The sequence below is a fragment of the Flavobacterium sp. WC2509 genome, from assembly GCF_052683105.1.
This window is the reverse complement of sequence record NZ_JBQZFG010000001.1, coordinates 4,267,685-4,383,027: the sequence shown is the minus strand read 5'-3', so window position 1 is coordinate 4,383,027 and position 115,343 is coordinate 4,267,685. Positions and strand designations below refer to the sequence as shown.

The 115,343-nt window shown below is 31.5% G+C and carries 103 protein-coding genes, 1 tRNA gene and 1 pseudogene (2 of these 105 running past the window's edge); 67 read left to right on the top strand and 38 right to left on the bottom strand.

Annotated elements, in window-relative coordinates:
- A protein-coding gene (pheT, locus tag ACUN3A_RS18095; RefSeq protein ID WP_445552687.1) for a phenylalanine--tRNA ligase subunit beta crosses the window boundary here: on the top strand, nt 1-2,298 show its 3' portion. It extends 123 nt beyond the left edge of the window; the window shows 2,298 of its 2,421 coding nt (coding positions 124-2,421); its start codon lies beyond the left edge, outside the window; its stop codon occupies nt 2,296-2,298.
- A gap of 70 nt (nt 2,299-2,368) precedes the next feature.
- Here the strand turns inward: pheT and ACUN3A_RS18090 are convergent, their stop codons facing one another.
- From ACUN3A_RS18090 to lon, 9 genes are all read right to left on the bottom strand, one after another.
- Nucleotides 2,369-2,923, bottom strand: coding sequence for a fasciclin domain-containing protein (locus ACUN3A_RS18090; protein ID WP_445552686.1), 555 nt, complete (start codon nt 2,921-2,923; stop codon nt 2,369-2,371).
- A 234-nt stretch (nt 2,924-3,157) separates the two neighbouring features.
- The gene (locus ACUN3A_RS18085; RefSeq protein WP_445552685.1) at nt 3,158-5,359 is read right to left on the bottom strand and encodes an OmpA family protein; all 2,202 of its coding nucleotides are present in this window, start codon (nt 5,357-5,359) and stop codon (nt 3,158-3,160) included.
- Between the two features lie 10 nt (nt 5,360-5,369).
- Complete coding sequence (locus tag ACUN3A_RS18080) at nt 5,370-6,308, bottom strand: PorP/SprF family type IX secretion system membrane protein (protein WP_445552684.1); 939 nt, start codon at nt 6,306-6,308, stop codon at nt 5,370-5,372.
- Nucleotides 6,309-6,337: 29 nt separating this feature from the next.
- Entirely contained in the window at nt 6,338-9,295 is a 2,958-nt protein-coding gene (locus tag ACUN3A_RS18075; protein ID WP_445552683.1) for a gliding motility-associated C-terminal domain-containing protein, read from the bottom strand.
- A gap of 159 nt (nt 9,296-9,454) precedes the next feature.
- Nucleotides 9,455-11,233 (bottom strand): 30S ribosomal protein S1, encoded by a 1,779-nt coding sequence (gene rpsA / locus ACUN3A_RS18070; RefSeq protein ID WP_445552682.1) that lies wholly within the window; start codon nt 11,231-11,233, stop codon nt 9,455-9,457.
- 378 nt (nt 11,234-11,611) lie between these two features.
- Nucleotides 11,612-12,985 carry a nucleoside permease gene (locus tag ACUN3A_RS18065; RefSeq protein ID WP_445552681.1) on the bottom strand — a complete coding sequence of 458 codons (1,374 nt, stop codon included), beginning with the start codon at nt 12,983-12,985 and terminating at the stop codon, nt 11,612-11,614.
- A gap of 76 nt (nt 12,986-13,061) precedes the next feature.
- Complete coding sequence (gene cmk, locus ACUN3A_RS18060; protein WP_445552680.1) at nt 13,062-13,754, bottom strand: (d)CMP kinase; 693 nt, start codon at nt 13,752-13,754, stop codon at nt 13,062-13,064.
- A 27-nt stretch (nt 13,755-13,781) separates the two neighbouring features.
- A complete protein-coding gene (gene porQ, locus ACUN3A_RS18055) occupies nt 13,782-14,804 on the bottom strand; it encodes a type IX secretion system protein PorQ (protein WP_445552679.1) in 1,023 nt (340 codons plus the stop codon).
- Between the two features lie 217 nt (nt 14,805-15,021).
- On the bottom strand, nt 15,022-17,475 hold the full coding sequence (gene lon, locus ACUN3A_RS18050) for an endopeptidase La (RefSeq protein WP_445552678.1): 2,454 nt from the start codon (nt 17,473-17,475) through the stop codon (nt 15,022-15,024).
- A gap of 541 nt (nt 17,476-18,016) precedes the next feature.
- Between lon and ACUN3A_RS18045 the strand changes: the two genes are divergently transcribed.
- From ACUN3A_RS18045 to ACUN3A_RS18030, 4 genes are read left to right on the top strand one after another with little or no spacing between them, the layout of a single operon-like run.
- Nucleotides 18,017-18,571, top strand: a complete 555-nt coding sequence (locus ACUN3A_RS18045) for an RNA polymerase sigma factor (RefSeq protein ID WP_445552677.1) — start codon at nt 18,017-18,019, stop codon at nt 18,569-18,571.
- A complete protein-coding gene (locus tag ACUN3A_RS18040; protein WP_445552676.1) occupies nt 18,568-19,098 on the top strand; it encodes an anti-sigma factor in 531 nt (176 codons plus the stop codon). The genes ACUN3A_RS18045 and ACUN3A_RS18040 overlap by 4 nt, the downstream gene beginning before the upstream one ends.
- On the top strand, nt 19,082-20,152 hold the full coding sequence (locus ACUN3A_RS18035) for a hypothetical protein (protein WP_445552675.1): 1,071 nt from the start codon (nt 19,082-19,084) through the stop codon (nt 20,150-20,152). The genes ACUN3A_RS18040 and ACUN3A_RS18035 overlap by 17 nt, the downstream gene beginning before the upstream one ends.
- A gap of 41 nt (nt 20,153-20,193) precedes the next feature.
- Nucleotides 20,194-20,919 carry a head GIN domain-containing protein gene (locus ACUN3A_RS18030; protein ID WP_445552674.1) on the top strand — a complete coding sequence of 242 codons (726 nt, stop codon included), beginning with the start codon at nt 20,194-20,196 and terminating at the stop codon, nt 20,917-20,919.
- Nucleotides 20,920-20,964: 45 nt separating this feature from the next.
- Here ACUN3A_RS18030 and ACUN3A_RS18025 read toward each other — a convergent pair whose 3' ends face one another.
- The 7 genes from ACUN3A_RS18025 to ACUN3A_RS17995 form a co-directional block, all read right to left on the bottom strand.
- Entirely contained in the window at nt 20,965-21,600 is a 636-nt protein-coding gene (locus ACUN3A_RS18025; RefSeq protein ID WP_445552673.1) for a hypothetical protein, read from the bottom strand.
- A gap of 386 nt (nt 21,601-21,986) precedes the next feature.
- Nucleotides 21,987-24,986, bottom strand: a complete 3,000-nt coding sequence (locus tag ACUN3A_RS18020; protein ID WP_445552672.1) for a LamG-like jellyroll fold domain-containing protein — start codon at nt 24,984-24,986, stop codon at nt 21,987-21,989.
- A gap of 167 nt (nt 24,987-25,153) precedes the next feature.
- Nucleotides 25,154-26,482, bottom strand: a complete 1,329-nt coding sequence (locus ACUN3A_RS18015; protein ID WP_445552671.1) for an MFS transporter — start codon at nt 26,480-26,482, stop codon at nt 25,154-25,156.
- Between the two features lie 109 nt (nt 26,483-26,591).
- Nucleotides 26,592-28,502: a 1,4-alpha-glucan branching protein GlgB gene (gene glgB / locus ACUN3A_RS18010; protein ID WP_445552670.1), complete on the bottom strand. Its 1,911-nt coding sequence runs from the start codon at nt 28,500-28,502 to the stop codon at nt 26,592-26,594.
- A gap of 53 nt (nt 28,503-28,555) precedes the next feature.
- Nucleotides 28,556-30,490 (bottom strand): alpha-1,4-glucan--maltose-1-phosphate maltosyltransferase, encoded by a 1,935-nt coding sequence (locus ACUN3A_RS18005; RefSeq protein WP_445552669.1) that lies wholly within the window; start codon nt 30,488-30,490, stop codon nt 28,556-28,558.
- A gap of 338 nt (nt 30,491-30,828) precedes the next feature.
- Nucleotides 30,829-32,109 (bottom strand): glucose-1-phosphate adenylyltransferase, encoded by a 1,281-nt coding sequence (locus ACUN3A_RS18000; RefSeq protein ID WP_445552668.1) that lies wholly within the window; start codon nt 32,107-32,109, stop codon nt 30,829-30,831.
- Nucleotides 32,099-33,529: a glycogen synthase gene (locus ACUN3A_RS17995; RefSeq protein ID WP_445552667.1), complete on the bottom strand. Its 1,431-nt coding sequence runs from the start codon at nt 33,527-33,529 to the stop codon at nt 32,099-32,101. Before ACUN3A_RS17995 ends, ACUN3A_RS18000 begins: the two co-directional genes overlap by 11 nt.
- A 192-nt stretch (nt 33,530-33,721) precedes the next feature.
- Between ACUN3A_RS17995 and ACUN3A_RS17990 the strand changes: the two genes are divergently transcribed.
- Together ACUN3A_RS17990 and msrB are read left to right on the top strand one after the other, a co-directional pair.
- Nucleotides 33,722-34,591 (top strand): alpha/beta fold hydrolase, encoded by an 870-nt coding sequence (locus ACUN3A_RS17990; protein WP_445552666.1) that lies wholly within the window; start codon nt 33,722-33,724, stop codon nt 34,589-34,591.
- A 5-nt stretch (nt 34,592-34,596) separates the two neighbouring features.
- Nucleotides 34,597-34,989: a peptide-methionine (R)-S-oxide reductase MsrB gene (gene msrB / locus ACUN3A_RS17985; RefSeq protein ID WP_445552665.1), complete on the top strand. Its 393-nt coding sequence runs from the start codon at nt 34,597-34,599 to the stop codon at nt 34,987-34,989.
- Between the two features lie 77 nt (nt 34,990-35,066).
- Here the strand turns inward: msrB and ACUN3A_RS17980 are convergent, their stop codons facing one another.
- From ACUN3A_RS17980 to ACUN3A_RS17940, 9 genes are all read right to left on the bottom strand, one after another.
- Nucleotides 35,067-35,495, bottom strand: a complete 429-nt coding sequence (locus ACUN3A_RS17980) for a hypothetical protein (protein WP_445552664.1) — start codon at nt 35,493-35,495, stop codon at nt 35,067-35,069.
- Between the two features lie 73 nt (nt 35,496-35,568).
- Nucleotides 35,569-36,441, bottom strand: a complete 873-nt coding sequence (gene sucD, locus ACUN3A_RS17975) for a succinate--CoA ligase subunit alpha (RefSeq protein WP_445552663.1) — start codon at nt 36,439-36,441, stop codon at nt 35,569-35,571.
- Nucleotides 36,442-36,528: 87 nt separating this feature from the next.
- Nucleotides 36,529-36,891 (bottom strand): nuclear transport factor 2 family protein, encoded by a 363-nt coding sequence (locus tag ACUN3A_RS17970; RefSeq protein WP_445552662.1) that lies wholly within the window; start codon nt 36,889-36,891, stop codon nt 36,529-36,531.
- A 2-nt stretch (nt 36,892-36,893) separates the two neighbouring features.
- Nucleotides 36,894-37,823: a UDP-3-O-(3-hydroxymyristoyl)glucosamine N-acyltransferase gene (locus ACUN3A_RS17965; protein ID WP_445552661.1), complete on the bottom strand. Its 930-nt coding sequence runs from the start codon at nt 37,821-37,823 to the stop codon at nt 36,894-36,896.
- Between the two features lie 127 nt (nt 37,824-37,950).
- Nucleotides 37,951-38,517 carry an elongation factor P gene (gene efp / locus ACUN3A_RS17960; RefSeq protein WP_445552660.1) on the bottom strand — a complete coding sequence of 189 codons (567 nt, stop codon included), beginning with the start codon at nt 38,515-38,517 and terminating at the stop codon, nt 37,951-37,953.
- A 78-nt stretch (nt 38,518-38,595) separates the two neighbouring features.
- Nucleotides 38,596-39,381 carry an acyl-ACP--UDP-N-acetylglucosamine O-acyltransferase gene (gene lpxA, locus ACUN3A_RS17955; protein WP_445552659.1) on the bottom strand — a complete coding sequence of 262 codons (786 nt, stop codon included), beginning with the start codon at nt 39,379-39,381 and terminating at the stop codon, nt 38,596-38,598.
- A 67-nt stretch (nt 39,382-39,448) separates the two neighbouring features.
- A complete protein-coding gene (locus tag ACUN3A_RS17950) occupies nt 39,449-40,837 on the bottom strand; it encodes a bifunctional UDP-3-O-[3-hydroxymyristoyl] N-acetylglucosamine deacetylase/3-hydroxyacyl-ACP dehydratase (RefSeq protein ID WP_445552658.1) in 1,389 nt (462 codons plus the stop codon).
- A complete protein-coding gene (lpxD, locus tag ACUN3A_RS17945; RefSeq protein ID WP_445552657.1) occupies nt 40,830-41,873 on the bottom strand; it encodes a UDP-3-O-(3-hydroxymyristoyl)glucosamine N-acyltransferase in 1,044 nt (347 codons plus the stop codon). The genes ACUN3A_RS17950 and lpxD overlap by 8 nt, the downstream gene beginning before the upstream one ends.
- A gap of 130 nt (nt 41,874-42,003) precedes the next feature.
- On the bottom strand, nt 42,004-43,233 hold the full coding sequence (locus ACUN3A_RS17940) for an HD domain-containing protein (RefSeq protein ID WP_445552656.1): 1,230 nt from the start codon (nt 43,231-43,233) through the stop codon (nt 42,004-42,006).
- Between the two features lie 748 nt (nt 43,234-43,981).
- Here ACUN3A_RS17940 and ACUN3A_RS17935 point away from each other — a divergent pair.
- From ACUN3A_RS17935 to ACUN3A_RS17700, 48 genes are all read left to right on the top strand, one after another.
- Entirely contained in the window at nt 43,982-44,317 is a 336-nt protein-coding gene (locus ACUN3A_RS17935) for a type II toxin-antitoxin system RelE/ParE family toxin (protein WP_445552655.1), read from the top strand.
- Between the two features lie 4 nt (nt 44,318-44,321).
- Entirely contained in the window at nt 44,322-44,621 is a 300-nt protein-coding gene (locus ACUN3A_RS17930) for a helix-turn-helix domain-containing protein (RefSeq protein ID WP_070786819.1), read from the top strand.
- 181 nt (nt 44,622-44,802) lie between these two features.
- The gene (locus ACUN3A_RS17925) at nt 44,803-45,372 is read left to right on the top strand and encodes a hypothetical protein (protein WP_445552654.1); all 570 of its coding nucleotides are present in this window, start codon (nt 44,803-44,805) and stop codon (nt 45,370-45,372) included.
- 167 nt (nt 45,373-45,539) lie between these two features.
- The gene (locus ACUN3A_RS17920) at nt 45,540-46,019 is read left to right on the top strand and encodes a hypothetical protein (protein ID WP_445552653.1); all 480 of its coding nucleotides are present in this window, start codon (nt 45,540-45,542) and stop codon (nt 46,017-46,019) included.
- A gap of 167 nt (nt 46,020-46,186) precedes the next feature.
- Nucleotides 46,187-46,831 (top strand): hypothetical protein, encoded by a 645-nt coding sequence (locus ACUN3A_RS17915; protein ID WP_445552652.1) that lies wholly within the window; start codon nt 46,187-46,189, stop codon nt 46,829-46,831.
- Nucleotides 46,832-46,990: 159 nt separating this feature from the next.
- Nucleotides 46,991-47,272, top strand: coding sequence for a hypothetical protein (locus ACUN3A_RS17910; protein WP_445552651.1), 282 nt, complete (start codon nt 46,991-46,993; stop codon nt 47,270-47,272).
- Nucleotides 47,256-47,549 (top strand): hypothetical protein, encoded by a 294-nt coding sequence (locus ACUN3A_RS17905; RefSeq protein WP_445552650.1) that lies wholly within the window; start codon nt 47,256-47,258, stop codon nt 47,547-47,549. The genes ACUN3A_RS17910 and ACUN3A_RS17905 overlap by 17 nt, the downstream gene beginning before the upstream one ends.
- Nucleotides 47,550-47,714: 165 nt before the next feature.
- A complete protein-coding gene (locus tag ACUN3A_RS17900; protein WP_445552649.1) occupies nt 47,715-48,341 on the top strand; it encodes a toxin-antitoxin system YwqK family antitoxin in 627 nt (208 codons plus the stop codon).
- A gap of 160 nt (nt 48,342-48,501) precedes the next feature.
- On the top strand, nt 48,502-49,014 hold the full coding sequence (locus ACUN3A_RS17895) for a hypothetical protein (RefSeq protein ID WP_445552648.1): 513 nt from the start codon (nt 48,502-48,504) through the stop codon (nt 49,012-49,014).
- 171 nt (nt 49,015-49,185) lie between these two features.
- A complete protein-coding gene (locus ACUN3A_RS17890) occupies nt 49,186-49,683 on the top strand; it encodes a hypothetical protein (RefSeq protein WP_445552647.1) in 498 nt (165 codons plus the stop codon).
- A 169-nt stretch (nt 49,684-49,852) separates the two neighbouring features.
- Nucleotides 49,853-50,491, top strand: coding sequence for a M949_RS01915 family surface polysaccharide biosynthesis protein (locus ACUN3A_RS17885; RefSeq protein ID WP_445552646.1), 639 nt, complete (start codon nt 49,853-49,855; stop codon nt 50,489-50,491).
- A gap of 184 nt (nt 50,492-50,675) precedes the next feature.
- Nucleotides 50,676-51,128: a hypothetical protein gene (locus ACUN3A_RS17880; protein ID WP_445552645.1), complete on the top strand. Its 453-nt coding sequence runs from the start codon at nt 50,676-50,678 to the stop codon at nt 51,126-51,128.
- A gap of 41 nt (nt 51,129-51,169) precedes the next feature.
- Nucleotides 51,170-52,051 (top strand): hypothetical protein, encoded by an 882-nt coding sequence (locus tag ACUN3A_RS17875; RefSeq protein WP_445552644.1) that lies wholly within the window; start codon nt 51,170-51,172, stop codon nt 52,049-52,051.
- Nucleotides 52,051-52,338 carry an STAS-like domain-containing protein gene (locus tag ACUN3A_RS17870; protein WP_445552643.1) on the top strand — a complete coding sequence of 96 codons (288 nt, stop codon included), beginning with the start codon at nt 52,051-52,053 and terminating at the stop codon, nt 52,336-52,338. Before ACUN3A_RS17875 ends, ACUN3A_RS17870 begins: the two co-directional genes overlap by 1 nt.
- Before the next feature lie 179 nt (nt 52,339-52,517).
- Entirely contained in the window at nt 52,518-53,756 is a 1,239-nt protein-coding gene (locus ACUN3A_RS17865; RefSeq protein ID WP_445552642.1) for a putative phage abortive infection protein, read from the top strand.
- Nucleotides 53,757-53,905: 149 nt separating this feature from the next.
- Entirely contained in the window at nt 53,906-54,931 is a 1,026-nt protein-coding gene (locus ACUN3A_RS17860; protein ID WP_445552641.1) for a PIN domain-containing protein, read from the top strand.
- Nucleotides 54,932-55,092: 161 nt separating this feature from the next.
- On the top strand, nt 55,093-55,755 hold the full coding sequence (locus ACUN3A_RS17855) for a hypothetical protein (protein ID WP_445552640.1): 663 nt from the start codon (nt 55,093-55,095) through the stop codon (nt 55,753-55,755).
- A gap of 169 nt (nt 55,756-55,924) precedes the next feature.
- Nucleotides 55,925-56,410 (top strand): hypothetical protein, encoded by a 486-nt coding sequence (locus ACUN3A_RS17850; RefSeq protein WP_445552639.1) that lies wholly within the window; start codon nt 55,925-55,927, stop codon nt 56,408-56,410.
- 174 nt (nt 56,411-56,584) lie between these two features.
- Entirely contained in the window at nt 56,585-56,860 is a 276-nt protein-coding gene (locus ACUN3A_RS17845) for a hypothetical protein (protein WP_445552638.1), read from the top strand.
- A gap of 270 nt (nt 56,861-57,130) precedes the next feature.
- Complete coding sequence (locus tag ACUN3A_RS17840) at nt 57,131-57,787, top strand: hypothetical protein (protein ID WP_445552637.1); 657 nt, start codon at nt 57,131-57,133, stop codon at nt 57,785-57,787.
- Nucleotides 57,788-57,987: 200 nt separating this feature from the next.
- A complete protein-coding gene (locus ACUN3A_RS17835) occupies nt 57,988-58,605 on the top strand; it encodes an immunity protein Imm33 domain-containing protein (protein WP_445552636.1) in 618 nt (205 codons plus the stop codon).
- A 167-nt stretch (nt 58,606-58,772) separates the two neighbouring features.
- Complete coding sequence (locus tag ACUN3A_RS17830) at nt 58,773-59,447, top strand: hypothetical protein (RefSeq protein WP_445552635.1); 675 nt, start codon at nt 58,773-58,775, stop codon at nt 59,445-59,447.
- A 161-nt stretch (nt 59,448-59,608) separates the two neighbouring features.
- Nucleotides 59,609-60,118 (top strand): hypothetical protein, encoded by a 510-nt coding sequence (locus ACUN3A_RS17825; protein WP_445552634.1) that lies wholly within the window; start codon nt 59,609-59,611, stop codon nt 60,116-60,118.
- 201 nt (nt 60,119-60,319) lie between these two features.
- Nucleotides 60,320-60,910: a tetratricopeptide repeat protein gene (locus ACUN3A_RS17820; protein WP_445552633.1), complete on the top strand. Its 591-nt coding sequence runs from the start codon at nt 60,320-60,322 to the stop codon at nt 60,908-60,910.
- A 162-nt stretch (nt 60,911-61,072) separates the two neighbouring features.
- Nucleotides 61,073-61,672 carry a hypothetical protein gene (locus tag ACUN3A_RS17815; protein WP_445552632.1) on the top strand — a complete coding sequence of 200 codons (600 nt, stop codon included), beginning with the start codon at nt 61,073-61,075 and terminating at the stop codon, nt 61,670-61,672.
- A 159-nt stretch (nt 61,673-61,831) separates the two neighbouring features.
- On the top strand, nt 61,832-62,401 hold the full coding sequence (locus ACUN3A_RS17810; protein WP_445552631.1) for a hypothetical protein: 570 nt from the start codon (nt 61,832-61,834) through the stop codon (nt 62,399-62,401).
- Between the two features lie 168 nt (nt 62,402-62,569).
- Complete coding sequence (locus ACUN3A_RS17805; RefSeq protein WP_445552630.1) at nt 62,570-63,049, top strand: hypothetical protein; 480 nt, start codon at nt 62,570-62,572, stop codon at nt 63,047-63,049.
- A gap of 160 nt (nt 63,050-63,209) precedes the next feature.
- Complete coding sequence (locus ACUN3A_RS17800; protein WP_445552629.1) at nt 63,210-63,758, top strand: hypothetical protein; 549 nt, start codon at nt 63,210-63,212, stop codon at nt 63,756-63,758.
- A 173-nt stretch (nt 63,759-63,931) separates the two neighbouring features.
- Complete coding sequence (locus ACUN3A_RS17795) at nt 63,932-64,291, top strand: hypothetical protein (protein ID WP_445552628.1); 360 nt, start codon at nt 63,932-63,934, stop codon at nt 64,289-64,291.
- A 5-nt stretch (nt 64,292-64,296) separates the two neighbouring features.
- Nucleotides 64,297-64,542 (top strand): hypothetical protein, encoded by a 246-nt coding sequence (locus ACUN3A_RS17790; protein WP_445552627.1) that lies wholly within the window; start codon nt 64,297-64,299, stop codon nt 64,540-64,542.
- A gap of 241 nt (nt 64,543-64,783) precedes the next feature.
- Nucleotides 64,784-66,163: a DUF6794 domain-containing protein gene (locus ACUN3A_RS17785; RefSeq protein ID WP_445552626.1), complete on the top strand. Its 1,380-nt coding sequence runs from the start codon at nt 64,784-64,786 to the stop codon at nt 66,161-66,163.
- Nucleotides 66,164-66,344: 181 nt separating this feature from the next.
- A complete protein-coding gene (locus ACUN3A_RS17780; protein ID WP_445552625.1) occupies nt 66,345-67,226 on the top strand; it encodes a toxin-antitoxin system YwqK family antitoxin in 882 nt (293 codons plus the stop codon).
- A 164-nt stretch (nt 67,227-67,390) separates the two neighbouring features.
- Nucleotides 67,391-67,750, top strand: a complete 360-nt coding sequence (locus ACUN3A_RS17775; protein ID WP_445552624.1) for a hypothetical protein — start codon at nt 67,391-67,393, stop codon at nt 67,748-67,750.
- A gap of 148 nt (nt 67,751-67,898) precedes the next feature.
- Entirely contained in the window at nt 67,899-68,579 is a 681-nt protein-coding gene (locus ACUN3A_RS17770; protein ID WP_445552623.1) for a hypothetical protein, read from the top strand.
- A 173-nt stretch (nt 68,580-68,752) separates the two neighbouring features.
- A complete protein-coding gene (locus ACUN3A_RS17765) occupies nt 68,753-69,838 on the top strand; it encodes a DUF4238 domain-containing protein (RefSeq protein ID WP_445552622.1) in 1,086 nt (361 codons plus the stop codon).
- 194 nt (nt 69,839-70,032) lie between these two features.
- Nucleotides 70,033-70,395, top strand: coding sequence for a hypothetical protein (locus ACUN3A_RS17760; protein WP_445552621.1), 363 nt, complete (start codon nt 70,033-70,035; stop codon nt 70,393-70,395).
- A 146-nt stretch (nt 70,396-70,541) separates the two neighbouring features.
- On the top strand, nt 70,542-71,105 hold the full coding sequence (locus tag ACUN3A_RS17755; RefSeq protein ID WP_445552620.1) for a hypothetical protein: 564 nt from the start codon (nt 70,542-70,544) through the stop codon (nt 71,103-71,105).
- 184 nt (nt 71,106-71,289) lie between these two features.
- A complete protein-coding gene (locus ACUN3A_RS17750) occupies nt 71,290-71,817 on the top strand; it encodes a hypothetical protein (RefSeq protein ID WP_445552619.1) in 528 nt (175 codons plus the stop codon).
- A gap of 182 nt (nt 71,818-71,999) precedes the next feature.
- Nucleotides 72,000-73,397 carry a potassium channel family protein gene (locus ACUN3A_RS17745; RefSeq protein ID WP_445552618.1) on the top strand — a complete coding sequence of 466 codons (1,398 nt, stop codon included), beginning with the start codon at nt 72,000-72,002 and terminating at the stop codon, nt 73,395-73,397.
- A gap of 168 nt (nt 73,398-73,565) precedes the next feature.
- A complete protein-coding gene (locus ACUN3A_RS17740) occupies nt 73,566-74,078 on the top strand; it encodes a hypothetical protein (RefSeq protein ID WP_445552617.1) in 513 nt (170 codons plus the stop codon).
- Nucleotides 74,079-74,320: 242 nt separating this feature from the next.
- On the top strand, nt 74,321-74,785 hold the full coding sequence (locus ACUN3A_RS17735) for a hypothetical protein (protein ID WP_445552616.1): 465 nt from the start codon (nt 74,321-74,323) through the stop codon (nt 74,783-74,785).
- 192 nt (nt 74,786-74,977) lie between these two features.
- Nucleotides 74,978-75,448 carry a hypothetical protein gene (locus ACUN3A_RS17730; RefSeq protein WP_445552615.1) on the top strand — a complete coding sequence of 157 codons (471 nt, stop codon included), beginning with the start codon at nt 74,978-74,980 and terminating at the stop codon, nt 75,446-75,448.
- Nucleotides 75,449-75,639: 191 nt separating this feature from the next.
- Entirely contained in the window at nt 75,640-76,245 is a 606-nt protein-coding gene (locus ACUN3A_RS17725; protein ID WP_445552614.1) for a hypothetical protein, read from the top strand.
- Nucleotides 76,246-76,471: 226 nt separating this feature from the next.
- Nucleotides 76,472-77,032, top strand: coding sequence for a hypothetical protein (locus ACUN3A_RS17720; protein ID WP_445552613.1), 561 nt, complete (start codon nt 76,472-76,474; stop codon nt 77,030-77,032).
- A gap of 176 nt (nt 77,033-77,208) precedes the next feature.
- Nucleotides 77,209-77,904, top strand: a complete 696-nt coding sequence (locus ACUN3A_RS17715; RefSeq protein WP_445552612.1) for a hypothetical protein — start codon at nt 77,209-77,211, stop codon at nt 77,902-77,904.
- A gap of 173 nt (nt 77,905-78,077) precedes the next feature.
- Complete coding sequence (locus ACUN3A_RS17710; RefSeq protein WP_445552611.1) at nt 78,078-78,647, top strand: hypothetical protein; 570 nt, start codon at nt 78,078-78,080, stop codon at nt 78,645-78,647.
- 122 nt (nt 78,648-78,769) lie between these two features.
- Nucleotides 78,770-79,126, top strand: a complete 357-nt coding sequence (locus tag ACUN3A_RS17705) for a hypothetical protein (RefSeq protein WP_445552610.1) — start codon at nt 78,770-78,772, stop codon at nt 79,124-79,126.
- Nucleotides 79,127-79,394: 268 nt separating this feature from the next.
- Entirely contained in the window at nt 79,395-79,856 is a 462-nt protein-coding gene (locus ACUN3A_RS17700) for a hypothetical protein (protein ID WP_445552609.1), read from the top strand.
- A gap of 148 nt (nt 79,857-80,004) precedes the next feature.
- Here the strand turns inward: ACUN3A_RS17700 and ACUN3A_RS17695 are convergent, their stop codons facing one another.
- Nucleotides 80,005-80,397: a helix-turn-helix domain-containing protein gene (locus ACUN3A_RS17695; protein WP_445552608.1), complete on the bottom strand. Its 393-nt coding sequence runs from the start codon at nt 80,395-80,397 to the stop codon at nt 80,005-80,007.
- Between the two features lie 172 nt (nt 80,398-80,569).
- Here ACUN3A_RS17695 and ACUN3A_RS17690 point away from each other — a divergent pair, with 172 nt between their 5' ends.
- The 6 genes from ACUN3A_RS17690 (at nt 80,570) to ACUN3A_RS17665 (ending at nt 86,826) form a co-directional block, all read left to right on the top strand.
- Nucleotides 80,570-82,189, top strand: a complete 1,620-nt coding sequence (locus tag ACUN3A_RS17690; RefSeq protein ID WP_445552607.1) for a hypothetical protein — start codon at nt 80,570-80,572, stop codon at nt 82,187-82,189.
- 31 nt (nt 82,190-82,220) lie between these two features.
- Nucleotides 82,221-82,547, top strand: a complete 327-nt coding sequence (locus ACUN3A_RS17685; RefSeq protein ID WP_445552606.1) for a hypothetical protein — start codon at nt 82,221-82,223, stop codon at nt 82,545-82,547.
- Between the two features lie 394 nt (nt 82,548-82,941).
- Entirely contained in the window at nt 82,942-83,502 is a 561-nt protein-coding gene (locus tag ACUN3A_RS17680) for a DUF4142 domain-containing protein (protein ID WP_445552605.1), read from the top strand.
- Nucleotides 83,503-83,754: 252 nt separating this feature from the next.
- Nucleotides 83,755-84,291 (top strand): lipocalin family protein, encoded by a 537-nt coding sequence (locus ACUN3A_RS17675; RefSeq protein ID WP_445552604.1) that lies wholly within the window; start codon nt 83,755-83,757, stop codon nt 84,289-84,291.
- Between the two features lie 59 nt (nt 84,292-84,350).
- Nucleotides 84,351-86,495, top strand: a complete 2,145-nt coding sequence (locus tag ACUN3A_RS17670; protein WP_445552603.1) for a catalase — start codon at nt 84,351-84,353, stop codon at nt 86,493-86,495.
- A 106-nt stretch (nt 86,496-86,601) separates the two neighbouring features.
- Nucleotides 86,602-86,826 (top strand): hypothetical protein, encoded by a 225-nt coding sequence (locus ACUN3A_RS17665; RefSeq protein ID WP_445552602.1) that lies wholly within the window; start codon nt 86,602-86,604, stop codon nt 86,824-86,826.
- Nucleotides 86,827-86,885: 59 nt separating this feature from the next.
- On the opposite strand, the gene ACUN3A_RS17660 is transcribed toward ACUN3A_RS17665, so the two are convergent.
- Entirely contained in the window at nt 86,886-88,544 is a 1,659-nt protein-coding gene (locus tag ACUN3A_RS17660) for a M1 family metallopeptidase (RefSeq protein WP_445552601.1), read from the bottom strand.
- A 445-nt stretch (nt 88,545-88,989) separates the two neighbouring features.
- On the opposite strand from ACUN3A_RS17660, the gene ACUN3A_RS17655 reads away from it, so the two are divergent.
- From ACUN3A_RS17655 to ACUN3A_RS17630, 6 genes and pseudogenes are all read left to right on the top strand, one after another.
- Complete coding sequence (locus ACUN3A_RS17655) at nt 88,990-89,232, top strand: hypothetical protein (protein ID WP_445552600.1); 243 nt, start codon at nt 88,990-88,992, stop codon at nt 89,230-89,232.
- Nucleotides 89,233-89,403: 171 nt separating this feature from the next.
- Nucleotides 89,404-89,844 carry a KTSC domain-containing protein gene (locus ACUN3A_RS17650; protein WP_445552599.1) on the top strand — a complete coding sequence of 147 codons (441 nt, stop codon included), beginning with the start codon at nt 89,404-89,406 and terminating at the stop codon, nt 89,842-89,844.
- Nucleotides 89,845-90,018: 174 nt separating this feature from the next.
- Complete coding sequence (locus ACUN3A_RS17645) at nt 90,019-90,237, top strand: hypothetical protein (protein ID WP_445552598.1); 219 nt, start codon at nt 90,019-90,021, stop codon at nt 90,235-90,237.
- 235 nt (nt 90,238-90,472) lie between these two features.
- Complete coding sequence (locus tag ACUN3A_RS17640) at nt 90,473-91,228, top strand: DUF4369 domain-containing protein (RefSeq protein WP_445552597.1); 756 nt, start codon at nt 90,473-90,475, stop codon at nt 91,226-91,228.
- Nucleotides 91,229-91,246: 18 nt separating this feature from the next.
- A pseudogene (locus tag ACUN3A_RS17635) lies at nt 91,247-91,633 on the top strand (TlpA family protein disulfide reductase); the annotation flags it as partial.
- A gap of 184 nt (nt 91,634-91,817) precedes the next feature.
- Nucleotides 91,818-91,898: transfer RNA gene (locus tag ACUN3A_RS17630), tRNA-Tyr, on the top strand.
- Between the two features lie 105 nt (nt 91,899-92,003).
- Here ACUN3A_RS17630 and ACUN3A_RS17625 read toward each other — a convergent pair.
- From ACUN3A_RS17625 to ACUN3A_RS17575, 11 genes are all read right to left on the bottom strand, one after another.
- Entirely contained in the window at nt 92,004-93,227 is a 1,224-nt protein-coding gene (locus ACUN3A_RS17625) for a T9SS type A sorting domain-containing protein (protein WP_445552596.1), read from the bottom strand.
- 277 nt (nt 93,228-93,504) lie between these two features.
- Nucleotides 93,505-95,934 carry a glycoside hydrolase family 3 N-terminal domain-containing protein gene (locus ACUN3A_RS17620; RefSeq protein WP_445552595.1) on the bottom strand — a complete coding sequence of 810 codons (2,430 nt, stop codon included), beginning with the start codon at nt 95,932-95,934 and terminating at the stop codon, nt 93,505-93,507.
- 178 nt (nt 95,935-96,112) lie between these two features.
- The gene (locus ACUN3A_RS17615) at nt 96,113-97,918 is read right to left on the bottom strand and encodes a glycoside hydrolase family 2 protein (protein ID WP_445552594.1); all 1,806 of its coding nucleotides are present in this window, start codon (nt 97,916-97,918) and stop codon (nt 96,113-96,115) included.
- 10 nt (nt 97,919-97,928) lie between these two features.
- On the bottom strand, nt 97,929-100,178 hold the full coding sequence (gene bglX, locus ACUN3A_RS17610; RefSeq protein WP_445552593.1) for a beta-glucosidase BglX: 2,250 nt from the start codon (nt 100,176-100,178) through the stop codon (nt 97,929-97,931).
- Nucleotides 100,179-100,183: 5 nt separating this feature from the next.
- Complete coding sequence (locus tag ACUN3A_RS17605) at nt 100,184-101,599, bottom strand: hypothetical protein (protein WP_445552592.1); 1,416 nt, start codon at nt 101,597-101,599, stop codon at nt 100,184-100,186.
- A gap of 195 nt (nt 101,600-101,794) precedes the next feature.
- On the bottom strand, nt 101,795-102,685 hold the full coding sequence (locus ACUN3A_RS17600) for a PKD domain-containing protein (protein ID WP_445552591.1): 891 nt from the start codon (nt 102,683-102,685) through the stop codon (nt 101,795-101,797).
- Between the two features lie 181 nt (nt 102,686-102,866).
- Nucleotides 102,867-105,131, bottom strand: coding sequence for a glycoside hydrolase family 3 N-terminal domain-containing protein (locus ACUN3A_RS17595; RefSeq protein ID WP_445552590.1), 2,265 nt, complete (start codon nt 105,129-105,131; stop codon nt 102,867-102,869).
- Between the two features lie 81 nt (nt 105,132-105,212).
- Nucleotides 105,213-106,316: an endo-1,4-beta-xylanase gene (locus ACUN3A_RS17590; RefSeq protein WP_445552589.1), complete on the bottom strand. Its 1,104-nt coding sequence runs from the start codon at nt 106,314-106,316 to the stop codon at nt 105,213-105,215.
- A gap of 126 nt (nt 106,317-106,442) precedes the next feature.
- Nucleotides 106,443-108,077, bottom strand: a complete 1,635-nt coding sequence (locus ACUN3A_RS17585; RefSeq protein WP_445552588.1) for a RagB/SusD family nutrient uptake outer membrane protein — start codon at nt 108,075-108,077, stop codon at nt 106,443-106,445.
- Between the two features lie 44 nt (nt 108,078-108,121).
- Nucleotides 108,122-111,148, bottom strand: a complete 3,027-nt coding sequence (locus tag ACUN3A_RS17580) for a SusC/RagA family TonB-linked outer membrane protein (RefSeq protein ID WP_445552587.1) — start codon at nt 111,146-111,148, stop codon at nt 108,122-108,124.
- Nucleotides 111,149-111,630: 482 nt separating this feature from the next.
- Nucleotides 111,631-115,343 carry the 3' portion of a hybrid sensor histidine kinase/response regulator transcription factor gene (locus tag ACUN3A_RS17575; RefSeq protein WP_445552586.1) on the bottom strand. It continues 424 nt past the right edge of the window, so only the last 3,713 of its 4,137 coding nucleotides appear in the window; its start codon lies beyond the right edge, outside the window — the gene reads right to left on this strand; it ends in the stop codon at nt 111,631-111,633.

Sequence of the window (115,343 nt, the reverse complement as noted above, 5' to 3'; positions counted from 1 at the left end):
AAAGGAGGATTAGAAGGTATTGTTGTTGGGCATGTATTAACTTGTGTACCACATCCTGATGCTGATCGTCTAAAAGTTACTACAGTTGATCTTGGCGACGGTGTTCCTTTACAAATTGTTTGTGGTGCCAGTAATGTTGAAGCTGGACAAAAAGTAGCTGTTGCAACTATTGGAACAGTTTTGTTTGATAAAGAAGGAGGATCATTTACCATAAAAAAAGGAAAAATCCGCGGACAAGATAGTCACGGAATGATTTGTGCCGAAGATGAATTAGGTCTGGGTGAAAGTCATGATGGAATTATGGTTTTAGACGCTTCAATTTCAGCAGGAACATTAGGCTCTACTGTTTTTAAAATAGAAAATGACGAAGTTTTTGAGATAGGCCTAACACCAAATCGTGCCGATGCAATGAGCCATTTTGGTACTGCTCGTGATTTAAGAGCTGGCTTAATTCAAAAAGGAATTAATGTTGAATTAATCACCCCTCCTGTTAGTAATTTTAGAGTTGATAAAAGAATTTTAAAAATAGATATTGATGTTAAAGACATTAAACTAGCACCTAGATATTGTGGTGTTACTATTTCAGGAATTACTGTTAAAGATTCTCCAGAATGGTTAAAAAATAGATTAAAAGCGATTGGTATCAATCCAAAAAATAATATAGTAGATGTTACCAATTATGTATTGCATGATTTAGGTCAGCCTCTACATGCTTTTGATGCTGCAATGATTAATGGCAAAATTATTGTGCAAACACTTCCTGCAGGAACTAAGTTTACCACTTTGGATGATGTTGAAAGAACGTTGCATGAAGAAGATTTAATGATTTGTGACGAAAAGGGACCATTATGTATTGCTGGAGTTTTTGGAGGACTAAAATCAGGAGTATCGGATAGAACTACTTCTATTTTCTTAGAAAGTGCTTATTTTAATCCAGTAAGTATTCGTAAATCAGCTAAAAGACATCAATTAAACACTGATGCTTCTTTTAGATTTGAAAGAGGAATCGACCCAACGCTTACCGAATATGCTTTAAAAAGGGCTGCTTTGTTAATTCAAGAAGTTGCTGGTGGTGAAATTACATCCGATATTGTAGATATTTACCAAAAGAAAATTGAAGATTTTTCAGTGTTTTTAAATTTTAAAAATGTTTCTAGAATTATTGGTCAAGAATTGCCAAGAGATACGATCAAACAAATTTTGGCCTCTTTAGAAATAAAAGTAAATAGTGTTTCAGATGCTGGTTTAGGATTAACAATTCCTGCTTATCGCGTTGATGTACAAAGAGAAATTGACGTAATTGAGGAAATTTTGAGAGTATATGGATATAATAATATTGTATTCTCTAAAAAATTGAATGCTACTGTATCTAATTCTCCTAGAAACGAAGATTATAAAATACAAAATATCGTTGCAAGCCAATTAAATTCTCAAGGATTTAATGAGATGATGGCCAATTCATTGACAACTGCATCTTATGTACAGCTTTCAGAAACTTTAAAAGAGGATTATAATGTTACAATGTTGAATCCTTTAAGTAGTGATTTGGCAACTATGCGTCAGTCATTATTATTCTCGGGATTAGAAGCTATATCGTATAATATAAACCGTAAAAATTCGGATTTAAAATTATTTGAATTTGGTAAGTCATATCATAAATTTCTTGCTGGATATGAGGAAATTAAGCATTTAACTTTATTTCAAACTGGAAATAGAAACCAAGAAAACTGGACTAATGCTCAAAAACCTTCTGATTTCTTTTTATTTAAAGGATATGTTGAAGCGATACTTTTGAGATTAGGGATTACTAATGCAAAAAGTGTAGCAGTTTCTTCTGATGTTTTCTCTGAAGGTATTGCTTTTGGAAAAGGAAATGATACTTTGGTTGAATTTGGTGTTGTTAAAAAATCAGTTTTGAAGCATTTCGGAATTAAACAAGAAGTTTTATTTGCAGATTTTAATTGGGCAATAGTTTTGAAATTAATGTCTAGTAAAATTAAATATACTGAAATACCTAAATATCCTGAAGTTAGAAGAGATTTAGCTCTATTAGTGGATCAAACTGTAACGTATGATACTATTTATACTATCGCACGACAAACTGAAAAATCATTATTAAAAGATGTCAATTTGTTTGATGTATATGAAGGTGCAAATTTACCAGAGGGTAAAAAATCGTATGCGTTAAGTTTTATTATTCAAGATAATTCAAAAACACTTGAAGATGCTCAGATTGATAAAATTATGAGTAAACTTCAAAAGAATTTTGAAACTGAACTCGGAGCAAGTTTGAGATAATAAAAACAATATTTATAAAAAAATCCAAAATCATTGATTTTGGATTTTTTTATTTTGGAATTTAGATCAATTATGATTTTGGCAAAAGTACTGCGTCAACAACATGAATTACCCCATTTGATTGATTTACATCAGCAATTGTAACTTCTGACATACCTCCTTTTTCATCAGTTAGATACAACCTTTTACCTTTCATCCAAGCGGTTAATGTGCCTCCGCTAACTGTTTTTAAAGTAGCTTTTCCATTACCCATTTTGATGGCTTTAGCAATATCTGCAGCACTCATCTTACCAGCCACTACATGATAGGTCAAAATAGTTTGCAACATTTTTAAATTTTCTGGTTTCAACAAAGTTTCAACTGTACCTTTTGGTAATTTGTCAAAAGCCGAGTTTGTTGGGGCAAAAACGGTGAATGGTCCTGATCCTTGTAAAGTTTCAACAAGTCCAGCAGCTTTTACAGCAGCTACTAAAGTGGTATGGTCTTTTGAATTGACCGCATTTTCAATAATGTTTTTTGATGGATACATTGCTGCTCCACCAACCATAACTGATTTTTGAGCAAAAGTTGTAGCTCCAAATACTAATGCAAATAATGCAACTGATAAAAATTTTCTAGTTTTCATAATTTTACTAATTAAAGATTGTTTAAAAGCATTTACGCAATTACCATTCTTTTGGTTTTAAAAAAAGTATTTTTTTATTTTTTACAGAGTCCTTTAAAACATAAACTAATGATTATCAGTATTAATTACAATTGAAAAAAGAATAAAAACAGTATAAAAATTACCAATAATTGCAAAAAAAAAGCCCTGAATGAATCAGGACTTTCCAATTTCGAATAATTAAGAATTATTGTTTTATAAATTCTTAATAACAAACTCACTTCTTCTATTTAGCTCATGTTGTTCTTCATCACATGAATCTTCTGGAATACATTTTACTATTGGAACTGATTCTCCATATCCTTTGGCTTGAATTCTTTTTTTGGGAATTCCTTGTTCCAAAATATAATTTCTAGTTGCATCAGCTCTATTCTGAGAAAGATTCTCATTAAATTTTATAGTACCACGATTGTCAGTATGTGAACCAATTTCAACGACCATTTCTGGGTATTTTTTCATTAATTCAACCACACGGTTTAGAATTTTTTTAGATTCTTTTCGAATATACCACATGTTGTAATCAAAATAAATTGGATCCGTTTTGATAATTAATCGATCTTTATCTTTTACGACATCTTTTTCAGCTGCAACTATAGCAGCAGTTCTCTCTTTTTTCTTTACAATTGTTGCTTCTTTTTCTATTTTATCAGCAGCTATTTTGTCTTTTTTCAATTGTTTAATTGCTGCTAATTCCGCTAATCTTTTCGTTTCAAGAGCATTTGCATCTGCAATTTTTTGTTCTTGTAATGCAATTGCATCTGCTTTTCTTTTTTGTTCAAGAGCTACTAATTCTGCAGCCTTTAATTTTTCTGCAGCTAATTGTTGCTCTTTTTTAATTAGCTCTTGCGATCTAATTTCCATTGAGCCATCATTAATTTTATTTCTTTCTGCCGAAATAGTAAATGATTTTGAATTTTCAGTGTAATTTTCTTTGGTTACAAATAATGAATATCTAGTTTCACATGCAATTGAAAAACTAAATTTTCCATCAATTGCAGTCAGTACCGTTTCAAGTTCTTGATTGTTGCTGTTTTTTAAAATGACTTTTGCATTTTCTAAAGCAAGATGCGAATCTGCGTCGGTAATAATTCCAGCAATATATTGTTTGCAATCTTCTATAATCAGGTCTTTGGTCTCTTTCAAAGAATAGATATCATCTTTCCCCTTGCCTCCTGGTCTATCCGAAGAAAAGTAACCCTCTTTCGTGTCTGAGTCAATGTAAAAGGCAAAATCATCATAACCAGAATTTACAGGAAGTCCAACATTTAAAGCTTTAGAAAAAGAATTGCTTTGAATATCAGAAACAAAAATATCCATTGCTCCATAACCTTCACGCCCATTGGAAGAAAAATAGAGTTTGTTATCTTTTGAAACAAATGGAAATTGTTCTCTTTTTGAAGTATTGATACTCGAACCTAAATTCATTGGTAAACCATATGTTAAACCTTCAATAGAAACACTAAAAATATCAAAAGATCCTTTTGTACCTGGCATATCAGAGGCAAAATATAATGTTTTTTCGTCAAGACTTAAAGCAGGATGTTCTACTGAATAACTAGCGCTATTGAACGGTAATGATACTATATTTGTCCATTTATTATGAAGTAATTCAGCTCTAAAAATTTGAATGTTTGAAATTTTATTAGTGTCCTTTCCTCTTTTACCATTATTGTAATTATTTCTAGTAAAATACATAGTTTTACCATCTTTTGTAAAAATAGCATTTGATTCGTGCATTGGTGATTTCAAATCCTTTGAAAAATAAGTCACAATTGAATCCTTTGCATTTATATTTTTTATTGGAATTTTTACTAAATTAAGATAGCCTTCGTTATTCCACTTATAGGTTTTATCTAAGATATTAGGCTTCTTTTTTACAGCAGCAAATACTAAACTACTATCCAAAACTACTCCTCCAAATTCAGAATTTTGTGTATTTAAAGCTAAATTTTCGATTTTAAATCTTTCTCCGATAGCACTAACATTACTCAGGTTTTTAATATCGGCGTCTAATTTTTCAATAGCTGAATTGTTATTTGAAGCCTGATAATAATTTCTCATGACAGTGTTAGCTTTAGCATATTCTCCTTTAGCTTTTAATGTTTGAGTATATCTAAAATAAAAGTCTTCATCTAATTCTTTGCTTTTACTTTGAATTAAAAGAGAATATTGTGCTTGTGCTTTATCGTATTGACTAGTATAATAATAACAATCACCTAAATTTTTAATTACATCAGTCGTTTGACTTTTAAGACTGATTTTTTCATATAAAGGGATTGCTTCGCTATAATACGTTTTATCGAATAAGCGATTTGCCCTTGCCAAATCCTGTGGTTGTAATTGAGCTTGTGCAAATTGGATTGTAAATACAACTAGGAGTATATATATTCTTTTCATATTTACTTTTTTAGAAGAATCTAGGTGATTTATTATATCCTTTACCTAATAAATCCAAATTATACAATAATACTATTTCGTGTGATCCCGAATTAAATTCGCTTAGATTAGAAGTTGTATAGTCATAGGAATAACCTACCCTTAAATTTGGAGTTACATTTACGTTCATTAGTACACTTACGGCATCATCAAATCGGTAAGCAGCTCCTAGTTCGAACTTTTCATTATATAACACATTAGCGGTTAAATCTACTGATACGGGCGCTCCTTTTACAAATATAGCCATAGCGGCTGGCTTTAGTTTAAAAGATTCATTGATGTCAAAAACATAACCTCCTGTTAAATAAGTGTGAGCTTTTTGAGTACCAAAAGAATTGATTCCTGAGCCAGATGAGTTTATATGATCCGTAGAAAGTATGTTTGGAATAGACAGTCCTACATAATAGTTATCTGTAAAATAGTAAGCTCCTGCTCCAATATTTGGTACTGTTTCATTTGTATTTTCAGCAAATGCTAAATCTGTAGTAACATCACCGCTATTTAATTGAAAACCATTAAAATTTGTGCTTATAGTAGAAAATCCAGCTTTTAAACCAAAGGAAAGCTTTTGTGTTTCATCCAATTGAAGTACATAAGCAAAATCTGCAAAAACATTAGTTTCTTTTTTGGTTCCATCACCAATATCATCTGAAACTAATGATATTCCAGTTTCTACTTTTTCATTAATAGGAGTATGAGCAAATAAAGTCATTGTTTTTGGCGCTCCTTTAATTCCAGCCCATTGATAACGATACAAGCTTCCTAAATTTAGAATTGCTGGTGTAGCTGTTGCATAAGCTGGATTTATTACGCTCATATTACTCATATATTGTGTAAAATGAGGTGCTTGTTGAGCTGTAGCCTTTAGTATGAAAAGGAAAAAAAACACAAAAAGTATTATTTTTTTCATTTGAATATATTTAGTAGTAAAAAAAAGTATTATCGGTTTAAATAAAGTTGCCCTTGTTTGGGAGATATGTCGTCTTTATTATAATTGATAATATAAAAATACACTCCTGTAGGTGAATCTCCATTGATGAAATTTGAATTCGAATTTTTTCCATCCCAATCAGGTTTGCTTATATTGCCTTTGAAAAGAATATTTCCATATCTATTAAATATTTCTAAGGTAAAATTTGGAAATAAAAATTCGATATCTATAATTTTAAAAGTATCATTAACACCATCTCCATTTGGAGAAAAACCATCTGGAATTTTCAAATCCTCTGGCGTCACATTACATGAAGTTAATGAGACAGTTGCTTCTAGTGGAGCAGAAATACATTTGGTAGTTGTATTATAATCAAAACCATAATAAGTATTTCCTTCAATAAGCAAATCGGTACTGACTAATACAGTTCCAATTGTAGGTGTATTATACCAACTTAAATTTCCTAGATAAATAGTATTGTTTGATAAATTTTGGATTGTTGGTTTGTCAGCACCACAAAAATTCTGTCCATTTGAATTTAATGTTGGAATTGGCACACTGTTTATCAATACACTAATAGATGTGGCATTTGATTCGCAGCCTGTGAGATTTACTTCTTTTAAATAATAATTCTTTGAAGTCAATAGTATATTAGGCAATAATGCTGTTGTACTACTAGAAGAATCGTACCATTTATATTGTGTCCCGCTTGGTTTTAGATTAGCGACAGTTGCTAAGTCTTCTTTGCAAAATTCTTGATTATTTGCAATTGGATTATTTGGAATCGGTACTATTACAAAATTTTGAGAATTAGTACTTATTACAGTTGAACATCCAGTTGTTAAATTAGTAATATTGCTTATAAGTAATGTATATGTCGCAGGAACACTAAATACGGAAGCAGGAATTATAAAATTAGTTTTCCCTCCAGTAACTACTAATGGATCAGTTTGCAAATTAATTGTATTAGAGCCTGATAATATAGTATAATTAAAAGTAACATTGCTTAAAGTCCCTAATCCAGCCACATCAACATTCAAAGGTAGATTTGGACAACCATCTTTGACAATACTAGTTAAAGTAGAAGTATCTGGAAGGCTGTTTACTGTGAAATTAACGTTTTTATTCATTGATAATGGACAACCATTTACCAAATTTCTTATACTAGACATGCTAAAAGTTGTAATTCCTGCATTAGGCAAGTCAGATGCTGGAATATTAAAATTAACATTTCCGGCTACAACAGTTAAAGGAATAGTTTTTAAGTTAACTGAATTTGCTCCCAATAATGAATAACTGATTTCAATTGTACTTAAAGTTCCTAAGCCTGATAATTCTATTGTTGCTGGATCACCTTTACAAATATTTTTAATAATTACATTCAAATTTGTAATATCTGGTAATGGGTTTATTGTAAAAATCTGACTCAGTGTAGATTTATTAGGGCAGTTATTATTTGAGTTTTTTATATCTGTAATTAAGATTGTGGTTTGACCAACATTTGGAACTAATGATTTTGGAATTGTAATTGTACCAACTCCGCCAATAATATTTAAAACATATGGTATTGCAGTTTGAGTATTACTACCACTCAAATTATAAAGAATGTTATAATTTCCATTAGTAAGATTTGAAGTACCGCTAAAATTTACAATAACATCCGATGATTGACAAACTGGAGCTATGGTAAGAGTAGCATTATTAATTTTAGGAATGGATGTTATATGTAAAACATCGTCAACAGTTGCGAGTATATTAACACAAACACTTTGGCTACCGACTGGCATGATGTTTTTAATGCTAATAATATAATCTTGAGCTTGCTGAAAATACAACGATGGAATGGCGAAATTTAAAATACCATTACTAAAACTTGATGTAGTATTTATAGTCCCAGTTGTTCCAGTAACAGTATAAGAAATATCATAAAGACCATTAGCTATGGCTAATGGATCACCTTTTATAACAGCAGTATAGGTAGCAGTTGGAATTGCATCTTCGCATATATCCGAGTTTACATCTAAAGTTATTCCTGTAAAATCAATTATTTTGTCAATTGTAATATCTACACTCGTCGTTTGATCTTCACATACATTATTGTCTGTGAGTACTGTATAGGTAAAAGTATATGTTCCTGATCCTTTAGTATTGTAAATATTTTGGACATTAATAGTGGAATCACTATCATCGTTATCGTCTATTTCATCTGTTGCAACTTCAGTCCAAACTCCCCCGGTATCTTCTCCAGTTAAACGATCATTTAGATCTAAATTAGTATAAGTACTTAGGTCATTAGAACATACCCTTAAATTCTTAGGAGTTCCAGCTAGTGGAGAACGAAAAATTGTAACAAAAATTTTAGCATCTGGAGGTGCAACGCAAGAGCCAATAGCTGGTATAGAATAGGTATATTGGTATGTAGTGTCATAATTTAATTTCGTAGCATCTAACATATTACCATTTAAACCTAAATTACTTGTATTTCCAACCCAAGTACCTCCATTTTGAGGTTCTAGATAATCACCATTAAAAGCTTCATATAAATTATAAGCACTTTTGGTATTACAAATTGAAGCATTAGGACCTGGAACTCCGGTATATCCACCAATAGTTACAGTGACAATTGCGGTGTTGATAGGACATCCTGAAGCACCTGTTACTGTATAGGTATAGTGATAAATACCACTTTTTTTTATTTGTTGCGCATTTAAAATACCTGTTACTTTATCTAATCCACCTGATTTATTATCATCTTTCCATGTACCGCCAGTTATTGGGCTACCTCCTAGTCCACTAAAAAGATTAATTACTTTACTATTTGGATTTGTGATATCGCAAACATCCGTTAGTGTACCATTATTTCCTGCACATTGAGCATTGATGTCTATTGAAAAGACAAAAATGTAAATAAGAATTAAATAAGTAGGAAATGTAAATTTGAAGGAGAAAAGTAATTTTCGGACCATAAATTTCGTTTAATTTTCTCAAAAATAAACATTTTCTGATTATTTTCAAGTTTTTATTTACAATTATATATTTTTTTAACTATTCTAAATATTAAAAATAATATAATAACAAAAAGCCCCGCAAATTGCGGGGCTCTCTATATTCAAAAAATCAAGAAATTATTTTTTCTCTGATTTTTCCATTTTAGCTTTCAATGCAGCTAATACATCATTGTTATCTCCTAAAGTTGCAGCTGGTGCGTTTGTAGTAGATGCAGATGAAGTGTTTTCAGTTGCAGCTTTCACATTTTTCTCTTCTTCTTCACGGAAGATAGCAGTGTGAGATGCTACCACTCTTTTGAATTCTTTGTTGAATTCAATTACTTTAAATTCAGCAGTATCACCTTTTTTCAATTTTTTACCGTCTTCTTTTTCAAGGTGACGAGTAGGAATGAAAGCAACGATATCTTCACCGAATTCTACAGTAGCTCCTTTGTCAACAATTTCAGAAATTTCACCTGAGTGGATAGTTCCAACTGCGAATGAATCTTCGTATTGATCCCAAGGATTAGCAGTAGTTTGTTTGTGACCTAAAGATAATTTACGTCCGTCAACATCTAATTCTAATACAACTACGTCTAATTTTTCACCAACATTTACAAATTCAGATGGATGTTTGATTTTCTTAGTCCAAGATAAGTCAGAGATGTAAATTAATCCATCAATTCCTTCTTCTAATTCTACGAAAATTCCAAAGTTTGTAAAGTTTCTAACGATACCTGTATGTTTAGAACCTACTGGGTATTTAGAAGTAATGTCAGTCCAAGGATCTTGAGTCAATTGTTTGATACCTAATGACATTTTACGGTCATCTCTATCTAAAGTTAAGATAACAGCCTCAACAACGTCTCCAACTTTTACGAAATCTTGAGCAGAACGTAAATGAGTTGACCATGACATTTCAGAAACGTGGATTAAACCTTCAACACCTTCAGCAACTTCGATAAATGCACCGTAATCAGCGATTACAACTACTTTACCGTTTACTTTATCACCAATTTTCAAATCAGCATTTAAAGCATCCCATGGGTGAGCGTTCAATTGTTTCAATCCTAATTGAATTCTTGTTTTCTCATCATCGAAATCAAGGATTACAACGTTTAATTTTTGGTCTAATTCAAGAACTTCACTTGGGTGGTTGATTCTACTCCAAGAAAGGTCAGTAATGTGAATTAATCCATCAACACCACCTAAGTCAATGAACACACCATAAGAAGTAATGTTTTTAACAACACCTTCTAATACTTGTCCTTTTTGTAATTGACCGATGATTTCTTTTTTCTGTACTTCAATATCCGCTTCGATAAGCGCTTTATGAGAAACAACAACATTTTTGAATTCGTGGTTAATTTTTACCACTTTGAATTCCATCATTTTGTTTACATATACATCGTAGTCTCTAATTGGCTTAACGTCAATTTGAGATCCTGGTAAGAAAGCTTCAATTCCGAAAACGTCAACGATCATACCACCTTTAGTTCTGCATTTTACAAAACCATTAACAATTTCACCTGTTTCGTTAGCCGAAATAACTCTATCCCATGATTTGATAGTACGTGCTTTTCTGTGAGATAATACCAATTGACCAGTTTTGTCCTCGCGGATGTCAATTAATACTTCTACTTTATCACCTACTTTTAAAGCTGGGTTGTAACGGAATTCATTTAAAGAAATAACACCTTCCGATTTAGCATTGATATCAACGATAACGTCTCTATCTGTAATTCTAACAACTACTCCTTCAACTACTTCTTCTTGATCTGTAGCGATGAAAGTTTTTGATACTAGTTCTTCGAATTCTAATAAGTTTTTTTCGTCTACTGCATCGATACCTTCTTCGAAGTTATGCCAGTTAAAATTTGATAAAAACTCTTCTTGTGATTTTAATTGTTCAGACATGCTGATAAAAAATTTGTATTCTGTTTTTCTTGAGTTTCTTAAAGTGATAGAAAAAACAGAAGTTGTTTTACATAAATAGTTGATACCTAAAGGAAACTCTTCTCTACCAAAAGGTGTGCAAAATTAATTCTTTTATATAACATGACAAAATATTTAAAGAGAGATATTTACACAAAACGTTAAACAGTTAAAAAAAGAGCTGATTTTAATCGTTACTATATATGTTTACCAGTATTTCAGCCATTGTAAGTAGTTTAAACCGTTGGCTATGGCTGAATCAAGAGAAAAAAATCAAAACCTATACAAGCCATTTCTCAGAAATAAAAAATCCTAACAAAATTAAATTGTTAGGATTAGTATATTGTTTAAAATATTATTTTAATGGTTTAAACTCTCTACTTCATTTGGATTGTGTTCATGTTTAAATAAAATAGCAAATGCAATCGCGATAATCAATGAATAAATAGCAAATGCCAGCCAAATTTGATGCCAGTCTTTCATCATGATTACGTGATGAAACACACCGTCAGTAACTGAATTTCCTTGACTTTTTACAAATTCTAACATTTTTGAGTTGGCAACATCTGTATGTAAAAAAGAAGCTAAGTCAGCTGTAGAATTAAACGACTTCGTGAAAAATCTATCAATTGCCCATCCAGAAGTAAAACTTCCTAGTATTGCTCCCACTCCATTGGTCATCATCATAAATAACCCTTGAGCCGAAGAACGATTGGTAGCATCCGTATGTGTTTCTACAAATAAAGAACCTGAAATATTAAAAAAATCAAATGCCATTCCGTAAACAATACAAGAAAGAATAATCATCCACAGTCCATCTGTAGGATTTCCAAAAGAAAACAATCCAAAACGCAATACCCAAGCCAGCATACTAATTAACATTACTTGTTTGATACCAAAACGTTTTAAAAAGAAAGGAATTGCTAATATAAACAAAGTCTCAGAAATTTGAGAAATAGACATTATAATAGTAGAGTACTTGACAACAAAGGAATCTGCATATATTGGAAAATGTTTAAATTCATCCAAAAAAACATCTCCATAAGCATTTGTTAGTTGCAAAGCTCCGCCCAAAAACATTGAAAAAATAAAAAACAATGCCATTTTATAATTGGCAAACAATTTAAAAGACCCTAAACCTAAAGTATCAATTAATGATGTATTTTCTTTAATTAATCGTTGTGGTTTACATTCAGGTAATGTAAAAGAATAAATCCCTAAAACAATCGCAGAAATACCTGCAATATAAAATTGATAAGCAGTTGCTTTATTACCAGACAAATTGACAATCCACATCGCTACTATAAAACCAATCGTTCCAAAAACACGAATAGGTGGAAAATTCTTAACTACGTCTTTATTGTTTATTTTTAGTGCATTATAGGAAATAGAATTACTCAAAGCTATCGTTGGCATATAGAAACACATCGCTAAAAGCATTACATATATAAAGCTACTTGGTGTTGTAACTTCGGGGATATAAAACAAAACGGTCGCATATAAAATTTGAAGGCCTCCGTATAATTTCTCAGCATTTATCCATCTGTCTGCAATTATACCTGCTATTGTCGGCATAAAAAGAGATGCAATTCCCATTGTTCCAAAAACTAATCCAAATTGAGTTCCTTCCCAATTTTTGGTTCCAAACCAATAATTTGCAATTGTAATCAACCATGCTCCCCAAACAAAAAATTGAAGAAAGCTCATTATTATCAATCTGTTTTTAATTCCCATAAGAAGATTTGTGTGTTTTTATTTTAAGATTTTGTGGCTCGTAAATCTACTATTAAAATTAAGATTACCAAAAAGGTTACAAAGTATTAATAGCCTCATTTACCAATTCAAGAACAACGTCAAATTGTTCCTTTCTATCCAAGTATGAGTTATCAATTTCAACAGCATCATCAGCAATCACTAAAGGAGAATCATCTCTGTGAGTATCAATATAATCACGCTCAACAACATTCTTTAAAACCTCTTCGTATGAAACCAAATCTCCTTTTGCCTGCAGCTCATCAAAACGTCTTTGAGCGCGAGTATCAGCTCCCGCTGTCATAAATATTTTAAGCTCTGCTTTTGGAAAAACAACCGTTCCAATATCACGACCGTCCATTACTATTCCTTTTGCTGCACCCATTTCTTGTTGCTGTTCTACTAATTTAGAACGTACTTCAGAAATAGCGGCAACTGCACTCACAAAACTAGAAACTTCTAAAGTTCTAATTTTAGTTTCGACATTAACATCATTCAAATACATTTCTGCAAAACCCAATTCCGAATTAAATACAAAATGCAAACGTATAGAAGGTAAACTGTTGATCAATTTTTCTTTATCAAAAAAATCAGTCCCAATATAATTATTTTGCATCGCATACAAAGCTACAGCTCGGTACATAGCACCTGTATCTACGTAGACGTATCCTAAATGTTTAGCAATTTGTTTGGCTAATGTGCTTTTTCCTGTAGACGAAAAACCATCTATAGCTATGATTATTTTTCCCATAATGCTATTCTCTAAAGTCTTTAAAAATTACTCACCAAAATTAATAATCAGACCAAATAAACTAGTATTTCCTGCCAAAGTATATTTTGAATACGAATAATTTAATTTTAATTTATTTAGCCTAAGTCCAAAACCCAATGAAAGTCCCGAAAAATTGCGTTGATCTTGAATTGCTAATTCTTCACTTCTTCTAAAATTATACCCAAACCTAAGATTAAAGGCTTTTTTAGGAAAAAGTTCAGCACCAACAATCACATGTCGAAGAGCATTATTAAAAAACGATACTTTTTCTTCAGTAACGGTACCGTCAATCGAAGTTTCGGCATGAACCGGATTGGAAAAAGACAAATCCCATTGCTGCAAGTTTTCAACAGTTAAGTGCCAGCGTATGGGTACATGCTCCAATTCTTGAGAAACACCTGCAATAATTTCAAAGGGTAATTTTTCTCTAGTGCCGTCGTAAGTTATGAATTGAGTTCCAATATTCATTAAGGTAACTGCCCAATTAACATCATTCTTTTCATCAATATAAACCATTCCAAGATCTATAGCAGCTCCAAAAGAGTTATAACTTTCTAATGTAGATTGAATAAATTTAGCATTAGCTCCAAAATGAATATCAGTGTATGGTACATTATAAGCATAACCTAATGAAAGTGCAATTTCGCTACCAGTAAAGGAAGAAGTTGCTACTCCATTTTCATCATATCCATCAAATTTTCCGTAATTGATGTAATTGATACCTGCTTGAAATGTTTGTAAATGTTGGTCGTAGGTATAGGCGTATGAAGCAGTTCCATAAGTAACTTCCTGATAATAGTTACCATAATTTAATGACAAATGATTATCCATTTGTTCATTAATAGAAGCTGGATTGAATAGCGCCTGATTAACATCTTCATCATAAATAGTAATCACTTTTCCTCCTAAAGCAGCTTGCCTTGGTGAAGTAATTAGATTTAAAAACTCATAAGTATACTTCCCTCCTATTTGTCCGTAGGAAACAGAGCAAATTAAGAGTAAATAGTAAATAACAAATTTTTGGGACATACAATGATTAAAAGTAAAATTGGAATTTCAAGCTTCAAACATACAAAAATAACAGCTAATAAACTTGGTTTATGAATTCGAAAAAAAAATACAGACAAATTCATTAATTATTTCTTTAAATCTGTATTTAAAATCAGACTAAATTTAAAGCCCACGGTCTAAACCGTGGGCTCTTGTTTGTTTAAAAAATAATTCGTAAAACAGTAAAGATTTGGTTTTATTTCAAATCTTTTGCGTTTTTAACTTTGTCTTTAGTAATGGCCAAAGCTAAAACTTCGCTCATTTCTTTTACATAATAAAAACTAAGACCTTCTAAATATTCAGCGTTAATTTCATCAATATCACTTTTATTTTCATGGCACAAGATTATTTCTTTGATATTCGCTCTTTTGGCCGCCAATATTTTTTCTTTTATACCACCAACTGGCAATACTTTTCCTCTCAAAGTAATTTCTCCTGTCATAGCCAAGTTTTTCTTCACTCTTTTTTGAGACAATAATGACACTAATGACGTTAACATTGCAATACCTGCGCTAGGACCATCTTTTGGAGTCGCTCCTTCTGGAACGTGCAAGTGAATATTATATTTAGTTAATGTTTCTGGATTTATAGAAAGTGATTCAGCATTGGCTTTAATATATTCTAAAGCAATCGTAGCTGATTCTTTCATTACAGTACCTAAGTTTCCTGTAATAGTCATTGATCCTTTTCCTGGAGAAATTAACGACTCAATAAACAGAATATCACCACCAACACTAGTCCATGCTAAACCTGTTACAACACCCGCTACTTCATTATTTTCATATTTGTCTCTTTCTAACCTTGGAACACCGAGAACTTTTAAAATATCTTCGTCGGTTACTTTTTTATTGTATTCTTCTTCCATAGCCACTGATTTTGCGGCATTACGAACTATCTGGGCAATTTTATTTTCCAATCCACGAACTCCAGACTCACGAGTATAACCTTCAACAATTTTTTCTAATTGTTTTTTACCAATAGTTAAATCTTTAGCTTTTAATCCATGTGCAGTCAATTGTTTAGAGAACAAATGTTTTCTAGCAATTTCTACTTTTTCTTCAATAGTGTATCCTGACATTTTGATAACTTCCATTCTGTCAACCAATGCTGGTTGAATAGCAGCCATATTATTAGAAGTAGCAATAAACATCACTTTAGATAAATCATAACCCATTTCTAGGAAATTATCATAAAAAGCACTGTTTTGCTCAGGATCTAAAACTTCTAATAATGCTGATGATGGATCACCACTATGACTAGAAGATAACTTATCAATTTCATCCAAAACAAATACAGGATTAGATGTTCCTGCTTTTTTCAAACTCTGAATAATTCGTCCCGGCATAGCACCAATATAAGTTTTTCTATGACCGCGAATTTCAGCTTCGTCACGTAAACCTCCTAATGAAATTCGAACATATTCTCTTCCCAATGCTTCGGCAACAGATCTACCAATTGATGTTTTTCCAACTCCCGGAGGTCCTGTTAAACAAATAATTGGAGACTTCATGTCATTTCTTAGTTTAAGCACAGCTAAGTGCTCAATCATTCTTTTTTTGACATCTTCTAATCCAAAATGATCTTTGTCTAATATTTTTTGTGCGTGTTTTAAATCAAAATTGTCTTTTGAAAATTCGCCCCATGGCAAATCCAAAAACATTTCTAAATAATTCCTTTGAATTCCAAAATCAGGAGCTTGCGGATTCATTCTACGCATTTTTGACAATTCTTTTTCGAAATGTTTTTGCGTATTTTCATCCCACTTTTTGGATTTAGCCTTCAAGCTCATTTCATCCATTTCCTCCTCTTGCGAAACGCCTCCCAATTCTTCTTGAATGGTTTTCATTTGCTGATGCAAGAAATATTCTCTTTGCTGTTGGTCTAAATCGAAGCGAACTTTAGATTGAATATCATTTTTTAATTCTAATTTTTGCAACTCTACGTTCATATAGCGAAGCGTTTCCAAAGCTCTATCTTTTAACCCATTTATAGACAAAAGGTCTTGTTTTTCCTTTACTGATAAATTCATATTGGAAGAAACAAAATTGATTAAAAACGAAGGACTTCCTATGTTTTTAATAGCAAATGTAGCTTCAGAAGGAATATTTGGGCTTTCGTTTATAATCTTAACCGCCAATTCTTTTACCGAATCAATAATAGCATTGAACTCAGTATCTTTTTTGGTAGGCCTTTTTTCAGGAACTTCTTTAATTTTGGCTTTCAAATAAGGCTCCTCCTCTACCATTTCGGTAATTTCAAAACGCTTTTTCCCTTGAAGAATAACAGTAACATTACCATCAGGCATTTTTAAAACACGAAGAATACGTGCTACAGTACCAATTTTATTAACATCATCAAACGTAGGATCTTCGTCTTCTTCATTAAGTTGAGCTACTACTCCAATTACTTTTCCATCAGCATTGGCATCATTAATTAATTTTATAGATTTATCTCTTCCTGCCGAAATTGGAATTACAACTCCTGGAAATAAAACCGTATTTCTTAAAGGTAAAATAGGCAAAAAATCAGGTAATTCTTCATTATTCATTTCTTCCTCGTCTTCTGGAGTCAATAATGGAATTAATTCGGCTTCTGAATCAAATTCTTGAAGTGACAGATTGTCAATAGTAAGTATTTTATGATTTGACATAGTAATATTTAAGTCTTTTTGTCATTAATTTTTAAGATGGGAACGCAAATATAAGCTTTCATAACAATATTTTAGGGTATTACCATGGTATAAATGGACTTATATTTTAGAGTATAAAATAAGGCAATCATTGTGCCAAAACCAGCACCATTTAAAATTTTGTATCAATTTGAGAATCTTGTTTTGAACAAATTCTTTTAAACTGAGTTTACTTATTTATTTTGGAGTAAGAACATCTAGTCTTTTTTGTTTGAAAAACCAGTTATTTACTTTTTTCCGCGTGAGGGATTGAAGTGGAGCTCTTTTTATATATGGCGATTTTTCTTTGCCTTATATAAAAAAGCGGGAACAGAAAGCCCGACCCTACTTTTTTTGGAAGGGTCATGCCCAATTACTATGTGGATTATTTTAATGATAAGTGGTTCGTATTCAAAATCCGTATTGAATCAAACTTTAAAAATAAAAAAAAATTAAACTAATTTTATAAAACTGTAACAATCCAAAAACATTCCTGTCTTTATTATAAATCATTACTATCTAATTGAACTTGAACCAACAAAATATCGAAGATTTAATTTCGCTTTGCAAAGAGAATAATCAGAAAGCACAATTTGAGATTTATAATCGCTATTGCAAGGCGATGTATAATGTGGCCTATAGAATTGTGAAAAACGAACATTTTGCCGAAGACGTTATGCAGGAAGGCTTTTTGAAAGCATTTACTAAAATAAATGATTTCAAACATGAAGTTGCCTTTGGTGCTTGGTTGAAACGGATCATAGTGAATTACAGTATTGATTTTTATAAAAAAAATAATCAATTTAAAACAGAAGATTTTGAAAAAACACTTTATAAACTAGAAGAAAATGAAATTGATCGGGAAGAAAAGTTAGATTTTAATGATTTAAAAGTCAAGCAAGTTTTAGAAACAATTCAATCCCTGAAATACAATTACAGTATGATTTTGACCTTGTTTTATATAGAGGGTTACGATCACGAAGAAATAAGTGAAATTCTTAAAATTAGTTATGCCAACTGTAGAACAACATTGAGCAGGGCTAAAGAAAGCTTAAGAAAAAAATTAAATGAGTTATGAAAAATGAAAATGAAAAATTAGATCAATTATTTGAAAATTTTGAAAATCAGTGGGACATTCAAGAAATGGATAGTCAACATTTTAATAGATTTTCAGAAAAATTGGTTATTAAAAAGAAAAATTATAGATTATTCTATGCTATTGCCGCTTCAGTTCTTGTTTTGCTGGCTGTGTCATTATTTTATACTAACAATGATAAACCAAGAGAATTGAAATTTGCTTCTAAAGAAACCAAACAAACAGATTCTATTTTTACCGTTTTAATTCGAAATGAGTTAGAAAAAGTTAAAGAGAAGAAAACACCTGAGAATGAAAAAATTATAAATGATGCTTTAAAGCAAATGAAATCGCTAGATAGCGATTATGATAAAATTATAAACGAATTGGAAACTAATGGTGAAAGCAAACCTCTTATTTATGCTATGATTAGTAACCTTCAAACCCGGATTTCTTTTTTGCAAAGCGTTTTGTTACATATTGAAGAATCTGAGAAACTTAAAAAATTAAACGATGAAAAAACAATTTAAAATATTCTTAATCCTTTTTATAATTCCTTTTTTGGGATTTTCGAATAATGATTTTAGCTATTCGAAACAAAAAAGTATTAATAAAGCGTATATCGTGAATAGCGATGCTGGTATCAATATTGATAACTCTTATGGAAATATTTTTGTGACCACTTGGAATGAAGACAAGATTGAAATTGAGGTGCTTATTAAAGTGAGCGGAGATAGCGAAAAGTGGGTTAATCAAAAAATAAATGCTATCGATGTTAATTTTATTGCCTTGAAAAATATGCTCACTGCAAAGACAGTATTTGAGAATAGCGTTTCCAAAACTAATGGCAGAAATAATAATTTTGAAATTAATTATACCATCAAAATTCCCAAAAATGGAACGGTAACCCTTAATAACAAATACGGTAATATTAGTGTAACAGATCTATTTTCTACTACCGATATTAATTGTAAGTATGGCAAAATTAATTTGGCAAACCTAAATGGGAATAGTAATAAAATCCAAATTAGTTATTGTTCAGAATCTACTATCGATTATTTAAAAAATGGTGCCGTAATATCAGAATATTCAGAATTGAGAATAGATCGTGTTGCTAAAATTGATTTGGTCTCTGATTATTCTGAAATAGAAATTGGAGATGGTAGTGATGTAAAGTACAATAGTAAATATGGCAGTATTAAAATCGACAAGGTTAATTCCTTGGATGCAAATGGTAATTATTTGTTAATCGATATAGGATCTGTTACCAATCAATTAAAATTATACACTAAATACAGTAATGTTTCTATTGATGCTATTCAGCCTAAAGCAAATAATATTGTCATTGTGGCTGGATATACTGGGGTTAACATAGGTTTTAATTCGAATTATATTTTTGATTTTGATGTAAATGTAAAATATGCTGATTTTAAATATGATAATGAATTGAATGTTAATTCAAAAGAAGAAACCAATTATACCAAAAGAGTGAGTGGTTATTTCAAGAAAAAAGGTGGGAATAAAATCACAGTTACTTCTGAATATGGGAATGTAAAATTGTATAAAAATTATAGTCAAAAATAGTTTCAATTATAATCAATCAAAAACTTTAAATCAATATAGAAATGAAAAAATTAATCCAACTAATCGTTTTAAGTATATTGTTTATTACAGCAATTGGAAATGCCCAAAATAGAATAAAAGGAAACGGAAAAGTAGTTACCGAGAAACGGACTACTGCAGGATATGACGAAATAAATGTTTCTGGCTTTTTTGATGTTGTATTGGTATCTGGAAAAGAAGGAGAAATATCCATTAAAGCAGAAGAAAATCTATTGCCTTATATCAAAGTTGAAGTAAAAGATAATATTTTAAAAATTTATTCTGAAAAAAATATAAATGTTAGTACCAAGCAAGATCTTGTTTTGACAGTACCTTTTGAACAAATTAGTTCTGTTTCATTATCTGGCTCAGGAGATATTAGTTCTAAAAATACTATAGTTTCAACAAATTTCAAAACCAAATTATCTGGCTCAGGAGATGTGACATTGGATGTTAAAACAATCGATTTTGAAGCTAATCTTAGTGGTTCTGGAGATCTTTTTCTGACTGGAAAATCAGAAAATTTCACTTCGAAAGTTACGGGCTCTGGTGACGTAGATGCATTGAATTTAGCTACAAAGAAAGCAAATCTGACCGTTTCTGGATCGGGTAACATGAAAGTAAGTTGCAGTGATAATTTATATGCACGAGTTTCTGGTTCTGGTGATATTGAATATAAAGGTAATCCTCAACTAAAAGACACCAAAGTCAATGGTTCTGGTGAAATTTCAAAAATAGAAAAAAAATAAGGCTTTCTTTTTGAGAAAGCCTTATTGTGAAAATACTTGTAGAAATTACCTAATATGGAAAAAATCAGCATTTGTACGGTTTTTTCCTAAAGAAGCAATAATTCCAAAAGTTAATCCAAATTGACCGCTAGTTAATTTACCTGGATTAGGATAAGTTGTATCAGCACCGTTGTAATAAATATCTTGATCAATGATTTGTTTGTAAGTCGCATCAACAAAAACAGATACTTTATCATTTAATGGCCATAATGGTTTTACACCAATAATTATGGCTCCAATATAATCATTTGGATTACGGTAACCAGTTAATTCACCTGCCCCTAAACCACCATGGGCTAATAAAGCAAAATTACCTGTATTTCCTGACACTTCAAGAGCATTACCTATATTATAAACTAATTCTAAACTAGCTAATTTTTGTTTACTATTTTGATCATCATTATTTTTAAATGAATCATAACCTAAACTTCCTATTAGTCCAATATTTTCATTTAACATGTAGCGTAAACTTCCTTGAAAATGAATTAAAGAAATACTTCCACTACCATTTCCAGTAGGAGAAAATTGAGATAAAGGGAATCCTGCTCCTGCTCCACCTTCAATAAATAATTTATCATAATTAAATGATTGCCCTTGAACCATGACGGTTATTAGTAAAAATGCAAAAACGGTCTTTTTCATAATTGGTTAATTATTTTAATAACATCAAATCTATAGGGGGGATTATTTAAAACATCTAATATCAATAAAACGTAAAAAAGTGTTTTTTAGTTTTCTTTCTTTAATTAAATGAAGATTTAACGTTATTTACTTAGTTGTCCCTATAAATTTATCGATAGTTATTTGATTTTTTATATTAACATAACTTTCACAAATTTAAATAATAAAAAAAGGATTCATAGTATAAATAGTCTTTAAAATTTAAGAATTTACGTCAAAAAATTATTCTCAAAAATTTCAGTTTTAATTGTAGTTTATTTAAAAAAGAGCTTTGTTTTTTGGCACTATCTAAAAAAATAACCGCTACAAATTAATGTAGCGGTTACTTATCATTTACAACTGCGATATTATTTTATTATAATTTTAAAATTTTTATCTAAATTTTCTCCAGAAACATTCAATATATAAATTCCTGATGTTTTTTGAGTGCCAATATTTAAAGTGAAAAGTCCGTTTCCTGTAGTAATAACTTTTTCTTTAAGAATAGTTTTTCCGGTGATATCAATTAAAGTTGCTATTACAGAGGATTCTTTATAATTAGGAATATTAATAAAAATTTTATCTTCTACAGGATTAGGATATACTGTAACACTTGTTTTATTCTGGTTAAATTTTTCATTATTCAAAAATACTTGTGAATATAAAGATGATACTTGAGGTGCAGTTAATGCATAATTAAATATTTGAAGTTCATCAATTAATCCTTTGTAAGGCGCTGGAGTAGTATTTGCATACAATTCAAGCGCTCCTATATTACCAATTACTAAATCTGTTGCTTCGGCAATACCTGTAACTGCGGTTTCATCAAGATCAACAGCGGAAGAAACACCATTTGTGTATATTCTTAATTTATGATTAATAACATCTCTCATAATAACTACATTTACCCAATCTCCAGTATAATACTTAGTAGCTGCTAACGTTGATGTAATTTCTTTTTTTGTTATATCATCATCTATAGCAAATCGCAATTGATTACTCTTGACTTCAACATCAAATCTTTTACCAGTCGCACCAGTAGTTGTATTTTTGGTAATCGATCCTTTGCACAATATGTAAGCACTTGTTGTTCCTGCTGGTATTAAACTAGCATCTGCCTTCATCCAAAACGAAACAGTAAAAGAATTTTTATCAAATAAAAGATGATCTTGATTTGGAATACTTACCATAAGCTTATTTGGCAATAATGTTCCAAAATTTATCGCATTATTTGCTTTTTCAGGTACCCTAACAGTATTATTATCGAAAGTAGCATCTAATTGGCCATTATTAGCATAACTTGTAATATCTACAATTTGTTCGCCTTCTCCTGCAGCTTCTTTAAAAGGCCAATGACCAACAAGCTCAGGAGTTAGAGCACGGAAATTCCATACATCTCCTGTTATAGTTCCTTTAGCATTGGAGGCATCAATTCTCCAATAGTAATTTGTTGATGTACCCAAACCTGTAAGCTGATAAGATGCAGCTGCAGAATAAGCAACATCAGCTAACTTGGTTAAATTTAAAGCATCTGTACCAAAATATACTGAGTAAGTTAGCGTATTTGTACTACCACTCCATTTTAAACTTAAATTACCACTGGTCAGTTGAATATTATTAGTTCCAGTACTTGGATTAGGTGCTGAGGCTTTACTTGGTGCTGATGGAATTGGCGGCGTCGTTACTGAAGTTACAATACTATACACAGAGGATTCTGTACTATTTGTGGCCTTTACTCGATAATAATATTGGGTATTTGGAACTAAACCAGAATCATTATAACTTATAACATTCGCTCCTAATGTATTAATTATAGTAAAATTAGTACCATCCGTTGAACGTTCTAATACATAATTATCTTCATTTGTCGCATTATCACCCCATTTTACTGTTAAAGAACTAGCTGCTGGTGACTCTGTTGAAACTACATTGGTAAAAGTCGTACTTGATGGCGGAATAATAAAATCTGAAGGAGTAACATTTGTAAGTCCATTGATATAGACTTCAATATTTAAATAGGGTGCATTTGTTGAACTTATTGCTAATGCATCTGCACTATTTTTATTTAAACCATTGGCATCTTCCCAAGCGTCTGGCATACCATCATTATCTGTATCCAAAGGAGCTGGAGCTCCATAAACATGACCAGCACCTCCGTTGATAAAACCAAATTGTTTTGTTAAATCACTCTGAGCATAAACATAAGTAGCTGTTGTTCCTTTAGTTTTCAAGTCGGAAATCATTAATTCATCAACCTGATCTCTTCTTGGATATGACGCTCCTACACTTAAAACAATTTTATCATAAGCATCCTGAGCTGTTAAAGTTGTATTTTTCATTGGATAATCATACGGTACTGATAAAATTGAAGAAGCGTCTTCAACTGGATATCCTGTTAAATCTGCAGGAACTAAAGTTCCGTCTAAAACACCATTTTTATTATTGTCAAAATAATTGCCTGATCCATATAAACTGAAATTAGAATTTCCTCTGTTAAAAGGAGTACTAACGGTAGAACTAGTATTTGGTCCACCAATAAAATAATTATTGATGATATTAACATCTGAACTACCCGCTGAATCCCCACCCATGATATAGGCATCCCCAGATTCAGCATGTCCATAGGTATTTCCGTAATTTCCCCAATTATAAACAACGTTATTTACAAACTCATTAATTCCTTTTATTTTATTGTTACGTGTTTTGTTACAGATATATAAATTACCAATTAAGCTTATCTTGCCACCAGAAGGCTGCATCAATCCTCCAGCAGAGTGATTGTGACGATGTAAACCTTGACCAATAATACAATTCTGAAGAGTTATATTATCTGGGCTTGTACCCTTACTATCCCAGTTAATCGAGAAGACTTCGTCTGTTCCCCAAGTAAATGTCATGTGATCAAGAATAATGTTTGCTCCATTTGATATACCTGATGCATCTTGACCTTGAGTAGTATCTCCATAACGGATACGGATATATCTGGCTATAGTATTACTTGATCCCGAAAATGACACTTTTCCTAAAAGCACAATTCCTTCTCCGAGTGCTGTTTGTCCTGCAATAGTTGTGTTTGCTGCTACTGCAACTGCAGAATTTAGCTTAATAACACCTCCAACTTTAAATATTACAAACCTACCCGGTTTACTAACTGCATCTCGAAATGAACCAGTTCCGCTGTCATCTAAATTAGTCACTAAATAAATTGCAGGATTTGAATACCCCCTTGCTCCTAGTGTATTTCTACCAAATCCGGTAGCTTCTGGAAATGCTAAAGTTTGCGAATGTAAATTTCCATAGGAAGTAATTACTGCACAAAACATAAATAATTTAAGCAGTGGTTTAAATGCTAAAGTATTTTTTTTCATATAAATGGTTATTAGTTAGTTATAATCGAATTTAGTTATAAGAAAAAAAGAGTCTATCCTGTTCTGTCCTGTTTGTTTAAGAAAAATACTAACCATTCATTCTATTGTATAAAAAAACTCTGCATTTTATGGTGCAGAGTTTTTTAAAATTTAAAGGTATTTTTATTTTATTTGGATACAGCTTCATTTTTTGGCACTCTATTCAAAAGTAAAACACCAATTACAAAAAATACAGCTAAAAATACAATCGCCAACCTAGGACTTCCTGTAATTTGATCGATAATTCCGTACACACACATCCCTATTACAATTCCTATTTTTTCAGTAACATCATAAAAACTAAAAAAAGAAGCAGTATCCTCAGTTTCAGGCAATAATTTCGAATATGTAGAACGCGATAAAGCTTGAATTCCACCCATTACAAGTCCAACAAGTGCTGCCATCACATAAAATTGTACAGGTGTAACTATAAAATAAGCCGCAGAACAAAGTACTATCCAAAAACAATTGATTACGATAAGAGTTGGTATATTTCCGAATTTTGCTGATGCTTTTGATGTTAAAATGGCTCCCCCAACAGCAACCAATTGAATTAATAAAATGCATATAATTAATCCGGTCTGGCTTTGACTGCTTGATTCCCAGGCAATTTCTTGTGAGCCAAAATAAGTTGCAATTAGCATAACGGTTTGAACTGCCATACTATAAACAAAAAAGCTCGTTAAATACCGTTTTAAAGGAATATTCGCTTCTAATAGTTTCCATACCTTTTTTAATTCTTTAAAACCATTAAAAACTACAGCTTTGGTAACTTTTCGAGATTCAGTTTTATTTCCTTTTGGTAAAAAGTAATAGGTATATTGACTGAAGAGTATCCACCAAATTCCAACCATTATAAAGGAATATTTCATCGCTTTCATGGCTGCTTCTCCTTTACTTCCTGTGATCCCAAAAGCATCAGGAAACATTACCATTCCAAGATTTAGTACTAGCAAAATAACACTCCCAATGTATCCAAGAGAATATCCTTTGGCACTGACAGCATCTTGTTGTTCAGGATAAGCAATATCAGGTAAATAGGAATTATAAAACACTAAACTTCCCCAGAAACCTATTAAACCAAAAAAATAAAAAAACAATCCAACATAAATATTTTCTAAACTAAACCAATTTAAACCAATACAAGAAAGAGCTCCTAAATAGCAGAAGAATTTCATGAAGGATTTTTTATTTCCAACATAATCAGCTATTCCAGATAATAAAGGTGAAAAAATGGCAACCATCAAAAAAGCTGCAGCAGTAACAAAACTAATTAATGCTGAATTTTTTAAATTCATTCCGAAAACGGTAATATAATGATCTCTATCTGAAAATAAAGATTCATAAAAAATTGGAAATATTGCTGAAGAAATTACTAATGGATAAACTGAATTTGCCCAATCGTAAAATGCCCAAGCATTTAATAATTTTTTACTTCCTTTTGCTAAATCTGACATATTATTCTTTTTTATACTGCGAATTTATTTCTTTTTTAAGTGGTGCGATAGATTTTGTACTGTTTCAATATTAATTTTTGAACATTAAATCAATACGCTTTGCTTATTTTTATTTAGACTCTACTTTAAAAACACATACTCCTAGCGGAGGAAGAGTTATAGAAGCGGAATATTCTTTACCATCATAAGGGTTAATATCAATAGTTGTTTTTTTATTTTTTAATCCACTTCCACCAAAATCAACTTCATCACTATTAAAGATTTCGACAAGTTTACCTTTTTTCGGAATTCCAATTCTATAATTTTCCCTAACAACTTGAGTAAAATTGAGAACAATAATTAAATCGTCTTTTGGATTATTTCCTTTTCTAATATAGGACATGACAGCATTCTCGTGATCTGAATAGTTTATCCATTCAAAACCTTCTGGACTAAACTGTTTTTGATGCAAAGCAGGTTCCGTTTTGTATAACGAATTAAGTTTTGTAATTGTCAATTTGATTCCGTTATGAAAAGGATACTGTAATAAATGCCAATCTAAACTATTTTGAAAATCCCATTCAGCGCTTTGTCCAAATTCAGATCCCATGAATAATAATTTGGTTCCAGGATGAGTAAACATATAGCTATAAAGCAATCGTAGATTAGCAAATTTTTGCCATTCGTCTCCAGGCATTCTTCCTGCAATAGATTTTTTACCATAAACTACTTCATCATGTGAAAGCGGTAGCATAAAATTTTCTGTATACGTATATGTCATAGAAAAAGTTAAATCATTTTGATGATATTTTCTATAAACTGTTTCCTTTTGAAAATATTCTAAAGTATCGTGCATCCAACCCATCATCCATTTCATTCCAAAACCTAAACCTCCTGCAAATGTTGGTCTTGAAACCATTGGAAACGAAGTACTTTCTTCAGCAATTGTCTGTACTCCTTCATAATTACCATAAACGGCTTCGTTGAAATCTTTTAAGAAGCTAATAGTATCAAGATTTTCTCTTCCCCCGTAAATATTAGGTTCCCACTCTCCTTCTTCTCTAGAATAATCCAAGTATAACATTGAGGCAACAGCATCTACTCTTAATCCATCAATATGGTAATGTTGCAACCAAAACAAAGCATTACTAATTAAAAAGGAACGAACTTCATTTCGTCCATAATTAAAAATTAAACTTTTCCAATCCGGATGATATCCTTTTTTGCGATCTGGATGTTCAAATAAATTCGAACCATCAAAGAATCCCAAACCATGAGCATCTTCAGGAAAATGTGAAGGAACCCAATCCAAAATAACCCCAATACCAGCTTGGTGCAGTTTATCTACCAATACCATAAAATCCTGAGGATTTCCAAAACGGGAAGTTGGTGCAAAATAACCTACTAATTGATAACCCCATGATGGATCATAAGGATATTCCATAACAGGCATGAATTCTACGTGAGTAAAACCAGTTTCTTTTAGGTATTTTACAAGATCATCAGCATATTCTAAATATGTCAAAAAGCGATTTTCTTCTCCTTTTCTTTTCCAAGAACCCAAATGGACTTCATAAACAGAGTATGGTTTATCTAAACCATTATGTTCTTTTCTGTTTTGCATCCATTTTTTGTCCTTCCACTTGTAATCAAGATCCCAAACAACAGAGGCTGTATGTGGAGGTTTTTCACAGTAAAAAGCAAATGGGTCTGCTTTTTCCGTAATAATGCCACCGTTATTTGATTGAATTTTATATTTATAAGTAGTTCCTTGTTCAATTCCTGGAATAAAACCTTCCCAAATCCCTGATGAATCCCATCGAACTTGCAATACATGTTCTCCTTGAATCCAATAATTAAAATCACCTACAACAGAAACCGTTCTTGCTGATGGCGCCCATACAGCAAAATATACTCCTTTTGCTCCATCGACTTCAATAAGATGTGCTCCTAATTTTTCGTAAAGTCTAAAATGTTTACCAGCTTTAAATAATTCAATATCAAAATCTGTAAAAAGCGAATAGGTTTGTACTTTGTTCATTTTATGTTTGTTTTTTCTTGTGAAATTGTAACCGACTAATTTTAGTAACCTATTTATTTCTGAATTTTAAAAAGATGAAAAGGTAATTCTGGAGAAAGTTCTACATAATTCCATTCATTATCCCAAGAATATGAATTTCCGGTAATTAAATCCGTAATGTTTATATGATGACTTCCTATTTTATCAAAAGGCAATTTTATTGATGCGCTTGCTCTATTGTGAGCATCTAAGCTAACAATCATTAAAGTTTGGTCTTGTTTATCATCATCGAATTTATAATAGGCTATTATTTGATCATTATTAGTTTCACAAAAAATAATATTATTGGTTTGTTGTAATGAAAGATATTCTTTTCTAATGGAATTGATTCGTGTAATAAGAGTTATTAATTTATTTTGAATATTCCAGTCCCAATGGTAATATTGATATTTTTCAGAATCTAAATATTCTTCTTTGCCTGGAGCCATTGGTGTGCTAACCATGTATTCAAAAACAGGTCCATAAATCCCTACGTTCGAACTTAGTGTTGCAGCTAGAAAATATTTCTGTAAATGCACTGATTCGTTACCATGTTGCAAAGCAAAAGGATTGATATCGGGTGTATTTGGCCAAAAATTAGGTCTGTAAAATTCTTTTTGTTCTGTTTGAGTTAATTCTTCAACATATTGTGTTAATTCTTGTTTGGAATTTCTCCAAGTAAAATAGGTATATGATTGACTAAAACCTTGTTTTGCCAATTCATTCATTATTTTGGGACGCGTAAAAGCTTCTGCCAAAAACAATACATCAGGATGTTTTTTCTTAATTTCAGATATCAACCAACCCCAGAAGTAAAAGGGTTTAGTATGCGGATTATCAACTCTAAATATTTTTATATTACATTCTTCAATCCAAAATAAAGCTACATCTAACAGCTCTTTCCATAAGTTTTTCCAATCTGAACTTTCAAAATAAATAGGTTGAATGTCTTGGTATTTTTTTGGAGGATTTTCAGCATATTGTACTGTTCCGTCTGGTCTCCATTTAAACCATTGTGGAAAATCTTTTACATAAGGATGATCAGGTGCTGCTTGCAAAGCATAATCCATAGCAATTTCGATTCCTAAGTTCTGAGCTTTCTGAACTAATTCTTTAAAATCATCAATAGTTCCTAATTCAGGATGAGTCGATTTGTGTCCGCCATATTGAGAACCAATTCCCCAAGGAGAACCGACATCTCCATATTCAGCGCTAGTAGAATTATTTTTACCTTTTCTATTAACTTCTCCTATTGGATGAATTGGAGGGAAATAAAGTGTATCAAATCCCATTTCGGCAACTCTAGGTAACAATCTTTCACAGTCTTTAAAAGTACCATGTCTACCTTCTTCTGGTGAAGATGAACGTGGGAAAAATTCATACCAAGTACTAAATAATGCTTTTTTTCTATCTACATATATTTGCAAATCGATTGATTTATTTTCTAAAAAGCGGATTGGGTATTTTTTAAAGATTTGAATAAGTTCATCAGATTTTGCTTCTCTTACTGCATTATCGTATTCTGATTCGGTTGTAAAATAATAATGTAATCTATTTAGATATTCATTTTCATACCCTTCAACAGTATTAAGAATTGCCTGAATATACTCTGCTCCTTCTAATAATTCTGATTTTACATATTGAAAATCATTAATTTTTCTTTCAGTACCATGTTGCCAGTTTAATGCATAATCTACCCATCCTTCTACGAAATAAGTATAAACACCTTGTTTCTCTACTTTAAATTCTGCGACCCATTCATCATTTTGAGTTGGAAGCATTCGTACTTCCTGCCAATTTTCTTCAGATTCATGTTTGAATTTTACACAGGATTCTACCACATCATGACCATCTGTAAAAACTTCAGCTGTTACAATAACTTTTTGACCTACAATTCTTTTAATTGCGAAGCTACCACTATTTAATTGTGGTAAAACATTTTCTATAATTATACGTGTTTGATTTTGCATACTATTGGTTAAATTGAAATCGAAAATTAGTAAATATTAAATGGTTTTAGAAACTAATTTTAAAAATTACTAATAATCTATTAATCTGATTTAGGACTTATTATTTGTTGTGAATAATAAAGTAATTTATGTTAATGAATAATTTATTTATCTGAATTGGATTCTAATTGTAAAAAAAAACAAAACGCAAATGTTTTTATTTAGACACATAGTTTTTTAAAGAATTTCATTTAAAATGAACACTTATTAATTGCTAATTACACCAAATAGATAGCACAATAATCTTGTACTATCTATTTGGTGTAATTTTTTTTTAATAAAAGATTAGGTAAAATAATTTATTTGATTGTAAAACCATCTGGTAGTATTGCTCCTTTTCGAATCACTATAATTCCTTCTCTTACACAATACAAGTCACTTACGGTATCCTCTAAATGTTTTCCCCCTTCTACAAATACATCATTACCAATTCTACAATTTTTGTCTACAATTGCATTATTAATAAAACATCTTTTACCAATACCAATCAATGGAATATTGTTTGCGATGTTATCATTGATATCTTCAATACTTTGATAAAGGTCATTACCCATCACATAACAATGCTGAATAACAGTATCATCTCCTATTCGAGAACGGTTTCCAATAACAGATTTGGTTATTTCTTTAGCACTAATAATGCATCCCTCAGATATTATAGATCTTTCGACTAGTGTTTTGTAAAATTTGGATGGCGATAATAAACGAGGTCTTGTATAAATTTTATTATCATTGTCAAAAAGATTAAATTTAGGAAAATCTTCAGTTAACCCAATATTTGCCTCAAAGAAAGAATCTATATTTCCAATATCAGTCCAATAACCTTCATATTGATAACTTAAGAGTTTTCTATTCCCTACTGCTTGCGGGATAATTTCTTTTCCAAAGTCCTTAGTTTCAGAATTTGACATTAATTCCGTCAATACATTTCTATTAAATATATAGATACCCATAGAAGCCAAATAATGTTTCCCTTGACTTTTCATTTCATCGCTTACTTCTGATTGCCAATCAGGTAATAATTCTTTTGCAGGTTTTTCAATAAATGATTCAATGGTACTATCCGAATTGGTTTTTAATATTCCAAATTCAGTTGCATCTTTTTCATTCACAGGTAAAGTTGCAATAGTAATTTCAGCTTCAGCTTCCATATGAGCTTCAATCATTGCATTAAAATCCATTTGATATAATTGATCACCTGAAAGAATTAATGCATAATCAAATTCATGATTTAAAAAATGAGGCATACATTGTCTAACTGCATCAGCTGTACCTTGAAACCAAGTAGGATTATCAGGAGTTTGCTCCGCCGCTAAAATATCAACAAATGAATTGCTAAAAAGACCAAAATTATACGTGTTTTTAATGTGGGCATTTAATGAAGCTGAATTAAATTGAGTCAATACAAACATCTTGTATATATCTGAATTGATACAATTTGATATTGGAATGTCTACCAACCTGTATTTACCTCCTATTGGCACAGCAGGTTTTGATCTTCTAGCAGTTAATGGGTGTAATCTAGAACCTTGACCACCGCCTAAAATAATAGCGACAACGTTTTTCTTTTTAGTTTTCATGTCTTTTTGCAATAATTAAATTATATAATTCTATATATTCTTGGCTTATGTGTTCCCAAGAATGGTCTGTATTCATTCCTTTTATTTTTATTTGATCGACTAAATCTTTATTTTGATATAAATTCATGGCTCTTTGTATGGAATCACAAACGTCCTCTACAGTTGCTTGATCATGACAAATACCGTTTCCGTTATCTTCAAAATCAATAATAGTATCTTTTAATCCTCCCGTCCTTCGAACTATTGGTATAGTACCATAACGCATAGCGTACATTTGGTTTAATCCACAAGGTTCTACTCGTGATGGAATTAAAATATAATCAGATCCAGCATACGTTTTGTGAGCTAGTACTTCATCATATCCTATATGAACATGATAATTACCATTGTATACTTCAAGTAATTGTTTAAGTTGGTTTTCAATTTCTAAATCGCCATACCCTAAAATTAAGATATTTATTTCATCTTTGAAAGTAGTCAATACTGATGATATTACCTTTGGTAATAAATCGGCTCCTTTTTCATTATATAATCGTCCGATAAAACTAAAAAGTGGCTTTGTAGCATTCATATTGAAAAGCGTACACAATTGCTCTTTGTTCTTTTGTTTTCCTTCATCGAAAGAGTTAATAGAATAATTAGTTTCTAGCATTGGATCTGTATTTGGATCCCAAACATCTAAATCAATTCCATTTAATATTCCTTTTGATTTATCCCGTACGCGTTGAAATAATATTTCCAAACCATTATCAGAATAATTGATTTCATTAAGATAACTTGGCGAAACTGTTGTGATTTTATCAGCGCATTTTATAGCTGAGCCCAAAGAATTAATATGATTTCCCCACTCCAAATCCTTTACGTGAAACAAATCAAATTCAGGTAAATAATACAACTTATTAAATGTAAATATCCCTTGATACAAGCCATTATGGATGGTAATGATTGTTGGGATATTTTTTAATTTTTCATATTTAAAACAATACTTCATCATAAAAGGAATTAATCCAGTATGATGGTCATGACAATGAATAATATCGGGCAATGTACTTAATCCAGTAATCCAGTCTAATGTTGCAATTTGAAAAGATAAAAAACGTTCTAAATCATCTCGATAGTTGTAAATATTTGGTCTATCAAAGAGTTCTGGAATTTCAACTAAATAGAACTCAAACCCCAACTTATTCGATGTTTCTTTAAGTACGCTATAGGGAAAGTTAAAATTTCCCAATTTTAATTTCCCGCTATGAATGCAATCAAAATGATTGTCTAATTTAAATGCTGTTTGATAACATGGAATGACCACGCTAACGTTATTTACTGACTTATTTTGATATTTTGGCAATGCTCCAATTACATCGGCTAGTCCCCCCACTTTCGCTACTGGGTAACATTCTGCCCCAATGTGAAGTATTTCCATGAATTTTTTATTTTATTTTATTTTTTAATTGGTGATGCCTTTTTACATCTCAATAGCATACTAAATTTAAAAATACGCTATCGTTATAGCAAATAACTAAATTATATTAATATTAAATTTATAGTACTTTTGTGTTTTTTAAATTTAGTTAAAAAAAGTTAACATTTAAGGACTTCTAATAATTTTATTGATATGACAAAAAACGCCTTAAATCATACTAAACCTTTAAAAATTCCCAAAATTATAATACTATCTAGTAAGGTTATTGCCTTTATATCGCCAAAATGGGCAACTCTCTACGCATCCAAATTATTCATTACTCCAATAAAACATAAGCTTCCAAAACGAGAAATTGAAATGGATGAAAAAAGCATGCAGCAGATGATTGTAATTCCAGCAATAAATAGAAAAATTAATATTTATGAATATGGCAAAAATATTACAAACAAAAAAATACTTTTAGTTCATGGCTGGTCAGGTAGAGGGACACAATTGTGCAAGATTGCAAAAGATCTGACAAATTTAGGATACCAAACCATAAGTTTTGACGCACCTGCTCATGGGAAATCCCCAGGTAATTCGACAATTATGATTGATTTTATCGCTTCAATTATTGAAATAGACAAACAGTTTGGGCCTTTTGAAATTGCTATTGGTCATTCTTTAGGAGGAATGTCTGTAATGAATGCTATAAAAGAAGGCTTAAAAGTAGATAAGGCTATACTTATTGGTAGCGGTGATATAGTACAGGATATTATAGATGATTTTGTTGTTAAATTGGGATTAAAACCTTTCATAGGTAAACTATTACGTGAACGTTTTGAACATAAATATGGAGGAAAAATGGATGATTTTAGTGCTTACAAAGCAGCTGAAACCACTTTAATTCCAACTTTGGTTATTCACGATAAAAATGATCCAGAAGTTTCTGTAAAAGCAGGAATACACATTCATCAGCATCTTAAAAACGGAGAATTAATGCTTACTGAAAAATTAGGTCACAGAAAAATACTGGCAGACCAACAAGTGATTGAGAAAATAATTAATTTTATAAAAAAATAACAACTATGAACTATCCTTTTATAAAATCAGAGAAAGAATGGGAAGAAGAATTAGGAGCTGAACGATATAGAATTCTTCGTCAAAAAGGAACCGAATACCCACATACAGGAAAATACAATTTACATTACGAAAATGGCGTATATTGTTGTGGAGGCTGTGGCACTCCCCTATTTGAAAGTAATTCTAAGTTTGATGCTCATTGTGGTTGGCCATCATTTGACGAATCAATCCCAGGAAAAGTAGAATATATTTCAGACACAACACACGGAATGAAGCGCACTGAAATTGTTTGCGCTAATTGTGGAGGACATCTAGGACATGTTTTTGATGATGGACCAACGAAAACAGGTCAAAGGTATTGCGTGAATTCACTATCAGTTGATTTTAAAGAAAAATAAGTTTTTATTTTAAAATTGATTTAAACAAAAAATGCTTTACAGGATTGTAAAGCATTTTTTGTTTGAATTAGAATGTCTTAAAAAGCTACATTCCATCTTGGTAATTTACTATTTTCGTCTAAGAAGTTTTGTAAAACTTGACCTTCAACAGTAGTAGGAATTACTTTTAATGAGTCATTAAAAGTTTCAAACCATAAAACTTCTAATGCATCAATATTTTCTTTTTTCATTTGTGCTGGCCAAGAATATTTTCTTCCAGTTTTTGCAAATTGATGACCGTTTACAATTTTGTCGTAAAGTCCGCCATTTTTGCTTTTTAGAGTTCCGTCATTTTGAACAGTTCCAGTAGAACCTACCATAATTAACTCTTTAGCTCCAGCTTCGACAGCATATACTACAAAAACTCCACTTGCATTGTCTGAAGCGTTACAAACTGCTTCTAAATTGTCTTCTTGTGTAAACGTAAAATTTCCTTTTACAGTAAACTTTTCTAATTCTTTGCTCATATATTATTTATTAATCAAAATGCCTCACAAAATCGTGAGGCATTTTGGTATTTTATTTTTAAAATATTGAATATTAACCCAATACTTCTTTTACTTTCTTTCCAATTTCTGCAGGAGAGTCAACAACGTGAATTCCGTTTTCTCTCATGATTTGTTTTTTAGCTTCAGCTGTATCGTCAGAACCACCAACAATTGCACCTGCATGTCCCATTGTACGTCCTGCTGGAGCAGTAACTCCTGCAATAAAACCTATAACTGGTTTACGGTTACCATCAGCTTTAATCCATTTAGCAGCATCAGCTTCTAATTGTCCACCAATTTCACCAATCATAATGATACATTCAGTTTCTGGATCGTTCATTAATAATTCAACAGCTTCTTTAGTAGTTGTTCCAATAATTGGATCTCCACCAATACCGATAGCAGTAGTGATTCCTAATCCTTGTTTTACAACTTGATCAGCCGCTTCGTAAGTTAAAGTACCTGATTTAGAAACGATACCTACAGTTCCTTTTTTGAAAACAAAACCTGGCATAATTCCAACTTTTGCTTCTCCTGGAGTAATAACACCTGGACAGTTTGGACCAATTAATCTTGCATTTCTTTCTTTAACGTAGTTATTAGCGTAAATCATATCAGCAACTGGAATTCCTTCTGTGATTGCAATGATTACTTTAATTCCAGCATCAGCAGCTTCCATAATGGCATCAGCAGCAAATGCAGGTGGTACAAAAATAATTGAAGTATCAGCTCCTGCTTCTACAACAGCATCTTTTACAGTATTGAAAACTGGACGGTCTAAATGAGTAGTACCTCCTTTTTCAGGAGTAACACCACCAACAACATTTGTACCGTATTCAATCATTTGAGTAGCGTGGAAAGTTCCTTCGCTACCTGTAAATCCTTGAACAATTATTTTTGAATCTTTATTTACTAAAACACTCATGATATATTTTTTATGTAGTTTTTAAAATTGTTTCGCAAAAGTAAGGCTTTTGTAATTATTTTATACTTTTTTTTAGAATAAAAATAACTAGACAACTTGACTAATTTGATATCCTCTATATAATTTATTATCTTTTATTTCCCATATAACCATAATATGAGCTAAAAACATTTCTTCCCTTGGGTTTTCTATTGTTTTTACATAATGATCAAAACGAACAGAAACCATATTTCCTTCTTCAATAATATGACTAATTCTTGCTTTAGTTCGAACATAAGCTCTACTAATTTCATTAGTCAAATTTAATATTTGGCTATAATCCCTTTGAAGAAATCCTTTGCTACTATTCCAATCAAAAATACATTCGGGATGTAAGTATTCTTTCATTATCTCAGGATTAATGAAGGCATCCGATTTATAAAAACTTTTTACAATTTCTTTAGGAGACATAATTACTTTAATTTATTTAAAATTTCAGGAATCTTCTTAATATTTGCTAATTGTTTTAATTTTTCTCTTGATTCTTCAATAGGTGTTCCAAAATAACTTTTACCACCCTCTATTGATTTTGTAACTCCTGTTTGTCCCATTATAACCGCATTGGCTCCTATGGTAATACCACTTGTAGTACCTACTTGCCCCCAAATGGTAACTTCATCTTCAATAATAACGCAACCAGCAATACCAGTTTGCGAAGCGATTAAGCATTTTTTACCAATAATTGTATCATGACCAACATGTACTTGATTATCAATTTTTGTGCCTTCGCCAATAGTTGTATCCCCAGTAACTCCTTTATCAATGGTACAAAGTGCTCCAATTCCAACATTATTTTTTATTACAACCCGACCTCCTGATAGTAATTGATCATAACCTTCTGGTCTTTTTTTGTAATAAAAAGCATCAGCTCCAAGAACAGTTCCAGAATGAATAATTACATTGTTACCAATTACACTATCATCGTAAATAGAAACATTAGCATGTATTAAACAATTATCTCCAATAACAACATTATTTCCAATGAAAGTATTTGGTTGAATAATTGTTCCCTTTCCAATTTTTGCAGAAAGAGATATAGTAACGTTGGCTTGTGTAAAAGGTTTGAAATGTCTTGTCAAAACATTAAAATCTCTAAAAGGATCATCAGAAATCAATAACGCTTTTCCTTCTGGGCAATCTACCCTTTTGTTAATTAAAACAATGGTTGCAGCTGAATTTAATGCTTTATCGTAATACTTTGGATGATCTACAAAAACGATGTCACCCGATTCTACAACATGAATTTCATTCATACCATGAACAGGAAACAAAGCATCACCGACAAATTCACATTGAAGTAAATTTGCAATATCTTGTAGAGAATAAACTTTTGGAAATTTCATAATTTTAATTAGAAAATGTGACAATAAGAAAATGAGATAACTAGAAAATATGTAAATTAAAAAAAATGTATTTTTATTCTAACTGACACATTTTCTAATTATCTCATTGATAAATTATCTAATTTATTTATGCTTTAACACGTTCCATGTAAGAACCTGATGTAGTGTCAATTTTAATTTTATCTCCTTCATTAATAAACAAAGGTACATTTACAGTAGCTCCTGTTTCTACGGTAGCAGATTTAGTTGCATTTGTAGCTGTATTACCTTTTATACCTGGTTCAGCATAAGTAACTTCAAGGATTACTGAAGTTGGCATATCAACAGAAAGAGGTAAATCTGTCTCAGTATTGATACTTACCATTACACTTTCACCTTCTTTTAATAAATCTGGTGAATCAAGAATATTTTTGTTTAATGAAATTTGTTCAAAAGTCTCAACATTCATAAAGTGAAATAAATCGCCTTCAGGATATAAAAATTGAAATTTGTGGTTTTCAACTCTTACTTCATCAATTTTATGTCCTGCAGAAAATGTATTATCTAATACTTTACCATTACTTAAACTTCTTAATTTTGTTCTAACAAATGCAGGTCCTTTACCTGGTTTCACATGTAGAAATTCAATGATTTTATAAATATCATTGTTATATTTGATACACAATCCGTTTTTAATATCTGATGTAGATGCCATTTTTTTATTTATTTGTTGATTCGTTTATTTGTTTAATCGTTTATTTATTTTATCGGTTAAACGATTAACCAATTATTTTTAATAATTACCTGTATAACCTTTCATAACACCACGAGATGAATTTCTAATGAAATCTAGTATTTCATCACGTTCTGTTGTAGCTTCCATTTCGGCTTCAATAATACCAATTGCTTGAGAAGTATTATAGTTTTTTTGATAAAGAATTCGGTAAATATCCTGAATCTCTCTTATTTTTTCAGTAGAAAAACCTCTTCTTCGCAAACCAATTGAATTAATACCTACATAAGACAAAGGCTCTTTTGCAGCTTTTGTATATGGAGGAACATCTTTTCTTAATAAAGAGCCTCCAGAAATCATTGCATGATCTCCTACGCTTATAAATTGATGTACTGCTGATAATCCGCCAATTACGGCATAATTCCCAATAGTAACGTGACCTCCTAATAAAACACCATTTACAATGATTGCATTATCTCCTACATGACAATCATGAGCAATATGAGCTGCAGCCATAATCAAACAATTGTTTCCGATAGTGGTTTGCCCAGAAGCTATAGTTCCTCTATTGATGGTAACACATTCTCTGATTGTACAGTTGTCTCCAATAATAGCAAGAGAATCTTCACCACCAAATTTTAAATCTTGAGGTACTGCTGCGATAACTGCCCCTGGAAAAATATTACAATTTTTACCAATTCGAGCACCTTCCATTATAGTTACATTTGAACCTATCCAAGTTCCATCTCCTATGATTACATTATTATGTATTGTTGTAAAAGGTTCAATTACAACATTTTTGGCGATTTTCGCACCTGGATGAACGTATGCTAACGGTTGATTCATATATTTTGTTTAATCGTTAAACTGTTTAATTTATTAATCGTTACCGAGTAATTAAATAAACAAAAAATTATTGTTTTCTAGCAATTTGGGCCATTAACTCAGCTTGAGCAACTAAGCGTCCATTAGCATAAGCATTAGCTTGCATGTGACAAATACCTCTACGTATTGGGGTTATTAAGTCACATTTGAATATAAGTGTATCTCCAGGTAATACTTTTTGTTTGAATTTTACATTATCAATTTTCATGAAAAAAGTTAAGTAATTTTCAGGATCTGGAACGGTACTTAAAACTAAAATACCTCCTGTTTGAGCCATTGCTTCAACAATTAAAACTCCCGGCATTACAGGTGCATTTGGGAAATGTCCAATGAAAAAGCTTTCATTCATTGTTACATTTTTCATCCCTACAACATGACTATCAGACATTTCTATGATTCTATCGATCAACAAGAATGGAGGTCTATGCGGAAGCATTGCCATAATTTTATGGATATCCATTAATGGTTCTTGATTCAAATCATAAGTAGGAACATAATTTCTTTGTTCGTTTTTGATGATTTTTGACATCTTTTTTGCAAATTGAGTATTTACAAAATGTCCTGGCTTATTGGCGATAATTTTTCCTTGAATTTTAGTTCCAATTAAAGCTAAATCACCAATTACATCTAATAATTTATGTCTTGCTGCTTCATTTGGATAATGCAATGTAAGATTGTCTAAAATACCATTTGGTTTTACTGTAATTTCATCTTTACCAAAAGCTTTTTTAAGACTTTCCATCGTAGATTCAGAAATGTCCTTGTCTACATAAACAATAGCATTATTTAAATCTCCACCTTTAATTAATCCATTTTCTAATAATGCTTCTAATTCATGTAAAAAACTAAATGTTCTTGCGTTTGAAATTTCAGTTTTAAAATCATTAATAGTTTTTAAAGTAGCATTTTGAGTACCTAATATTTTTGTTCCAAAATCAACCATAGTAGTCACACTATAATGATCGCTTGGCATAACCATAATTTCACTTCCAGAAGCTTCATCTACATAAGAAATAACTTCTTTTACGACATATATATTACGATTTAATTCTTGTTCTTCAATACCAGCTTCTTCAATTGCTTCCATGAAAAACTTTGAAGAACCATCCATAATTGGAAGTTCAGAAGCATCTAATTCGATAATAATATTATCCAAATCAGAACCCATTAAGGCCGCTAAAACATGTTCAGGAGTTTGAATTTTAACGCCTAATTTTTCTAAATTAGTTCCACGTTGTGTATTCACTACATAATTAGCATCTGCTTCAATAACCGGATGACCTTCGAGATCAACACGGACAAAAGTAAAGCCATTATTTACTGGAGCAGGTTTAAATGTCATTTTTACCTCATTACCAGTATGTAATCCAACTCCAGTTAACGAAATTGCTGTTTTGATGGTCTTCTGTTTAACCATTGTTTCCATTTTTTTGGTTTAATATTTGTTTTTTTAATTCTTCAATTTCTTTTACCATTTTTGGTAAATTCTTAAAATGAACATACGATTTACTAAAATCAGAATATCCAAAAGTTGGACTACCCTGCAGCACTTCGTTGTCTTTTATATTACTTGCAACTCCAGACTGAGCCTGGATACGTACATTATTGCCTATTGTTAAATGACCCACAATACCAACTTGTCCTCCAAACATGCCATTACTACCAACTTTTGTAGAACCAGCAATTCCTGTTTGAGCTGCAATGACTGTATTTTTGCCTATTTCGACATTATGAGCAATCTGAACTTGATTGTCAATTTTTACTCCTGATTTAATAATAGTAGATCCTAATGTAGCTCTATCAATAGTAGAATTGGCACCAATATCAACATTATCCTCAATAATTACATTTCCAATTTGTGGAATTTTATTATAAGTACCGTCTTCATTTGGTGCATATCCAAAACCATCAGCTCCAATAACGGTTCCTGAATGAATAGTACAATTATTCCCAATTACTGTTTCTGAATAAATTTTAGCGCCAGCAAAAATAATCACATTATGTCCAATATTTACATTGTCACCAATAAAACTTCCTGGATATATTTTTACATTGTCACCAAGAGTTACATTATCTCCTACATAAGCAAAACTGCCTAAATATAGGTTTTCCCCATAGGTAGCACTGTTTGAAATAAACGATGGAGTTTCGATACCGCTTTTATTTAATTTTACTTGATTGTAAAATTCTAATAATTTAGAAAATGCTTTATAAGCATCAGCAACTTTAATTAGTGTAGTGTCGATTGGGGATTCAGGTTCAAAAGTATCATTCACAATTGTAATTGAAGCTTTTGTTGTATATATGAAGTTAGTATATTTTGGATTGGATAAAAAAGTAAGAGAACCTTCAGTCCCTTCTTCAATTTTAGATAAGCGAGATACTTCAGCGCTGGCATTACCAACAATTTCTCCTTCTAATATTCCTGCTATTTGTTCAGCTGTAAATTTCATCTTATTGAATTGTATTTTTATAAGGTATAAGATGGAACATCTTAAAAGCTCTTGTCACAGTAAATGATAAAAATAGATTAATTCGTTTAATCGCGACAAAAATATAAAAAATAGGTTTTAAATGTTAATTTTAAAGCAGTTGTTTTGGAAAACAAATATAATACTTCGTTACTAATTTTGATAAAGATTTCAAATTCAGCTGATCAGAGGCTTCTACGACATCTTCAATTGTCTTGTCTTTGTTTAAAATTCGTATGGGTTCCGCTATTTTACTATAGGCCTGGCTTTTTATTTTTCCTTTAAATATAAAATAATTAGATTCGGCTAAAGTAATTTTATTTTGTATCGAAAAACGTTCTTTTTGCAATTGAAGTTCCTCTAAATCAACTTTTTCGTTCGTTAATTTTATTTTTAATAAGTCTCTGTTAATAATCATTTTGCTCAAAGAAGAGAGAATATAATCCTCTTCATTTTCCCATGCCTTTAAGGAACTAATAATATCAAAATCGTCTAGTTTTGTAAATAATGTTAGTGTGTTTTGATCAAAAGTTTCTAAGGTTACTTTGTTTTGCATAAAAAACAACAATGGCTTACTGCAAGGTAAAACAACTCCCCTTTCTGTTAATTCTTTGGCGCGTTTTAAGACTTTCGTCAATATTAGTTCAGCGACCAAACTCGTTTTATGCAAGTATACTTGCCAATACATCAGTCTACGGGACATTAAAAACTTTTCGACAGAGTAAATTCCTTTTTCTTCAATAACTAGTACATCATCAACCACATTCATCATCTGAATCAATCTTTCCGAATTGACATTCCCTTCAGACACACCCGAATAAAAACTATCTCTCTTTAAATAATCCATGCGATCCATATCTAATTGACTCGAAATCAATTGTAGCATGAATTTACGATCATATTCTCCCTTAAAAACCTGAATGGCAAGACTCAATTGCCCTTTAAATTCAATATTAAGTTGATTCATTAATAATAATGAAATTTCTTCGTGATGAACATCCTCAACAATACTACTTTCCATCGCATGAGAAAAAGGCCCATGCCCTATATCATGTAATAATATAGCTATGTACAGCGCATTTTCTTCTTCGGGAGTTATATTTACTTCTTTAAAACGCAATACTTCAACTGCTTTTTGCATCAAATGCATACATCCCAAAGCATGATGAAAACGTGTATGATTAGCACCTGGATATACCAAATATGACAACCCCATTTGAGAAATACGTCTCAAACGCTGAAAATAAGGATGTTGTACTAAGTCGTAGATTAAAGGATTAGGTATGGTAATGAATCCATAAATAGGATCATTGAATATTTTTAGTTTATTTATTTGAGACACAATCAGGTAATTTTTAGGAAAACAAATATAGTATATATGTAGTGATATCCAATTTGTAATCTAAGCATAATAGCCTTAGGACTTAACTACGATTTGCTAAGCATACAAATTTCATACCAAAAAAAAAAGATCAGAACGGATTATTCGCCTTTAAAAATAAGACTTTTCAATATTGGACAAAAAAAACTTCTCAAGAAATTTAGAAGTTTTGCGGCTCTTACGAGCCTGTTTACGAAACATTATTTACAGAATTTTAGCGTTATAAATATAACGATTTGAAGGCGTATAAGATTCTAAAGATTACTTTCCTTTTTCATACATTACTCATACACTATCCATGCCTTTGACTAGGCTTTGTTATACACTATGTCCCGTCCTGAAATAACTATATAGATTATTAAATAAATCCTGCTATAACTATACAAATATAATTTTTAATCCTAAACTTACTATACAACTACTTTTTCATAGTTGTTTTTTTTTATTATAATTCTTCCATCTCTTCTTCAAGTTCTCTGATTTCAAATGAATTTCGTTTGATAATTTATAAAATAAATATTTTATATTTGAAAATAAATAAATACTGTTATTTGTCAGACATAGCCCCCACGTATAGGTATAATAAGTCGGACATCGTCAGACGTATATACTAGTTGTATGCTATAATCCCTCACCAAACTCCAGAAAATACTTCAAAATAATTTTCCTTTTATTTGTTAATTGTTAACTTTTAAGATAACTTTGTAAAATGAGCAGAGAAATTATATTTTACGAAAACCATTTTATTGAATTTTATCAAAAACAAGATAGCAAGGTAAAAGAAAAAATAAAATACGTTCTCGAATTAATAAAACAGGTTGAAAAAGTCCCAGAGAAATTTTTAAAACATTTAACTGGAACTAATGGACTTTATGAAATTAGAATTGAATATCAGTCAAATATTTATAGAATATTTTGCTGTTTTGACAAAGGAAAATTGGTTGTCCTTTTTAATGGTTTTCAAAAGAAAACTCAAAAAACACCAAAAAATGAATTGGATAAAGCATTGATTTTAATGAATGAGTATTTTCAACATAAAAACTAACAAAATGGAAAAATATAAAGGAATAACAACTTTTGACCAACTTATTGAAGTTGAACACGGAAAGATCGGAACAGAAAGTAGAAATAGTTACGAAGAAAAAACTCAGATGTTTATTATCAGTGAGATGCTGAAAGACGCTAGAAAAGAAGCAAAAATAACTCAAGAGCAATTAGCCGAAAAAACGGGAACTAAAAAAAGTTACATTTCGAGAATTGAAAATGGAAAAGGAAATATTCAACTTTCTACTTTAATTAGAATTTTTGAATTAGGACTGAACAAACGTATTGGACTAACATTTTTGTAAATAAAATTACAGCATACAACACACGCTACAAGCAATTTGGGGATTTGGCTTAATTTAAAGTTGGTCTTGTATCTGATAAATTTATGTTTATCCGAAGATTTGGCTTCCTTAATCCCAAACTGCTTGTAGCGCGAGAACGTTACCTGTCATTTTAGAGAAAACCAACAACATAAAACAAGTTATGAAGCTTTATATATTTTCAATATTGACTATCTTTCTATCCGGATTTGTTTCTTGCCAGAATAAACCAATTCAAACAATTGAAGAAGTTAGTAATGCAAAGCTAAATGAAGCTAAAGTTTACATATTAAAAAAACAAAAGATCAATTCAGAATTTGATTATTCAAAATTAAATGATATTGATGCTCATTATGGCAGATTTCCTAAATTTAAAGAATCCGACGACATCATATCTGCTTTTGAACCTATAAAAGGTCAATATAATTATTATCAATTTATCGCAACTTATAAGGGAAATAGTTACAATGACGGCGGACCAACTTTAATTAAAGAATTTCACGACATTTTGATTATTAAAACTGATTCCAAGAATCAAATCATTGATGCATACCAATATACTTTGGAATGGTCTGAACCAGATTTTCAAATTGATGTTTATAAAAGTACAGCTAAGAATTTAACTCTGACCGACAACTTACAATTAAACACTTTAAAATTGAATCGTACTTATGATCTTTGGAACGAAAAAGACAAAACGCTTAATGAGAATGGAATTATTCGCCTTAAATAAAAACGACAGGTAACACACGCTACAACGGATTTGGGCAATTTGGCTTAATGGAAAGTTGGTTTTGTATTTGTAATGATTTGGCTAATCCGAATAATGGGCTTAATTTAGTCCCAAACCCGCTGTAGCGCGAGAACGTTACATGCAAGCCACCAAAACCAAAGTAGACCATGACAAGAATAATATTGACAATAGCTATTTTGCTTTTTAATTGTTTGACTTTTTCTCAGACGGCAAAAAAAGAGAATTATACATTGACAATCATAAAAGGAAAAGTAGTAAAAGAAAACAAACAAACATTTTGGATAACTCCTACAACTCTGACCAACAATACTAAAGATACATTAAGATATTACAGTATGTCTTGTTCATGGCAAATCTTTTATTCGGTTGATAGTAATAAATTGCAAGTTGATGAAGGAATGGGATGTGACAAAAATATCCCGACAATTTTGACACTTGCACCAGGACAATCAAGAACGGTGGAAATTAGGTTATTAATAAGTCAGACAATTGATGCTTCTGAAATAAAATTCAAAATCGGCTTCAACTTAATGAAAGTATCTAGCGCTCCAAAAGAATTTGATTTTGACTTCAAAGAACAGCAGAAAAAGAAAAACATAATTTGGTCAAACATTATTTCAAGATAAATGAACAAATGGCCAGCATGTAACAGCTACTACAACGGATTTGGGCAATAGGCTTAATGAAAAGTTGGTTTTGTATTTGGGATGATTTGGCAAATCCGAAGAATGGGCTTAATTTAGTCCCAAACCCGCTGTAGTACCAAGACGTTATGCCTAATTTTCAAAAACTTATGACTGTAACCATTCCGAATTTAGACAACATCTATTTTAAAAAATTGGAATCAATTCTAAATACTGATTACGAGCCGATTGAAATCATTTGCGAAATAGATAATGACCAAAAAACTTTAGATTGTTTTAATATTGTCCGGAAAAAGGTTGAAAACTTTGGAGGTAAAATGATTTTGGGTTGGCAAATTTGGCAAACAAATATTTTAATGGAAGCTGAAGCTCATGCAGTTTGGGAAGATTTAGAAGGAGAATTACACGACATATCACCAAAATCTCGAAATTTGCCTGTTAAGAGAATAGTTTTTATAGAGGATTCTAAAATGAAATACGAAGGAAAACAAATTCAAAGTATTCGTGTAAACATTACAAATAATTCTGTTATTGATGATTATATAAAAGTATCCAAATTATTTTTTCATCTGCAAAACAAAGGCGAAAGAGCAAACTATTATGATTTATCAGAAATTTTAAATGATAATGAAATAAAAGAAATTGGAAAAGCTCATAATTGGAAAGTCCAATTACAGAAATTTTATGAAGCAGGGAACAATGAAAAAAGTTTATGCTTTTGTGGAAGTCTAAAAAATTATAAAAACTGTCATAGAAAAGAATTAGAAAATATAGCTAAGCATATACAAAACTAGGCATAACAGCCGTTACACGAGATTTGGGCATTTGGCTGAATTTAAAGATTGTTTTGTATTTGGAAAATTTGTGTTTAACCGAAAAATCTCGCATCTTTAATCCCAAACCTCGTGTAGCGCCAAGACGTTAGTGGCTATTGACTATGAAACCTCAAAAAAATGGATGATTTAGAATTATATCTCTATGGAATATTACCAATGATATTTGGTTTATTTATATTATTGAAATCTATTCAAATATTGTCAAATGGGAAAACTATTTTGAATTGGATCATTTCGACAATTATACTTGTATCTACTTTATTTGCAGAATATATACTTGCGTTTGTATTATTTAAAGAAGCTTGGCCAACATATCTACCACATATTTTAATATTATTCAATCTATTATTGCTATTTGCCCAAATAAAAATTAAAAAAAGAAATGCACAAATTATTTGAAATAATAACTGAAGTTGTTGGTTGGATTCAAATTGTTCTCTCTCCAACTCTACTCGGAATTGGGTTCGGTTTTGGAATCTATCTTAACTTTCCTAATCTAACTGGAACTATATTTGGAATTTTAATTGCAGTTATTGGTTTACTTATTGGAATTGTTTTAGCTACAAAAAAGTTTAAAACAACTGGAACAATTGATTTTTTATCAAGAATAAGCGCATCACCAGAATTAGACAATTTGGAAAAGTCTCAAATTGAAAAGACAAAAACGGAAAAATAAAAACAGCCACTAACAGCCACTACAACGGATTTGGGCAATAGGCTTAATGGAAAGATGGTTTTGTGTTTGGGATGATTTGGCAAATCCGAAGAATGGGCTTAATTTAGTCCCAAACCCGCTGTAGTGCCAAGACGTTAGCGGTAATAATATCGAAAACCGATTAAAATGAAATTAAAAATGACTCTTTTATTTCTGCTCTTTTCAATAAGCAATTATGCTCAAATTGAGAAACCAGAATACGATAATGAAATTGTAAGAACCGAAATTATTTATCAACATAATGCTGATACAACTCTTACTAAACTCTACAATAAAAATAAAGAATTACTAAATGGGAAATATAGAATAATTCACGAAGATAGTGTGGTAACATATGTGAATTTTAAAAGTGGCTTATGGGACGGGCTATATAAATCTTATTATAAAACCGGCGAACTTTATGCTGTAATCCCATTTGAAAATGGAATTAAAAAAGGTATTGGAATATGGTATTTCAAAAATGGAAATAAAAACCGGGAAATATCATATCTAAATAGACAACAACACGGAGTGTGTAAATGGTATTATGAAAATGGGAATTTATTAAAAGAATGTGAATACATAAATGATAAAGAGAATGGGAAATGTAATTGGTTTTACGAAAATGGAAACGCCCAATTGTTAATTACTTATAAAAATGGATTAAAAAATGGGCTCTCTGAAAAATATAAACAAAATGGGATAATAGAAAATCAATTATATTATTTGAATAACAAAAAAGTTTCAAAGGAGGAATTTGATAAATCTGAATAAAATACTACCGCTAACACACGCTACAAGCAATTTGGGCATTTGGCTTAATGGAGAAATTGGTTTGTATTTGGAAGATTTGGCAAATCCGAAGATAAGGCTTAATTTAATCCCAAACTGCTTGTAGCGCGAGAACGTTATGCGTCATTTAACAGAAAAACGAATGAAAAAAGGACTTTACATAATAATTTCAATTTTGTTGTTTAATTGTAGCGGAATTTCAAAACCAGAAAAACAGGATTTTGAAAAAGTAAAAATCAGTAATGAAATGTTTACTCAATATTCTCAATTTGAAAACTTATTCATTTGTAAAGATAGTATCGCAGATTTTGACAATGGATATTCAAAAATTGAACTAAATGGAGAGAATATTAAAATATTGAACTCTAAAAATGATGGTTACGAATCAACGCAAATTGAAATTCTAATTGACAAAAACCTAAAAATTAATAATGTTAAATATTCGTATAGCGACGATGTGGAAGATGGTTCAAAAACAGAATATGAAGTAATTGACGCTAAAATCAATATGAACAAAAATCCATTTGAACAAAATTCAAAAGAAATTATCGCATATTATTTATTAAGAATTAGAGAAACAAATATTCCGAGCGAATTTTGGAAATCCAAAAAAGAAACTGAATATTATTTCAAAGGAAAAATTGAGTGTAAATAAACGACGCATAACAGCCACTACAACGGATTTGGACATTTGGCTTAATGGAAAGTTGGTCTTGTATTTGGAATATTTGGCAAATCCGAAAATAGGGCTTAATTTAACCCCAAACCCGCTGTAGTGCCAGAACGTTGTAGGCTATTTTACCGAAGAGCATCAGAAAAACATAAAATGAAAAAGATAATATTATTTAGTTTTTTAATCTTAAACTTCACTTTCATAAATGCTCAAGACATTAAGCCTGAAACTTTAGATAGTTTATATGTCGAATCATTAAATAGCCGATTTGATTTGATGTTGTCAAGTGGTTATAAATATATTGAACCGAACAGCCAAACTGAAAGAATTAAATCTAAGTTTGATTTGGGTGTTTATAAATTCGAAAATCAAGACAAGCTTTTTAAAATAGCATATAAAAACAATAAGGAATTGACCTTATATCGCATAAATCATAAAATTATATCCAAAGACACAATTGATATAAACATAGGAGAAGTATTTATGACTGTTAGAAAAGGAATTTACTTCAAAAACAAATTATATTTTAAAAAAACATTTATTTCGATTCCGTGCGGAGGCCCAGATGGGTATCAACCTGATTTCAGATATGTGTTTTCTCAAAAGGACAATAAATGGATTAAAACAATTGAATATTTTAGTATAAACTGAATAAAAAAACAGCCTACAACACACGCTACAAGCAATTTGAGCATTTGGCTTAATGGAAAGATTGGTTTGTATTTGGAAGATTTGGCAAATCCGAATAATGGGCTTAATTTAGTCCCAAACTGCGTGTAGCGCGGGAACGTTAGTGGTTATGCTAGGAAACGAAGAACTTATGAAAATACCCAATAAAAAAAAATTTATCTTCTTTTTAGTTTTTTGTTCTTTAAAAATTATTGGACAGAATAAAATTGCGGTAACTGAAATTGATATAAACAAAATCCCAAAAGAAATAAAATATAACGGCAAAGTTAAAAACGCAATAACTTGGAATGATAAATTAGGCGAAAACTTTGTCTTGACTTGTGAAACAGGAGAATTTAAAACCAAAAACTCCGAAAATGACTTCCGTGATTCTGAAATTTATGCATATCATTACATTCGTTATAAAAGCGTTATTAAACAGAATTGGAAAATATACGATTTCGTAAAAGATTGTTCCCTCGATATTGAAGCTAGTTTCTTGAAAAACACATTGACTATTACTGACTTAAATAATGACGGAATTGGGGAAATTTGGATAATGTACAAAACTGCTTGCACCGGTGATGTAAGTCCTTGCGAAATGAAAATTATAATGTACCAAGAAAAACAAAAATTAGCAATGCGAGGTCAAAATCGTGTGAAAGTTTCGGATAAAGAATATGATGGTGGAAAATACACTTTTGACAAAGCGTTTAATGAAGCACCAAATTATTACAGAGATTACGCAAAAAGATTGTGGAATAAAAACGTAAATCAGAAATGGCAATAAGCACAACCACTAACAGCCACTACAACGGATTTGGGCATTTGGCTTAATGGAAAAATGGTCTTGTATTTGGAATATTTGGCAAATCCGAAGAATGGGCTTAATTTAGTCCCAAACCCGCTGTAGTGCCAGAACGTTGGTGGCAATACAACTGCAATTCACAAGAAAAAATCTACAATATAAATATATGAAAGAAATTGATTTTAAAACTCTTCAAGGATTAATTAAAACGGAACTCGACACATTAAATATTAAATACATCATAGTATTTATAATTCTCAACATAATAATAGCAATAGTAAACTGGTGGATTCAAAGAAATGTTAAAAATATAGATAATAAAATCTACAAAAACAAAGTTCGTGAAGATAGAAGAATTAAAATCATAGAAGAAATATATGGTGAACTCGTTTCTTTTACTTATATTCTGGATAAAAATGAAATGGTAAATTCAATTTCAAAAGTCTCAAATTTACAAAAAAAAGTATCAGAAAACAGATTGTATATAGATTCAAAAATGAATGATAAAATAACTATGTTTATAGATTATTTAAAAAATCTAATGTCTGATTTTAGACATAAGGACTTTAAAGAGGAACAGAAAATGCTTACCAACATCGAAAAAGAATTCAATAAATAATGGTTATTCAAGCTCCAAAAAATTTTACAAAAAATTTCGTAATGGATTTTTTAAGAAAAGTTGAAGTTACTTTTAAATGGAAAGAAAAAGGAGTAAGCAATATTGAAATTGACTTGTCAACTATTAAGAATATAGACATTTTAGGCTTATTAATTATTTACAAATACATTGATTATACATCTACACACAGATGTTTTCATGAGCCAAAATTATGGATTGATAAATATATAAACGAGATATGGAGTAGATACGAGTTTGACCAACTTATTCAAGCTTATCTTAACAATAATGAAACAGACAAGCCATTTAAAGAGTTAAAAGTAACATTAGATGACAGGTTTATTATAGCTCCTCAAGCACTTTTGCGAAATTCAAATTATTCAAATGAATATCTAAAAAAAGAGTTTATTCCCAAAATCGAGAAATATTACAAAGACAAACCTAAAGTTACTGATTTGATTTTTAGTTGCTTTTCAGAAATATTATTGAATTTTTGGGAACATGCGGTTAATGATACACGCTCGATTATTATTGCTGATGGAAATCCTTCTGTTATTGACATTGCTTGTGCTGACACTGGAATAGGCATTATTTCAAGCTTAAGAGATGTTTTAAAAACAACTAAAGAAAGTGAACTTTTATCCCAAGCTGTAGAAAAAGGAATAACATCAAAACCAAATACTAATCATATGGGATTTGGTCTTTGGCTAGTTAATGAATTAGTAAAAATGAACAATGGTCGTTTACATATATATTCTGAAGGATATTATTATTACAATAATTATGGAAAAATTAAATATGGTTCCTGTCCATACTGGCCAGGTACAATTATTTATATTAATTTAAGCTTAAAAAATCCAAAAACATTGACAGATTTACTACATTTAAGTGTTCAAAATGATTTACAAATAAACTTTACATAATGAAAATAGAATTAAAAAAATACGGAGTAATAATTTCAGACCAAAATTCTGGTAAGGTTATTTTTGACAAAATTAAAGAAACTTTAAAATTACAAGATAAATGTATAGTAGATTTTAAAGATGTAAAATCAATGGCTACTTATAATGCTAAACAAATATTTGGAAAACTTTATATCGAACTTGGCTCAAATGTTTTTTTTGAAAAAATTGAGATTAAGAATGCAAGTGAAGACCTGAAATTGATTATTCGCTTAGGTATTCAAAGTGCATTAGAAGATAAAAATTAAATAATAGCGAAAATGTACAGCCACCAACACACGCTACAAGCAATTTGGGTTTTAGGCTTAATTTAAAATTGGTTTTGTATTTGGAAGATTTGGCAAATCCGAAAGATAACGCTGATTTAATCCCAAACTGCTTGTAGCGCGAGAACGTTAGCGGCAAGTGCAGAAAAAATCGTAAAATCATGATAACACACAATAATCGGAAATATCCAGACTCTAAAAAACTGTTGAAACGTGGAATAACAATATTAGGCTGTACAACGTTAATATTGTTTTTTGCCCCGTTAGTTATCACAAAATGCGATTGGGTTCATTTAGATGTTTACAAACCTAATGAAATTGGCGACACTATAGGTGGGATTTTAGGACCTTTAGTTGGTTTAATTGCTGTGGCGTTAACATTTTTAGCATTTTGGGCTCAATATGATGCAAATATTCAACAAAGAATACAATTTGACACTTCATTAGACAATGAAAAAATAGCTCGTGAAGCTGAAGAGAACAAAGCATCCGAAGAAATCGAAAGAAAAAATACAGAAATAAAAGAACGACAAGAGCAATTCGTTGAAACTCAAGAGCTCCAGCAAAATCAAATTAGACTTCAGGACAAACGAGCGAGAATAAACATTTTTGAAACACGTTTCCATACTATGTTAGCAATTCATCGCGATAACGCTAACGAAATTGAAGCAAACAATATCAAAGGAAGAAAGGTTTTTATCCATATGCTAGATGAGCTTAAGTTGATTTTCAACATCTTCAATGCTATAATGAAAGATGAAAGCCATGAAAACGCAATACGTGAAGAAGAATTATACAATATTGTCTATCTATCCTTCTTTTTTGGGATTGGCGAAAAATCTACACCAATGGTTAAAGACTTAGTAGGTTCAGAGCTTTCTAAATACGTTGACATTTGTCATAATAGAATAATTAATTTCAAAAATCAAAAAAATGTTAAGTCAGAAATGATATTAAAAATCGGAACAAATGATTATAATCTAAGTCACGTTTATTCGTTTGGCGTAGGACATTTAAGACGTCTCAGTCACTACATAAGACATTTATTTCAAACTGTAAAATTTGTTGATGACCAACCTAACGAAATAATATCTATGGGTGATAAATATAATTATGTTTCAAATTTGAGAGCTCAATTATCAGCGCATGAGCAAATTTTATTGTTTTATAATTCAATTTCTGTTATGGGCAAACCTTGGTTAGATTCTTTATATCCGAGTAACGAAAATTACATTCAGCGTTATTGCATGTTAAAAAGTATTCCTCTTAATGCCGCAGACTTTTATAAAAAGCCTTTGGACATTTTCACTGAAAAAAATATGAGTGGAAAATCAATGTTTGAATGGGTAGAAATAAAACATAGAATGGAAGATTTGGATAATGAAAGCACCAGCCGCTAACAGCCGTTTGGCAAGATTGCGAATTTTGTGGTAAATTCACGTTTACGTTTCGCAAGAAATTCAGTAGTAACCGAAAATATCCAGTTACGAAGTTCGCAACCTCGCCAACCGCCAGAACGTTATATGATATTTTAAAATACTTAGACTTAATGACAAATCTACTAATTGATACATGTGTTTGGCTGGAAATCGCTAAAACCACTAAAGGTGAAAAAATTCTAAGTTTATTAGAAGAATTCATAGAAGAGGATGAAGTATCATTAATAGTTCCAGAAATTGTAATTGAAGAATTTGAAAGAAACAAGGATAGAATCGTAGTTGATGCTGGTAAAAGTTTATCAAGTCATTTCGAAAAAGTTAAAGAAATATTTATAAAACACGGTGGTGAAAAAGACAAAGAAGTTGTCTTAGCTCAATTAAATGATTTAAATCACAAAATTCCAACTTTGGGGGAAACAGTTTCTTCTTCTCTGCAAAGAATTGAAAAGCTTTTTTCTCAGTGTGAAATCATTAAAATGACGGATGAAATAAAACTACGAGCCGTACAAAGAGCAATAGATAAAAAAGCTCCATTTCATTTATCAAAGAATAGTATTGGAGACGCAATAATCATAGAATCATTTATAGAATATGCAATTCAAAATGATTCTCAAAATTTCAAACTAGTCTTTGTTACTGAAAATAAGAAAGATTTCAGTTTACAGAATGGAAATCATAAATTACCACATGAGGACTTAGCAGAACATTTTGACTCAAATAAATCTTTCTATTTTATAAGCTTACCAGAAGCTCTTCATGCAATTAATCCTGAGTTAATTGAAAATTTCGAATTAGAAAATGACTGGAAAACAGAGCCTCGCCAATTAAGTGAAATATTATCCATTGAAAGAGAATTAGAACATAAAATATGGTATAATAGGCATAAAATTTATGAGGCGAGAATTCTTTCAGGAGAAATTAAAATTATAAGACGCGAAGATTATGATGTTATGAAATCCCGATTTACTGTAGTCGACGAGATTTGGGCAGGGGCAAAAAAATCAGCAAAAGCTATTGAAGATGAATTTGGGGAAGAAAATTTAATGTGGGATGATTTTGAATGGGGAATGTTAAATGGAAAGTTATCAGCTCTACGTTGGGTAAACGGCGATGAATGGGATTTTCTAGACACATAAAAAAACATCATATAACAGCCACTACAACGGATTTGGGCATTTGGCTTAATGGGAAATTGGTTTTGTATTTGGGATGATTTTGCAAATCCGAAAATAGGACTTAATTTAGTCCCAAACCCGCTGTAGTGCCAGAACGTTATGGGCAATTATAAAAACAAACAATGAAAGGATTATTTCTACTTCTTACGACATTTTTCACAGCAATATTATTTGGACAAACTGAGCAAAGTAAAACTTTATCTGACTTTTTACCTAAAGGATATCTGATTTCTGAAAAAGTAAATGGAGATTTGAATAAAGACGGCATAGAAGATATTATTCTGATTATCAAAGGTACAAGTAAAAGCAAAATTATTAAAGACGAATATCGTGGCGAATTAGATCGGAACCGAAGAGGCATTATAGTTTTGTTTAACAAAAAAGACAATTTCGAATTGGCTTCAAAAAACTATGATTGCTTTTCATCCGAAAACGAAGATGGTGGTGTATATTTTCCTCCAGAACTATCAGTTGAAATAAAAAAAGGAAACTTATGTGTACACTATGGACACGGTAGATATGGATATTGGAAATATACATTCAGATTTAAAAATTCAGATTTTGAGTTAATTGGTTATGACGCAAGTAATGGTGGTGCTGTAATTGACAGTGAAACAAGCATTAATTTTTTAACTAAAAAGAAACTTGAAAAGGTAAATGTAAATAAAAACGCTGAAGGTGGAGATGAAGTTTTTAAAGAAGTATGGAAAAGTATAAACATAAATAGACTTATCAAATTATCCGAAATTGTTGATTTTGACGAATTCGAAATACCTGATGAATAAAAATAACTGCCCATAACAGCCACTACAACGGATTTGGGCATTTGGCTTAATGGAAAGTTGGTTTTGTATTAGGGATAATTTGGCAAATCCGAAGAAAGGGATTAATTTAGTCCCAAACCCGCTGTAGTGCCAAGACGTTAGCGACAACTTTGCAACAAAAGAACAAAAAATGAAACCCAATCTTACTATTATCCTTTTGCTCATTTTATCAAGTACCATATTAGGCCAAACTGATAATCGTGACTATAGAGTCGAAGTGCTAAAGAAAGACATCATAGGGAAAGAGTTTACGTTTGGGAAATGGAATGAAGAAGGCGCAACTGAAACTAGATTAAAATATTTAGGAACGTTAAAAACAGAAAAAGGAAAAGTTTATAAAATAATGAATTCAATATGGATTTGGGGACTGTCAAGTCGAGCGACAAACAGAATATTGGTATTCAATCAAAAAAATCAATATTTGGGAAATTATTATATTACAACCCTAAATGAATTACCAACGGAAATCAAAAATGGTTATCTGATATTTAAAAATATTGATGGAGATTGCAACAAGAATGTTGAAACGAAAATTAATTTTAAAAACGGAATACCCAAAACTATATTCAGAAAATGTGATAATGAATCTGGAAATGAATCTAGTTTTGAGGAATAAAAAAGCAGTCGCTAACACACGCTACAAGCAATTTGGGTATTAGGCTTAGTTTGAAATTGGTTTTGTATTTGGAAGATTTGGCAAATCCGAAGAATGGGCTTAATTTAGTCCCAAACTGCGTGTAGCGCGGGAACGTTATGCCTCAGTTTAGATAACCAAAACACCAAAAATATTATGACACCAGAAGAAATTTTAAAAAACGCGGGAAATGAAAAGTTTGAAGTTAACATTGGAGTTTCTCTAATTCGTTTATTAGAAATTACAAACAGAAACCATGAATATTTAAGAGAAATTTTCAAAGAGCAGTTAGTAATAAAAGAAATGGTAAAAGGCAAAACAGAACTACCTGAAGGATTTGAAGATAAGCTTTTCGACTTAGAAACGAAGATTTGGGACGCTTCTAAAGTAAAATTTCACAAATTGCTTGACGGAATTTTAGACACGAATTAGAATGTCTATCCGAAAAGTTGATATAAAATTTTTGTTTTAAACATAATTAAAATTAAAAATACTTCCGACTTAAAAACGTTGCGAAACCTTAACCGAAAATTGGGATAAATAGAAAAACCGAAGGCATAACAGCTACTACAACGGATTTGGGCAATTGGCTTAATGGAAAGTTGGTTTTGTATTTGGGATGATTTGGCAAATCCGAAGAATGGGCTTAATTTAATCCCAAACCCGCTGTAGTACCAAGACGTTATAAGCAACCTTAGAAAAATGCGTACAACAACATTTGTAATAATTTTTATTTTAATTTCCCAACAAAGTATTGGGCAATCTAAACGTTCAAAAGTTTCTGATTCAGTTACAACTGGGAAGAATTTAACAAAAACCGAAAGCACAGTTGTTAATGTTTTTTTAGATACCGAATTAAAAAAAGACAGATATAAATATTACAAAGAATGTGAAGTTTTCGTGATTGAAGAAGCTTTAAAAACAGCTAAATCTATTGATACGTATTTATATTCACTCGAAGAATGGAAAATGATGAATAAAGTTCTTAAAAGAACCGATTCTGACAAAATGTACTTTTTAGATAGTTTACAAATAAAAAAGATAAAGCTTGAATCAGAAAAAGAACAAATTTATCACTGGAAAGTAACTGATTTTAAAAACATGAAAGTAAATTTATATAAATATGAAGAACTAAGAAAGTCAATACGAACAGGAACATCTTTAGACCTTCCAAAAAGGTTAATAATATATCTTGCAAAACCATTAATCATTAATAAAAATAATGCTTTAATAAGTTTTAATATTGAAATCGGAGATGGTGGTCTTTATAGTAATTTAACTCATTTCACAGTATTGTTAAGAAAAGTCAATAATGAATGGAAAGATATTCGACATTATGAAGACGGAGTTTTTTATTGAAATTTGTTTATAAATAAAAATAGAATAAAGGCTGCATATAACAGCCACTACAACGGATTTGGGCAATTGGCTTAATGGAAAAATGGTTTTGTATTTGGATGATTTGGCAAATCCGAAGAATAGGCTTAATTTAACCGCAAACCCGCTATAGTGCCAAGACGTTATGCGTCAGTTTGAAAAACCAAAGAACTAACAGAAATATGTATATTGAAAGAAAGCATTTAATAGAACTATGCGAAACATTTCTTAATGGGGAAATTCAAGCAATTGACGTAAAAAATTTTGCGTGGAATTGTGTTGAATCTGATGACACAGAATGGGATGAAAATGACGATATAATTTTTGAAACAATTTTTGATTGGGATAATGAAGAAATAAGTTTTCCCATCAATAAAGTTAATATGAAACTTTGGAAAAACAGACTTGAAAATGATGTAGACGAATTAAAGATTTATAATAATTGGAATGTTCACATTGAAAAACAGAAAGACATATGCGAAAAATATGGCTCAATTTGGAAACCTATTCATAAGTCTCTTAATATTGCCATTTCAGAAAATTTAGATTTAGAAACGTTAAACGGATTAAGGCACAAAACTGAAAAAGGTGAAGTTTGTTGGTTTATTTGGAGTGGCGAATATTCAGAAGATGACAACTTTTTCCATCCAATTTGCGCAGAACATTTAATGCAGAGAAAACCAAAACTAATTGGCTTTTTAGGACTTGACGAAGGATTCAGATTTCTAATAACTGAAAAGGGATACGAAGATGTATGGTTTGATGAAAAATTATTGGAAACAGAAAAACCGAACGCATAACAGCCACTACAACGGATTTGGGCATTGGGCTTAATGGAAAGATGGTTTTGTATTTGGGATGATTTGGCAAATCCGAAAATAGAGCTTAATTTAATCCCAAACCCGCTGTAGTGCCAAGACGTTGGCGGTTATAATACCTACCGAAACATAACAAGATAAGACAGAAAATGGATTGGAGATTTAACACAATATGGCTTGAACAATTAGAACAAAACAAAATCTTTATTAAGGACTTTAAAGAAAATTCTATTCAAACAGAAAACAAGAATTTTGATAACTCTGAATACGCAATCATATGGCATCTAAAAGAAAAACTAAACTCATTTGACAATCTATCAGAAACTGACAAACTTTTATATCTCGAACTAAATTGGGCTAATATTAAAAATTTTACTGGACTTGAAAAATTTAATAATCTCAAAAGACTTGAACTTCATTACTGCGTAAAACTTGAAGATGACAAAGGATTAAGTCAAATTAGCAACAGTTTAGAGTTTTTACATATTAACCAATCTAAAAAATTCGAGTTTTCTGACGAACTTTTGAAGCTAAAAAAGCTTAAAGTTTTATGTTTAAATGCCTGCGGACCGGTTGAAAATCTAAATTTTTTAAATAATTTTCCAAATCTCATTGACTTCCGTTTTGTAAACACAAACATTTTGGACGGAAACCTAAAACCAATTCTTGAGCATCCTACAATACGAACAGTAGGCTTTTTAAACAAGAAACATTACAACTACAAGTCGGAAAAAATAAAACAAGAGCTTGAAAACAAGTTCGATAAAGAATATAAGACGGTTATTCAAAAAGGACAATATTCGACCTATAGATATGATTACTAACAAAATTACAACCGCCAACACACGCTACAAGCAATTTGGGTATTAGGTTTAATATGAAATTGGTTTTGTATTTGGACGATTTGGCAAATCCGAATAATGGGCTTAATTTAGTCCCAAACTGCTTGTAGCGCGAGAACGTTGGCAACAAGCTTAAAAAAAAAATGAGAACAAGAATTTCACCAATATTATTTCTATTTTTTTTGATTTCAAGTAAATCATTTGCTTGCGATTGTAAAGATTCTAAAAGTTTAAAAGAAATTCAAAATAGAGAGTTTACGAATTCAAAGTATATTTTTATTGGAAAAATTTTAAAAATTAATACTAAAAAACACACTTTTGAATTTAAAGTTATTGAATCCTTTAAGGGAGTAAAAAACGGAAAAGTTTATAGCGGAATATATGACGAATTGTGCGGGCCTGTAATTGATGAAGTTGGAAAATGGCTCATTTACGCAAATCATTCCTCAGGCAATCTAATCAAAATAAATGCTTGTGGAATAACTAGAAGTTTTAAAAATCCTGAACATAATATTTCTGCAACAAAACCGCCAAAACCATTGCCTTCAAATGCGTCGAAATCTCAAATTAAAAAGGAAACTACTAATTGGAAATTAAAAACACAGTCTGATTTAGAAAACGAAATAGATGATTTGAGAACAAGAAGTAAATAAAAAGCCAGTTGCCAACACACGCTACAAGCAATTTGGAGATTTGGCTTAATTTAAAGTTGGTCTTGTCACAGATAAATTTGTGTTTATTCGAAGATTTGGCTTCCTTAATCCCAAACTGCTTGTAGCGCGAGAACGTTACCCACAAGTTCAGAAAAAATCGTGCTAAAAACTTTATGGCAATGAATATTTAATAACTTACTGATGAAATATATTCGAATCTTTATATTTTTTTTTCTAATCGTTTCTTGTCAACATAAAGAAAAAATTAAACAACATAATCCTTGGGAAGAAATTCCGCAAAACTTACATAATGAAAATGCGATTCGCTTATATTCAAAATCAACCGAATTAATGAAAAATGCGGATTATGATTCCGCAAAAGCATTTCTATTAAAATCCCTGAATTATGAAAAAAGTCCAATTATTTATAATGAAATTGGAACCGCGGAATTAGCTCAAAAAAACTTCCAACAAGCAATCGAATATTTTCAAAAGTCGATTGATACGGATCCGAAATACTATCCAAGTTATATAAATATGTCCCGATGTTATTTATCATTACAACAGTTTGAAAAAGGAAAGATTCTATTGACTGAAATGATTGAAAAAACTGATTCAGAATATTGGAAAGCATATGGAAAAATGTATTTAGCATTAATCTATTTTAATGGTTATAAGGATTGTGAAAAGGCTAAAGAATTACTAGAAGAATCAATCATCTTGGAAAACGATAAAGATTTAAGCAAGCAACATACTGAATTTAAAGATAACGTCGATAGAACCTGCGGGTAACAGCCACTACAACGGATTTGGGCATTGGGCTTAATGGAAAAATGGTCTTGTATTTGGGATGATTTACTTCGTCTATTCGCTATCGCTCGGGTGGCAAATCCGAAAATAGGGCTTAATTTAGTCCCAAACCCGCTGTAGTGCCAAGACGTTAGCAGATATACTATGAAAATCGAACCCGTTAAATTAAAAGAAATTATTTACGACAATTGGAAAGATTACTTTATTAAAAAGTTTTCTGAAAATAATATTTTTGACATTCAAGAGTTTGACGTTGAAAACGAATATGTTGAAAGTTATAATATTACTCTAAAGGATAAATCAAGTAAAACCGAAATAATATTTCAAATTTTTAAAAAGGACATCCCTTATCTAGAATTGCACGATATTCGATTTAACAATCCAAATTCTCCGAAATTAACAGAAAATAATACAAAAGACCCTAATGGTTTTGACGGAGTTGGTTCTGAATTTAATTTGAAAAACGTAATAGATGTAGAAGATTGGTTAAACATTCCTTTAAACTATGGATGGAAAGAGAAAACCACATATTATAATGGTAAAGAACTGAAAACGGAAGCAATTTGGAAGCAGAATGGAAAGATATCTGAAATTCCAATCAAACAAAATTATTTAGAAAAATATGGTTGCTTATCTTTTCCAATTGTTCCCTTTGCAATATTTTGGAATTCACAAAAAATTAAATTATTTCCCAAAAAAATAGAAATAAAAATTATTGAAATAGAACCAATGATTAATAACTAAAAGTACATCTGCTAACAGCCACTACAACGGATTTGGGCATTTGGCTTAATGGAAAAATGGTTTTGTATTTGGAATATTTGGCAAATCCGAAGAATGGGCTTAATTTAGTCCCAAACCCGCTGTAGTGCCAGAACGTTAGCAGCAAGTTAAAACCAACTTATGAACATAATTGAAGATATAGCGAAAGATTTTTTAGTAGAAAACTATACAGGTTCTGAAAACAAAAATTACTTCTTAAGCGAACTAAAAAAAGAGTTGGCTCGACATAGAAAAGAAACTGATAAGATAATGTTTCTCTCAGCAATTAAGTATTTAATACAAGAAGAGCATGACGAACATTTTGAAAGTTGTAATGAAAGAGAAGAATGTGATATATTAAAATGGCATTTGAAAGCAATTTTATATGTAAATAATATTCTCGAGGATTATTCTATTTCCTCTAATAAAGAAGATATTTTCACAAACTCTGAGAAAAAAGAGTATTCTAAAAAACTAGATAAAATACTTGATGAAATTGAAGTACTGAAGAAAGGTCATGAAATAATTTATGACGGTATTTCTGAAGAAATTGAAGTGCTAAAAAACCAATTTTATTTAGGAAAGAAGAGTTGGAAACAAATTATTGTGGGTAAAGCAGTTGAAATGGCTATTGGTGGAGTTGTTAGTGAAACTATTTCAAAAGACTTGATAAATTTGTCGGGAATTGCAGCACAGAAGTTACTAGAATAACCAGCTGCTAACACACGCTACAAGCAAGCTGGGCAATTGGCAAAATTTGAAGATGGTTTTGTATTTGAAAAATAGTTTTTAACCGAAAGATTACGCGTTCTTAATCCCAGCCTGCGTGTAGCGCGAGAACGTTATATGCCATTTTGAAGAACTGCAAAATAGAACATTATGAAAATAAGACTGACTATATTTTTTCTTTCACTACTTTTTATTAGTTGTAAAAAAGAGAAAATAGACAATCCGATTGAATCAAAATTGCCTGAACGTGAAGTATTAATTGACACTACAGACGGAGAACAATTTATAGCTATATTGCAGTTAGAGGATTCAAAAAAATCAATAAACTTATCTAAAGACGAAATTAAGACTGTTGAAGTTTTGCTGAGAAAAAGTGTAGAGAATTACAATGAAAATTTTGAAAAAAACTACATTGACCTTAGATATTATAAAAGGCAATATTTTCCGCAAATTGATGAAAATGGAGATAAGTTAGTTGGAATTTACTGTTTTTGTAGTGTTGAAGACAATGATAAGTGGAAAACCCAAGAATTAATAAATCCCCAGGATGGTGGCAAATGTTATTTACACGCAACGATAAATGTTACTAAAAAAACTGTTACCTTTTTTCAAACTAATGGTAGAGCATAAAAAACGGCATATAACAGCCACTACAACGGATTTGGGTATTTGGCTTAATGGAAAGTTGGTTTTGTACTTGGGATGATTTGGCAAATCCGAAAATTGGGCTTAATTTAGTCCCAAACCCGCTGTAGTACCAGAACGTTATGCGACATCCAAAAACAACTTTATGAAAAAGATAATTCTGTTTCTTTTATTCTCTATGAACTTGATTTCTGCACAAGGGACAGATATTGATTCGTTAGTCTCAAACCAAATAAAGCATTTAACAGAAAATAAAATCAATGAATTCTTTATTGTAGAAAAATATTGTATTGGTTGTATAGACAATGAGTCAGATTGTGATTACGGAAATACGTATTTATACGTTTTTTGGAAAGATAAAAATGAAAGTTATTTTAGAAAATTAGATAAATGTAATTCTCATCAAACTAAAATATCAGACGAAATCATCAACAATTATATGCTCAACATTAATAAAATTGAAAAAGAAAGTGTTAAAGACTATCAAATAAAAAAAGACACTTATTCCATAGTTGATCATTCAACATTTTCAAAATTTTATTTTATGTTTAATGGAAATATAATAATCAAAAAGTTTGATCATTATAATTTAACAACTGAAAATCTCAGTCCTAACATGAATTATAAATATAATAATTCTCTAGAGCTTATTAAACTGAGTGAAGCTTGTGACAAAGTTATATCCAAAAAATAATAAGCACGTCGCATAACAGCCACTACAACGGATTTGGGCATTGGGCTTAATGGAAAGATGGTCTTGTATTTGGAATATTTGGCAAATCCGAAGAATGGGCTTAATTTAGTCCCAAACCCGCTGTAGTGCCAGAACGTTATAGGGCATTTTAACAGACGACTAGAACATTATTGATGAACGAAAAAGAATTGACAGATAGAATCAAAAATGCAATCATTTTACTTTCAGATGGACACCCATTTAAAGTTGGTGACTTAACATTTGGATGCGATAAGAAAAATAATTTTGTCGTTTCAGGTTGGGTAGAGAATCATGAACTAAAAAACATTTCAAAGAAAAGAGTCTTAAATGAATTGAGTGAAACGAAGCAATTATTTTCTAAAATGCTTGCTGTTTCAACTGACTTAAAAAAATTTATTGAAGACCGAAACGTAGAATATTCTCTTTGTTACAACTATGGAATGGGTAGTCTTGAATTATGCAGAGAAAAAAACGGAAATATCGATTGGACAACTGAATTAAATGACAATTAAAAGTAATGTGTAATAATTGTTTTGAAAAAGAATATAATTCATTTCCATCAGAAAAAGATTGGTTAGACTTTGACTTGGAGTTGACCCAAAAGTTAGGCTCTAACAAAATAAAGAATTTGGAATTTAAGCGTGACGGCAAAAGAGATAAAGATGATGGAGAATACATTTATGAATGCTTGACTTGTAAACAAAAATGGAAACTAAAAGACCCTGATTATTCATTTAGAGGATATTTTTTAAAGACAAAATGAAAAGAAAAACGCCCTATAACAGCCACTACAACGGATTTGGGCATTAGGCTTAATGGAAAGATGGTTTTGTACTTGAGAATGATTGGCAAATCCGAAAATAGGGCTTAATTTAGTCCCAAACCCGCTGTAGTGCCAGAACGTTAGCCGTAATTTTAAAATAGACCGGAGAAAAATACAAATGAAAAAAAATCACTTAATCTTATTGTTTCCTTTTTTCTTTTTCACAAACTCATATTCCCAAATGTCGACGGAAGTAGTTCCAATTTCCGAAACTTATTCTTCCAATGGAAAATTTAAATTATTATCAATTTCCTATGATGATGAATTCCCAAATCTAAAAGGAGAATCTTTCGTTTCATATACTCAAGAATATGACAGTATTGGAGTTAGAAAAAAATTTTATAAAATAAATAGGTCTTTTGATGTTTATGAAGGTAATTCGTTTTTCACTGCAATCAGTAACGATGGAAGAAAAATCATATATATCACCAATTATATTTATGAAAGTGGCTTAGAAAATAAAAATATCACTTATTATGTTGACGGTAAACTAGAAAAAACATATACAACTGAAGAATTTATTAACTGTGATAAAAACAAAGAAAAGTGTGAGCTATTTTACGACAATCAATATCAAATAATTGAAGGTCGAAGTTCTACAATAAAACAATATAAAAACACTGCTTCGGATATAGACATTTTTTTGAATAAAAATTTTATTTTCAATAAAAATGATACAATATATGTAATTGATTCAAGAAAAAAAATAACACTTTATGATTTAGATAAAGGGAAAATTATAGGTTCAAAAATAAACTTTGATTCCATTTATTCAAAAATTAAAAATATAGAGTCCATTAAAAGCAGAGTTTCCTACTATAAATATCCTTACAAATATGTAACGGACATCCAAAACTCAGTAAACAATGAAAAACTTTCCGCAAGTATTAGCAAAATAGCTAATTTGAAATTTATTTCTATAAATGATTCAACTTATCGTAAATACAAACTTTTTAGAATTGCATTAAGCGGTTATATGAATCGAAAAGGAAAATTTGAAATTGAAAATTTGGAAACCGATTCAATATTCGACAGAAAATTGATAGAAAATTATATAACAACAACGACGTTCAAAACAGAGTTTATTCCCCAAGAAGTTGACAAAATTTATTTAAAACATTTTTTCGGTGGGTATCGTAGTTACGATGATAAAATAGCAGAACAAGAAACATTTAAAGAAAAAGAAAGAAGAACAGAAGAATTTAAAAAACGTCTTACGCTTGAAAAAATCAATAACATTTATATTCCTAAAAACCTATTTGAATGTATGACAGAATTAGACCATATTCTGAATTTTGAAAGTAAAAAGCAATTAATTGAAGCAAAAGATTCTTGGGAATTTAACTCACATATGGGAGGATTAGGGATGTGGATTAGAAACAATTGGGGAATTAATGGCGGATCTAGACTTCTAAAATACTTTAACGACCGAAATATAGGAAAAGAAATGTTCGGAAATGACGCAATTTCAGGTGTAGTTATTAGTCAGTACATTATATGGTTGAAAGGAGACAAAAGTGCTTGGAAAAAATGGGAAAGACAAAATTCCATACATAAATAAAAACTACGGCTAACAGCCGTTACACGAGATTTGGGCATTTCGCTGAATTTAGAGATGGTTTTGTACTTGGGAAATTTGTGTTTAACCGAAAAACCTCGCTTCTTTAATCCCAAACCTCGTGTAGCGCCAGAACGTTAGCAGTAATTGAACCGCAGAATCAGAAAAATAAAACCTTAAAATTATGAAAAAAACACTTTTAACATTAGTAATATTCTCATTCACAAATTCTTTATTTAGTCAACAAATAGAAAAACTTGATTATTGTAATTGCATAGACAAAATCGAAAATAACTCACCTATTTATGATGGAAAATATGAAAGAAATTGTAATGAGAAAATAACTACTGTAGGGAGTTTTAAAAATGACCTTCCAGATGGAGAATGGATTTCATATAATTATAAAGGTGGACTAATTAGTAAAATAAATTATTCAGAAGGCAAATTTAATGGTTTGTTGGAATTATATTTTATGAATGGCAAAGTAAAATTTAGTGGTAGTTTTATAAATGGTAAAAAAAATGGAATTTGGAAATATTATAATGAAAAAGGAACTGTTGTAATTGATGGTGAATATGAAATGGATAAACCCATTAATATATGGACTGTAAAAGATAAAAAAGGAAAAAAAATAGTAACACAATACGATTACGCAAATTCAAAATATATCTTAAACGAAGTAGAGGAAAAACTTAAAGGCTCAACACTTTTAGGAGGCGTATTTTTATCCTATGATTTATTTATAGAAAACGCCGAAGTTCCAATAGATTTTTGGGATACATATGCAGATTTAAAATATTTAGCTAGATATCAAATCGAAGAAAATAGTTCAAGTACATTTATTCTTACTGAAGAAAATGGAAAAAGTTCAAATACTACAATTACATTTAGTAGTAATGTTCAAACTGACCCTGAAAGTAAATTACATAAAATTGAACATAACAAACTATCTAAAAAATTACTTTATTATAGAATATTAAAAGCGTTAAGTGTCTTACCACCTTGGATTTATAAAGGTGAAAAAGAAACAACAATTTACATTCCATATCAAGTAAATATCAGGTAAATCAACTACTGCTAACAGCCACTACAACGGATTTGGGCATATGGCTTAATGGAAAGTTGGTCTTGTATTTGGAATATTTGGCAAATCCGAAAATAGGGCTTAATTTAATCCCAAACCCGCTGTAGTGCCAGGACGTTATAAGCAATTCTAAATATCGTTTTCAAATGAAATATATCTTTACAATTTTAATTTTGTTATTAATTATTTCTTGTAAAAAGATTGAGCCAAAAGAGCTAATCGGAAGTTGGAAAATGCGTGACGTTATTGACCAAAGCGGACAAAATGCAACTGACAAAACAACTTTTTATCACGGAGATAGTTTAATTATGGAAATGTTTGCGAATAAAAAACTAGTTGAAAAACAAAATGGAAAGTATAAGTTTGACACAATTTCAAATATTATTCAAATAGAAGTTGGAAACGCAAAAATATCGAATATTAAAGTGTTAAAACTAACAGATTCCGAAATGGAATTGCTCTACGAAAAGCAGAAAAAAACAACTAGATTTATACGAACCGAATAAAGAACTGCTTATAACAGCTACTACAACGGATTTGGGCAATTGGCTTAATGGAAAGTTGGTTTTGTATTTGAGAGATTTGGCAAATCCGAAGAATGGGCTTAATATAATCCCAAACCCGCTGTAGTGCCAGAACGTTGTGCCCAATTTTATGAAGACACCAATTAACATATTGCTCATCATTTTGATTATGATTTCTTGTAATGGGAAACATAACCAAATTGACTCTTATAGTTTAACAGAAGACACTCTAATTTATCAACTTGTTGATTCATTGCTAATGCCTGATTCAATATGGAGAAAGCATCTTTTAATTCCACCTACATTTCAGCCAGAGCATTTTTCCAAATCAGAATTAAAGAAGCGACGTGATAGTTTATTACAAAAGTGGGATACTGCACAACTTTATATAGCATTTGATGATACATTGATTGATTTCTCAAAGTCTTATCATTCTAAACGACTTAAAAATACAAAGGAATATTTTAAATACAATATTGAAAAAATCGATACATCATATTTTCAATTGCTTGATAAACTCGTAAATGATACATTGTTAAGCAAGCGAAAGATTGACATTAAAGGTTTCCGCACAAATTATAATTATAAAATCATACCATTAGATTCGATAAAATCTGTACAGAAAAAAGGATTTCGGATTATTGAAACTCACCAGTTTTCAAGAATTGTCTTTAATGAAAAATTTGATAAGGCATGTTTTTATGAACAAGGTGTTTGTGGTGGAGAATGTGGTGGTGGTTATTTGATATTTCTTGAAAAGAAAAATGGTATTTGGAGAATCATTGAAAAGAAACTTCTTTGGGTATCATGAAAATAAAAAAACTGGGCACAACAGCTACTACAACGGATTTGGGCATTTGGCTTAATGAAAAGATGGTTTTTCATTTGGAAGTTTTGGCATAACCGAAAGATTACGCATTTTTAATCCCAAACCCGCTGTAGTGCCAGAACGTTAGCTGTAATTTTAAGGCAAAAACGAAAAAAATGAACCAACACTATGTACCTAGAGTTTATCTAAAGTTTTTTGCTAAAAAAGTAAAAAACGAATATTTCGTTGATGTTTACGAAAAAAATACAGAGCGATATTTTTTAACTAATATTAAAAACATCTGTGCTGAAAAGCATTTTTACACTTTAGATAAAAACCAAACTGTGGCTAATGATGTTTTTGCAATTGAAAATATCTATGGAACTTTACTTGAACCTATTTACAAAAAAGCATACGATATTTTAGTAAATCCTAATATTACTAAAATTACTCATGAACAGCACAATGAGATTTTAATTGGAATTCTACAAATGTATATGAGAAATCCTAAAATCTTAAATAACTTAATAAAAAATCACACTTTTCAAATAAAAAAAAATTGTGAAGAAGCAAAAAGTGAAAATAAAAAAGGAATAACATATTTAAATGAAGATTATAGTTTTCGAGAATTTTCGGAAAATGATATTATAAATATTGTAGTTGAAAAAGCAACAAAAGAATATAAAGAACGTCATATTATTGGAACAAAAGAAATATGTGAATTTCATATAAATGCCAAGTATCAAGTGAGTGAAATCATTGACCATGGAGAGTTTTTAACAAGTGATAATCCGCTAGTTTTTGAGGATATGATTACAAAAGATGAACATCCATTGCTAAAATCAAAAGAGTTTTTAATTCCATTAAATAAAAAGTTTGTATTAAGAGTTTACCATGATAATACAAAAAAAATAAATTTCATATATCGTGAAAAAATTCCACATGGAAATGCAAATATTATTAATGATAATATCTTTAATAATAGCTCAAAATTTATCATAGGTAGTAAAGATGCATTTAAAGACTATTTTAAAATGCAAAAGTATCTAAACGATACTTCCTTAGAATTAAAAATGGATGCTACTAAACAAGTTTTAGCTAATGGAGAACATAATGAGGAAAATAAAGAACTTGGCGAAATAATGAAATTCTATCTTGATAAATATGAAAAAGAAGGAGGATTAAGTAAGATAGAAGAATACAATTTTTACATGAAAATTAGAGAAATGAATGCTAATTGGAAAAGAAGTAGATTGAAATAAAAAAAACTACAGCTAACAGCCGTTACACGAGATTTGGGCATTAGGTTGAATTTAAAGATGGTTTTGTACTTGGAAAATTTGTGTTTAACCGAAAAACCTCGCATCTTTAATCCCAAACCTCGTGTAGCGCCAGAACGTTAGTGGCTATTACACAAGAAAAATAGAAACCAAAAAGCATCCTAAAACAATAAAAAATGACAGAAAACATATTTAACGATTGGTTAGACCAGATTCTAAAAACAGAAAAACCAAATGCTGACATTCAAGCTTATTATTTTGGGATTCTCGAAACGGAAGATGGTTATGAAACTTACTTAGTAGGCTCAGAAGAATTTGACGAAGAAGACGAAGATTGGGCGTGTAATACGGATTTTGAACCGAAAAATAAATACTTAACACTAGGACAAAATGGAGTTGATTGGGAATTGATTCTTGCCGACGTTAAAAAAAATATTGAAAACTATATACAGTCGCCAAACTTTAAAAATAGCTTTCTTGAAAAAGCAAAAGCAATAGCTACAGGTTTTGATGGTGGAGATTTATTCAGAATAAAGTAACAGCCACTACAACGGATTTGGGCATTTGGCTTAATGGAAAGTTGGGCTTGTATTTGGAATATTTGGCAAATCCGAAAATAGGTCTTAATTTAATCCCAAACCCGCTGTAGTGCCAAGACGTTAGCAGATAGATTTTAAAAACACCTATGAATTATAAAACACCTATGAATTTTAGTAGTTATAAATTAATTGTAATATTTTGTTTATTTTCAATAAATTCATTTTCTCAGCAAAACGAAAATAAATTATTCAAAACTTCAAAAACATCCTTTGTCTTAAAAAATGATAGTATAAATTTAGATAACTTTAAGGAAATAATAATGATTCCTGGTGGAAGAATGTTTCGTAAATACTTTGAAAAAATCGGATATTTCAAAAATGTATATGATTACGATACTTTCAAAAAAACACTTAAAGATGAAAACATAAAAGAAGATAATGGTGAACCGATAGTGTTTAATGATTACTTAAAAGTTTATAATAAGTATAAGCCTTACCTAATGTTAAATATAAAAATGGGTAAAAACAATGTAGTTGAATTAATCTTATCAAAACCTGATGTTGGTACAATTTTTATTGTTAGTAATACGTCACATACAAATGTAATCGGAATAAGTTCAGGCACTACTCAGGTTTATGAAGACACGTGGGATTCAATGATGAATGAATTAGTAAACTATATTAGAGCTAATTCAAAAACATATAAATAATCCATCTGCTAACAGCCGTTACACGAGATTTGGGCATTAGGCTAAATTTAAAGATTGTTTTGTATTTGGAAAATTTGTGTTTAACCGAAAAATCCCGCATCTTTAATCCCAAACCTCGTGTAGCGCCAGAACGTTATGCGTCAGTTTAACCGAACTATGAGAAATCAAACTAAACAAATATAAAATGCTAATAAAAACGTTTTGGAAAATATTAATCAAAATAATTGGATTGTGGATTCTATTTGGTTGTATTTCTTTAATTCCACAATTTTTTTCAACACTATCTTTTACTGACGGACTTTTAGACGTTAAAAATTTAATTCCCATTTGGTTGATGCTTTTTGGATCAATCCTAGCTTATGCTTTCGTTATTAGACTTTTTCTTTTTAAAACAGATTGGATAATTGAAAAACTTAAACTTGAAAAAAACTTTACGGAAGAAAGAATAGATATAAAAATAAGTAGCACAGAAATTTTGACAATTTCAATAATTATTATTGGAGGTTTAATAATTGTCGAAAGTTTGCCTTTATTTTTCTCCAGATTGATTGATTTTTTTCAACAGAAAAGTCAATTAAAAGAATATCACGAAACAAGTTGGTTAGTCTATTATTTTTTCAAATTAATTATAGGTTACTTACTCGTTACAAACGGAAAAAACATAGCTAAATATTTGGCGAAAAATATCACCGAAAACCACACAGAAGTTTAACTTAAGGTGCTAAAAAACCGAACGCATAACAGCTACTACAACGGATTTGGGCAATTGGCTTAATGGAAAGTTGGTTTTGTATTTGGAATGATTTGGCAAATCCGAAGAATGGGATTAATTTAGTCCCAAACCCGCTGTAGTACCAGGACGTTATGCGTCATACTGATAAACAACTCCCGACAATGAATGAAGCTAGAAGAATATATTTAGAGGAAAAAGAAAAGTTTGATAATGAATTATTTGAAAAAATAAAAAATAATCCTCATCCATCTGCATTAGATTTATGGTCTCTGTCTGAGGAAAAATTTATAGAATGGAGAAGATTAAATGATTTTCCTAATCTACTTAAGCTATTCAATACTAAATTTCGCAAGTTTGAAGAATGGAAAAAAGCAAACAAATTAGATGACGAAACGCTTATTAAATCTGGCTTTCTGACACCATTCTTAGAAAAGAAAAAATCAATAAAGGATACTGACTTATATTTAACTAAACAAATTTGTGATGGTGAAGAATCCTTAATAGTTTCCTATACCAAATTGGAAGGTAAAAAAAAATACTTAGGACGAAAATATAACTTCGAATTTATACAAAAATTCACTTCTTATTTAAATTGGCTTGAAACACAAAAAGAATTTCAAAATATATTGTTTATAAATTCAAGAGTAGCACCAAATACTGAAAGAGAACGTGTTTATCTCCATGCTGATGTTTACGCTCATAGTGGAAATTATGAACTTCTGAAAATGGGCGGAATTGATATTCCAAAAGATGAGGACGGAATTTTATTTAGAGGTAAAAGATTAGAGTTTGTAAACCTTTGTGGTCTAAATTTTAGTGGTGATATCTTATACGGAGAGAACGGCAATTTAGATTGTTATTATTCGGTTTGTGATAATTGGTTAGCTCAAGAAATTAATTTCCCAAACTTAAATCTTACTCATTGCTCAATATCAAATTTCAATTTATACAACTCAAAGATTGAGCAATGGAATATCCATAACTGTCATTTATCAGGCGACTTCTACAACTCTAAACTTTATCACGTAAAAATTGTAAATGGGCTATTTAAACCTGTATTATTGGATTGTACACTTTCAAATACACATATCGGAAGTATAAAATTTAGTAAGGATTCAAACATTGAAGGATATAAAATGCTGAAGAAAATATATCAAAATCAAGGCGATGATGATTTAGCGCAATATTACTTTATTAGGGAAAATGAGTTTATTAGAGAAAATTCGAAAGGTTGGAATTATTTTACTAAGTCTTTAAGCTATTATTATTGGGAATATGGAAGAAAACCTCATAGGATAATATATCTATCTATTGCAGTGATACTTATATTCGGCTTTATGTTTTGGTTAAATAATTCTTTAATATCAAACAACATAGATAAAACTTTGGTTCCCACATTAGGCGATTCCTTTTATTTTAGCACCATAACTTTTACAACTTTGGGATATGGAGATTTGAGCCCTCATGGATGGTTAAAATTTCTATGTTCAATGGAATCTTTTCTAGGTGTAATTAATACTGGATTTCTTATTGCTGGATACGCAAATAACAAATATTAGTACGACGCATAACAGGTACTACAACGGATTTGGGCAATTGGTTTAATGGAAAGTTGGTTTTGTATTTGCGATGATTTGGCAAATCCGAAGAATGGGCTTAATTTAGTCCCAAACCCGCTGTAGTACCAAGACGTTATGCGATATTTTGCCCAAATAAAACGCTGAAAAATGAAATTAAAACGAAACTCTATAATTTTAAATATACTCTTTTTTTCATCGCTCCTGTTGAATTTTATCAATTTGAAACTTTATGAAAAAACAATTATTCCAATAGAAATTGTATTGGCGATATACTCAATTGGTATTTTGTTTTTTGTTATGTTTAAGAACAAACTGAAAGAAATAAGTTCGTGGAATGATTTTAATAATTTTGTCTTTAGTTTTTTAGTTGTTGGAAGTTATTTAACCATATTGTTTTTAGGAGCAAATTACAGTTTTGCTAAAAAACAAGCCGAATGGAAAACGTATAAAATTGTGAGGAAAACTGAAATTAATGGCGGAAAATACAACAGAAATAACAAAATACCAGCTGTAATTATTAGTACAGAAAACAATGATACTAAACGAATTGAATTTAAAAGAAATTTAAAAAACAAAGTTGATTTTTCAAATTCATTGGAACTAGAATTATCAAAAGGTCTGTTCAATTTTTATATAATCCGAAATGCAGAACTTAAATAAAAACATCGCATAACAGCCACTACAGCGGATTTGGGCATTTGGCTTAATGGAAAGATGGTTTTGTATTTGGGATGATTTGCTTCGCCTGTTCGCTATCGCTCGAGTGGCAAATCCGAAGAATAGACTTAATTTAATCCCAAACCCGCTGTAGTGCCAAGACGTTATGCGTCAGTTGAAACCGAACTCACGCAGAAAAGCTATTTTCAAAAGAATAAAAACTATAATGTTGAAACCAAGAAAAAATGACTGCAGTAACTTTTGAAATTAATTCTAATCAAGAAGTTTGGGAACTTTTTGACAAAAAACTGAATTCAATATTTATCCATAAATTCAATCCAAATCAGGTCATTGAATGGTGGAAAACAGATTTGAAAACAAAAAGCGGAACGGAATTCAAAAACTTATCAGTAAGACAAATGGAGTTTGACATTCAAACTGATTTAAGTGAATTAAAAAATATACTTGAGTTAAATACTGATCAACTGAGAATCTACCAATTCGACAAACCTATTTCAGACACTCTTGAAATTGAAAGATTACCTGAAAAGTCTCTAAATCAGATTTTAAAGCAAAACGGATTAAGACACTACTTTTTTATTGATTTTGAAATTATAACTATTTGTAGTTTTGAAACTGATTTTATTAAATCGATTGAAACTAATCCAACCTTTGAAACTAGAATTGCCGAACGAAAAAGAAACCTTTAAAGATAATAATCACGTTGAAACAACCGAACGCATAACAGCCACTACAACGGATTTGGGCATTTGGCTTAATGGAAAGTTGGTTTTGTATTTGGGATTATTTGGCAAATCCGAAGATTGGGCTTAATTTAGTCCCAAACCCGCTGTAGTGCCAAGACGTTAGGCAACATTATAACTAAAGCATAAACATAAGAAATGAAGAAGACAACTAGATTATTATTAATTACTTTACTTGTTATATTTTGCTCTTGTGAATCCTATACAACTTCATCCATAATTAATTCTTCTGAAAGGAATCTTTATCTAGAAATACAATACGATAAAGATACTATTGAAAAATATTTGGGTATAAAAATACAAAACGATGAAGACACAATTAAAAAGTTTTTAGGCGGAACAAGCCCTTTTATTACATTATTCGTCGAAGAAAATACACAGAAAAGTAAGTTCATAAAAGTAGACTCTTTGAATTGCTTAATAGATATTAAAATTACACCAAAAGACACTTTTGAAATCTGTGTAAATCGTGGTTCAGAGCCAATATTTGAATACATTAAAAATATTAAGATTTTTGGCAAAGACACCATTTTACTGCAAAACAGAGAAGAAATGCAGAAAGTTTTTCAAAAAGAAAGAACAGGAAAATTTGAACTTATAATTAAATAACGTTGCCTAACAGCTACTACAACGGATTTGGGCAATTGGCTTAATGGGAAAATGGTTTTGTATTTGGGATGATTTGGCAAATCCGAAGAATGGGCTTAATTTAGTCCCAAACCCAGTGTAGTGCCAGAACGTTAACTGTAACTTGACACCAACGAAACCACCAAAAGACATCAAATAAAATTTTTAAAATAATGAGGATATTGAAGTTTGTAATGTTTAATCGATTTGTGAAAATGTATTTGCAAAATAATTTTTCGCTTCTAGAATGGAACAAACGATTTAAATCGATAATTCTTGAAATGTGGAATATACCTGTAATTTTTTTTCCAATATTAATTATCTCAATGATTCCGAAAATTATTTTCGGCAATCCAAATCAAGCAAATTTTGAATTAACTAATTATCTTTTTTTAATACCATTTAATCTAATGATGGTTGCTCTAATTAATAAAGATTTCTTTGGCGGACAAAGTATTGTTCATCGACATTTAGGATATAAAGTCGTTGAAGTGAAAACTAATGAAGAAGCCAGTAAACTGAAATGCATGTTGAGGAATGTGACAGCACCGTTATGGATAATAGAAGTAGTCTTTTTATTAGTAAACCCAAAAAGACGTTTAGGAGACATAATTGCAGGAACATGTTTAATAGAAATAGAAGCAACTGATCCAGAATTAATATTAACCGAAATCAAAAATGCAAAATTTGACTACGAGGTAAAATTAACATTGTTGATTTCAATTATATGGTCAATAATATTTACACTTTTGTTTGACCCAAATGTAAGACCATGGTAAAACAAGCAACAGTTAACAGCTACTACAACGGATTTGGGTATTTGGTTTAATGGAAAGTTAGTTTTGTATTTTGGTAGATTTACTTCGTCTGTTCGTCCCGCAAAAAAAAAGGCGGGACTCGGGTGGCAAATCCGAAGAATGGGCTTAATTTAGTCCCAAACCCGCTGTAGTACCAAGACGTTAGCGGGAATTTTAAGAACTTCAGTGCTTTAATAAAATAAAGAAAATGAAAAAAATAAAGATTATAATAATTTCACTTGCCGTAGTAATATTTTTATATCTAATTCATTTCGATTTATTTAGATGGATAGAATTACATAATTGTATTATTTGGAATGAAAACAGCAAAACAACATTCAACGATTTTGAGGCTAAACCTGACAATACTTCTGAAATGAATTTGGTATTTTATCATGGTTTTTATCTTTATTCATCTCCATTTAACAAACCTAAAGTAATAGCAATCTTTGACCGAGATCAATCATGGGTCAAAGACACTACGAAATTTAATTTTAGAGAATTGCTTAAACTTCAACAAATTGCCTTCAATCTCACGGAGGTTTATGCAAGAAAATGTAATGCTGAAATTAAAAAAAAGGGGTATGATAAAAATGGAAATCAAAAATCATTTGATTATCTCACAAAATTAAAAGATAGTGTAAAAGCCGAATATTATTCTGTAAAAAATCAAATGTTGAATGAGGACAATAAAAGTGCTAATGAATTAATAAATCATTGGAAACCAAAAGTTGACAACATGCTTAAAGCGCAAAAAAACTCCCGCTAACAGGTACTACAACGGATTTGGGCAATTGGCTTTATGAAAAAATGGTTTTGTATTTGGGATGATTTACTTCGTCTGTTCGTCCCGCAAAAAAAAAGGCGGGACTCGGGTGGCAAATCCGAAAATAGGGATTAATTTAGTCCCAAACCCGCTGTTGTGCCAGAACGTTAGCAACTATTATGAAAAACATAATCTATTTAACAACTATACTTTTAATTATTAGTTGTAGTAATAAAACAGAAACTAAAATAGTTCGAAAGAGTAAAACTGAAAAATTAGTAATTGTTGATACACTTGCGTTTTTTGCGGATTCAATAATTTTTGGGGAAAGACAAAAAAATAAAATTGAAGTTTATAAAATTGGAACGGAAGAAAATACAATTGCCAAAGTTTATCTTTATGAAAAAAGGAAAAATCAATGGAAATTAAAGGATAGTTTAATTTTGGAAGCAGTTAGAATTAATGACTTAGAAACTGAAGTTAAAGATTTTAACAATGATAATTTCAAAGACATTATCTTCACAACTGGAATGGCAGCTAGAGGTGGAAACATCGTCCAGACACTAATTCTTTATTCTCCTAAAACTAAATCTTTGAATTGGATAAAAAACTCAGAAAGTTATCCAAACTTAATGTATAATAAAAAACTCGACTGCATCGATGCTTGTATACTAACTGGAGGACAGACAACTTATTTCCTAAAAATCGAAAAAGACACTTTAAGAGAATTTGCAAATGTTGACCAAAGGGATGGAAGAATTATTGCGGAAATTCGCGATGCAAATGGTAAATGGATAGAAATTGAAAATATTAAAGATGAGCCTGAAAGTTTAGATAGATTTATTAATTTCAACCCAATAGAAAAAAGAAAATAACAGTTGCTAACAGCCGTTTGGCGAGATTGAGGTTTTAGGTTTAATGGAAAGATGGTTTTGTATTTGGGAAATTTGTGTTTAACCGTAAAATCTCGCATCTTTATTCCCCAACCTCGCCAAGCGCAGAACGTTGGCAGACATTACCCCCAGAATCAGACAAATCTAAATATCATATGAAATCTTTGTTATTATTACTATTTTCTATTGGTTTACTTTTTATAATGGAATATCAATTAGGGAAATATGGACTTGGTGATGAGTTTTATCATCCTAACTTACCATATGAATTCAATACTGATTACAATCAAGATAAAGCATATGAAGATTATGGTTTTATGATTGAAGATGAAGGATTTATTTCAGTAATTGAAAGTGGTAGAAATTATTCAGATGATCAAGGTTTTTTGCTTAAAATTAAGCAAATAATGAAGTACGTTATTAATGACCAAAAAATTTATCTTTTAGCCAATACAGATAAAGGTGAATTCATTGTTCAAGTTATATTAGATATGAAACGGCCAATGGGAGATAAACTCCAATATATTTTTTTCAAACCAAATGAATTTAATAAAACGAAGAATTTTGATTGGATTGATGTTTCCTCTGATAAATTTTTGCTACGAAAATTATTTCTATTATTAAAAATTATAATTTTAATTCAAATTTATATACTGATATCTAAAGGAATTAAAAACAGAAAAAAAACATCTGCCAACAGCTACTACAAAGGATTTGGGCAATAGGCTTAATGGAAAGTTTGTTTTGTATTTGTATGAGTTGGCAAATCCGAAGAATGGGATCAATTCAGTCTTAAGCCTACTGATTACCAGAGCATTATACGTAATTAACCAAACTAAATCTTGATATGAAAAAGATAGTTATAATTGAAGATGTTCATTGTTGGATGGATGGAGGAACCATAACGTTAAAAATGAAAAAGAATGAATCGCTTTTTTATGATGTTGAATTTGTCCAAAACGTTTCTTTAACAAATCGAGAAAAATCACCATTACCTGGAAGTCTATTACTAAATAATAAAGAAATTGAAATCCGATCAAAATTAGAAACAGAAATACTTTCAGAAATCAAAGTTGCGGAATTCGGAGTAAAAATTTTAGAAAGTGAAAAGGAGTTGCTAAAAAAAATAATCTCTGAAGCTGTCGAATTTGTTGAATCTGAAGAATATATAAAAGTTGCTGAAAAAGTTGGACGTATAAAGTAACTACGCATAACAGCCACTACAACGGATTTGGGTATTAGGCTTAATGGAAAGATGATTTTGTATTTGGAATGATTTACTTCGTCTGTTCGTCCCGCAAAAAAAAGGCGTGACTCGGGTGGCAAATCCGAAAATAGGAGCTTAATTTAATCCCAAACCCGCTGTAGTGCCAAGACGTTGGCAGTAATTCTACCGCAGAAAACAAGAAAATTCTATAATTAAAAGAATTAGCTAACCTTGCAAAAAAAAACAAACTTTAAGCTCAAAGATTATGGAAACTAAATTCAAATATTTCATCTTGATTTTTAGCTTTATGTTGTATAGTTGTCATTATCATCATGACGAACTTACAGTGAAGAATAATACGAAAGAAAGAATCGGTTATGAAACTCTAGCTAAAGATCAAGATGGTATTTACTATCAAGTTTCTGCAGGTGGAGAAATTAATGTTAATGGTAGTAATTCTCCTCTTACAAGAGGTTCTATAGAGTACGATGTATTTAAAGAAAATAATGATGATTTTCTTTATATTGTTTTTTACGATCTGAAGTTTAAAGATTACATCTATGAAAACATAAATAAAATTGCAACGGACAATCGATTTTGTATAAAAAAATACTCGGAATCGGAATTGAAAAAAAATAACTGGATTGTTGAATATAACGGATACTTAAAGAACTACTGCCAACAGCCACTACAACGGATTTGGGCATTTGGCTTAATTGAAAAATGATTTTGTATTTGGGATGATTTGTTTCGCTTATTTGCTATCGGGCGGAAAATCCAAAAACAAGGTTTAATTCAATCCTAAACATCCCACTACCAAAACAAAAAAGAGCATATTGGGCTCTTTTTTGCTTTAAAATATCTTTTATAAAAGTTTATTTCCCCTTTAGTATTTTTTCCAAATACTCGACTTTGTCTTTCTCTGCTTGGACCAAACGCTCATAAAGTTCTACAACTTTATCAATAGGATTAAAAGTGCACGTGTTATTGTGTCCAAAGTTACTACTGGAAACAGCTTCATTAAAAGTGTTGAAATAATTAATAACACCTTCATCACTGTAATTTTTAATTGCTTCAGCAGAAACTCCCAAAACTTCAGCAATTGCGTTTAGTTTTTCTTCGTCAACTGTTTCGCTTCCTTCAATATTGGAAACAGACTGCTGGCTCACACCAATAGCGTTAGCCAATGCTTCTTGTTTCATTCCTCTAAGCTCTCTTATTCGGCTGATATTTCTGCCAATATGTTTTGGTTTTGTCGCTGTGTTCATAGCTCAAAGATATTTAAAATTCTTTAAAATTATAGGTTTTGGTAAAAAACAAGCTTGCTGTTGTGAGATACAATTCCCGTTAGTTCGGTACGGTACAATCTATTGCTTACTTGCTGCCATATTAATCAAAAATACAATTTTTCGGATAAATACTAACTATAAAAGTAAAATTATGAAGACCTTAAAAAAACTTTCTTTTCCAAAACTCGAAAACGAGTTTTTAGAAAATATCCTCAGACAATTGGCTGACCAGAATATTATCATTCAGCTATTTTTTACCAAACAGGTCTCTCCCCTTTTTTCATATCTTATAATCCATGTTGAAAAAAATATTGATGCGGAACAGCTACAACAGCATAAATGGGTAAAAAAAGCTAGAAACCGCTATCAAATTGATGTTCATTTCATTTATTCCGGGAGGCTGCATCATCGATTTTCGTTGGGGCATCCCTTTATTGAATTGTATTGCCAGCCTTCGGCTCTGATCTATCAAAATGCAGCTGCTTTTAATCCGCTCCTTATTACAAGGGGCTGGCAGAAATACAAGCAGCAATTTTATGCATTTGAAGAGCGTTTTTATAGCGATCATGATCTCCATAACTGTCAAATCCATAGTCTCATTTCGGAAAATTCTTCAAACAGTGTTTTTACATCATATGCCAGATTGATTGAATATGAACTTGACTATTTGGAAGAACTGTATTCCGGAAGCAAGTCTGCTTCACAGCCCTTAGATGAAAGAATCAATAATCTGATAGCCTACATTCCCGAGATTCAAAAATACTTCGTGAGAAACAGCCACAGCACCTATTATCTTACTGAACTGTTTGCACAGGCAAAAGAAGCTTCCACCAATGATGGTGAGCCAATACATAAGAATGAAATGTATGAGGCAGTTGGAATTGTCGAGCAAAATCTCTACCGCCTTATCGAAGAACGATTTGACGAATTAAAAAAGCTGCTGAAAAAAGGTTTATCAGAAAGACTCCAAGCTTCCTATCAACTTGATAACGAACTGAAAGATAAAACTCTCGATACTACTGTCGAAACCATAATAAAATTGGTTGAAGCTGAACAGATTTATTTGTATCATCAAATTACCTACGGTGAAAAAACAACCTATTACCTGTTGCTTTTAGCCAACGGTGCGGGTAATGAAAAATTGAGATCAATAAACCAATCCTTAAAAAGCAAAATGGGCGGGAAATATAATTTTGTTTTGATTAGTCACAGCCGTCATTGGATACAAGAGAATCTGTATCAGCATCAGAGTTTCTTTGCCACCATTATACGAGACAAATACCTGATTTATTCATCCAGCCCCTATCACCCAGAACTGCACTGGGAGGTGCCCCATAATCCTTATCATGCGGATCTATACTTTTATTATAAGCCAACCGCAGCTATTGCTTCGCAGTTTTTTGCGATTGCCAGCAATGCCAAAGGGAACTATCAAGGCATTGATTACTTTTTTACATTGTTTTTTCTATACTTTTGCCGGACATATATCTTTGTAAAAACCTATTACCTACCTAATTATCTGTCCAATGAAGCTTTATGGCAATTGTGCATCTATGCCGATCCCGACCTACGGAAATACAATTATATGATAGAACAATTCTGGACGGATTTCTTTCCGTATCTGGACAGGCATATGACGCTTAACCATAAACTATCAAAGTTCCACAAGGAAGAGATTGATCAAATGAGTGGTATTGTTGAAAAACTGATGCATGAATTGCACAATGTGGTTATTGAAGGCGGCTTATTGTCAAACTTTGAGAAAGACTGATGCAGTAATTAACCAATTCAAAATAAACATCATGGAAAAAGATGAAATTGAAAAACTAGAGACTATTAAAAGACTGAGCTGCTACTGTCTCAGAACTTTGAAGCCAGCCACTGGTAAAAGTGACATTCATACTGCTGAAATAAGGGTGTCTGATTATTATGAACTCGCCGCGATAATTAGAAATCTGCTAAAATTATGTATTGTGGCTCTTGATGAAGATGGAGCTGAAGTCCCCTGTACGATAAAAAATCAGTCAATTGATGTGGGGCTTATACTGGGAATTGCTCTGCAGCTCTTCCCTATTGATGAGTTTGAACTATTAAATGAAATTAATATATTATACAGCTTATCGAAATGAAAATGTGATGAATAAGTAACAAAAAAACTCCAAAGTAAAGACTTGGATTTTTTTCAATTTTTACGAGTATCGAGGGCTATTATCGACCAATTGATACCTGTTTTGAGATTTTCCGATCACTTAAATTACTATTTTCAAGATCATTATTCAGTATGGTGAACTTTGATTTGGTGTGTTTTAAAAGTTCTTATTTTTAAATAATTATTTTTTAATAAATTTATTTTAAGTCAATCAGTCATCTATTTTGAGACTAATCACTACAATACCTTATTTTATAAACTGCTTACTGAACAAAACTGCAATATTTAAATCCTATAAAAACTCTATAAAATGATATAAAATTTTAAAGTAAAATAGAAACTAGCTTTGCTATTTAACTTTAAATCATTAAAATATGAAAAAGATAATCCATTTAAGTAGCATTATAATAGGTACATTTTTGTTGATATTTACTATGAATTCTTGTAAAAAAGAACCCGTAAATGTGGATCCAAAAGAAATAGTTGAAGAACAAAATGATACTATAGTAGAAAATGATGCTTCGTATTTAGCCGAGATCGCAAAAATACATGCTTCTGAAATAGAAATTGGAAAACTGGCACTACAAAAGGGACTAAGACCAGATATCCAAAAATATGCACAATTGCTTATTGATGATCATACTAAATCGTTAGATGAATTAAAAGCTTTAGCAATTAAGAAAACCATTACACTCCCAAACTCGGTTACTGACGCAAAGGATGAGGATTACAATACATTAAAAGAGAAATCAGGAACTGATTTTGATGACGCTTTTGTAGCTATGATGGCCGAAGACCACGAAAAAACAGTTGATCAAATAACTGAAATTTCACAAAAAGTTACTGATCCTGATGTAAAACTTTGGACATCACGTCAGGTAACCATGTTTACAACTCATTCGGATGAAGCAAAAAAATTAAAAGAAAAAGTATAGTGAATACATAATTGATCTTTTTGCTATTAATTATTTTAAAAGGAAGCTGTTGAAAATTTTCAACAGCTTCCTTTTTGTTTTAAAATCTGGCCTTAATTCACAGGACTCGCAGTTTACGACCATACAAAACTCATTATCAAATATTTAAATCATATAAAAACCAAAACTAATCCTGTAATTATTTTGAATAACATAGAACTAGCTTTGAAAATCATTTTAAAACTCTAATAATTAATTTATAAATAATTAAATATGAAAAGTCTCAAACTAACTCCAGTCATTCTATTTATTATCACTCTTTTAGGATTCTCATCATGTTCCTTTAAACCTGAAAATGCAGCAGCTATAACTCCATTTTACAAAGAAAAATACTTAGGAAAATGGTACGAAATAGCTCGATTAGATTTTAAATATGAAAAGGATTTAAATAATACAACAGCAGAATATTCTATAAATGAAGATGGAACTATAAAAGTTTTTAATCGTGGTTATAATGTAAAAAAGAATGAATGGGAACAATCGACTGGTAAAGCAAAATTTGTTGGCAATGAAAATGTGGCTGAGTTAAAAGTGTCTTTTTTTGGACCTTTCTATTCAGGGTATAATGTTATTGCCATTGATTCCGATTATAAATATGCTTTGGTTGCAGGAGAAAGTTTAAAGTATTTATGGATTTTATCACGCGATAAAACTATTCCAAATGATATAAAAGAGAACTATCTGAAAATAGCAGAAAAAATTGGATATCAAACTTCTGACCTTATTTGGGCTGAGCATACCAAAAATTAATTTTAAATAATAGCAGCTAAATAATTCATTAATATAATTAAACCTTAAAGTATACTGAAATGAAAAAAAATGACAATCACAATGAAAAAAATGCAAAGGAAGGGGATTTAGAATTAAACAAATCTAATGCTACTGATCAGTTTCTTACCACCAACCAAGGTGTTAAAATCAATGACAATAATAATTCCTTGAAAGCAGGTGAACGAGGCGCATCTTTATTGGAAGATTTTATTTTAAGAGAAAAGATTACTCATTTTGACCATGAACGAATTCCAGAACGAATTGTTCATGCCAGAGGTTCAGCTGCTCATGGTTATTTTGAACTTTATAATTCAATGGAAAAATATACCAAAGCAGGTTTTCTAAACGACACAAATACTAAAACACCTGTATTTGTACGTTTTTCGACTGTGGCAGGTTCCCGTGGTTCTACCGATTTGGCACGTGATGTACGTGGATTTTCGGTTAAATTTTATACACAGGAAGGAAATTATGATTTGGTTGGTAATAACATGCCAGTATTTTTTATTCAGGATGCTATGAAATTTCCAGATTTAATTCATGCTGTAAAACCAGAACCCCACAATGAAATACCACAAGCAGCATCAGCTCATGATACTTTTTGGGATTTTATTTCTCTTATGCCCGAATCAATGCATATGATTATGTGGGTAATGAGTGACCGTGCTATTCCTAGAAGTTTACGGATGATGGAAGGTTTCGGAGTACATACTTTTCGATTTATCAATGACAAAAATGAATCTCATTTCGTTAAGTTTCATTGGAAACCAAAATTAGGAATGCATAGCGTTCTTTGGGATGAAGCACAAAAAATTTCGGGTAAAAATTCCGATTTTCACAAACAAGATTTATGGGAAGCAATCGATTCTGGCAATTTTCCGGAATGGGAATTGGGTGTGCAAATCATTCCTGAAAGTGACGAACATAAATTTGATTTTGATTTGTTGGATCCAACTAAATTGATTCCAGAAGAATTAGTCCCTGTAACTATTATTGGAAAAATGGTTCTTAATAGAAATCCTGATAATTTCTTTGCAGAAACAGAGCAAGTTGCTTTTCACCCTGGTCATGTTGTACCCGGAATTGATTTTACAAATGATCCGTTATTGCAAGGGCGATTATTCTCTTATACCGATACACAATTATCCAGATTAGGAAGTCCAAATTTTCATGAAATCCCTATTAATAGAACTATTGCACCTATGCATAATAACCAACGTGATGGTCACATGCGTCAAGAAATTGCTACGGGAAAAGTCAGTTATCATCCCAATTCATTAGGAGGAGGTTGTCCGTTTCAAGCAAAAATAGATGAAGGAGGCTTTGCCAGTTTTAACGAAAGAATAGATGCTCATAAAATTCGAGAACGCAGTGATAGTTTTTCTGATCATTTTAGTCAGGCTAAGCTTTTTTATGATAGCCAAACAGCAATTGAACAAGAACATATTATCAAAGCTTTAAGTTTTGAACTGGGAAAAGTAGAAACAGTAGCCATCAGAGAAAGAATGCTCGGGTTGTTATCTGAAATTGATAAAATATTAGCCAATAAAGTAGCTAAAGAATTAGGTATGGTAGTACCAAAAGAAGCCAAAAAACCTATCAATCATGGTGTTGGTGCCGATGATGATCATATAAAGCATGAACCAAAAATAGTCAAGCAAAATATAGAAATATCAGATGCGCTGAGTATCTTGAAAAATCCACCTCCAATAAGTACAATTGCAACACGTCAAATTGCTTTTTTATGTTGTGATGGTGTAAATGCTGCTTCTATAAAAAATATGAAATTGGCATTAAAAGATGCTGGAGCGGTTGTAAAAATAATTGCGCCTCATTTAGGCACTATTTTGTCTGAGGAAGGCATTGAAATATCAGTTGATCAAAGTTATTTGATTGCAGCTTCTGTTCTATTTGATGGTGTTTTTATACCAGCTGGAAAAGAAATATTAAAATTAAAAGATATCAAAGAAGTAAAAGAATTTATTACCGATTCTTATAAACATTGCAAATATATCGCAACAGAAAATCAGGGTACAGATGTATTAAAATCAATACTTAACAAAGAAAATGTTAATGATGCCGGTTTATTAATTAGTGAGACAATTGGAGATAAAAATTTAGCCTCTTCTTTTGTAAATGCTTTAACTAAACACCGCTTTTGGGAAAGAGAAGCAAAATCATAAAATCAGACAAAAGGAATAAACCACTCTGTACAAAAATAGAGTGGTTTATTATATCTTTTTACTCTTTCATAGTAGTCTTTTTTGTTTATAATTAATTTTAAAAATAATGATACTTCAATTAAAACCATCAATCCTTGTTGAAACTCCTTTGGGAACAGGTCAAGCTATATTCATAATCGATTATGGGATGCATCAAAATACCTGTTGGGTTGTTGCTTTACAAACTAATGGAGTAATAAAACATTTCGATTGCAACGATGTCATTCTTTCTACAAACTATACCTATGGCATGAATTTGAGAAAGAACAATTTTAGTGATGATCCTAAATAATATCTTGAAATAATTATTCTTATTATATACTAAATCAATATTTTAATTGGTGTTTTTTTTTATTGAACAACTTGTTCACTCAATACATAAAAGTCTTTATCCACTTCTAATTTTTGAATTTTTGAAGAACTCTTTAATTCGGTCCAATCCGATTTTGGTTTTAAAAGAACTTCGTTTCCGTTTATAAAAACTTTTAGAGGCATTTCAAAATCAGAAACAGTATTTGTCCAACGGTATTTTAAAACATTATCCTTAAATGTATATTCTAATGTTGGAATTCGTGTATCTCTTAGGTATTGATTAAAGAAAGGATTTAAGTTGAAACCCGTTTGTTGACTTAAATAATCTTCAATTTGTTTGCTAGTAACCGTTTGATGGTAAAAAGTGCTATTCAAACCTCTCAAAATAGTTCTCCATTTTGCATCATCATTTACTAACTGACGTAAAGTGTGCAACATATTTGAACCTTTATAATACATATCAGTATCAGAACCTTCATCATTTACACCATAATGACCAATAATTGGTTTGCTATTATAAATGTTTTTGCGAATACCACGGACGTACTCGGCAGCAGCTTCTTTCCCGTAATAATATTCCAAAAAAATACTTTCAGAATAGCACGTAAAACTTTCATGAATCCACATGTCAGCGATATCTTTGTTGGTAATATTATTTGCAAACCACTCGTGTCCAGATTCATGAACGATGATAAAATCGAATTTTAATCCCCAACCTGTACCACTCAAATCACGCCCCATATAACCATTTTGATAGCCATTACCATACGTTACACAACTCTGATGTTCCATTCCTAAATAAGGTGCTTCTACCAATTTGTAACTGTCTTCATAAAATGGATAAGGTCCAAACCAGTGTTCAAATGCTTTTAACATCTTCGGCACTTGTTTGAATTGTTCTTTGGCTTTTGCCAGATTGTCTTTCAAAACATAATAAATACAATCCAAATCGCCTTTTTCTCCTTTGTATTTATCAGAAAAAGTCACATAATCTCCAATATTAATATTTACCCCATAATTATTGATAGGGTTTTTCACCACCCAAGTATAGGTTTTAGTGCCGTCTTTTAATTCTTTTACCTTTTGTAAACGTCCATTAGAAACATCAATTAGCTTCTTTGGAACATTTACACTAATCGTCATTCCTTCCACTTCATCATACATGTGATCCTTATTCGGCCACCACACACTAGCTCCCAATCCCTGACATGAGGAAGCTATAAAATCATTTCCATTTTTATCTTTTTTCCAAGTAATTCCACCGTCCCATGGTGGTCTGACTGCAATTTTTGGTTTTCCCCCATAAAATACTTTTATTTCTTTAACATCTCCAACGTTTTGTTTTGCAACTAATGTTATAAAATAAGCATTACCATCTCTTTTGTAAGTCAAGTTTATCCCATCTTGAGTCACTTTGGTAATTTCCATCGGATTTTGCAAGTCAATTTGCATAACCGTATAAGGCTGCAACACTTTGTATTTAATACTATTAGAACCCTTAATTGTACTATCCGCAGGATTTACTTTTACGTCTAAAGCATAGTATTTAAGATCCCACCACACTCTTTCCTTAGTAATACTCCCTCTCAAAGAATCCTGATGTGTAAAAACAACATCCGACTTGCTAGGCAGTCCTTGCGAAAGCATTCCGTTAGAAATAAAAAAAGCAATTACTAAAGATTTTAGACACTTACTCATATAATTGTTAGTTTTCAAACAAAAATACATACTTTTTCAAATATTTCACACAAGTAACCTATTAATGAAAGTAATTTTATTTTGGCATGCCCCTCCCAAAAAGGTCGGGTCGGGCTTTACGTTCCCAATGTCAATAAGTTAAGAATTAAATGATACAATGATTGCTGATTTTTGATTAACGATTTTTGATTTCAGATGTAAAAGCCTCGTAAAATCTAGAATCTAAATATTTAACCACACCAAATCTGAAATCATGAATCGTTAATCCTCAATCTAAAATCTCTTAACTTAATGACATTGACTACAATTCCTCATGCACTCGTAATCAACTTTATTTTTCAAAAAAAACTACTCCCCTTTCCGAAAAACGATTACAACTTCAATTTTTATATTAATAGCCAATAATTCTTTAACTTTGCATCTTGAATTTATAATAAAACAAAATATGACCAAATCAGCAGAAGATAAAATGCCTCAAAAAGGTGTTTTCACAGGAATAATGGAGCAAGACGAAAACAAAAATTATTTTTGTGGAGAATATCTTTTAGACTTTAAAATGGCTCAAAAACATGCACTTGGAGATTGGATAACCATAAAAAGCGTTATCGAAAACCCAAGTGACATCAGTTATAACAAATATCCAAAGAAATCTAAAAACTTCGATAAGGCTAATAGAAAACCTGAATAACAGTTATTTATAGTTTTTAAAGTATTTAAAAAAAATCAAAAACACTTTTTTTGATTTTTTTTTTACTCTAAACTGAAAAGTTAAAAAAAAGTGTACCTTTGCAAAAAATTGTCGATTTTTAACCAGTTTAGTTTGGTTGAATAGTAAATGACAAGTAGTTACCTTTTATTTATGAAAAAAATAGTTGAATACCGCAAACTACTTAATGTAGAAAAAACAGTAGATCTTAAAACATTAAAAACCATCTATCGTAATGCGATGAAAGATGCACATCCTGATAAATTTCAAGGTGATGATGCTGGATTGAAAGAAGCTGAAGAAAACAGTAAAAAAATTATTGAAGCATACCACTTCTTGGTAAGTATCAATGCTGAGACTATTAAACAACTTTTACCTGAATACACTGAAACTACTTCTACAGCTACTATATCAGATTATAAATTTGTTGAAGGTAGATTAATCGTTAACTTCTCAAATGGTAGTGTTTATGAATACATAAGTGTTCCTAAAGCAACTTACGTGAAAATGGTGAATGCAGATTCTCCAGGACGTTTTGCAAAAAGACATATCTTTAATGCTTTTCCTTGGAGAAAAACAATAAACCAAGAATAGTTTTAAAAACAAAAATACTTATAAAAGCACCCTTATTGGGTGCTTTTTTTTTGATTACAAACTAATTACAAATTAGATTAATAGTAGCAAAATTTTAAAATTGATTTTAGTTAACATTTTTTTAACAAGTTTTTTAATAAATTAGCTATCTAAATTGACCTAATTAAACCAAAAATGAAAGACCAAACCATCTTATACCAAAAACAATATAATAATGCCTTAAAAACAATTGAAAAGCTTAGAAAGATCAAAGCAGAAATTGATTTTAAATTAGAGTCAAATCCTATTTGTTCCCATTTACACAAGGATTTAAGAGTTGTAAACTTAGATATAACTATTACATTAAATGAAATCGAGCATATAGAGTCACATCTTTTTGAATATAATTTGTAATTTATTATTGAGCATAAAATAAAAAAAACAAGCTCTTTTATAAAATCTTTTTGCTCTAAATTAAAATCCCCTATTTAAAACTACCTATATATAGTTAAAATTATAAACTCATTATTCCCTGTTTTTTAGGCACTTAAAATACTAAAAAATTATAACATAAATTTAGGGACTAAAGTTATTGTTAATTTATAATTTTAAATACTTTTGTAACCTTAAAAACAATTAACTAATAAAAATGAAAAAAATTATTTTATTTCTTACCGCTACAGCTTTACTTACATCTTGTAGCAAAGACAAATACACTATCTCAGGAACAGCAGCTGGATTTGCAGACGGAAAAACAGTTATCATGGAAACTCAAGATGATAAAGGAATGGGATTAATTGCTGTTGATACAGTAAAAATTGAAAACGGTAAATTTGAAATCAAAGGTAAAGTTACTGAACCATCTTTTCATACATTACAAATTGAAGGAGCACAAGGTAAAATTCCATTTATCTTAGAAAATGGTGATATTACAATTGTTGTAAATAAAGATACTATTCAAAAATCTAAAATTTCTGGTACTTATAATAATGATGAGTACGTTAAATTTAACGAAGAAATCACTAAAATTCAAAAGCCTTTAATGGACTTCCAAACAGCTAACATGCAGAAAATGCAAATGGCTCAACAAACTAAAGATACAGCAACTATCAACAGTTTAATGAAAGAGTACACTAAAATTCAAACTGAAATTGGTACAACTTCAAAAGATAAATATTCAGATTACGCTAATACACATCCTAAAGCTTTCATTAGTTTACTAATCATTGAAGGTATGAGTAATGATCCTGCAGTAGATTCTAAAAAAATTGAAAGTATGTTCAATGGTTTAGAAGAGTCATTAAAAAACTCTAAACATGGTAAAACTGTTCAAACAAAATTAGCGTCATTAAAACTTCCTTCAGTTGGTACAAATCCTGCTCCAGCAGCTCCAGTAGCTAAATGAAGAACAGATTTTTCTGCTCCTAATCCACAAGGCAAAACAATTAGCCTTAAAGAAAGTTTAGGAAAAGTAACAATCGTTGATTTTTGGGCTTCTTGGTGTGGTCCATGCCGAAGAGAAAATCCAAATGTAGTAGCTATTTATAATGAACTACATGCTAAAGGTCTTACTATAATTGGTGTTTCTTTAGATGAAGATCCAGTCAAATGGAAAGAAGCTATTGCAAAAGACAAATTAGTTTGGACACAAGTTTCGAATCTTAAAGGTTGGGAAGATCCAATTGCTAAGCAATACAAAGTGGAATCAATTCCAGCGACTTTTATTCTTGATCAATCAGGAAATGTAGTTGCACAAGATTTAAGAGGCGACGAACTTAAAGCAAAAATCATAGAATTATTAGCTAAATAAACCAATTTAGCAATTCAAAACAAAAAATCTCCCTAGTGGAGATTTTTTTATTTTATTCAATACCAATACATTAAAAAGAATAGTAAAATAATACTAAAATAAAGTGCAAAAAAAGTTTGTAAAACTAAAAACTGTGTCTATATTTGCACCCGGATAACGCAATAAGCGTTACCAAATAAGGCTTGGGGAGATACTCAAGCGGCCAACGAGGGCAGACTGTAAATCTGCTGTGTGAACTTCGCAGGTTCGAATCCTGCTCTCCCCACAAAAAAACGCTTCAAGAAATTGAAGCGTTTTTTTTGTTATAATCTCAAAACCTATGAAGCTGTAAAAGGGATTTATTTATTATAAAAAAATCTGATTTAATTATTTATTTTACTGTAATTTTTTGAATACTTGTATTTCCATTATTTTCAACTTTTACAACATAAACTCCAGCTGTAAGTGATCGATTAGGTAGAACTTCAATTGAATTAACCGCATCAACCACGTCAGTTTTATAAACTAACTGTCCACCGATATTATAAATCCTTACAGCAACTTTTCCAGAAATAGAAGCTGGTAAAGAAATAGTAATTTGACTATTTTTTACAGGATTAGGATAAATGCTAATTTGGTTATTCAAACTCCATTGATTAGTTCCCAATGCGGTTACTGTTCCTGACGGAGAATAATTGAATGCCTTATCTACGGCATACACTTTATAGAAATCTTGGCCAGAATTAGACCCTACAACGCCATCAGTAATAGAAGTAGTGGCTCCATTACCAATATAAACAATAGTTCCTGGCAAAAGATTGGTACCCGAAGTAAAAATGTTACCCACTTTATATATACCATTTTGATTAGGATTATTATCTGATGCAGGTTGTGAAGCATAACGGACTACCACGTAGCCTCCTCCATCAACTCCTCCTGCAGCGGCTGTCCAACTTACATCCAAACCGTTTACCGTGACTGCAGATGGTGCATTCGGAGCAGTTTCGTCTATATCACCTGCATAAACAACGAAATCGTCAATATTTATAATATCAGTTGTATTAGTAGTACCATTTATTCTTGGAGATGCAAATACTGCTGTCCCCGTCCCTGCTGTAACATTGCTTGTAAATGTTGCATATGCTTTTATCCAAGTATCAACTACAAATAATCCAATTGTGGGTTTGGTAATAATTGGTGCATTGGTACTATTGCCATTACTATAAATAGCCCCGGTTAAATATGCTAAAGGAGACGTACCTGCTTTAAAATAATACTGAACTGTATATTTTGTACCAGTAGCAAGGGTACTAGCAATAGGAGTCTGTAATCTTGCGCTTCCAGTTGTTCCGTTAGAAAAGGAAGCGTATTTACTTCCCGAACGCGCGCTAGCAGCATTCGTAATAATACTCTTTGTAGGAGCAGTATTGGTACTTATAGTCCACTCCACTGGATCGGCAATATTTTTGCCCATAGACGATATGGTTTGGGTTTCAAAACCACCATCCATAACAGGAAACTCTCCAATAGTTTGTTGTCCAAAACTTAAGTTAGAACACAATAACATCAAGCCAAGGCTTGGTAAAATTCTTTGATTAAGTAAATTTTTCTTCATTTTATTTTTTTTGTTTAATAATTAATAGATTAATTTCATTACAAATATTGCAAAATACGACTACTGAAAAGGGGTAAAATAGTACCTCTTTAGGGTGGTGAATGTGCTTTACGTCCTTGATTATTAAAAAGATGTAGCCTAAAAACAAAAAAGCCAAATATTTCTATTTGGCTTTTGTTTTTTTACTCATGTACGAAGAAAATATCTAAAAATTAGGGAGATAAAATCAGTCCATTTCTTACTCAGATAAGGATTATTTTTGAGTCATTTTTAGGTTTTAAGGTAAAACAGTGATCGTTTCTTTTAATTTAATATCTTCAGATGACGCTCCTATTTTGATTTCAAAATCTCCAGGCTCCACTGTCCATTTCATGTTTTTATCTAGTAACATTAGGTCTTCAGGTTTTAGAGTGAAATGAACTGTTTTGATTTCTCCAGCTTGTAGAGGCACTCTTTCGAATCCTCTTAACACCGAATCATACGTAACTACGCTAGCGTTCTTGTCACTAATGTACAATTGCACAATTTCATCGCCTGCACGTTTTCCGGTATTGGTAACATTCACTGAAACATTAATTTCTGCTTGAGAATTCAATTTAGTGGGTGTTACTTTTAAATCTGAATAACTAAAAGTGGTATAACTCAATCCATAACCAAAAGGATATAGTGCGCCATTTACTAGCGTATTTCCAAAACCGTTAGGGCCTTCTTTTCCTTGGGTATTATGAGACCCTAATTTAAAAGGGAAATTAAGCTCAATCTGTCCTGTGGTTTTTGGAAAAGTCACCGATAGTTTTCCTCCTGGGTTGTAATCTCCAAAAAGTGTTTCTGCAATTGCCCTGCCTCCTAATTGACTCGGAAACCAAGACTCCAAAATTGAAGGTATAAATTTATTTGCCCAATTAATAGTAAGCGGCTGTCCGTTGATTAATACCAAAACTATTGGTTTTCCTGTTGCGTACAAAGCTTCCAATAATTGCTGCTGACGCCCTGGCAAAGCCAACGAAGTTCTTGACTTGCTTTCGCCAGTAAGTTTTTCATCTTCTCCAAGAGCAACAATAATCACATCATTTTCTTTAGCCAAACGTACCGCCGTATCAATATCATTTTGCTCCGTTGTCGTTAATGGAAAATTAATAAGTTCACTTTCGGGGAAATTAGCATCGGCTGCATCACAACCTTTTGCATAGCTAACTGCAACGTCTTTACCAAGATATTCCTTAATCCCATCAAGAACTGTAGTGTTTTTAAGCTCTTGAGGACCGTAGCGACTTACCATATAATTCGTTTCGGTGGCTAGTGGTCCAGTAACCAGTACTTTTTTAATTTTAGTTTTATCTAATGGAAGTAAGTTCCCTTCATTTTTAAGTAAAACCAAAGATTGTTTTTGAATATCCAATACAAAATCTGCATTTTTATCAGCACCGACAATCTTATCAGCTGCTTTGGTATCTTCCACATATGGCGTATCAAAAAGTCCGAGTCTGAATTTCACCCTTAATACTTCGGCTACTCTCTCATCTATTGTTTTCATTGATAATTTACCTTCTTTAATTAAATTTCGCAAAGGCAAAATATAATCTGTTGGAGGTGTAAAATGCGTTCTTACATTCAAACCCGCTTCGACAGCCTGTCGTACGGCATCTTCATAAGTGGGTGCTACTTGGTGTTTGGTGTGGATAAATTCAACTGCTTCACTATCGCTCACCACATAACCTTTAAACCCAAATTCCCAACGCAATAACTCTGTCAAAAAGTAATGGCTCGCAGTTATTGGTTCACCATTCCAATCATTGTAACTGCTCATCACCCCCATAGGTTGTGCATCGCGGATCACTTTTTTGAAAGGATAAAGATATAATTCATGTAATTCACGCGGGTTGACATGTGGATCGGTACGAGCGTTTCCGTCACGACCTCCTTTTGGCACACTGTAAACGGCATAATGTTTTAAAGTCGAAGCTACACCCTGACTTTGAATTCCTTTTACCATTTGTGTTCCTAAAGCTGCTATTAGAAAAGGATCTTCACCATAAGTTTCTAGAACACGACCCCATCTTGGATCTCTGGCCAAATCTAAAATTGGTGCATAAACATTAGTATAACCCAGAGCTTTTGCTTCACGACCTGCAATTTGTCCCGCTTTCAATACCAACTCTTTATTCCATGTAGAACCAATTCCTATTGGGGCAGGAAGAGGTGTTGCTTTGGTGTGGTTTAATCCATGAATACCTTCATTGGTAAAATCTACAGGTATACCTAATCGTGTCTCTTCAATAAACCAACGTTGCGTTTTATTTATCGCTTCGGCATGGTTGCTGAAAGGATAAATGTAATTTTTTATTACGAAAGCATTTTTTTCATTGCTTGACTTAAGTCCAACACCATTCAACTGTTCATCTATATTGGCAATTCCATCTTTCCAAACTTCATTTTTCCAATTTGGTGTTGGTAACGAATCTTTTAAAACTCGTTTATATCCGTACAAAGTTGCCATTTGACAGGTTTTTTCATCCGTGTTCATTTGCGACAGTAGATTCTCTACCCTTTTTTCTACAGGTTCTTTTGGATTTTCAAAGACATCCATGATTCCGTTTTTATTGAAGTCAATCCAGCCTTTTTTATAGATATTTTGTTTCTGCTGAGCATAAGAACATTGGCTTACAAAGACGATTACCAATGCAAAGTATATACTATTTTTTTTCATTATATTTTTATTAATTGAATAAACTAAGTAAGTCGAAAGTTTTAAAGTCCTAAAGTCAAAAGGCTTAATACTGACAAAATGTATTTAAAATCAAAACATTAAGTGATTTTGTAAAATTTAAAAACACGACATTTTATAGTTTTTATTACTTAGGAATGTCCTGTCGTAAAAAAAAATTCTATTTGTATTCTTCTTTTTTCTTTTCATACCAATCTTTCATGATAAAAAAAGCTTTTTTCTTTGTTCCAGAACTGGAGATTACGCCTTTCCTGTTAAAGAAATCCTGAATACCTGGCAACTGTCGCCGAGGTGATCTAAAGTCTACCAATATCCAAGGCGAAACACCTGCTAATCCATCTATTCTATCAAACATTTGTGTGTTTTGTATGTAGAGTTCCTCTTGATATTCCTCTGTCCAGCGTTGGGCTTTATCGCCATGTAGTCCCTGCAAAGCCTCGCCACCAAATTCACTTATAATAACTGGTTTATCATAAGGAATCACCCATTTCGTCAATTTGCACGATTCATTGGTTCCACTGTACCAACCCAAGTATTCGTTGAAACTGATAACGTCTACAAATTCATTCATGTTATCGGTTATTGTATTAACATAATTTGGGTTTTTAGTAACTTCCATTGCCATGCTAATCAATCGGGTATTGTCTTGCTGACGTGCAAACTTAGCCAGCTTGCCCAAAAATACATCTCGATCTTCTCCGTGAGGCGTTTCATTGGCAATAGACCAAATAATTACACCACAACGATTCTTATCTCTATAAATCATATCATGCAATTGACGTTCTGCATTCTTGTAAGTATCAGGATTTGTCCATGAAATAGTCCAATAAACCGGAACTTCAGACCAAACCATAAGTCCCATTTTTTCTGCCTCGCGCACCATCGTTTCATTGTGAGGATAATGAGCCAGACGAACATAGTTGCATCCTAATTCTTTTGCCCAAGTAAGCAGTGTTTTTGCATCTTCAAGAGTCCAAGCTCTTCCTTGACGGAAAGGAGCTTCTTCGTGAATACTGATTCCTCTTAAAAAAACTTTTTTTCCGTTCAGCAAGATTTCTTTCTCCTTAGTTTTTATGGTTCTAAAACCAATGGCATCTGTAATATTCTCATCTGCTTTACTTACGGTTACATTATATAATTTTGGAGATTCTGGAGTCCACAAAACAGGCTTTGCTTTTAGTTCAAAATAAGCCATACCATTGGCATCTGTAACAATATGTTTCTTTATTTTTAGTTCTCCGATTGAGATGGTCAGTGGCTCATTTGCAACAGCGGTATTTAATTTTACCCATCCGGAAATAACACCTACCTTCATTTTGTCTAATTGAACAAGGTAATCTTCGACATACGTATTTGGGACTTGAGAAAGCACCACATCTCGCGTTATTCCTCCGTAATTCCACCAATCCATATTGACTGTAGGAACATTATCTTTTAGGCGTTTGTTATCGACTTTTACCACAACAAAATTATTTCCGTCGACTAAAACATTGGTGACATCAAAATTAAAAGGCGTATATCCTCCTACGTGATCGCCAACAAACTTGCCGTTTACATATACTTTTGCATCGTAATTAACGGCTCCAAAATAAAGAATGCCTTTTGTTGTTGCTGTTTTTTTATAAACGAAATCTTTTTTGAACCATATAGTACCTTCGTAAAAAAACAGGCTTCTATCTTTAGTATTCCAATCTGATGGAATATCCATTATGGGTGAAGTGTCCAGATTGTATTCTACTAAATCTGATGGGTTTGTTGCTTTTTTGTTTTCAAAAAAACCAGTTGTTTTATAAGGCTTAAGTCGGTAATCGTAATAGCCATTCTCCAAAGGATCTATGACATAATTCCATTTTCCGTTCAAGTTGATGTTATTTCGTGAAAAAATATTGGAAAGTAAAGGAACTTCCTGCGCTAGTGTCATTCCAACGGTAAAAAGAGAAAAACATAAACTGATAATTTTTTTCATATATAAATCTTTATTGTAAAATTGTAAAACCTTTTTGCAATAATTCATAACTGTTTCCACCAACCATAAGTGTGAACTTGCCTGGCTCCACTACTTTATTGTTGTTTATATCCCAAAAAGCTAGTTTTGCTATTGGTAATTTAAACTCCACTTTTTTCGATTCGCCAGGTTTGAGATTGATCCGCTTAAAATCCTTGAGTTCTTTTATTGGACGAGCTGTAGAACCTGACAAATCTGCTGTGTAAAATTGTACGACTTCTGTTGCCTGAAAATTTCCAGTATTTTTTAAATCTACAGTTACCGTCAAAACATCCGATTGCGACAATGAATCTGAAGATAATACTAAATTTTTGTATTCAAAAGTACTATAAGATAATCCATATCCAAAATCAAACAAATTATCAAAACCTGCATCCAGATAATAAGAAGAAGTTCCCAAAGAAGATTGTTTAGCTTCAAGAGGAATATTATTTAGCAACGTTTCCGTTTTATCAGCTGGTCTTCCCACTCTGTCATGATTATAATACACTGGTATTTGACCAACATATTTTGGAAAAGTCACAGGCAGTTTACCGCTTGGAACAGCTTTTCCAAATAAAATATCTGCTACAGCTGGACCTCCCATCGTTCCTGGATGCCACAAATACAACACTGCATCCGATGACTCTACTTCTTTAGCAATCGTTAAAGGTCTTCCTGCCATTACCAAAGTAACTAACGGTTTTCCAGTTTTGCTTAGTTCTTCAATTAATTCGGATTGTGCACCTTTTAAATTTATATCTGCTAAACAATGAGCTTCACCTGATAAAATAGCTTCTTCACCAACAAAAACCAGCACTACATCCGCTTGTTTTGCGGCTTCTATAGCTTTAGAAAAATTACTTTTAATAGTATCTCTGCTAAAAGCAAGTCCCTGCTCGTAAATAAAATTTACGTCTTTGCCATATTTTTTTTTCAAAGCCTGCAAAGGCGTTTGTGTCATCACCTTTTCACCATCAAAAGTCCAGGTTCCCATTTGGTCGTGAGGCGCATCTGCCATTGGGCCAATGATTGCTACTGTTTTTACTTTATTGTTTAAAGGTAATATATTGTTTTTATTCTTTAACAAAACAAACGATTCCTCGGCTGCTTGTTTGGCAGCATCCAGGTGTTCTTGCGAATAAATGGAAGATTTAGAAGTAAGATTGGTGTATGGATTATCGAATAAACCCAATTTGAATTTTAACCGCAGGATATTTCGAACAGCATCGTCAATAGTTTTCATCTGAATTTTTCCTTCAGCAAGTAAAGCTTCAATGTTTTGAAGATAGGTTCCAGAAGTCATTTCGATATCAACACCAGCATTAACGCCTTTCATTGCTGCTTCTTTATTGTCTTCGCAGAATCCCATTTGTACCATTTCCTTTATCGCTCCCCAATCTGAAACGACTACGCCATCAAAGCCCCATTCTTTTCGCAGTACATTTCTCAAAAGAAACTCATTTCCACTGGCAGGTATTCCATCATTAGCATTGAATGAGGTCATTACAGTCGCGCAATTAGCTTCTCTTATGGATTTTTCAAAAGGAGGCAGATAAATGTTTCTTAATTGTCTTTGGGTAACATTAGTCGAATTATAATCACGTCCGCCTTCTGTAGCACCATAAGCTATAAAATGTTTGGCACAAGCAGCAATAGAAGAAGGATTTGATAAATCAGTTCCCTGAAAACCTTTAACCATAGCCATAGACATCACTCCCGACAAGTAAGTATCCTCGCCAAAACTCTCTGCAATTCTTCCCCAACGTGCATCTCTTGAAATATCCATCATAGGAGCAAAAGTCCAACGTATTCCTTTTTCAGACGCTTCTTTTGCTGCTATTCGAGCACCAATTTCTACAATTTCGGGATTGAATGACGCAGCTTGCCCTAATGGAATCGGGAACATGGTTTTAAAACCATGAATTACATCTCTTGCAATTACCAATGGAATTCCCAATCTGGATTCTTTCTTTGCAATTTTTTGTAATTGATTTGCTAATTCTGGGCTTCCAATATTCAACATGGAACCGACTTCTCCAGACCGAATTTGCTGATATAAATTATCAGTAGGATTGCGACCATTGATTTGATTCATCTGGCCGATCTTTTCCTTTAGTGTCATCTTGGATAACACATTTTCTATTTTATTTTCTATCTCTTTTTCCTGGGCACTGCTAGCTGTAATCTGAAAACATGCTAATAGTAGGAAGCAGAATAATGAGAAATGGGGATATTTCATGCTTATTATCTTTTGTCAAAATATTGAATCAGGTTCAACGCATTATCATTAATAATTTTCATTTCTTTCAATAATGGCAAATAGGGTTCAAACTTATTGTTGACGATACCTTTATTGGAATCTCTGTTGGAATAATCAGTACTCAAATCCTCTGGGTCATTATCCATATATTTAAACCAATGCCAACCAACGGAATTTTTATTTTTAAGCAGTTCTAAAGTGAAATTTTGATAAAAAAGCCCTCTCTCCTGTTGCGTGCGGACCAACCACCCTGCCCCCGTATTATTGGGCAATCCTGAATCTTCTCCTTTGGTGTACCATTCGGTAATCAAAAATGGTTTTCCTGACCACTCTCCCCAATTGTTCATTAAATCCTGGCTCGGTTCCCATTTTCGATAGTGGTTTATCGAAACAATATCCATGTATTTTCCAGCAACTTTAAAAATTTCGGGATTAGTTAATTCTTGCTCTTTATCCTGATTAAAACGGCATCCCAAATACATGTGATTCGGATCGGCTTTTCGAAGTGCTGTAGTTACTTTCTTCATATAGGTTTCAAAATAAAAAGCAGTAAAAGCCATACGGTCTTCCTGTGTTACATCTGTAATTGATGCATTAAAACCTTTTCTTTGATCCAACCATTCTTTTGCAGCGATGTAACCTTGTTCATCTTTGGCTAAAAGTGTTAAATGTTTGTCTAAAGCATTGTTATACCAAGGCAATTCATTATCTGTAAAATAGCCTAGCAAATATTTATCATCTTTATATTTAACAATCGATTTTACTGCTTTTTCAACATAAACATCAAATTCTTTGTCAAAAACCATTACCAAATCAAAGCGGTAATTCTGCCAACTGGCTTCTTTATATTTTCCTCCGTATTTTTTAATGTGATCAGAATGATACATCTCCATAGGAGAAATAATTATAGTATACACCAACGGATTTTCTGACTCTTTCAATACATCTACATTAGACCACGCACCCACTCCATTGAATCCATTACTGCGTAGCATTTGTGTTTCTTGTTTCAGCCAATTTTCCTTAGTTCCATATTTTTTATCAAAAACTTTTTGCTGATTTACAGACCGACCAGGATTGAAAACAGCAACTCCTTTGGAAATAAATGGATACCCTTCAGGATCAATAATCCACCATCTGTTGTCAATTTTTTGGGTTCTAAAAAAACCGGTAGCCTCTTTTTGCCAGGTTTTCCAACCACCATAAATAGAAATCGGCGCTTGTGTCTGAGGAATCTTAAATCCAACTAGTTTATCTACTGTTTGTGCCTCATAAACAACCCATTTTGGATCTAATGCATTTTGTCTGGCTTCAACTTTTTGATACGCAACGCTCGGCTGTGCGCATAGAGAGACTAGGCTTATAAAAAAACAGAACAATATATGAATGAAACGTTTCATTAAATTAATTTTAAATATTATAGTATTACAATGCTTGAAAAAGGAAATATTTGGAATAAAAAAAACATAGGGATTTCACACCATTTTAAAACATAAAATAGTCTACTTGTTTTATCCATATTTCAGCCCCTCCTAATGAGAAGGAGCTAAAAATTGGATTTTTTATAATTCAAATAATTGGTATAGGATTGAAATTTATCTCGACAAATACACATTATCAATATCCCATGTGCAATTGTTTAATTTCGCAACATCGTCTCCATCAATAGTTCTTAATACTAATATATCCTTGATTAGATTAAATTTCAATGCAGGATTTTGCTTTTTAATATCCGCTATCGGAATCTTAACCATGTGCCAATCACCGTCTCTTATTAATCCATAAGGATTAGTGCCATCTAATAAAACATAACCTTGTGCACCGCTGCTGTCGTTCATCCTGATTCTCATTTTAGCATTACTGGTAGTTCTAATTGCCAAGTTATAATATGCATATGCCGTAATATCTTGAGTCGCCGTGAATGACAAATACGCATGTGCATAAGTATTTACCACAGGATTAGGTAATGTCAAACTTGAATAGCCGCCTTCAAAACCACCATTTGGAAATTTTGTAGCAACAAAATTCGTTCCGATAACCCAAGTCAAATTTACTGCTACTGGTTTATCTGTGAAATTATCATTATCTGCATAAATCTTCAATCCATCAATTGGCGGAGTAGGTGGAACTGGAGGAGCTTTTTCAACCTGAACAATAAATGTTCTTTTTTCTACAACATTATCGGTGTGCGTTACTTCCAAAGTTGCCGTATAAGTACCTCCTACGGCATACTTAACGACCACATTTGGCTCGAGCGATGTACCTGGACTTCCACCCTCAAATGTCCATTTTACAGCTCGTACTTTTGTTGCTGATTCGTTGTAGGTTACAGTTTCACCATATTTAATATCCAATTTGGTGGAAGTTGCCTCCAATATTTGCCCTTTAGTGTATAGAGTAACCTCACGGACATCCTCTTGACAGGAAAGCAAACTTAAAGAAAGTGCTAAAATGAAATATTTTAACTTAAATATATGTATGTTCATGATTTCAATTTTTTTGTTATTAATTAGTTAATAGTACATCACAAATGTTGTGTATTTTTAATCTTTAAAGGGTTCTAATAATTTTTCTTTAGGGGTTAAAATGTACTTTTTATCATTCCAGATTTAAAAAAAGTCAAAAATCTGTATTTTAAAACAATTTATTCTTTTTGACTTTTACAGTTTATTTCAATAAAAACTGTTGTGACAAGTTTCCGATTTGAATTTTAAAAGTTCCCTTTTCCGAAACCCATTTTAAGTCATTATTGACAAATTGTAAATCTTTTTGGTTCAATTTAAAGTGAACTATTCTGGTTTCATTAGGTCCTAATTCTATTTTCTCAAAACGTTTCAAAGCTTTTACCTCGGGTGTGATACTGGCATATAGATCACTCAGATAAAGCAAAACTGTTTCTTTTCCTGTAAGTTTTCCAGTATTTGTAATAGCAACACTCACGGTAATCTCATCAGTAACATCGATTTCTGTTTTGTCAATTTGAAGATTTGAATAAGCAAAAGTGGTGTACGATAATCCAGTACCAAACTCAAACTGCGGTTGGTAACTTCTCTGGTACTTTGCATCATTATTCTGCTCTTCGTCACCCAAACTTTCAGTATATTTTCGGTTGTATTTTTCTAATGAATTTGGATATCTCGGGTAATTATAAGGGAGTCTTCCGCTTGGATTTACATCGCCGTAAAGAATATCAGCTAAAGCTCTTCCTCCTTCATTTCCCGGCAAATAACACTGAACAATGGCATCCATTTTATCCTCAAAATCACTAATTAACCGAGGTCTACCTTCATTTAAAACCAAAATAATAGGCTTATTTAACTTAGATAATGCCATTGCCAGCTTTATTTGTGGAGCACTTATATACAAACTACTAATATCTCCAGGGGTTTCCGTATAATTCTTTTCACCTAAGCAAAGGACAATTTTCGAAGCGTCTTTTGCCAAAGCAATCGCTTTATCAATTTCTTGATCACTTTCAAGTATTAAATCGGCACCTTTGGTATAGAGAATATTTGCTGCTCCCGCTTTCTTTTGTAATGCTTCCAGAATCGTGAATTTATCAGCAGCAATTTCGTCTGTTTTTTCTCCCTGCCAGGTATATGTCCAACCTCCATTTAACGAAATCATACTATTGGCAGTAGGACCTGTAACCAGTATTTTTTCATTTTTATTTAAAGGCAAAATAGAACTTTTGTTCTTCAATAAAGTGATAGATTCAGCCGCAGCGTTGTAGGCTTCATTAATAAACTCAGGAGAACCAAATTTTGGATACTGCTTAGAATCGGCCACTGTGCCTTCAAATAAATTCAGTTCCATTTTCATTTTCAAGATTCGGCTAACAGCATCATCAATTCTTGACATTGGTACTTCACCTTTGTTTACCAAGTCTAATAAGTCAGTACAGAAAGAATAATTCTCTGGCACCATACTCATATCAATACCAGCCATTACTGCAATACGAACAGCATCTCTGTTGGTTTCAGCCACTTTATGACGGGTATGGAGGTAGATGATATCTTTCCAATCAGTTACAACAACACCTTGAAATCCTAACTCTTTTTTCAAGACGTCAGTAATTAGGTATTTATTGGCATGAACAGGAGTTCCATTTATCTCACCAGAACTTATCATAACACTTTTTGCGCCAGCCTTGATTGCAGCATCATAAATAGGCAGGTCAAATTGTCTTAGAACTCGTTCTGGAATAATGCTTGGAGTTCTGTCTTTACCAGTTGTGGTGCTTCCATAACCGATAAAATGTTTCATGCACGATGCAACATGATATTTAGATCCAATATCACCTCCTTCAAAACCCAAAACCATTGCTTCACCCATTTTGGATGATAAATAGGTATCTTCTCCAAAAGATTCCCATATTCTGGACCAAGCCGGATTTCTTGGTAAATCTAAGTCTGGTGAAAACACCCATGAGATAGAAGATGCTTTTGTTTCGTAAGCCGAAATTTCAGCGCCTTTTTTTACTATTCCAGGATTAAATGTGGCTGCCATTCCAATTTGCTGTGGGAATAAAGTAGCCCCCTGCGTATAACTCGCTCCATGTATGGCATCAATACCATATAAAACAGGTATTTTTAGTCTGGTTTTATTGTTAACTGCACTAATAGCAGTCATAATATCCTGCCATCCCTTTACCGTTGGCGCATATGGATAGGGCGTATTTAATACCGAACCAATATGATATTTCTCGAGTCCCTCACTTAACTTTGTTGTACTAAGACCTGGCTTTCCTTTTTCTTCAAAGGTGCCAAGAGTAATTTGGGTCATCTGCCCAATTTTTTCCTCAATAGTCATCTTAGCCAGCAGTTCTGATACTCTTTTGTCAATTGATTCATTTCTATTTGAACTATTTTGCCCCCAACCTATTGAATAAGTGAGAAAAAATAAAAACAGAAGCGTGATTGTTTTTTTCATTTGAAATATTTTTTTTAGAGAATAGCCGAAAGTAAAAAAACTTTCATTGTAGTCTTTCATCTATTCTCTATATACTATACTCTATTTTAAACCTGCTAAAAAACCTAGATAGGCTTGTTTCTTCTGGAAATCAACGTCTAATAACAATGGATATTCTTTTGAATGCCATGCACTTGTTAGCCATGTATATTTGTCTGTCACGCCCCAGGTTGTAATACCAAATTTTTGGGCTTGAGGTAATTCTTCATACATCGTTACGATACTTTTATAGGTATCTGATTGTTTTTTTGCTTCAGCATCATTAAAAACATAAGTATCCGATTTATTGACATTTACCTTAACATCCAACTCTGAAATATGAATTAATAATCCAGTGCTTGCCAGATCTGTTAAACCGGTTTTCATAGTCTCTTTGTTGGTGTCATTTCCATAATGAAATTGATCTCCCAGACCATCGATTGGATATCCTTTAGCTTTGAATTTTGCAACCATTGCTTTTATAGCAGCTCTTTTGCCTGCATCAATGACCACACTATAATCGTTATAAAACAATTTAGCATCAGGATCTGCTTCTTTTGCATATTTAAAACATCTGCCATAAAAACCAATAGGATCTTTAAAAACAGGCTTTATAACTGCTTCGTCACGTAAAGCACCACCATCTGCAAAAACCTCATTGACTACATCCCAGCTTCTCACTTTGCCTTTATAACGTCCAACTACATCAGTAATATAGATTTTCACTTTAGCTTCAAATGCGATAGAATCATTTTTTTGATTTTTAAACCAATCTGGAAATGAGTTATACCAAATTAAAGTATGTCCATGCAACTGTATGTTGTTATCTTTGGCAAAAGTAGCAAGGTAATCAGCTCCAGTCCAGCTATAAACAGTTGGAGAAGTCCAAATAGTTGCCATTTTCATTTCAAATTCTGGAGTGATCTGATTGTAGTTAGCCAATACAGCTTTTTTATAATCGGCATCTCCTTGCAAATAAGAAACTTTAACAGCTGCACCAATATTGAACTTCGCTTTATCCTTCAAAGCTTGACTTTGATTAGTAGGGTCATTCACTCCAGCCTCATCTCCATTAATAAAAACTACTTTTTCATCATTGGTACAAGAAGCAAATACCATCGTGAATAAGAGCACTATTCCACCCAAAATAATTTGTTTATTTATCATCGTGTGATTTTTTTTTAAGGATCTGGAAATAAAAAAAACATTTTAATTTCCAGATTCATTGTTAATATGAAAGCAGTCTGAGAATGCTTTTTTATTTTTAACTTGTTTTTTTACTATGAAATATAATTAGTAACCAACATTAAATCCTGGAGGATTTCCCATTTTATCTATTTGGGATTGAGGAACTGGCATATTTACCATATACGGTTTCATGTCTAAATGTATTTCTCCAGATACAGTACCTGTAGGACTTGAACGGAAATATAAATTTTGTCTTTCAACTAGAAGTCCTAATCTTTTCAATAGGAACCATCTGTTATTTTCAAAAGCCAATTCTCTTGCCGACTCGTCTAAATAGTCATTCAAAGTCCAAGCTTTAAGATCAAAGGTAGTAGCAGTGTTTGCGGGATCTCCTGTATAACCTCTTCTTCTTACTTTGTTAAGATATTCAAGTGCTTTTCCATCATTGCCTAGATTATGATAAGCCTCAGATGCCAATAAATAAGTTTCGGCCAATCTGTAGTACATATAGTCTTTCCAACTATCTGAACTATTAGGTAATTTCTCTGTATCATGATATTTTTTCAAACTCCAGTGCCATGCTCTGTAATTACCGTCTGGATATTTAATTTTCGGATTACTAATAGACTTTCCAAAATTAGGATTACCTGGCACATTAATTTTATAGTCTAAATAATTATCTGAATAGTAATAGGTTTTAAACCTTAAATCATTGGTTTGGTCATAAAGTTTATATAAATAATCATTCGGATAAAACCACCCTAATGACTGACCTCCGTAAGCAACCTCCTGAATAAGTTCTTTGCTATCCAACTCATAAGTTCTATTAGTAAAAACACTTCCCAGCCAAGAATTTCCACCGCCTGTTTGATTATCTGCTCTATATTTATTATTTGGATCAGATAGATTTTCTTGAGAAGTATTACCTCCCGTTAATTGGTCCTTTTGGTAAGTAAAAAGCGATTCAGCGTGATTGGCATTTTGTCCCCATACCTCAGCTAATGGCACTAAAGCATGTATGCCGTCATTTATAATTGCATCAAATTGAGTAGCAGCACCAGCATAGTCTTTCTGCCATAGTGCGCTTTTTCCGCGTATATGTCTTGCAACGGCCTGACTGTAACGTCCTAGCTCTGGTTTAGCAGGAAGATTAGCTATTGCGTAATCAAGATCCCCATTAATTAGTTTATAAACATCGGCATCGCTGGCCGCTTTGTATTCTACTGGATCATTAATATTTTCTGGAGTAGTTGCTATGGTATCAATTAATATACCTCCATACATTTGTTTTAAATCCAAATACAATTCTCCTCTAATTACCCTGGCCTGTGATAACACAGATTTCTTGGTAGCGTCATCCATTGGGATTGTTCTTGCAGCGGTAATAATCGCAGAACATCTATCAATTATTTTGTATGCTTGATTCCATTTTGACGGTGTGAAAGAAGTAGGATTATGAGTAGATCCATAAGGCGTATTCCATGTTCTATGAAGTCCTAAATCTGTTGCTGCCAAAAAGAACACATTACCCCACAGATCATTATTATCACCTGATGGCAGATTATAATGTCTCATCTGGTTATAAAGTGCATTAACTCCGCCTTCTAGTCCGGCTGGAGAACTGTATATATATTCTGTTGCAATTTGGTCCTTTACATCTTCCTCCAGGAATTGTTCACACGAAGTGAGCCCTAGAGAAAGCAGAAGTGCCAAAACAAATAAAAATTTTATATTTTTCATAATCTTGTTATTTATTAATTTATTATATGCGTTAAACCCCTCCATTAAAACCCAACTTGTAATCCGATGACAAAAGTTACTGGCTCAGGATAATCACCTACTGATTTTTCAGGACTGTATGACTGAAAATCTGTAATGGTAACTAAATTACTTCCTGTCAAATAAAGTCTCATATTCGTCATTCCTATTGATTGAATTACATCTTGCGGAAAAGTGAAACCTGCAGATATATTTTGTAGTCTTATATAAGAGGCATCTTGCAAACCTAAAGCAGATATGTTTGCCGGATCATTACCAACTCTCGGTCTTGGCCAATTTCCACCTGGATTTTCTGGTGTCCAATAGTCTACTTTCAAACCATTTTTAACCCCACGCAAAGAACCTCCTGCTACATAATCATATAAATAAAGATTATTTTTAACAACACCTTGAACGGTATAAACATCAGCAGAGAAATCAAAACGTTTGTATTTCATACTTAATGATACTGTCCCATACCAGTCAGGCAATTTTGAAGTTATAAATTTGTCTACGTTAGGATCTGGTTTAGGACCGTTATTAGGATCATTATCAATTAGCCTGATGTCACCAGGCTGAAGTGCTGGAGTTCCTGCATCTACGGGAATGTTTTCTCCTTCCTGATATAATCCATTGGCTTTATACTGATAATAAACATCTATTGGCTTACCTATAAACCATGAATTTGCAACATCATCATCTTCTTTTCCATCTCCATTTGTATCCTTGCCATAAATGCTCACGATCTCATTCTTGTTTTTTGTGAAAGACAAACCTAGATTCAGACTAAAATCTTTCTTTTTAATTAGTTCAGAATTCAAAGTCACTTCAAGACCTTTATTATTCACCTTACCAATGTTCGACAGTTTTTTCTCGTATCCTGAGCTTGGATCAAGTTTTTCCATAATCAACAAGTCAGAAGTATCTGTATTATAAGCCTCAACTGTACCGCTTAATCTATTTTGGAAAAAGCCAAAATCTACTGCAAGATTCAATTGTGTTGAAGTTTCCCATTTTAAATCTGGATTAGACAATTGAACTCCTGGAGCATATCCAATTTCTTTTTTACTGTCTACATAATAATCCATTTCATCAGATATAGCCATACTTTGATAAGGACCTGAAGGCTGATTACCTACTTTACCATAACTTGCTCTTAATTTTAAATTGCTGATTACTGGAGCATGATCTATTATAAAATCTTCTTTATAAACATTCCATGCCGCACTTACCGCTGGGAAATAACCCCATTTATTATTTTCTCCAAATACCGAAGAACCATCGGCTCTTCCTGAAGCAGTAAAATAATATTTATTGGCATAGTCGTATTCAAATCTACCAGCAAACGAAACCAACGATTTTTCATTTCCTGCAATTGTAGGCGTATTCGAATAGGCACTTGCTAGACCATAAATTCCAAGATCATCATTTGGTATTTTGGCAGCAGTATTTTTAAATTCATTGTATTCCGATGATGTAATTTCGTAAACAGCCGTAGTTCCAAAATGATGTTTTTCCGCTACTTTAAAATTATAATTGAAGATATTACTCAGCTGATATTCTACATTGTCTCTGAAATATATATTTCCGCTTCCTTGTCCAGAATTTGCCAGACCGGAAAGAGATTTTGTAGAATTATAACCCATTCCTTTGATATTATAGGATCTACGGCTTGCGTTTAATTTATATGTAAAACCTTTTAGAAGATTAATATCCAGAAAAACATTCATCATGTCATTTCGGTTTACTTCGTTTGTATTTGTTTCATACAAATCAATCAGCGGATTTGGAGTTTCTTGTACTCCTCCAGGATATTGGCGGAAAGTACCATCGTCATTATAAATTTTACCAAGTGGTGAGGTAGTAATCGCATTATTCAAAACATTACCAACATTTGGCCTGTTTGATTCAGAATATTGAAGTGAAGCATTCATTCCTACTTTCAACCAGTCACGAACTTTTTGATCGACATTAATTCTCATTGCCACTTTATTAAAATCGGAATTTGGTATTACCCCTTTAGTATTAATATAGTTAAGGCTGGTAAAAACACTAGTTTGATCCGTACCCGAAGAAAGACTTATACTGTGATTATTGGTAACACCAGTAGTCAACATATATTTGTCCCAATCAATATATTTTCCAGATTGAACAGATTCTAACTCTTGGGATGTAAACACTGAAGTGTCAGGTCCATAAACACCTCCATTAGCCGTTCTAAAAGCCTCTCTTTTTAATTGAGCAAATTCTTCACCATTATAAATATCAAAATTTCTATTCACAGTTTCAATACCAGAATAACCATTATAGGAAACCTTTACTTTTCCAGTTTTTCCTCTTTTAGTAGTAATTAAAATCACACCATTTGATGCTCTTGCTCCATATATCGATTGCGCAGCAGCATCTTTTAAAATTTCTAAAGAAGCAATATCATTTGCATTAATATCATTGATATTCCCTATCACAACACCATCGGCTATTACGATAGGATCATTGCTACCATTAATCGATTTTTTCCCTCTAATTTGTATAGAAGATGAACTTCCTGGTCCTCCATCTGCCAAAGTAACCTGAACACCTGCCGCTTTTCCTCTAAGCATTTCACCAACATCAGATGTGGCTACTTTTAGCATGTCTGTAGTTTTCACTGAAGCCACAGAACTTATTATATCACTTTTTTTCTTTGTTCCATATCCTACAACTATTACTTGATCTAAAGATTGTGAACTGGGATTTAATGTTACGTTTAAATTAGTTCTATTTCCAACGGTAATTGATACGTCATCCATACCGATATATCTAAAAAGAATTATTGTATTTGGATTAGCTTCAATAGTAAAACTACCATCAAAATCAGTTTGGGTACTTTTTCCTCCTTTGATAACTACATTTACTCCTGGCAAAGGTATTTTGGTATTATCAAATACTTTTCCTGAAATGGTCTTTTGCTGCGCATTCATACTGTTAAATAAGAAGCACATAAATAAAATCAAGCTCAACCTCAAAAAGTTTCCTCCGAGAAAAAGCATGTTTACATGTTTGTTGTTTTTCATTGTTAAAAAATTTAATATTATTTTTTGGTTAGTTTCATAAACCAGCAACTGATTTATATCGCAAAATTGACCAATAAATGACGGTATAAGGGGAGCAATATATTCGTTTTTAGGGGCACTAACGTCTTTATTTGGAGAATATCCCCTTTTTAACCCTTTAAAAACGGTATTCGTAAAAAAAAACTTAAAAATTATTCAATGCATAATATTTTATTTCTTATTTGATTATTATTTATTTTTCTGCATTTGCTTATGATAATCTGAAAACAAAAAACAATCCTTTTTGAGATTGTATTAGAAAGTAAATTGGTTCAAAAAATACATTTTTTTCTTTTACATTTTTGCAGAAAACAACTTAAAAATTTAATTTTTTATAAATACTTTCAGGTTGTTTTTAGACAATAAAAAACTACTATAAACCCGAAAGCTATATAGTAGTCTTTATAATAAAATCAAAAATTGCTTATTTAAACAGTAGTAACTTATTCTTTTGTAAGCTGCGAGCTTTTATAAATTGTTGGTGAAAGATTATAGAACTTTTTAAACTCTTTGCTAAAATGCTTTCTATCGTTGAAACCAACCATATAGGTTATTTCAGATATCGAATAATTGGAATTCATTAACAGACTTGCAGCCTTTTTTAATCGCATATTCTTAATAAACCCTGCTACAGAATGATCCGTAAGCGTTTGCACTTTTTTATAAAGCACAGTTCTGCTCATCCCAATTTCTTTGACCAAATCATTTACATCAAAATCTGGATTGTCAATATTTGATTCAATTATATGAGTTAATTTTTTTACAAATAAGCCTTCAGGAGTATTTACATTTTCCTGCTCCGCATCTGTAATGAACCTTTCACTATATTTTTGGCGCATTATTTCTTTTGAAGACAATAAATTCAGTATTGTCAATTTCAATTCCTCAATACTAAAAGGCTTTGAAATATAAGAGTCTGCACCGGTAGAAAGCCCTTCTATTCTATTTAATGTTGAAGATTTTGCAGTTAATAAAATAACAGGAATATGATTTGTGTTCAAACTGGTTTTCAAAATCTTACACAATTCAAAACCGTCCATTTCTGGCATCATAACATCACTTACAATAAGATCTGGAATTTCTTTATCCATATAATCAAGAGCGTCTTGTCCATTAGTAAATCTTAGAACCCTGTATTCTGTACATAAAATATCAAAGATGAAAGACAAAACCTCTTCATTATCATCAATAATAAGAATGGTTTTTTTTGTATTATCATTTGATTCTTCCAAATAATTAGCTTCATGGATCTCAAATGTTGTTTTACTATCAGAAATAGGACATGCAAGCTCAGTTGTGGCAATAGCATTTTCAACGATTTGCGATTTTTTAAAATGATCTTTGCCTTTTCTTAATGTAATTGTAAAAATCGTTGCAAAATTAGCATCGGCTTCTGTCTGTACTTTTATGTCTCCATGATGAAGTTCTACGATGCTCTTACTTAAAGCCAGACCGATACCACTACCCATATTGGTACTACCGCGATCATCTAATTGGAAAAAGTTTTTGAAAATTTTCTTTTTTCTGTTTTCAGGTATTCCAATCCCATTATCCTTAACTTTGATTTCTATCAAGTCCGGATCATCTCCTTTTTGCCCAACGGACAAGGTTATTCTGCCATTTTTACTGGTAAATTTAAAAGCATTGGAAAGTAGATTGTAAATTACTTTTTCCATTTGATTTTTATCAAAATAAACCAATACTGAATTTATATTGAGAACGAATTTATAATCAATATTTTTCTCTACAGCAAATCCTCGGAAAGATTCATAAACATCAAAGCAAAAAGAAACAATATCCTGTTCTTCACAATAGATTTTCATACTTCCCTTTTCTGCTTTTCTAAAATCCATTAATTCATTGACCAATTTTAATAATCGATCTGAATTACTTTTTATCGTTTTTAATTTATTTTCCAGATTAGAATCCTTTTCGGCTCCATTTAAAAGTTCTTCAACAGGACCGCTTATAAGTGTCAAAGGAGTTCTAATTTCATGAGAAACATTGGTAAAAAAGTCCAGTTTCATTTTGTACAATTCCTCTTGTCTTTCTTTCTCTAATTGCTCTAAATAAAAGGCTTGCTCTAACAATTCTCGATTTCTAAAAAAGCGAAATAATGAAACAGAACCTGCCAACAATAAACCAAAATATAATATATAAGCCCACCATGTTTTCCACCAGGGAGGCAACATTATAATTTTTAAGGTTTTAATCGAAGGATTCCATTTACCGCTGGCATCAGAAGTCTTTATTTTCAAAAAGTAAGTTCCTGAATTTAAATTTGTTAAATTAATATAATGTTGGGAGCCTATAGTATGCCAATTGTCTTTATTTAAAGAGCTTTCTAATTTATAGGCATATTCATTTTTCTCAGGATTGACATAGTTCATGGCACTAAATTCAAGTCCTATATATCCTTGATTATAACCTAAAGTGATTTCTGAAGTTTCGCTTATATAATTATCTAATGGAATTTCTTTATTTCCAGGTCTGATTTCCTCATTATTAACGATAAGCTTCGTCAATACTATTTCTGCGTTACTATTAGTTTTTATTAATTTTGAAGGATTAAAAATGATCAGCCCGTTTGAAGATCCAAACACCAATTCATTGTTATTCAATTTTAAACTGCTGTTATTCGAAAATTGTTTTACTTTCAAACCATCCTTTGAAGAGTAATAGGTAATCTCAAAATCTGAAATACTTGGAACCGATTTAAAATGTTTTGTTTTGATCTTATACAATAAATTATTATCGCTGACCCAAATATTCCCTTGAGAATCTTCTGAAATGCTTTTTATGGTTTCATCAGTAAACCCCATTGCTTTATTAATTTCGAAAAAACGTCCCGATTTTTCATCAAATAAATTGATTCCGCCACTTTCTGCACCAATCCAAAATCTATTTTTTGAATCGGTATACATCACCGTCAGACTATTGTTTGGCAATCCGTTCTTTCCTCCAGTTTTGAATACTTTTGTGACTTTTTTCAATCTTTTGTCAAAAAAATTCAAGCCGTACTGCGTGGCTATCCATAGACCATTATTTCTATTTGCAATATCTGTAATAAAATTATCACTGATTGAATTTGAAGTCCCATCTGCCATATAACTTTCAACGGTTCCGTCTGGCATTACTTTTTTCAGACCATTTCCATTTGTTCCTACCCATAAATCTCCATTATCCATTAATAGCGAAGTTATAGGTCTTTCTCCTTCTTTTGAATCCTTTTGTGATAATGGAATAGTCGTAAACTTTTTACTTTTTTTATTAAACTTAAACAATCCATTAAATGTGCCACAATACAGGTTTTCATTATGATTCACTAAAGAAGTAATCACATTAACAGTCTTTTCAAAATCAAAATAATCTATTAAATACGATGAATTCGTGTGGTTTTTGAAATCCAGATGATTCAATCCGCCTCCATTAGTACCAACCCATAAAGAGCCATCAGCTTCTTTTGCAATAGCATTTATTAATGCGTTGTTTAATCCAAAATTTGGTTTAGTAACTTCTCTGATAGTATTGAAATTGGTATTGGTTTTTTGAAAAATGTTGACACCTCCACCATTTGTACCTACCCAGATATCGCCACGACGATCTTTTAGAAAACATTTTACATCATCATCAGAAAGACTGTAACTCGTTAACGGATTATGTTTAAAATTCGTAAATTCATTTTTATCTTTCTTAAAAACACATAAACCACTTTTAGTAGCAAACCAAATTGTGTTGTCATCTACCGCAACAACATCATTAACCCAATTGGAAGACAACGCCTTTTTATTATCAAAACCATGCAAATAATTGGTTATAGAATTTTTAGTCACAGAATAATGAAACACACCATTTGTTTCCGTAGCAAACCATAAATCGCCATTTTTTTCTTTAATGACTTTCCAAATCTTCGATTTTACTAAAGAAGTATTATCACTAAAAATTTTAGGCAAATTTTTCTTCGAGCCATTTTGAGGATCAAAACATTCCAGTCCTTTAGACGTACCTACTAATACACCATATTTGCTGTCATAAAATAAAGAAAGGACCCTGCTTTTTCTAAATGGAGAATTCAAGTCACTAGAAATTTCTTCTAATACATACTTTTTTTTGTTTAGCAGTTTGATGCCTCCAAAAGTCCCAACCCATATCCTAT

Bases quoted from the DNA above. Each gene is read 5' to 3' on its own strand.
- sucD (WP_445552663.1), bottom strand. From the start codon at position 36,441: ATGAGTGTTTTAGTAAATAAAGATTCAAAAATAATTGTTCAAGGATTT.
- ACUN3A_RS17935 (WP_445552655.1), top strand. From the start codon at position 43,982: ATGAGCAGAGAAATTATATTTTACGAAAACCATTTTATTGAATTTTAT.
- ACUN3A_RS17640 (WP_445552597.1), top strand. From the start codon at position 90,473: ATGAAAAAAATTATTTTATTTCTTACCGCTACAGCTTTACTTACATCT.
- ACUN3A_RS17650 (WP_445552599.1), top strand. From the start codon at position 89,404: ATGAAAAAAATAGTTGAATACCGCAAACTACTTAATGTAGAAAAAACA.
- ACUN3A_RS17965 (WP_445552661.1), bottom strand. From the start codon at position 37,823: ATGAAATTTCCAAAAGTTTATTCTCTACAAGATATTGCAAATTTACTT.
- ACUN3A_RS17655 (WP_445552600.1), top strand. From the start codon at position 88,990: ATGACCAAATCAGCAGAAGATAAAATGCCTCAAAAAGGTGTTTTCACA.
- lpxD (WP_445552657.1), bottom strand. From the start codon at position 41,873: ATGAAATTTACAGCTGAACAAATAGCAGGAATATTAGAAGGAGAAATT.
- ACUN3A_RS17915 (WP_445552652.1), top strand. From the start codon at position 46,187: ATGACTGTAACCATTCCGAATTTAGACAACATCTATTTTAAAAAATTG.
- ACUN3A_RS17775 (WP_445552624.1), top strand. From the start codon at position 67,391: ATGAAATATATCTTTACAATTTTAATTTTGTTATTAATTATTTCTTGT.
- ACUN3A_RS17995 (WP_445552667.1), bottom strand. From the start codon at position 33,529: ATGGAAATACTTCACATTGGGGCAGAATGTTACCCAGTAGCGAAAGTG.
- ACUN3A_RS17750 (WP_445552619.1), top strand. From the start codon at position 71,290: ATGCTAATAAAAACGTTTTGGAAAATATTAATCAAAATAATTGGATTG.
- ACUN3A_RS17820 (WP_445552633.1), top strand. From the start codon at position 60,320: ATGAAATATATTCGAATCTTTATATTTTTTTTTCTAATCGTTTCTTGT.
- ACUN3A_RS17920 (WP_445552653.1), top strand. From the start codon at position 45,540: ATGACAAGAATAATATTGACAATAGCTATTTTGCTTTTTAATTGTTTG.
- ACUN3A_RS17780 (WP_445552625.1), top strand. From the start codon at position 66,345: ATGAAAAAAACACTTTTAACATTAGTAATATTCTCATTCACAAATTCT.
- ACUN3A_RS17625 (WP_445552596.1), bottom strand. From the start codon at position 93,227: ATGAAGAAAAATTTACTTAATCAAAGAATTTTACCAAGCCTTGGCTTG.
- lpxA (WP_445552659.1), bottom strand. From the start codon at position 39,381: ATGAATCAACCGTTAGCATACGTTCATCCAGGTGCGAAAATCGCCAAA.
- ACUN3A_RS17910 (WP_445552651.1), top strand. From the start codon at position 46,991: ATGGATGATTTAGAATTATATCTCTATGGAATATTACCAATGATATTT.
- ACUN3A_RS18075 (WP_445552683.1), bottom strand. From the start codon at position 9,295: ATGGTCCGAAAATTACTTTTCTCCTTCAAATTTACATTTCCTACTTAT.
- ACUN3A_RS18025 (WP_445552673.1), bottom strand. From the start codon at position 21,600: ATGAAAAAGACCGTTTTTGCATTTTTACTAATAACCGTCATGGTTCAA.
- ACUN3A_RS18090 (WP_445552686.1), bottom strand. From the start codon at position 2,923: ATGAAAACTAGAAAATTTTTATCAGTTGCATTATTTGCATTAGTATTT.
- ACUN3A_RS17855 (WP_445552640.1), top strand. From the start codon at position 55,093: ATGAAAGGATTATTTCTACTTCTTACGACATTTTTCACAGCAATATTA.
- ACUN3A_RS17590 (WP_445552589.1), bottom strand. From the start codon at position 106,316: ATGATAAATAAACAAATTATTTTGGGTGGAATAGTGCTCTTATTCACG.
- ACUN3A_RS17930 (WP_070786819.1), top strand. From the start codon at position 44,322: ATGGAAAAATATAAAGGAATAACAACTTTTGACCAACTTATTGAAGTT.
- ACUN3A_RS17730 (WP_445552615.1), top strand. From the start codon at position 74,978: ATGAAGAAGACAACTAGATTATTATTAATTACTTTACTTGTTATATTT.
- ACUN3A_RS17970 (WP_445552662.1), bottom strand. From the start codon at position 36,891: ATGTCTCCTAAAGAAATTGTAAAAAGTTTTTATAAATCGGATGCCTTC.
- ACUN3A_RS17895 (WP_445552648.1), top strand. From the start codon at position 48,502: ATGAAAAAAGGACTTTACATAATAATTTCAATTTTGTTGTTTAATTGT.
- ACUN3A_RS17830 (WP_445552635.1), top strand. From the start codon at position 58,773: ATGGATTGGAGATTTAACACAATATGGCTTGAACAATTAGAACAAAAC.
- ACUN3A_RS17725 (WP_445552614.1), top strand. From the start codon at position 75,640: ATGAGGATATTGAAGTTTGTAATGTTTAATCGATTTGTGAAAATGTAT.
- ACUN3A_RS17740 (WP_445552617.1), top strand. From the start codon at position 73,566: ATGAAATTAAAACGAAACTCTATAATTTTAAATATACTCTTTTTTTCA.
- ACUN3A_RS17760 (WP_445552621.1), top strand. From the start codon at position 70,033: ATGACAGAAAACATATTTAACGATTGGTTAGACCAGATTCTAAAAACA.
- ACUN3A_RS17745 (WP_445552618.1), top strand. From the start codon at position 72,000: ATGAATGAAGCTAGAAGAATATATTTAGAGGAAAAAGAAAAGTTTGAT.
- porQ (WP_445552679.1), bottom strand. From the start codon at position 14,804: ATGTCCCAAAAATTTGTTATTTACTATTTACTCTTAATTTGCTCTGTT.
- ACUN3A_RS17805 (WP_445552630.1), top strand. From the start codon at position 62,570: ATGAAAATAAGACTGACTATATTTTTTCTTTCACTACTTTTTATTAGT.
- ACUN3A_RS17785 (WP_445552626.1), top strand. From the start codon at position 64,784: ATGTCGACGGAAGTAGTTCCAATTTCCGAAACTTATTCTTCCAATGGA.
- ACUN3A_RS17600 (WP_445552591.1), bottom strand. From the start codon at position 102,685: ATGAACATACATATATTTAAGTTAAAATATTTCATTTTAGCACTTTCT.
- ACUN3A_RS17890 (WP_445552647.1), top strand. From the start codon at position 49,186: ATGAAAAAGATAATATTATTTAGTTTTTTAATCTTAAACTTCACTTTC.
- cmk (WP_445552680.1), bottom strand. From the start codon at position 13,754: ATGGGAAAAATAATCATAGCTATAGATGGTTTTTCGTCTACAGGAAAA.
- ACUN3A_RS17870 (WP_445552643.1), top strand. From the start codon at position 52,051: ATGAAAATAGAATTAAAAAAATACGGAGTAATAATTTCAGACCAAAAT.
- ACUN3A_RS18020 (WP_445552672.1), bottom strand. From the start codon at position 24,986: ATGAAAAAAAATACTTTAGCATTTAAACCACTGCTTAAATTATTTATG.
- ACUN3A_RS17800 (WP_445552629.1), top strand. From the start codon at position 63,210: ATGAAAAAGATAATTCTGTTTCTTTTATTCTCTATGAACTTGATTTCT.
- ACUN3A_RS17845 (WP_445552638.1), top strand. From the start codon at position 56,585: ATGACACCAGAAGAAATTTTAAAAAACGCGGGAAATGAAAAGTTTGAA.
- ACUN3A_RS17755 (WP_445552620.1), top strand. From the start codon at position 70,542: ATGAATTATAAAACACCTATGAATTTTAGTAGTTATAAATTAATTGTA.
- ACUN3A_RS17880 (WP_445552645.1), top strand. From the start codon at position 50,676: ATGAAAGAAATTGATTTTAAAACTCTTCAAGGATTAATTAAAACGGAA.
- ACUN3A_RS17980 (WP_445552664.1), bottom strand. From the start codon at position 35,495: ATGAGCAAAGAATTAGAAAAGTTTACTGTAAAAGGAAATTTTACGTTT.
- ACUN3A_RS17850 (WP_445552639.1), top strand. From the start codon at position 55,925: ATGAAACCCAATCTTACTATTATCCTTTTGCTCATTTTATCAAGTACC.
- ACUN3A_RS17865 (WP_445552642.1), top strand. From the start codon at position 52,518: ATGATAACACACAATAATCGGAAATATCCAGACTCTAAAAAACTGTTG.
- ACUN3A_RS17950 (WP_445552658.1), bottom strand. From the start codon at position 40,837: ATGGTTAAACAGAAGACCATCAAAACAGCAATTTCGTTAACTGGAGTT.
- ACUN3A_RS17615 (WP_445552594.1), bottom strand. From the start codon at position 97,918: ATGAAAAAAATTATCAGTTTATGTTTTTCTCTTTTTACCGTTGGAATG.
- ACUN3A_RS17660 (WP_445552601.1), bottom strand. From the start codon at position 88,544: ATGAGTAAGTGTCTAAAATCTTTAGTAATTGCTTTTTTTATTTCTAAC.
- ACUN3A_RS17700 (WP_445552609.1), top strand. From the start codon at position 79,395: ATGGAAACTAAATTCAAATATTTCATCTTGATTTTTAGCTTTATGTTG.
- ACUN3A_RS17690 (WP_445552607.1), top strand. From the start codon at position 80,570: ATGAAGACCTTAAAAAAACTTTCTTTTCCAAAACTCGAAAACGAGTTT.
- ACUN3A_RS18035 (WP_445552675.1), top strand. From the start codon at position 19,082: ATGAAAAAACAATTTAAAATATTCTTAATCCTTTTTATAATTCCTTTT.
- ACUN3A_RS17620 (WP_445552595.1), bottom strand. From the start codon at position 95,934: ATGAAAAAAAATAGTATATACTTTGCATTGGTAATCGTCTTTGTAAGC.
- ACUN3A_RS17885 (WP_445552646.1), top strand. From the start codon at position 49,853: ATGAAAATACCCAATAAAAAAAAATTTATCTTCTTTTTAGTTTTTTGT.
- ACUN3A_RS17900 (WP_445552649.1), top strand. From the start codon at position 47,715: ATGAAATTAAAAATGACTCTTTTATTTCTGCTCTTTTCAATAAGCAAT.
- ACUN3A_RS18040 (WP_445552676.1), top strand. From the start codon at position 18,568: ATGAAAAATGAAAATGAAAAATTAGATCAATTATTTGAAAATTTTGAA.
- ACUN3A_RS17705 (WP_445552610.1), top strand. From the start codon at position 78,770: ATGAAAAAGATAGTTATAATTGAAGATGTTCATTGTTGGATGGATGGA.
- ACUN3A_RS17580 (WP_445552587.1), bottom strand. From the start codon at position 111,148: ATGAAAAACAACAAACATGTAAACATGCTTTTTCTCGGAGGAAACTTT.
- ACUN3A_RS17675 (WP_445552604.1), top strand. From the start codon at position 83,755: ATGAAAAGTCTCAAACTAACTCCAGTCATTCTATTTATTATCACTCTT.
- ACUN3A_RS17810 (WP_445552631.1), top strand. From the start codon at position 61,832: ATGAACATAATTGAAGATATAGCGAAAGATTTTTTAGTAGAAAACTAT.
- ACUN3A_RS18015 (WP_445552671.1), bottom strand. From the start codon at position 26,482: ATGTCAGATTTAGCAAAAGGAAGTAAAAAATTATTAAATGCTTGGGCA.
- ACUN3A_RS18065 (WP_445552681.1), bottom strand. From the start codon at position 12,985: ATGGGAATTAAAAACAGATTGATAATAATGAGCTTTCTTCAATTTTTT.
- rpsA (WP_445552682.1), bottom strand. From the start codon at position 11,233: ATGTCTGAACAATTAAAATCACAAGAAGAGTTTTTATCAAATTTTAAC.
- ACUN3A_RS18085 (WP_445552685.1), bottom strand. From the start codon at position 5,359: ATGAAAAGAATATATATACTCCTAGTTGTATTTACAATCCAATTTGCA.
- ACUN3A_RS17645 (WP_445552598.1), top strand. From the start codon at position 90,019: ATGAAAGACCAAACCATCTTATACCAAAAACAATATAATAATGCCTTA.
- efp (WP_445552660.1), bottom strand. From the start codon at position 38,517: ATGGCATCTACATCAGATATTAAAAACGGATTGTGTATCAAATATAAC.
- lon (WP_445552678.1), bottom strand. From the start codon at position 17,475: ATGTCAAATCATAAAATACTTACTATTGACAATCTGTCACTTCAAGAA.
- ACUN3A_RS17875 (WP_445552644.1), top strand. From the start codon at position 51,170: ATGGATTTTTTAAGAAAAGTTGAAGTTACTTTTAAATGGAAAGAAAAA.
- ACUN3A_RS18080 (WP_445552684.1), bottom strand. From the start codon at position 6,308: ATGAAAAAAATAATACTTTTTGTGTTTTTTTTCCTTTTCATACTAAAG.
- msrB (WP_445552665.1), top strand. From the start codon at position 34,597: ATGAACTATCCTTTTATAAAATCAGAGAAAGAATGGGAAGAAGAATTA.
- ACUN3A_RS17905 (WP_445552650.1), top strand. From the start codon at position 47,256: ATGCACAAATTATTTGAAATAATAACTGAAGTTGTTGGTTGGATTCAA.
- ACUN3A_RS18000 (WP_445552668.1), bottom strand. From the start codon at position 32,109: ATGAAAACTAAAAAGAAAAACGTTGTCGCTATTATTTTAGGCGGTGGT.
- ACUN3A_RS17685 (WP_445552606.1), top strand. From the start codon at position 82,221: ATGGAAAAAGATGAAATTGAAAAACTAGAGACTATTAAAAGACTGAGC.
- bglX (WP_445552593.1), bottom strand. From the start codon at position 100,178: ATGAAATATCCCCATTTCTCATTATTCTGCTTCCTACTATTAGCATGT.
- ACUN3A_RS17860 (WP_445552641.1), top strand. From the start codon at position 53,906: ATGACAAATCTACTAATTGATACATGTGTTTGGCTGGAAATCGCTAAA.
- ACUN3A_RS17925 (WP_445552654.1), top strand. From the start codon at position 44,803: ATGAAGCTTTATATATTTTCAATATTGACTATCTTTCTATCCGGATTT.
- ACUN3A_RS17715 (WP_445552612.1), top strand. From the start codon at position 77,209: ATGAAAAACATAATCTATTTAACAACTATACTTTTAATTATTAGTTGT.
- ACUN3A_RS17720 (WP_445552613.1), top strand. From the start codon at position 76,472: ATGAAAAAAATAAAGATTATAATAATTTCACTTGCCGTAGTAATATTT.
- ACUN3A_RS17680 (WP_445552605.1), top strand. From the start codon at position 82,942: ATGAAAAAGATAATCCATTTAAGTAGCATTATAATAGGTACATTTTTG.
- ACUN3A_RS17770 (WP_445552623.1), top strand. From the start codon at position 67,899: ATGAAGACACCAATTAACATATTGCTCATCATTTTGATTATGATTTCT.
- ACUN3A_RS18030 (WP_445552674.1), top strand. From the start codon at position 20,194: ATGAAAAAATTAATCCAACTAATCGTTTTAAGTATATTGTTTATTACA.
- ACUN3A_RS18005 (WP_445552669.1), bottom strand. From the start codon at position 30,490: ATGCAAAATCAAACACGTATAATTATAGAAAATGTTTTACCACAATTA.
- ACUN3A_RS17790 (WP_445552627.1), top strand. From the start codon at position 64,297: ATGTGTAATAATTGTTTTGAAAAAGAATATAATTCATTTCCATCAGAA.
- ACUN3A_RS17835 (WP_445552636.1), top strand. From the start codon at position 57,988: ATGTATATTGAAAGAAAGCATTTAATAGAACTATGCGAAACATTTCTT.
- ACUN3A_RS17735 (WP_445552616.1), top strand. From the start codon at position 74,321: ATGACTGCAGTAACTTTTGAAATTAATTCTAATCAAGAAGTTTGGGAA.
- ACUN3A_RS17695 (WP_445552608.1), bottom strand. From the start codon at position 80,397: ATGAACACAGCGACAAAACCAAAACATATTGGCAGAAATATCAGCCGA.
- ACUN3A_RS17585 (WP_445552588.1), bottom strand. From the start codon at position 108,077: ATGAAAAATATAAAATTTTTATTTGTTTTGGCACTTCTGCTTTCTCTA.
- ACUN3A_RS17990 (WP_445552666.1), top strand. From the start codon at position 33,722: ATGACAAAAAACGCCTTAAATCATACTAAACCTTTAAAAATTCCCAAA.
- ACUN3A_RS17670 (WP_445552603.1), top strand. From the start codon at position 84,351: ATGAAAAAAAATGACAATCACAATGAAAAAAATGCAAAGGAAGGGGAT.
- ACUN3A_RS17840 (WP_445552637.1), top strand. From the start codon at position 57,131: ATGCGTACAACAACATTTGTAATAATTTTTATTTTAATTTCCCAACAA.
- glgB (WP_445552670.1), bottom strand. From the start codon at position 28,502: ATGAACAAAGTACAAACCTATTCGCTTTTTACAGATTTTGATATTGAA.
- ACUN3A_RS17815 (WP_445552632.1), top strand. From the start codon at position 61,073: ATGAAAATCGAACCCGTTAAATTAAAAGAAATTATTTACGACAATTGG.
- ACUN3A_RS17825 (WP_445552634.1), top strand. From the start codon at position 59,609: ATGAGAACAAGAATTTCACCAATATTATTTCTATTTTTTTTGATTTCA.
- ACUN3A_RS17710 (WP_445552611.1), top strand. From the start codon at position 78,078: ATGAAATCTTTGTTATTATTACTATTTTCTATTGGTTTACTTTTTATA.
- ACUN3A_RS17795 (WP_445552628.1), top strand. From the start codon at position 63,932: ATGAACGAAAAAGAATTGACAGATAGAATCAAAAATGCAATCATTTTA.
- ACUN3A_RS17765 (WP_445552622.1), top strand. From the start codon at position 68,753: ATGAACCAACACTATGTACCTAGAGTTTATCTAAAGTTTTTTGCTAAA.
- ACUN3A_RS17605 (WP_445552592.1), bottom strand. From the start codon at position 101,599: ATGAAACGTTTCATTCATATATTGTTCTGTTTTTTTATAAGCCTAGTC.
- ACUN3A_RS17595 (WP_445552590.1), bottom strand. From the start codon at position 105,131: ATGAAAAAAACAATCACGCTTCTGTTTTTATTTTTTCTCACTTATTCA.
- ACUN3A_RS17665 (WP_445552602.1), top strand. From the start codon at position 86,602: ATGATACTTCAATTAAAACCATCAATCCTTGTTGAAACTCCTTTGGGA.